Source organism: Vibrio sp. 10N.239.311.G01, from assembly GCF_041465805.1.
GTDB lineage: Bacteria > Pseudomonadota > Gammaproteobacteria > Enterobacterales > Vibrionaceae > Vibrio > Vibrio crassostreae_C.
Genome location: NZ_JBFSRM010000022.1, coordinates 1 through 89,921, shown reverse-complemented (window position 1 = coordinate 89,921; position 89,921 = coordinate 1). Strand labels below are relative to the sequence as shown.

Sequence of the window (89,921 nt, the reverse complement as noted above, 5' to 3'; positions counted from 1 at the left end):
AGATGGTTCACTCGTTAAGCGGTGAACAACGCTTCATACGACCTCAGGTCGCACGAAAAGTAATAAGTTACTAAGTAAAAACAAAAACGCCGAACATAAGTTCGGCGTTTGAAATGTATCTAATACAGCTTTGAGCTCAAGCTATTTTCAACTCATGCTATACGCTGAATGATGCGCCACAACCACATGTTGTTGTAGCGTTCGGGTTGTTCACAAAGAAGCGTGCGCCTTCTAGGCCTTCAGTGTAATCAACCATGCCGCCCATTAGGTATTGTAGGCTCATTGGATCAACAACCAGCGTTACACCGCTGTTTACAATTGTAGTGTCGCCATCATTTACTTTTTCATCAAATGTGAAGCCGTATTGGAAACCGCTACAACCACCACCTGTAATGTATACACGCAGTTTTAGTTCTGGGTTTTCTTCTTCAGCAATTAGCGTTTGTACGCGGGTAGCTGCTGCATCAGAAAAAGACAATGGAATATTTATTTCGCTCACGACAACCTCTCTTACCTGTGTCAAAAACAACATGATACAAATCTAATTCGAGACCATAGTTGTTGAGTATTTTCTTATATTCCGGTGATTATCTAATACCTGACTGAAACGTTCAAGTATTCACCACAGGATCGGTCCTTTTACTGCTGTAAACTCGCCAATATCTAACAATTAAAACGTGTAACCACACAAAACAACCAGATTCGGGTGATTATCTGGGCGAAAGCATTCCTAGTTGGATTAGGGATAGGTACAATGCGTGCCAATTGGTCCGACAGTCAAAAGAGGATATATCAATGACCAAATCAGCAGAGCTGTACGAAAAAGCACAGCAAACCATTCCTGGTGGCGTAAACTCTCCAGTTCGTGCATTCAATGGCGTAGGTGGTTCTCCAATCTTCGTTGAACGCGCTGATGGCCCACTTATTTTTGATGCTGATGGTAAAGCGTATATCGATTACGTTGGCTCTTGGGGTCCAATGATCCTTGGTCACAACCACGCGGTTATTCGTGACGCAGTTATTGCAGCAGCTCAACGCGGCCTTAGCTTCGGTGCTCCAACCGAAACTGAAATCAAAATGGCTGAACTTGTATCTGAGATGGTTCCATCAATGGAACAGCTACGTATGGTGAGCTCAGGTACAGAAGCAACAATGAGCGCGATTCGTCTAGCTCGTGGCTTCACTGGTCGTGACAAAATTCTTAAGTTTGAAGGCTGCTACCACGGCCACGCAGACAGCCTACTTGTAAAAGCTGGTTCTGGCGCACTGACTTTAGGTCAACCAAGCTCTCCAGGCGTACCGGCTGATTTTGCGAAACTAACGCTAACAGCAACCTTCAACAATCTAGATTCAGTACGTGAAATCTTCGCAGCAAACAAAGGCGAGATCGCTTGTATCATCGTTGAGCCAGTAGCGGGTAACATGAACTGTATCCCTCCTGTAGAAGGCTTCCACGAAGGTCTACGTGAAATCTGTGATCAAGAAGGTGCATTGCTAATCTTTGATGAAGTAATGACAGGTTTCCGCGTTGCTGAAGGTTGTGCTCAGGCTTACTACAACATCAAGCCAGACCTAACGTGTCTTGGTAAAGTGATTGGCGGCGGCATGCCTGTCGGTGCTTTCGGTGGTCGTAAAGACGTGATGCAATACATCGCACCAACTGGCCCTGTTTACCAAGCGGGTACGCTTTCAGGTAACCCTGTTGCAATGGCTGCTGGCTACGCATGTTTGAACCTTCTACGAGAAGAAGGCAACGAAAAGCGTCTAGCTTCAAAAACTAAGCAGTTGGCAAAAGGCTTCAAGCAACTTGCTGACAAGCACGGCATCCCGATGCTAGTTCATCAAGTTGGCGGTATGTTTGGTTTCTTCTTCACTGACCAAGAAACTGTGACGTGCTACGAAGATGTAACTAAGTGTGATGTAGAACGCTTCAAGCGCTTCTTCCACCTAATGTTAGATCACGGTGTTTACCTTGCACCTTCAGCATTCGAAGCAAGCTTTACTTCTCTTGCTCATGGTTCAAAAGAACTTGATGCAACACTAGAAGCTGCTGACCGCTCTCTTGCGATCATTGCTGCTGAAAGCAAATAATCGAAAGCACTTTATAAGTCGCTAACCGATTGAATTTAGGGCTGCATTAAATGCAGCCCTTTTTATATATCGCGCTCACCAGCCAAAAAATATGACAGCTTATTTAGCCGTCGACTAAGGCTAAAGCTGAACCAAAAGCGATTAACGTTCCCAGAAAAGAAAAACCAACAACATCAAGGTACCGAGGAACATTCTGAACCAAGGGATCTCTTTTTTTGTTTGCTGTTCTTCGTCTTGGCATTTCTTATCTTTATTACAGCATCCCATTATCAAAACTCCTCATTGCTAACTCTCTGTTTTGCAGCCATTATAAACTCAGAACGCAAATATAGAGACCATTACCGTGTCAGAAAAACTCAAAATCAATTCCAGCCACTGGGTGATCATCATTGCCCTACTCGCGGCGGCTTATGCTTGTTACTTGCTTATCGAGCCATACGTTAACTCTATCGTGATGGCCTTTATCATTTCACTATTGATGTTCCCAATCCATGAGTGGCTTGAAAAAAAGCTCCCGAATAAAGAAAACATCGTCTCTCTGCTGTCTTGTATCATACTGACCTTCATTATTGTTATCCCTTTATTGGCAGTATTCGCAGCAATTGTTCAGCAAGGTTCTCTGTTCTCTCAGAACACCTACCAATGGGTAACACACGGCGGCATTCAGACTCTGTTTGCTCATCCGTTAGTGGTCAAAGCGCTGTCATTTGTGAATAACTACCTGCCTTTCGACAATATTGAGCCCCAAGCCATCGCACAAAAAGTCGGTGAGTTTGCGACCAGCTTTGGTTCTAAGCTAGTTGGTATCAGTGCCAAAATCTTAGGTGACGCGACCAATTTCTTGATGGATTTCTTCTTGATGCTGTTCGTTTTGTTCTTCTTATTAAGAGATCACGACAAAATCATCAGTGTGGTTCGTCATATTCTGCCGCTGTCTCGTAGCCAAGAAGACAAACTTCTAACAGAGATAGAACAAGTATCTAAATCAGCAGTAATGGGCTCATTCTTAACCGCAATCGCGCAAGGTTTTGCCGGCGGTTTAGGTATGTGGATTGCCGGTTTCCCAGGTCTATTCTGGGGTACTATGATGGGCTTTGCCTCTTTCATCCCAGTTGTGGGTACCGCATTAATCTGGATTCCAGCAGCAACCTACTTGTTCCTAACTGGTGATACCACGTGGGCGATTTTCCTAACGGTTTACTGTGTAGCGATTGTTGGTTCAATTGATAACCTTCTGCGTCCGCTGCTAATGCAAGGCAGTGCAGGCATGAATACCCTGATGATCTTCTTCTCACTATTGGGTGGTATTCAACTGTTTGGCCTAATTGGTCTTATCTACGGACCATTGATTTTTGCGATTACCATTGTCCTATTCAACATCTACGATGAAGAGTTTAAGGACTTTTTAAACCAGCAAGACAAGAGTTAACGAACTTGACGTCAACTTGATTGGCGAACCCGTATTAAACACTTCAAGCTTTGGGCGGATTATGCGAAAATCCGCCCTCATTTTTTGCTAACGATTCAACAGAGTGTCCTATGTCAGCTTATATTGCACCAAGCCAGATTGCTCAACGCCAACTCGCCTACTTTGAAGGCAAACATGTTTTAGTTGCCGGTGAGGCAGAAGACTTGTTCCCTGTTGAGTTAGCGAAGCATTGTGAATCTGTCTCTGTGTTTACTTCTAATTACAGCTACTACCGTCAATTAGAAGGCTACAACACCATCCAACGTTTTTATGGTGCGGAGTTTACCGAAGAGACTAAAGCCGACTTAGTGATGTTGTACTGGCCAAAAGCCAAAGCGGAAGCGGAATTTTTGTTGGCGATGCTATTTGCCAAGCTAGGCAAAGATACCGAGATCGTCGTGGTTGGTGAAAACCGTTCAGGCGTGAAAAGCATCGAGAAGATGTTTGCTCCTTACGGCAAAGTTGTTAAATACGATTCAGCGCGTCGTTGCTCTTTCTACTGGGGTCAATGCTTCGAGCAACCACAAGCGTTCAACCTGCAAGACTGGTTTAAGACCTACACGGTTAACATTGGTGAGCAATCACTTACGGTAAAAAGCCTTCCTGGCGTCTTCAGTCACGGTCAATTCGATGTCGGTAGCCAACTTCTGTTGGATACTCTGCCAAAACTAAAAGGCAAGGTACTGGATTTTGGCTGTGGTGCAGGCGTATTGGGCGCGGTGATGGCATCTCGTAACCCAGATATCGAGCTAGAAATGTGCGACATCAGTGCATTTGCCGTGGCATCAAGCCAAGCAACGCTAGAAGCGAATGGTTTAACGGGTAAAGTCTTCGCATCCGATGTCTATTCTGATACTGCAGAAGACTATCAGTTCATCATCAGTAACCCACCATTCCATTCAGGTTTAGACACTAGCTACAGCGCGACTGAGACCTTACTTTCTCAGGCTCCTAAGCATTTGAAGCGTTCTGGTGAGATGATTATTGTTGCGAATAGTTTCTTAAAATACATTCCAATTATTGAACAAGCGTTTGGAAAATGCGCGACTCTAAATAAGACCACTAAATTCGCGATCTATCACGCAAACAAATAACCTCTCTAGTACAGCGCAGGGTCATTATCTGCGCTGTCTGTTCATATTTTTGTCAAAACTCTATAAAAATGAGCTTTTGCACACGCTTTAAATACCACTTACTTGTCAAAGTAAAAAAACTCGTTAATTTCGTTAAATTGGAACCCGTTAATTCTATTCTCTGTACTTGTTTTCGCCCCTTTTAGCAGTACATCAAAGGAAAGTAGTACCCAATTTATGTTTAGATTCTATCGTAAGCAGAAGTTTAAGCGCCTTCAAAATACCCTAATGCTGGCATTTCTTGTCCTCAGTATTACCCCTGTGACACTTATCGCGATATTTTTCCTCCAATCGCACAGTCAGGATCTCCAGGAACAAAGCACCTCACACCTTGTTTCGGTTCGTGATACTAAGCAGCAGCAAATTGTCGATTACCTACAAGCTCAAGAATCCCAAGTGATGGGCTTTGTTCGCTCAGAATTGGCCAATGCCAGTGGCGGGCGATTTTATGGTTTGATCAATGCATTTCAACGATTGGGGTTAGATATTGACGAGGCACGCAGTAATGCACAGCAGCGCTATATTCAAGGCTCTGGCGATCAAATCAAAACGTCGATCCTCCCTGAATCCAGCAGCTTTATTGGCAGCGAGCGTTATCGCCTGCTCCACAAGCGCTACCATAATGCTTACCTAGAACTGCTTAAACGCTCTGATTTTGACGATATTCTCTTAGTTGATATCGACGGTAACGTCGCTTATTCCGTCTTTAAAAATGACGATTACGGCACCAATCTGCTGACAGGAAAATACAAGGACTCCAACCTAGGTATTACCTTTCAACGACTAGCCAAAGACGTAACCGACCGACGCAAATCTAACGAAGATTACACGCCGGTTATCGTTTCTGACTTTAAAGACGAGAATGGCAAACAGACCGCATGGCTAGGCGCACCTATCGTTCAACAAGGCTACCTACACAGTTACGCGATGTTTAGGCTACCAATCAACGGCATTACTAAGTTGATTGCGGATCTCAACAAGAGTTCGAATATTCAAACGCTGCTTGTAGGTGATGATCACCTGCCGCGTAGCCTTGCTCATTCACAAGAATCTATCAACTTGAGCCTAGATGTTGTCGATAAAGCATTGGCTGGCGAAACAGCGGTTGGCACCTTCGACAACACCCTAGATCAAGCGATCATCGCGGCATATACGCCAATTGAGCTGAAATACGCAACATGGGCTCTTGTCGTAGAGCTGCCAGAGAAAGAGGCGTTTGCCCGTATTCATCAGTTAGAAAAGATCTTCGTGATCGTGATGCTAACGGCGATCATTCTGGTAGTCGTTGCATCGCACTATCTGTCTAACTTCATCACATCCCCACTGCTTAAACTGACGTGGGCTGCCGAAAAAGTATCGGCGGGTGATCTCGATGAAACCATGATCAATACCGAGCGCAAAGATGAGATAGGCCGACTCGCGGTGAGCTTCGAAAGAATGCAGCGATCTATTCGTGAAAAAATGCAGCTCATCAAAAGCCAAAACGATGAGCTTGAGGACAACCTTAAGACCATTCAAAAGCAAAACGAAGAGTTACAACTGGCAAATAAACTCAAAGATGAGTTCTTAGCGACTACTTCACATGAATTGAGAACACCACTGCATGGCATGGTGGGTATCGCTGAAGCGTTGATATCTGGAGCTAACGGCCCTATTCCTGCTAATCAGAAATATCAGTTGGATATCATCATCAATAGCGGTCAGAGATTGGCGACCTTGGTTGATGATCTGCTTGATTATCACAAGATGCGCTATGGCAGCTTAGATATTAAGAAATCAGCCGTTGATTTGTCGGCAGCCACCAGCTTGGTCCTAGAGTTGTCTCATCACCTATTGGGCAATAAGCCAATCCGTATTATTAACCAAGTCCCAAGTGATTTAGGTCTGGTTTCATCGGATCCTCAACGACTTGAGCAAGTGATGTATAACTTGGTCGGCAATGCCATCAAGTACACCTCAGAAGGTAAAATTGTTATCTCTGCCAGCGTTATCGATAACAACATTCGTGTACAAGTTGTCGATACTGGCCAAGGTATACCGGCCGAGTACCTTGAGCACATCTTTGAGCCATTGATTCAAGCAGGCCAAGATGCGAGTAACTACCGCCAAGGTGCAGGGCTTGGATTATCGATCAGTCGTCAGTTGATCGAGCTAATGGGCGGTTCACTGTACGTTAGTAGCCAACCAATGCTCGGCACTACGTTTAGCTTTACCCTGCCCCTAGCTACTCAAGATGAGTTAGACAGTTACAACGAATCAGGTCACTACTCGCACTTCCAAGCGCCTGATTTAATTGATAACAGCCAACAAGAAAATAGTGTTATCAGTGAAAACCCAGATGGCCCGTTATTGGTTATCGCCGATGATGAGCCGGTTAACCTGCGAGTATTAGACAGCTTCTTGAAGTTAGAAGGTTATCGAGTACGTACTGCATGTGATGGCCCTGAAACCATTGAACTGATTGAGAAAGAGAAGCCAGAGCTGCTTCTACTCGACATCATGATGCCAGGAATGAGCGGCTATCAGGTTTGTGAAGCACTGCGTAAGCAATACGATCATGCTCAGTTGCCAATCATCATGCTAACGGCACTCAACCAAGCAGAAGACCGTGTTCGAGGTTTCGAAGCTGGCGCCAATGACTACTTGTCTAAACCGTTCAACAAACAAGAACTAGCGGCTCGAATTACAGCACATCTATCAGCAAGCAAAGCTGAACAAAGACGCCTTGAAAACGACCAACTGCAACTCGAGCTCAAACATAGAGCGATGGTTGAGGCTAACTTGTTAGAAACTCAAGGCCGCTTATTAGAGCAACTAGAATCGGCACCTGAAGCCATCATCTGTATTCGTGACGACCAACGTATTCGCTTTGCTAACGAAGCTGCGGCGAAGCTATTCAGACGCGGACAAGAACAACTTAAACGCTCAATGGCCGACGAGATCATTGCACCTAAATACCTTAAGGTAGAACAAGCCCACTACTGCGGTGATATTGATATCTATATAGACGATACACGTCAGCGCATACCAAGTGACATCCTTAAGCTGCCTGAAGGCTCAGGGCTCGACACCATGTATATCTTCAATGTAGGTGGTGGTGTTAACTCAAACCGAATCAATAACCTTGAAACGGCGGTTGAAGCTCTCTCTAGTTATGCCTTTGAAGGCGACAAAGATAAGTTGCAACAGTTGAAGGAGCTTGGCGGAGAATTTACTCGTCTTGCTGACAAGGCAACCGGTGAAGGTAAAAACAAGCAAGAGTTAATGCGTGAGGTACTGGTCGATGCGATGACGAATGCCATCATCTACTGGGAATCGGTGACTGGTGAAACCAAGTTTGCTTTCGCCGAGAAGAGTGGCTTGTGGCGCGTCTACTTAGACCGCAGTACGCTGCAAACTCGAACGCTAGACAAATACCTACGCGTAGAAACCCTACCGAAAACGCCTCGCTGGCGAACGGTACTGAGCTCAATCGAATTCATTCTGGAACACTGCAAAGAACAGACGCCAGAAAGAACCCATATTGAGATGCTGAGGGATAAACTTCAGAAACTACTGACCAGTTAAACCCTGAACCAACATCACGATACTTTGAATAATGGAGCCCACCTAGCGTGGGCTTTTTTGTACGCCTTATAATCACAAAAAGTAGAATCCCATCGCTTGCAACGCACTTTTTTTACGCCCTTAAACAAGGAAGAATTCACGCCAATCACGTACAGTGTGAGCTCGTAACCGTCAGTACTTTTCGTTCTATTCTCAATCATATCTGACCGTTATCTGACTCTTTGTTGCAGTTTGAGAAGCGAGTCACAACAGAACGGCAGATTTAATTTTCTAGGGAAATTTAACGTAAAACTGGCAAGTGACCGAGATCTACAATTATACCAACTTAGGGTAAAGCATTATAATAAAAAGCCTTTAAAGTTAGTGACCACTTACAACCTGCAAGAACCTCAAAACCAAATGCGAGTCACATCACCTTAACAATTGCGTACAAAAAACCACCAAAGCAACCTATTTTGACGTTAATGACGTGGGGTTGTGTGTTTTTAACGTTTTTGACGGGAAACGAGTTTGATTAATTCATCGATAAGGTGTTTTCTTACTCCTGCCAAAGGCCTACAGGCCACTCTTACCACTTCTCAGAATCAACGATGAATCTGGAGCAACGAAGAAGAGGTAGGCCTTTAACCAGAGTGTGTATCTACTAAACAATTTAGCGACAGATAACATTCAATCCATTAGTGAAATGAAAGCAAATAGTAAGGAACAGCTATGCTTGCCAATATAAAAAAAACAGCAATAGCAACAGCAATTATTGCAACTGCTACAACAGGTTTTGCATCAGTAGCAACCGCTGCAGAACGCAGTGAACTGACCGTTCACCCGAAAGAGTACACTACATTCGTACGTAACTTTAACCCGTACCTTGGTGCTACTAACCTACATACTACAACTGACTTCATGTATGAGCCGCTAGTAGTATTTAACGAAATGCACGGTAACACTCCAGTGTTCCGTCTAGCTGAAAACTTCAAGATGTCAGATGATCTGATGAGCGTTGTTTTCGACATTCGTAAGGGTGTTAAATGGTCAGACGGAGAAACTTTCTCTGCTGATGATGTTGTTTTTTCTTTCAACCTTGTAAAAGAGAAGCCAGAGCTTGACCAATCTGGTATCAACTCTTGGGTAACTTCTGTAGAAAAACTGAACGACAACCAAGTTAAGTTCACACTAACAGAAGCAAACTCAAACGTACCTTACGAGATTGCTAAAGTACCTGTAGTGCCTAAGCACATCTGGAAAGACGTTAAAGATCCATCAACGTTTACCAATGAGAACCCGGTAGGTTCTGGTCCATTTACAGAAATCGATACGTTTACAGCGCAACTATACATCCAGTGTGCAAACCCGAACTACTGGGATGCAGACAACCTAGATGTTGACTGTCTACGTGTTCCACAAATTGCGAACAACGACCAATTCCTAGGTAAAGTTGTAAACAGTGAAATGGACTGGACGTCTTCTTTCGTTCCAGATATCGATCGTACATACGCAGCAGCTAGCCCTAAACACCACTACTGGTACCCGCCAGCAGGTACACAGGCATTCATCGTTAACTTCAAGCACCCTGATGCAGCGAAGCATGAAGCATTGAGCAACGTTGACTTCCGTCGTGCTTTCTCTATGGCTCTTGACCGTCAAACTATCATCGACATCGCATTCTACGGTGGCGGTACTGTGAACGATTTCGCATCGGGTCTTGGCTACGCGTTTGAAGCTTGGTCTGATGAAAAAACTCATGACAAGTACAAAGGCTTCAACACTTACAACGCTGAAGGCGCGAAGAAGCTTCTTGCTGACGCTGGCTTCAAAGATGTAAACAAAGATGGTTTTGTTGACACTCCATCAGGCAAGTCTTTCGAACTAATGATTCAATCGCCAAACGGCTGGACTGACTTCAACAACACAGTTCAACTAGCGGTAGAACAGCTAAACGAAATCGGTATTAAAGCGAAAGCTCGTACACCTGACTTCTCTGTTTACAACCAAGCAATGCTTGAAGGTACATACGACGTAGCATACACAAACTACTTCCACGGTGCGGATCCATACACGTACTGGAACAGTGCTTACAACTCATCACTACAATCTGGTGATGGTATGCCTCGTTTCGCAATGCACTTCTACAAAAACGACAAGCTAGATGGTCTTCTAAACAGCTTCTACAAAACAGCTGATAAGAACGAGCAGCTAGACATTGCACACGGTATCCAGCAAATCATCGCTGCAGACCAAGTGACAATCCCTGTGATGTCTGGTGCTTACATGTACCAATACAACACAACTCGCTTCACTGGTTGGTGGAACGAAGAAAATCCAAAAGGCCGTCCAAACATTTGGGCTGGTATTCCAGAGCGTCTACTTCATGTACTGGACCTAAAACCAGTTAAATAAGTAATCGTTCAATCCTTGCGGCGTAACCTCTTACGCCGCTTATAAAAATCCCCACACTCTCAATTGAAAGTATGGCGCTAGTCGTCAGGGGATTTTTCGTTCCAAATTTCGCTAGGAGCGACCTGAATCCAGAAACAGGGAAACAATCTGGGTGAGTAAGGTGTGAGTTATGGGTTATTTTTTAAGACGTTTGTCATTTTATTTTGTCGCGCTATTAGTTGCTGCGACGTTAAACTTTATTATTCCAAGAGCAATGCCTGGTGACCCAGTTACCATGATGTTTGCGAACGCTTCTGTACAAGTTACTCCAGAGCGTATTGCTGCAATGAAAGAACTATTAGGCTTCGTTGATGGTGGCTACTTAGTTCAATACGTGGCGTACATGAAGAACATTCTTAGCTGGGAACTTGGTACATCAATTCAATTCTACCCACTTTCTGTAAACACACTGTTGGGTGGAGCATTCGGTTGGTCGCTTTTCTTAGCCGGCACCGCAGTTATTCTTTCTTTCTCGATTGGTTCAATCCTAGGTATTTTCGCAGCGTGGAAACGCGGCAGTAAGTACGATGCCTTCGTAACGCCAGGGATGCTGATTCTACAAGCCGTTCCTCAAGTTGTTATCGCGATGATTGCACTATTTACCTTTGCAATTGGCTTGAAGTGGTTCCCAACAGGGTATGCCTACACCGCTGGTACTATACCTGATTGGACAAGCTGGGCATTCATTAAAGATGTCGCTTACCACGCCTTCTTACCACTGTTCTGTGCTTCTGTTGTTCAAATTGGTGGCTTCCTAGTAAACATGCGTAACAACATGATCAACCTACTAGCCGAAGACTACATCACCATGGCGAAAGGCAAAGGCCTGAGCGAAAACCGAGTGGTATTCAACTACGCAGCTCGTAACGCGATGCTACCTAGTGTGACAGCCCTGTCAATGTCGCTAGGTATGGCAATCGGCGGTCAGTTAATTATCGAAATCATCTTTAACTACCCAGGTCTTGGCAGCGTACTTTTCAACGCAATTAACGCTCGTGACTACCAAGTACTGCAAGGTCAGCTGCTTATCATGACGCTATTCATGCTGTTCTTTAACCTAGTTGCAGACATGCTTTACGTTGTTCTTGACCCTCGTCTTCGTAAGGGTGGTAAATAATCATGAAAGACTTTTTAAAACTCATTTGGCGTAACCCGATGGCCCTAACAGGCGTCATCATCCTAAGTATTTTTATTCTTGGCGCGATTGCAGCTCCATTAATCACCAAACATGTACCAGACAAGCGTACAGGTAACCCACACGAATATCCTGGTTTCGTGGTGAAGTCTGCACAAACTAACCCTGATGGCTGGGTTGCTCAAAATCTAGCAGACGACCGTCGTACATTGATCATGTCTAAAAAGGCAGACCACGTACTAGGTACAACTCGTATGGGTCGTGACGTTTGGTCTCAAGTGGTATACGGCGCACGCGTATCTCTTGCTGTAGGTTTTGGTGCGGGTCTAACCGTATGTTTACTCGCAACTGTTATTGGTGTTTCTGCAGGTTACTTCGGTGGCCGTGTCGATGACGTTCTAACAGCCGCAATGAACATCATGCTGGTAATCCCTCAATACCCATTACTGTTCGTAGTAGCAGCCTTTATCGGTGAGGCAGGGCCACTCACCATAACCTTGGTTATCGGCTTTATGTCTTGGGCTTGGGGTGCCCGTGTTGTTCGCTCCCAAACCTTAGCACTGCGTGAAAAAGAGTTTGTAAAAGCCGCTGAAGTTTTGGGTGAATCTTCATTCCGCATCATCTTCGTAGAGATTCTGCCAAACCTTATCTCTATCGTTGGCGCAAGCTTCATCGGTTCGGTGATGTACGCAATCATGATGGAAGCAACCATCTCGTTCCTAGGTCTTGGTGACCCGAACACAATCAGCTGGGGCATCATGCTTTACAACGTTCAAACCTCTTCATCAATGCTGATTGGCGCTTGGTGGGAACTGCTGGCTCCTTGTATCGCACTGACACTACTTGTAACTGGCCTTGCTCTACTTAACTTCGCGGTCGATGAAATTGCTAACCCGCAACTGCGTTCTCACAAAGGCATGAAGCGTTGGAAGAAACTAGCAGCTCAAGACAAAGAAGAACGTGAACCAGAACTACCACCACAAAATGCACTTTGGAGCGGAGATAAATAATCATGTCTGAACCACTAATTTCTATCCGCAACTTATGCGTGGATTACATCACAGAGTCTGGCGATGTTCGTGCGTGTAACAACGTAAGTTTCGACATCGCTCCAGGTGAAGTCTTCGGCCTAGCTGGTGAATCTGGCTGTGGTAAATCAACGGTCGCTTTCTCTCTTATGCGTCTTCATAAGCCGCCCGCTTACATCAGTGGTGGTGAGGTTATCTTCAACGGTGAGAACATCCTTGAATACAGTGATGACCGTATGCAGTCGTTCCGTTGGAGCGAGATGTCGATGGTATTTCAGAGCGCGATGAACGCACTCAACCCAGTACTACCGATGGAAGAGCAGTTCTGTGACGTAATCATGCGTCACACCAACATGACTCGTGAGCAAGCTAAACAACGTGCTGAAGGTCTACTTGAAATCGTAGATATTCACCCGAGCCGATTGAGTGATTACCCTCACCAATTCTCTGGCGGCATGCGTCAGCGCTTAGTTATCGCTATCGCGTTAGCACTGAATCCAAAGCTGATCATTATGGATGAGCCGACAACCGCACTTGATGTGGTTGTGCAACGCGAAATCCTACAAAAGATCTATGCACTAAAAGAAGAATTTGGCTTCTCAATTCTGTTCATCACCCATGACTTGTCATTGATGGTCGAGTTCTCTGACCGCATCGGCATCATGTACTCAGGTGAGCTAATCGAAGTGGCTAACTCTCAAGATATTCTAGAAAACCCTTACCACCCTTACACCAAAGGGCTGGGAAATTCTTTCCCTCCACTGACAGGGCCAAAGACAAAGTTAGCAGGTATTCCGGGTAACCCTCTGAACCTGTTAGAGATCCCTGAAGGGTGTCGTTTCCAAGCTCGTTGTGACCGTGTACATGAAAAGTGTACCAAGGTGCCAACCAAGCTGCGTTCTATCGACCCGGGACATTTGTCTAACTGCCACCTGTACGGTGACCCAATAGTACAAAGGAAGCTATAGCTTGCACGCTGACTCAGCGTGAATAACGAACAAGGCGGCTCGACCGCCTAAAAACAAGCAAAGCGAATAACGATTCTGGAGACAATTATGAGCAAAGATTTCGGTCAATTATTGGTAGAAGGCAAGAATGTCGTAAAAGACTTCCCAATAAGCAGTACCACCATTCAAACCCCAATGATGCGTGCGATTAACGACGTGTCATTCAAGATGTACAAAAGCCGTGGCCTAGCAGTGGTTGGTGAGTCTGGTTCAGGCAAATCAACAACCGCAAAAATGATCGCAAAAATGTACGCACCTTCAGGCGGCACGATCGAATACAAAGGTCGTGATATCCAAGAGATCTCAAGCAGAAAAGATCTTATGCACTACCGTGAAGGCGTGCAGATGGTATGGCAAGACCCGTTTGGTTCATTGAACCCAACGCACAATATCTTCCACCACATTGCTCGACCACTGTTGATCCACAAGAAAGTATCTCCGGGCAACAAGAAAGAGCTAGAAGAACGCGTTTACGATCTTTTAGAGCAAGTAGGTCTCATTCCGCCAAAAGAGACGGCGAAGAAATACCCTCACCAACTGTCTGGCGGCCAACGTCAACGTGTCAACCTAGCCCGCAACATCGCGGTAGGTGCCGAAGTTGTACTAGCCGATGAGCCAACTTCAATGCTTGATGTATCGATTCGTGCCGGTGTTTTGAACCTGATGGAAGAGATGAAGTTCGAGAAGCAAATGTCTCTGCTTTACATCACTCACGATATCGCAACCGCTCGTTACATCGCTGAAGACCTTTCGGTGATGTACGTGGGACACATGGTGGAATGGGGCGATACCGATGACGTGATTGCTAACCCTCAGCACCCATACACCCAATTGCTTGTTTCGGCCGTTCCAGATCCTAAGAAGTCGATCCACGAGCAACTTGCAGGCAACAAAGGTGAGATTCCTCTGTGGACACCAGTATCAGCAGGCTGCCCATTTGCAGGCCGATGTACTCACGCAATGGATAAGTGCAAAGAGCAGCTACCAGGGGTTACGCAGCTCGCTGATAACCACTTTGTGCGCTGTTACCTACACGAAAGCTAAGCAATAAAACCCAAGTTAGGGTCTGCGGACCCTAACTATTTATATCCAAAACATTCAAGTACCTAGCCAATAGAAACTAGGACTGTCGGAGAATATTGATGCTGTTATTGACCAACCATATTGGCTATGAGTCCACAGGCCCGAAGCAAGCTATCCTACAAACTAAGAAAGCTCGCCTATCAAGCACTACGGCTCTACTCGTCTGTGCTGACAACCATATGACTGTCGGAAATTTTGATGTGGTTAAACAAGGCCGCGTAGCAAATTGGCATCAAGGGCAATTCTTCACTATTGATTTCAGTTCAGTCACTGAATCTGGTCGCTACTACCTACGTTTTGACAACCTGCGTTCAGAAGTATTTGAGATTGGTAGCAACCTATTAATGAACCACACGTTTTCTGATGTGCTTCATTACTTTAAGTCACAACGCTGTGGCGGTATTTTCGACAAAAAAGATCGACAAGCACAAATTCTAGGTACCGACCGATACGTCGATGTCCACGGTGGATGGTATGACGCATCAGGTGATGTCAGTAAATATTTTAGCCACCTGTCTTATGGTAACTACCTAAACCCACAACAAATTCCGATGGTCGTTTGGAACATGCTAAAAAGCGTACGCTTGACTAGCCATAACCCAGACTTCCCGAAATTCTCCATGACTCGTCTAACGGAAGAGGCTCTGTTCGGTGCCGACTTCTTAGTGCGTATGCAAGACGCTGACGGATACTTCTATATGACGGTATTCGACAAATGGAGCAAAGATATCAACCAACGCGATATCTGCGCTTATGCGACTCAAGAAGGTCATAAATCAACGGACTTACAAGCGGGCTACCGACAAGGTGCAGGTGTTGCTATCGCAGCATTAGCCGCAGCTTCTGAGCTTGAAATCTCTGGCAGCTACTCGAGCCACACATACCTTGAAATGGCGGTTAAGGGTTACTGGCATCTAAAAGAGTACAACCTCCAGTATCTAAACGATGGTGAAGAGAACATCATCGATGAGTATTGCGCCCTACTCGCAGCCAATGAGCTGTATCGCGTAACACAAGACCAGCAATACCTATCAGAAGCAAGAACTTGGGCGACTCGTTTAATCTCTCGTCAGCAATCCGATGATTCATTTGAGCACTTCTGGTCGGCAAACTCTGATGGCTCTCGTCCATACTTTCACGCAGCTGAAGCCGGTCTTCCTGTGATTGCACTATGTGAATACATCGACAATGAAACCGATGCTGAATTAAAAGAACAGGCGCGCACAGTTGTTGAACAAGCTTGTCAGTTCGAAATCAACATCACCGACAAAGTCACCAACCCATTTGGCTATCCAAGACAATACGTAAAATCTATCGATGGTGATAAACGTGATGCCTTCTTCGTCGCTCAACAGAACGAAACCGGTTACTGGTGGCAAGGCGAGAACGCACGCCTTGGCTCACTCGCAACCATGGCTTACCTAGTTCAACCGCACATTAAAGATAGCGAGCTTCAAGAGCGCTTAATCCAGCTTTCACAAAATAGCCTTGATTGGATCTTGGGCCTCAACCCATATCACATGTGCATGCTCGATGGTCATGGCCATAACAACCCAGACTACCTACCTCAGCTTGGTTTCTTCAATGCGAAAGGCGGTATCTGTAATGGCATCACGGCTGGTTTTGAAGATGAACAAGACATTGCGTTCAACCCTCCAGCACAAAAAGATGACATGCTTCAAAACTGGCGCTGGGGCGAACAATGGATCCCTCACGGCGCTTGGTTCCTATTAGCCACAGCGGCACAGTTCAGCTTCCTAGCTCAGCGTAAGGAGCAATAATAATGACTCTTTACTACGTAGGTATTGATGGTGGTGGTACTTCTTGTCGTGCTCGTATTCGTGACGACCAAGGCAAATTGATTGGTGAAGCGAAAAGTGGCAGTGCCAACATCCTTTTGGGTGTTGATGTTGCGATGAGCTCAATTATTGATGCCATTACAAAAGCAGCACAACAAGGGCAACTCAACTCAGACCATTTTTCAAATATGCATGTTGGCCTAGCACTGGCTGGCGCTGAGCAAAAATCAGCATGGTTCGACTTCATGGCTCAACCACACCCTTTCGCAAGCATGACACTAAATACCGACGCTTATGGCGCTTGCATTGGTGCTCACAATGGCCAAAACGGCGCAATCATGATCGGTGGTACGGGTTCTTGCGGTATCTTCCTAAAAGACGGTGAGCAATATGTGGTTGGCGGTCGTGAATTTCCGATTTCAGATCAAGGCGGCGGCGCAGTCATGGGCTTACGTTTGATTCAACAAGTCTTGCTTGCAGAAGACGGTATTCGCAACAAAACCCCGCTGACTCTACATGTGATGAATCACTTTAATAATGATGTGGATGCCATTGTCGAATGGTCAAAAGGTGCTATTCCAAAGGATTACGGTCAATTCTCACCAGTTATTTTTCAACTCGCTAACGAAGGTGACGAACTGGCTATCGATATGCTCAAGCAAACCGCGGCTGATATCGAAATGTTTGTCTTAGCACTGCATCGAAAAGGCGCTGACAAGGTGTGCTTAATGGGAAGTATCGCTGAGCGTATTCTCAACTGGCTATCACCACCAGTACAACAATGGATCGTTAAACCTCAATTCGACGCTATTGAAGGCGCATTGATGTTTGCCGGAAAACCACAACACAACTTGTATCAACAGGCTTAGCAGGGAAGTTATATGAATTATCGCATCGACTTAGCTGTTCTTTCTGAACAAAAAAATAACTGCCGATTTGGCCTTACGGTACATAACTTAAGTGACCTCGACGTAAAAGATTGGTCTCTGCACTTTGCATTTGATCGTTTCATCCTTCCAGAGAGTTTATCGCAAGGAGAGCTGACTCAAGTTGGCAGCTTTTGCTCATTCACACCAAGTTCGTCAGTGTTAAAGGCCAACAACCATTACTACCTTGAATTCAGTATTCAAAGCGCACCATTCCGCTTCTATTCTGATGGCCTTAACGATGCCTTTATCCAGTCACATAATGATGGAGAAACATCGGTACTGCCTGTCGCGATATCACCCATAGTACTGGCTTCGCCATACCGTGAACGCAATCAAATACCTGAAGTTAACGCTGCTGAGATTGCATTGATTCCTCAGCCTAATCAGATCGAATTTCAGCAAGGTAGTTTCGCGCTAAATAACTTCGCGCTAAATAACGACTGCAGAATTGAGGTTCAATCTCATCTTGCTGATAAGGCAGTCTCTTGGTTCCAGCAAGAGTTGCTCTCGACCTTTGAGCTGTCTCTTTCGACCGCGCTTTCAGCTGAACTTTCAAAAGACGAAAGCGGCAACATTCTATTTCGCAGCAACCCGACGTTAGATGAAGCCGAATACAAACTGACCATCACTGCACAACAGATTATTGCTGAATCAGGCAGCCAGTCGGGCTTTACACACGCTGTGGCAAGCTTGATTCAACTAGTTCAACAACTGGACGCAGAGAACTTCTCTCTACCATGTTGCAAGATAGCCGACCAACCGCGCTTTAAGTACCGCGGCATGATGTTGGACTGCGCTCGTCACTTCCACTCAGTAGAGCAAGTGAAGCGTTTAATCAATCAACTGGCGCACTACAAGTTCAACGTATTTCATTGGCACCTAACTGACGATGAAGGTTGGAGAATTGAGATAAAGAGCCTGCCACAGCTAACAGAAATTGGCGCTTGGCGTGGCCCTGATCATGCACTAGAGCCGCAATATACCCACATTGCGGAAAACTACGGCGGCTTCTACACGCAACAACAAATTCGTGAAGTCATTGAATATGCAGAGCAACGCAGCATCACGGTGATCCCAGAGATCGATATTCCGGGACACTGCCGTGCCGCAATCAAATCACTGCCTGACATGCTGGTAGAGCAAGCGGATACCACTCAATACAAGAGCATTCAGCACTACAACGACAATGTACTAAACCCAGGTTTGCCCGGTACTTACCAATTTCTAGATGCAGTTATTGAAGAAGTCGCAGAGCTATTCCCGAGCGAATTGATTCACATGGGTGCAGACGAAGTGCCACCCGGTGTGTGGACCAACAGCCCTGCTGCTCAAGCATTGATGAAAGAACACCAGTACCAAGACAGCAAAGACCTACAAGGCCACCTATTCCGCTATGCCGAAAACAAGCTTAAGCAACTCGGCAAACGCATGGTCGGCTGGGAAGAAGCACAGCACGGCGACAAAGTGAGTAAAGAGACCATCATCTACTCATGGCTCAGTGAAGAAGCGGCTGTCAATTGCGCTCGCCAAGGCTTTGATGTGGTGTTGCAACCTGCACAGTTTACCTATCTCGACATGACCCAAGATTATGCACCGGAAGAACCGGGCGTAGATTGGGCTGCCGTTATCCCATTAGAACAAGCTTATACCTACGAAGCACTTGCTGAGGTATCCGACACCGACCCAATTCGTAAGCGGATCCGCGGAATTCAGTGTGCTCTATGGTGTGAGATCGTCACCAACCAAAAGCGTATGGATTACATGGTATTCCCAAGAATTAGCGCTTTAGCTGAAGGATGTTGGACACATAAAAACAACCGAAACTGGCTAGATTACCTATCTCGCCTAAAGGGGCATCTGCCATTACTCGACAAACTCAATGTTGATTATCGCAACCCTTGGAAAGCTCAATAAAACAAACCAAAGCGACACTCATATCGAGTGGTTCCTGACTCAAATTAAGGTGCTCAGTTAGATACGACTCAGCATCACTATTTAAAAATTAGCTGCATAGATGCAGTTTGTTAAAAAGGAAATGACAATGAAATACGGCTATTTCGATAACGACAATCGCGAATACGTCATCACTCGCCCTGATGTACCAGCACCTTGGACAAACTACCTAGGTACTGAAAAGTTTTGTACCGTGATTTCGCACAATGCGGGCGGTTACTCGTTCTACAATTCTCCGGAATACAACCGTGTTACTAAGTTCCGTCCAAACGGCACCTTTGACCGTCCTGGACACTATGTGTACCTGCGTGATGATGAGACAGGTGATTACTGGTCTATCTCTTGGCAACCAGTGGCAAAGAGCCTAGATGAAGCGAACTACGAAGTTCGTCACGGCCTGTCATACTCAAAATTCAAATGTGAATACAGCGGCATTACCGCAACCAAGACGCTATTCGTACCTAAGGGTGAAGATGCAGAAGTTTGGGACGTTGTATTAAAGAACAACACTGACAAGCCACGTACTATCAGCACTTTCTCGTTTGTTGAGTTCTCTTTCAGCCATATTCAATCAGACAATCAAAACCATCAGATGTCTTTGTACTCTGCGGGCACGTCTTACCAAGAAGGTGTTCTGGAATACGACCTGTACTACAACACTAACGACTTTGAAGGCTTCTACTACCTAGCTTCAACTTTCTCACCAGACAGCTACGATGGCCAACGTGACAACTTCCTTGGTATGTACCGTGATGAAGCAAATCCAATTGCGGTTGAAAACGGTAAGTGTTCTAACAGCGCTCAAACTTGTTACAACCATTGTGGTTCTCTGCACAAGCAATTTACGATTCAACCCGGTGAAGAAGTTCGCTTTGCGTATGTACTCGGTATCGGTAAAGGCAACGGTGAACGCCTACGTGAGAAGTACCAAGACACAGCAAACGTAGACGCCGCTTTCCAAGGCATCAAAGATCACTGGGACGAGCGTTGCAACAAATTCCAAGTTAAGTCGCCAAACGAAGGCTTAGACACAATGATCAACACGTGGACGCTATACCAAGCGGAAACCTGTGTGGTTTGGTCACGCTTTGCATCATTCATCGAAGTTGGCGGTCGTACTGGTCTTGGTTACCGTGATACGGCTCAAGATGCTATTTCAGTACCCCATGCCAACCCACAAATGACCAAGAAACGTATTATCGACCTGCTTCGCGGCCAAGTGAAAGCGGGCTACGGTCTACACTTGTTCGATCCTGACTGGTTCGATCCAGAGAAAGCCGACGTTGAGCCATCAAAATCACCAACAGTTGTTCCAACACCGTCAGATGACGACAAGATCCACGGCATTGAAGACACATGTTCTGATGACCACCTATGGATCGTTCCGACCATTATCAAATACGTAATGGAAACCGGTGAGCACGACTTCTTCGATGAAGTGATTCCATACGCAGACGGTGGCGAGGCGACAGTTTATGAACACATGAAAGCGGCACTGAACTTCTCTGCTGAATACGTGGGTCAAACGGGTATCTGTAAAGGCCTTCGTGCTGACTGGAATGACTGTTTGAACCTAGGTGGTGGTGAATCTTCAATGGTTTCATTCCTACACTTCTGGGCGCTACAAGAATTCCTAGATCTTGCTAAGTTCCGTAATAACGATGCTGATGTTGCGAAATACACTGAAATGGCAGCTAACGTTCGCGAAGCGTGTGAAACGCACCTTTGGGATGACGAAGGCGGCTGGTACATCCGTGGTCTAACTAAAAATGGCGACAAGATCGGTACCGCTCAACAAGCTGAAGGTCGTGTACACCTTGAGTCAAACACGCTAGCCGTTCTATCTGGTGCTGTATCTCAAGAACGCGGTGAGAAAGCGATGGACGCTGTTGATGAGAACCTTTTCTCAGAATACGGCCTACACCTAAACTCTCCTTCATTTGCAACACCAAACGATGATATCGGTTTCGTAACTCGCGTTTACCAAGGCGTAAAAGAGAACGGCGCAATCTTCTCTCACCCTAACCCATGGGCCTGGGTAGCAGAAGCGAAACTAGGCCGTGGTGACCGTGCGATGAAATTCTACGACGCACTGAACCCATACAACCAAAACGACATGATTGAAACGCGTTACGCAGAACCATACTCGTACGTGCAGTTCATCATGGGTAAAGATCACCAAGACCACGGCCGTGCAAACCACCCTTGGTTAACCGGTACCTCTGGTTGGGCTTACTTCGCGGTAACCAACTTCATTCTTGGTGTTCGTACAGGCTTTGAAGGCTTAACGGTTGATCCTTGTATCCCGACTGATTGGCCAGAATTCGAGGTTACTCGTCAATGGCGTGGCGCGACTTATAACATCACAGTGCAAAACCCGAATGCAGTAAGCAAAGGCGTTGCCTCTATCACTATCAATGGTGAATCAGTTGAAGGCGCTATCCCAGTACAAGCAGAAGGCAGCGTGAACGATGTTGTCGTTGTTCTAGGCTAGTCACGCAATTTAACGAACAGCTCTTGTCTCAAGTCTTTACAGGCTTGAGACAATGAGACTAAAAGGATTTTCTAATGATTAAATTTGGTACAGGTGGCTGGCGCGCTTTCATTGGTGAGGAGTTCACTAGAGAAAACGTCCGTTTGGTAGCGCAAGCACTCGCTAACATCATCAACAACGAAGATGCAGCCAAGAATGGGTTTGTGATCGGCTATGACCGTCGTTTCCTTTCCGATAAAGCCGCATGTTGGTTTGCAGAAGTACTTGCGGCGAACAACATCAAAGTAAGCTTCATCGATAAGTTTGTTCCAACACCTATCGTGATGTTCCAAGCAAAAGAGATGGGATGCACCTACTCGGCGTGTATTACCGCCTCTCACAACCCAGCCGATTACAATGGCATCAAGGTATTCATTGAAGGTGGCCGTGATGCTGATGAGATCATCACAGAGAAGATCGAACAGCAAATCGCAACACTGACCAACGAAGATATTATTCGTGTCGATTTCGAGCAAGCATTAAACGACAAAGAAATCGAGATCATCAACCCGATGAACGACTTTGTTGATTCAATCATCAACTTCATCGATATCGATTCGATCAAGAAAGCTAACCTACGTGTACTGATTGACCCAATGTTTGGCGTTGCAAAAAATGCTCTGCAAACCGTGCTGATTAACGGTCGCTGTGATGTCGACGTCATCAACGATGGCAAAAACCCAGATTTTGGTGGCTTAATGCCGTCGCCAAATGCTGCAACGCTGTATCGCTTGAAGCACTTAGTTGCAGCAGAAGGCTATGACATTGGTATTGGTACTGATGGCGATGCTGACCGTTTGGGAATCATCGATGAGAAAGGTCACTTCATTCACCCTAACGAAGTGCTACTCCTACTTTACTACTACTTGCTGGAATACAAAGGCTGGAAGGGCTCTGTCGTTCGTAACATCGCAACCACACACCTACTGGATAAAGTGGCGGCAGATCATGGTGAGAAGAGCTTTGAGGTTCCTGTAGGCTTTAAGCATATCAGCTCACAAATGGAGGCCGATGACTCTCTGATTGGTGGCGAAAGTTCAGGTGGTTTAACCATTCGTGGTCACATCAAAGGTAAGGATGGCGTATTTGCTTCAAGCTTACTGGTTGAGATGATCAGTGTGACAGGCAAGAAGCTGTCTGAATTACTTGATGAGATTTACTCTAAATATGGCTATGCCTACACCGCAGAAGGCGATTATAAGTTTAAACCTTCAGAGAAAGAAGCGCTCTACACTAAGATCTACGTCGAGAAGCAACTGCCTGAATTTGAATACGAAATTGAAAGAGTCAGCTATGAAGATGGTGCCAAGGTGTACTTCAAGAATGGCGGCTGGGTCATTGCTCGCTTCTCAGGAACAGAGCCGTTACTACGAATCTTCGCAGAAATGGAAGATAAAGACACTGCAGAACGTGTTCTTCAAAAAGTGAAAGACTTCCTCTCTCTATAGGCTTATAGAGTGCAGCAGTTTTGTATGGGACTTAACAAATCACTGCCTTGTTAAAGCCTATAAGTGAAGAACTCTTGCCCAGTACTTTGATTAAAGTGCTGGGCTTTTTTATCGCGATTCTTGTAACGATTAGTATCGCGTTATATCTCTTTAAAAAGCCAATACGCCTTTGGTATCGACTTTTACGTTGACCGGCATACCCACTTCAAGTGCTTCTGACGAGGTTGCTAATAACTTCTGACCATGCGCTTCGATTACATAACGACAGTGATCACCCATAAATTGCTGTTCTAGCACCGAAATAGCACTATCTTGCTCGTAACTTGCTTGGATATGCTGGGGCCTTAGCAGAAGCTCACATGTATTGCCGAACTCAATCTCCGTTTGCGGTTTGGCTTCAACCATACCCAAACTGGTTTCAAATTCATGCTCCGAAATACGCTGTGCATTGAGGTAGCTACCGCCACCCAAAAAGTCTGCAACAAACTTACTTGAAGGATGGAAATACAACTCAGATGCCGAACCATACTGCTCAATCACACCATGGTTCATTACTGCCATTTTATCTGCAAATGCGAACGCTTCTTCACGGCTGTGAGTTACGAAGATAGCTGTAACACCCTGCTTCTTAAAAATCTTGCGAATCTGAGAAATCAGCTCATGACGAACCTGAGTATCGATGTTTGAGAATGGTTCATCTAACAGTAGCAAGTCTGGCTTGTACGCCAAAGAACGAGCAATAGCGACACGCTGTTGTTGACCACCTGAAAGTTGGTGTGGGTAGCGGTCACCGTACTCATCTAAGTGAACCAACTCCAGCATCTCTTGAACTTTGTCTTTCTTTTGCTGCTCAGAAAGGTCTTTCAAGCCAAAGCCGACATTCTGGTTTACCGTCAGGTGCGGAAACAGGGCGTAATCTTGGAAAATCATACCAATGTTACGCTGCTCTGGTGGCAACCAATTCTCGCCATCATCAATGGTTTGACAGTTCAAACTCATCACACCGCTACTCAAAGGAAGTAAGCCCGCAATCGCCTTCAGTAAGGTCGTTTTACCGCAGCCACTCGCACCAAGAAGACAAACAATTTCACCATGCTCAACTTCTAACGAGAGCGCTTCCAAAATGGTTTGCGACTCATACTTACAAGTCAGATCTTTAATTGATAATGCACAACTCATTAGTTTTTCTGCTCCAAGGAACGGTTTACGATGATTAGAGGAATTAAACCCACCAACACCAATAATACAGCAGGCATCGCCGCCAATTCTAGGTGCTCATCTGAGGCATAGTTATAAACATAAGTCGCCAATGTTTCGAAGTTGAAAGGACGCAGCAGCAAGGCCGCATTCAACTCTTTCATTGATTCGATAAACACCAGTAAGCCAGCGATCAATGCGCCACGTTTAATCAAAGGTAAATGAACACGGCGTAACATCTGATTGGTATTGCAACCCATGGTTTTTGAGGCCATATCCAATGAAGGGGATACTTTACTCAAGCTGCTTTCAATACTGCCAATTGCCACTGCAGAGAAACGTACGACCATGGCAAAAATTAGCGCGAACATGGAGCCAGAGAAGATCAAACCAGGTCGCCCCCACTCCATCACTTTCGCAATGTCATTGACCAAGTGATCCATGAACAAAACAGGTACCATCACCCCAATCGCTAACACGGTGCCTGGAACGGCATAGCCCATCGAAGCGAGACGCATATAAGCCTGATTTTTCTTACTCGGACTAACGCGTTGATTAAAGTTAACAATCATCGCGATAATCACGCCAATAATCGCAGCAGCTACCGAAACGTAAAGGCTGTTGATGGCATATTCTCTGAATTCAGGGGTCCAGCTTTGAGCAAAATATTTGTAGGCGTAAATAATGAGCTGGCCAAGAGGGAATAAGAACGCAACGCAAACTAATCCCCAGCACCAGAATAGTGCCAGCCATTTTTTCCAACCAGAAAGGTCGTAACGAAAATCTTCGCGGCTGCTGAACTGATTCTGGAATAGCTTCTGCTTACGGCGACTGTATCGCTCTGAGCTCAACAGTAGGATCACGATAACCAGCATGATTGCCGATATTTTCGCAGCTGCCGTTAAGCTTGAGTAGCCTAGCCAAGTATCATAAACCGCAGTCGTTAAAGTATTTACCGCAAAGTAACTCACGGTACCAAAGTCACCGATGGTCTCCATAGCAACAAGCGATAAACCGACCGCCATTGATGGACGAACAAGTGGTAAGGAGATACGACGGAAGCTTTCCCAAGGCGAGCATTTTAGCAACCGAGCGGATTGCAGTAAGGAGACGTTTTGCTCCATAAATGCGGCGCGGCACAGCAAGTAAACATAAGGATAGAGAACGAGAGACAGAACAATAATAGCACCAGATAAGGTTCTAATATCCGGGAACCAATACTCACCGGGTCCCCACCCAGTAAGATCTCGCAGTAGAACCTGAACAGGGCCGGCAAAGTCGAACCAATCGGTAAAGATATAGCCAACAATATAGCCTGGCATTGCTAATGGCAGGACGAGTGCCCACTGCAAAACACGCTCTCCCGGAACACGGCACATTGCCATAACCCAAGCCGACGGAATACCAAAAACTAAAGACAGGAACATGGTTCCTATGACTAAAACCACCGTATTGTAGGCATAGGTAGGCATCACTGTGGACATCAGATGAGAAAATAGCTCATCTGTTTCTCCAACAGCCGTCGTAAAAATCGCTAAGATCGGTAAGACCAGTAATACAGCAATAATGCCGCTACTGGTGTTCCATAAATAATTCTTTTCTTTCATCGCCTAACTACAACGAGGCTTAATGAAACACAAATGCATTTGCAAATACATCTCATATCCTTTTAATGGTGGGGTTATTTATACCCATATACTCTAATGACTTCAAGGTGAGATGCTAATAACTCAAGGGATCAACGGGGTGCTTTGTATCAAAAAGTGATTTTCCAATAACAAACAACCCCAAGTAGCCAAAATGGCGACTTGAGGTTGTCATTTTACTTAGGCCGAAGCCTACCGTAATAAATTATAGATCGAACTTAACTTCGTCTAATAGCTTGATTGCAGCCGCGTGGTGGTTTGCAATTTCGTCTAGAGAAATAGTATCCGCTTTGAACTCGCCCCATGAAGCAACAAGCTCAGAAGGTTTAACGTCTGCTTTCACTGGGTATTCGTAGTTCACTTCTGCGTACATGCTTTGTGCTGTGTCACCAGATAGGAATTCCATCAGCTTAACGGCATTCTCTTCATTTGGAGAGTATTTAGCCATTGCCATACCAGAGATGTTTACGTGAGTACCTGTAGTCTCTTGGTTAGGGAAGTTAATGTAAACAGAGTCAGCCCAAGCTTTTTGCTCTTTATCATTAACCATCTTACCTAGGTAGTAGCTGTTACCAAGAGCAACATCACATAGACCTTCTTTAATCGCTTTAACTTGCGCGCGGTCGTTACCTTGAGGCTTACGTGCTAGGTTTGCTTTTACGCCTTCTAGCCATTCTTTCGTTTCAGCTTCACCTTTGTGAGCAATCATCGAAGATACTAGAGAAACATTGTATGGGTGCTTACCACTACGAGTACAGATTTTGCCTTTAAATTCAGGCTTAGTTAGATCTTCGTAAGTGAACTCTTCACCTAGACGACCAACACGGTCACGTGAAGAATAAACGCTACGTGTACGAGTTGTTAGAGCGAACCACTCGTTATCTGTATCTTGGTATTGAGCTGGGATGTTCTTTTCAAGTACATCGCTCTCTACAGATTGAACTAGACCTTGTTTAGTTAATTCAGATAGACGGCTGATATCTACAGTTAAGACAACGTCAGCTGGGCTGTATTCACCCTCTTGAGCTAACTTCTCTGCTAAACCTTTTTTAGCAAACTTAACGTTTACTTTAATACCAGTCTCTTTTGTGAACTCTTTGAACATTGGCTCAACAAGGAAAGGTTGACGGTAAGAGTATACGTTTACTTCTTCCGCAGCCATTGCTGTCGGGGCAATTACACCACACGCTAGAGCTGAAAGTGTTAGCAGTTTCTTCATTGTAAAATCCTTTATATCGAAATGATAATGTCTATCAGTTGCGTTATTATATTCATCATTAACATAATTACAATGACGACCAACAAAAAATCCGTCTACTCAGACCATTCAAACTCTCACTTTTGTAACAAACCATTTCAACTTTGTGTCTTGTCGTTCCCTTTAAACAATGAGCCTAACTTCAACGTTCGTGTTTATATATTGTGCAACCGTAAATACAACAAAGCCCCGCAACAAGAGTTGCGGGGCTTTCTTTGTCCAACCTAACCCATTCAGATTAGGCGACGACTGTTGATTATTTTACTGATACAAACTCAGGGTAAGCGCCGACACCACAATCGTGCATGTCCATACCTTCAAGTTCTTCATCTTCCGTTACTCGGATACCGATTGTTGCTTTAAGCACCGCCCATACTGCTAGGCTAGCACCGAATACCCATGCAAAGATGACTGCTGCACCCATTAGCTGAGCACCAAACGTTGCATCAGCGTTGCTTAGTGGCACAGCCATTAGACCGAAGAAACCACATACACCGTGTACAGAGATAGCACCTACTGGATCATCAATCTTAGCTTTGTCTAGAGCGATGATGCTGAATACAACCAATGCACCAGATACCGAACCAATCGCTACAGCAAATAGAGGTGATGGTGATAGAGGGTCTGCAGTGATTGCTACTAGGCCAGCTAACGCGCCGTTAAGAATCATTGTTAGGTCTGCTTTACCCCAAGTTGTTTTACATACTAGTAGTGCTGCAATTGCGCCTGCTGCTGCTGCTGCGTTGGTGTTAAGGAAGATTTGACCTACTGCTGTTGCGTTCTCAAAATCCGAAACCATCAGTTGAGAACCGCCGTTGAAACCGAACCAACCGAACCAAAGGATAAATGTACCTAGCGTTGCAAGTGGCATGTTTGAACCAGGAATCGGGTAGATTTCACCGTTCTTACCGTATTTACCTTTACGAGCACCGAGTAGTAGAACACCAGCTAACGCTGCTGCTGCACCAGCCATGTGTACGATACCTGAACCTGCGAAGTCACTGAAACCCGCTTCTGATAGGAAACCACCGCCCCAAGTCCAATAACCTTCAACAGGGTAAATGAACGCTGTTAGTACTACAGAGAAGATTAGGAATGACCAAAGCTTCATACGCTCAGCAACCGCACCAGATACTACAGACATTGCTGTTGCAACGAATACTACCTGGAAGAAGAAGTCTGATTCTAGAGAGTGATCTGCGCCTTCACCTTGTGTACCAATTAGAGTACCAAATGATGGCAACCAACCGCCTTCACCGTTGTCGACATACATGATGTTGTAACCAACCACTAAGAAAGCTGTACAAGCAATTGCGTACAAACAGATGTTCTTAGTTAAAATTTCTGTGGTGTTCTTTGAACGAACTAGGCCAGCTTCTAACATCGCGAAGCCTGCTGCCATCCACATTACCAACGCACCTGAAATGAGGAAGAAAAAAGTGTCTAGTGCGTAACGTAGTTCCGTTACTGTTGTTGTAAGTTCCATATTAAAGTCTCCAGTCCTTGTAATTCTTTAAAGTGCTTCAGCATCCATTTCACCAGTACGAATTCGTACGGCTTGGCTTAGGTCATACACAAAAATTTTGCCGTCGCCGATTTTTCCGGTGTGTGCCGCTTGGCTAATCGCTTCAACAACTCGGTCAACATTCTCAGCTTGGGTAGCAATCTCTAGCTTCACCTTTGGTAGGAAATCCACTTGGTACTCTGCACCACGATACAATTCAGTGTGTCCCTTCTGACGACCAAAGCCTTTCACTTCAGAAACAGTCATACCTTCAATACCCACATCAGAGAGCGCTTCGCGTACATCGTCTAATTTGAATGGCTTAACAATGGCATTTATTAATTTCATATTCGTTCCTTAAATTCTTACTTAATCCGTTAATTCTCTTATTACAATCCAAGTAGCGTGCCAAAAAGTTAAGTGCTTGATTTTAAATAAGATGAAGATAATAAGGTCGTAATAACGAAAAAGGCCGCACCAACATGGTGCAGCCTTTTCACTATCTTAATGCGCGATGCTCTTATTGCTCCAGTTTTGGGCAACGGAGCCTTCAAAGCTCTGAATGACTAACAAATAGGTCTTAGGACTAGTAACCTAAAAAATCCATCCAGCGTTCGATGAGCAGTTCGAAATCGTCGATTCCACAGCTTGCTTGGCTTTCACAGTTATAGAAGTCGAACTCACTGCCCTCTTCCATCTCTTGCTCATGCGCTAACACGTTTTCTTGAATCGTTACTTCGTCTTCATTAATCGCAAGGCTAATCTCTTTGCCAAGCAACGTCACTTCATTGCTCAAGTCCTGTCGAGATTGCTCAATCAACGCCATCACATGATCTAATTTTTGCTTATCTTTACCGATCTCTTCTTGAAGCCAACGGCCAACAATCTCATGGCCCATGCTGCATTTCACATAGTATTCACCCATTAGAGTGTTTCTAGTAAATTCAAACTCCATAACTCAACCTATACTGCATTAATACTCAAGCGATACTATTTCTGAGTATACCATTGTCTTGTCAGAAACGAGCGTATTGCCGAATTTATCGTTACGATCCAACCTACACAGTCAATGAAGAGGAGGGCTCTATGCAGTTGAACGAAATGATTGCCAAACAAATTGTCGAACGAACCATGAAGATCATCCCACACTCGATTAATGTGATGGATAATAAAGGTCGCATTATTGGATCCAGTGATCCTACTCGCTTATACCAAAAACATGAAGGAGCGGTACTTGCCATCACCGAATCACGAGTCGTTAATATTGACGAAGCCACTGCCGAACACCTAAAAGGGGTTAAGCCTGGAGTTAATTTACCGATTCTATTTCAGGATAATGTCATTGGGGCGATTGGGGTTTCTGGGACACTGCAGCAAGTTCATCATTTTGGTGAGCTGGTGAAGATGACCGCTGAGCTTATTGTTGAACAAGCTGTACTTATGTCTCAAGTAGAATGGAATAAGAGGCATCGTGAAGAATTGGTATTGCAATTAATCCGAGGTAGCACGCTTAATGACATGCAACTGCAATCCATCGCACAGCGTCTGGATCTCGACCTTGCACAACCGCGGATTGCCGCCATCGTCAAGGTGTTACCGATAGGAGACACTGCGCCTTCATTGGAAAACTTACAGCAATTAGTACATTTACTTGAATATCCCGAGCGCGATAATTTAGTCGGTATCTTGTCTGTTTCACAAAACGAAGTGGTGGTACTCAAGCCTATAACCCTGATAGGGAACAGCTGGTCCAAGGATGCAGAAGCCAAGCGCGTGAAATTGCTACTCAAAAGAATAAAGAAAGAAGCTAAGTTTCAAATCAAGATTGCGCTTGGGGATTACTTTACCGGACTTTCTGGTTTAGCACGCTCATATGATACCGCTGAGCTCACTATGCGCAGTGTCGGTAACCGCCCCGGAGACATGTTTTTCTATCAAGACTATCGACTGCCGGCCATTATGAGTAGCCTGTTACAAGATCCATGGATTCGTGAGCAACTGGAGCAGTCTTACCTACATCTTCAACAACAGGACAGTAAAGGGATACTGATCAAAACTTTGAAGACATATTTAAAGCAGAACTGTGATTCAGCTCTCACCTGTAACGAACTACATATCCATCGCAATACGCTACGCTATCGAACAGACAAGATAAACCAAATAACATCATTAAATATCAACAATATAGACGATCTATTTCAACTCTACATTGCAATAAATCTATTCCACTGGTCGAGCTAAAAAATGTGCAACTGCACAATTTAAAAGGACCGATTTGAGCACTTATTTGTAGAGAATGACAAAGACTTACCAACCCTATATCTTTATATTTGCCGAAAATGACACATCGTTATCTGGGAAATAGAACATGATTGAAGTTTCAACTCTTGGCGCACTTTCAGCATTGATTGTTGCTATCGCGCTCATTCTTAAAAAAGTGCCACCCACCTACGGCATGATCATCGGTGCTTTGGTTGGCGGCGTGGTTGGCGGCGTTTCTCTCACCGAAACCGTTGAGTTAATGATAGGTGGTGCCCAAGGGATCGTCACTTCAGTGATGCGAATTCTCGCCGCTGGTGTGTTGGCCGGCGTACTAATTGAATCAGGGGCGGCTACCTCGATTGCAGAATCCATCATCAAAAAAGTAGGCGAAACTCGCGCCTTACTTGCTCTTGCCATTGCGACCATGATTTTAACCGCTGTTGGCGTTTTCGTTGATGTGGCCGTTATCACGGTTTCTCCTATTGCACTGGCTATTGCTCGCCGCGCAGACCTTTCTAAAACCGCGATCCTTTTGGCGATGGTGGGCGGCGGTAAAGCAGGTAATGTCATGTCGCCTAACCCAAATGCCATTGCGGCGGCTGATGCGTTCAATGTTCCGTTAACCTCTGTGATGGCTGCAGGCGTGATTCCGGGTCTATTTGGGCTGCTTTTCGCCTACTTCTTGGCAAAGCGCCTCGTCAATAAAGGTTCAAAAGTAGCGGAAAGTGAAGTGGTCAAAGCGGATCAAAGTTCACTGCCAAGCTTTTCTTCTTCAATCGTTGCACCGTTAGTGGCTATTGCCCTACTCGCGCTGCGACCACTCGCTGATATCAATGTTGATCCTCTAATTGCATTACCCTTGGGTGGATTGCTGGGTGCACTGGCTATGGGTCGCTTCAAACAAGCCAATAGCTTTGCGGTTTCAGGCTTGTCACGTATGGCACCGGTTGCTGTAATGCTACTGGGCACAGGAACCATTGCAGGCATCATTGCTAACTCAGGACTAAAAGCTGATCTGATTGAAGTGCTGACGATGTCTGGGCTGCCTTCTTACTTACTTGCTCCGTTTTCTGGCGCACTGATGGCACTATCAACCGCATCGACAACTGCCGGAACAGTAGTGGCATCGAATGTATTTGCCAGCACCATTCTTGAGCTAGGTGTTCCAGCTCTCGCAGGCGCAGCAATGATCCACTCTGGTGCGACAGTACTTGACCATATGCCACATGGTAGCTTCTTCCATGCCACGGGTGGTGCGGTACATATGAGTATTCATGAACGTCTAAAACTCATCCCTTATGAGTCAGCGGTCGGTCTTGTTATCGCCTTCGTCTCAGTAATGATCTTCGGTGTATTTGGTCTGTTTGTTTAAGTTTAAAGGTATCAAAATGAAAATTGTAATTGCTCCTGACTCATATAAAGAAAGCCTATCAGCAATGGGCGTTGCTCAAGCGATTGAAGATGGCTTTAAACAGCTAATACCAAACGCCGAATACGTAAAATTACCAATGGCTGATGGTGGTGAAGGCACAGTACAATCTCTGGTGGATGCGACCAATGGCTCTATCATCCAACATCCAGTGATTGGTCCATTAGGTGAAATTGTCGAAGGCTTCTACGGTATGTTCGGTGACGGTAAAACTGCCATTATTGAAATGGCGGCCGCTTCCGGCCTAGATTTAGTCTCTCCAGAACAACGTAATCCACTAAAAACCACTACCTATGGTACGGGTGAGTTGATCAAAGCCGTATTAGATAAAGGTGTTGAGCATATTATTATTGGCATTGGTGGTAGTGCGACCAATGATGGTGGCTTAGGAATGGCTCAAGCGCTAGGCATTCGTATGCTAGATGCAGAGGGTCACGAGCTGGTGTTTGGTGGTGGTGAACTGTCAAAACTGACAACCATTGATCTCACCAACCTCGACCCACGCCTACAAAACGTAAGCTTAGAGGTCGCTTGTGATGTCGATAATCCATTATGCGGACCAAAAGGGGCATCACAGGTATTCGGTCCGCAAAAAGGCGCAACACCAGAAATGGTTGAGCTGTTAGATGCTAACCTTGCTCATTATGCCAGTATCATGAAAAACCAGTTAGGCGTCGATGTCATTGATCTCCCTGGTGCTGGCGCGGCAGGCGGTCTAGGCGCGGCACTTGTTGGCCTGTTAAATGCGGAGCTTCGCCCTGGTATTAACATCGTAATGGACGCCGTCAATTTAGATGAAATAGTCTCAGATGCTGATCTTGTGATTACAGGAGAGGGGCGCATTGATAGCCAAACCATTCATGGCAAAACACCGATTGGTGTCGCTCGCACAGCCAAAAAACATAAACTGCCTGTCATCGGTATTGCCGGCTGTCTAGCCAGTGATTGTGGTGTGGTTCATGAGCATGGTATCGACGCGGTATTTGCGGTAGTGAACCGTTCAGTAGACTTGCCGACAGCTTTGGCTGAAGCGGCTGAAAATATTGAACTTACTGCTCGCAATGTTGCAGCAATGTATACGATTAAGCACTAATCGAGCTCTCTGTAAGCTAAAAGCAATTTTCGCTGTATGCTAAAAGCAATTAAGGCCGCTATTCACAGCGGCCTTAATTATATTTACAACAAAATCAGACGTTACGCAGGCTCTTGGAAGATAACCGTGTCTGCTTTTTCCGTGTACTGACCCATTTTATGGAAGTTCAGGTAACGGTATGTATCAGCAGCGGTTGCATTAATCTTCTCAGCGTACTCTAAGTACTCTTCTTTCGTTGGGATGCGACCTAGAATCGCGCCAACAGCAGAAAGCTCAGCAGAAGCCAGATAAACGTTCGCGCCATTACCTAAGCGGTTCGGGAAATTACGCGTTGACGTCGACATAACCGTCGAAGCATCAGCAACACGAGCTTGGTTACCCATACATAGTGAACAGCCAGGAGTTTCGATACGTACCCCAGCACGACCGAAGATGCCGTAGTAGCCTTCTTCTGTCAGTTGGTCTTTATCCATCTTCGTTGGCGGAGCCACCCATAGGCGAGTATTTAGCGAGCCGTTAAACTCTTCTAGCATCTTACCTGCAGCACGGAAGTGACCGATGTTCGTCATACAAGAACCGATGAACACTTCTTGAATCTCAGTACCTTGAACGTCCGAAAGAAGACGAGCATCATCTGGATCGTTTGGTGCACATAGGATTGGTTGATCGATATCAGCAAGGTCAATCTCGATAACGTGCGCGTATTCCGCATCTGAATCAGCAGACAGCAACTCAGGGTTAGCTAGCCACTCTTCCATTGCTGTAATACGACGCTCAATCGTACGAACATCACCGTAACCTTCAGCGATCATCCACTTCAGCATCACGATGTTCGAGTTCAAGTACTCAGAGATAGACTCTTCAGAAAGCTTAACGGTACAACCTGCAGCAGAACGCTCAGCAGATGCATCAGAAAGCTCAAATGCTTGCTCAACAGATAAGTGCTCAACACCTTCAATTTCTAGTACACGACCAGAGAATTCGTTGATCTTACCGGCTTTCTCTACCGTTAGTAGGCCTTGCTTGATGCCGTAAAGAGGAATGGCATGTACTAGGTCACGTAGCGTGATACCCGGTTGCATTTCACCTTTAAAGCGAACCAAGATAGATTCAGGCATATCAAGAGGCATAACGCCTGTTGCTGCAGCAAATGCTACCAAGCCAGAACCCGCAGGGAATGAAATACCTAGAGGGAAACGAGTATGCGAGTCACCACCTGTACCTACAGTATCAGGAAGAAGCATACGGTTTAGCCATGAGTGGATAACGCCATCACCCGGACGAAGTGAAACACCCGCACGATTCATGATGAAATCAGGTAGCGTATGGTGAGTGTTTACATCGACTGGTTTAGGGTATGCCGATGTGTGACAGAAAGACTGCATTACAAGGTCTGCAGAGAAACCAAGACACGCCAGATCTTTAAGCTCATCACGAGTCATAGGACCGGTCGTATCTTGAGAACCCACTGTCGTCATTTTAGGTTCACAGTACTGACCAGCACGCACACCTTCAACGCCACATGCTTTACCAACCATCTTCTGAGCTAGCGTGTAGCCTTTATCAGATGCAGATGGATCGATTGGTTTAGCAAACAGATCCGTTTCAGCTAGACCTAGAGCGTCACGAGCACGACCCGTTAGACCACGACCGATGATCAGTGGAATACGGCCACCAGCACGCACTTCATCAAGAAGTACTTTGCTTAGCTCAAAGTTTGAGATCACAGAACCGTTCTTGTGAACAACACCTTCGTACGGGTAGATATCAATGATATCGCCCATGTTCATGTCTTGTACGTTCAGTTCAATGGGTAGTGCGCCTGAATCTTCCATTGTGTTGTAGAAGATTGGTGCAATTTTACCACCAAGACAAACACCGCCAGTACGCTTGTTTGGTACGAATGGGATATCTTCACCCATGAACCAAAGTACTGAGTTTGTTGCCGATTTACGTGAAGAACCTGTACCAACAACATCACCAACGTAAGCCAGTGGAATGCCATCTTTTTGCATTTCTTCAATTTGTTTGATTGGACCAACGCTACCCTGTTCATCAGGAGTAATGCCATCACGTTCCATCTTCAGCATCGCTTTCGCGTGTACTGGGATGTCAGGACGTGACCATGCATCAGGCGCTGGAGATAGGTCATCGGTGTTCGTTTCACCAGTGACTTTAAATACTTTTACTGTGATTTTTTCTGCTACTTTATCTTTCGCTGTAAACCATTCAGCATCAGCCCAAGATTGAAGTACTTGTTGTGCAGCAGCATTGCCAGCTTTCGCTTTCTCTTCTACGTCATAGAACGCATCGAACATCAGTAGAGTATGAGATAGCGCTTTAACAGCGATTGGAGCAAGCTCAGCATCGTCTAGTAGAGATACTAGAGATTCGATGTTGTAACCGCCTTGCATGGTACCAAGCAGTTCTGCAGCTTTTGCTTTGCTTACTAGTGGCGAAGCTACTTCACCTTTAGTGATAGCCGTAAGGAAGCCAGCTTTTACGTAAGCAGCTTCATCTACACCCGGTGGAATGCGATTTTCTAGTAGGTCAAGAATGATTTCTTCTTCACCTTGAGGTGGATTCTTCAGAAGTTCAACTAGGCCAGCTACCTGCTCAGCATCTAGTGGTTTTGGAACAACTCCTTCGGCAGCACGTTCTTCGACGTGTTTACGGTAGGCTTCAAGCACGACTTTTTTCCTCTCATTGCGGTTCACTTCTTCCCTTCATAATTGTTAGTAAAATAAAGAAGTGAACATCCTTGGAAACTTGGCTCTCCATTGCCATTTTTGTCATTCAATTTGTATTGATGAGCGGCGTCATAGAGGCCAAACTGTGGGCGGTAGAATAGCAAATTTAACGTTAAATTAAAATCTTATCATTTTGACCAACATAGCAAGTTAAGACGAAAGTCCCACTATTTTTGCCTAATTACGCACTTAAATGGCTACTCTACGCATGATTATTTGTAGGAAGTACCGACAATCAAATAGACCGAATCATAGTTATCTTCAGTTCGGCCATAAGCCAAAATGATCGGTCCTATTGGCGAATCAACACCAGCAAAAACAGAACCTGCGGTGTACATTGGTGCTTCATCAATGGTTAAATCATTGTTCGACCAAACACCACCATGTTCTATGGATGCACCTACGTAGAACGGTGATTTAAAGAGGCCGAAGTCATTTTCAAACCACTTATAACGATAGATAAGGCTGGTGTAGGCCAAGTTCTGACCTATCATACTATTCCTTGGAATACCTGACAGGTTTAAGAAGCCACCAAGCTCTTTGGGGTCGATTGGAAAAACAGAGTTTTTACTTTCTACAATTCCGTAATCAAGCTTTGCGACTAAAGTATGCTTCTCAATACTCTTTGCTGCCATGAAATTAGCCGAAAACTCATAAACAGTATCGCTTTCAGACCCTAGATCCGGGGTATCTCCAGACGTGTTGTCCTCAAAGTCATCATGGGAAACAAGATATTCTAAATCGACAAAGTAACCTTTCGTTGGCAAACTAAAATTATCTAAAGTATCGAGTCGATAACTAATAAACCCGCCTATACGTGTATACGCTCCGTTACCAAAAGATGGTAGCGAAGAAACCTCCAAACCCCCATCAGTATAACGAGCACCAAATTTCAGTTCTTGCCACAACGTCGGTTGATAGCCTAATGCCAATTCACCGACATATTCACTATAAGTCAGTGGGACATAGTCTGTAGTCGCTTCTAATGTCGGTTCTCCAACCTCCCCCTCAACCACGGACAAATTTCTGTTTTCCTTACTGTAAACAATCGATGCAGAAGTGAACAGTTTTTGACTCGAAAAGAAGGGCGAGTAAAGTTCCGCTTCAATTCGTTTGTCAGTACCCATCTCGACGTTAGTTCTTAGCTCTGCACCATGCTTATTAATATCGGTAAAGTTGGCTGAGACACCGATCGAGTACTGACTGGTAGTAGAGAAATCATCTTCAAGAAAGAATCGAAAGTTGAGGTAGTTTGGGCCCCAAGACTTTTCGTTCACATCGACTTGAAGTTGATCTTCACCGTCAACGTTGTCAAATTCATAAGTGACCAACTCAAATCTATCCAGTGCATAGAGATCTTTCACTTTAGATTCGATTTCACTGGTTTTCAAAACCTCACCAGAATCGAGATTTAAGCGGTTTTCGATCAACTTATCTGAATAGTGGGTGTTGTTGTTGATGACAACCCTATCGACGACAGTCTTATCGCCATGTTTCAGCTGTCTGCGTGCTTTTTGTTTGTCCTCGATATAATGCTGATAATCGGCATTTGAGAGCGATAGCTTAGAAAGTTCATCAGTATGCTGCTTAGCGGCTTCATAGCCCGCGAGGAAAGCCGATGGCATTTTATCAAAGTCAGTCGTCTCCATTTGCCCAACATCAGGGCGCAGGAAAACATCATCATCAGTCAGTGTTTCAGCTTGCTCTTGAGTGCTGCGTTGGACCAAATAATTCGAGAGTTGGTCAGCTGCCGCTAGAAAATTCGTGAAGTCTTCTTTGCCTTTGTAATTGGTACTGATATCCACCGCAATGACGATGTCCGCGCCCATCGCTCTAGCAACGTCGACTGGCATATTATTGGTGACACCACCATCAACCAGCATTCGGCCATCTAATTCATAAGGGGGAAGCGCTCCGGGAACTGACATACTGGCCATCATCGCATCAACAAGGTGACCATGGTCGATGACCACTTCTTCAAGCTCAATAATGTCGGTTGCGACTGAACGGTAGGGAATAGCAAGATGGTCAAAAGAGTCGAGTGGAGATAGGTTACCTGTGGTCTCACGCAGAATACGCAACATATTCTGACCTTGAACCACGCCTTTCCTAGCTTTGATTTCGCCCCAACCTAAACCGAGATCGGTGTTCAGTTGGTAACGGTCTTCATATTCTTTGTCACGTACTCGGCGATCACTACGGTTAACACGATCACGGTAGCCGCGATTCCAATCAACCGTATAAATAAAACTTTCAATCTCATCAGCACTCATCCCTGTCGCATAAAGCCCACCAACGTAAGAACCCATGCTAGTACCAGTAATGTAATCAACCGGAATTTGCATCTCTTCTAGCGCTTTAAGTACACCAATGTGAGCCGCTCCTTTGGCTCCTCCACCAGCAAGCACAACAGCAACGGTTGGTCTTTTATGAGCTTGTCCAGCTTGCTGAGATTGTTCCACCGGTGTCACAGTCGATGCAAACAGCTGAAAACTGATCACAGTACCGACAATGCCTAAGCTGCTCACTATCCAACGAGAAATCATTATTTAAACTATCCTTGTCATTCTTTTCTTTTACGACTTTACCACTGAAAAAGCTTTTTTAGCCACTGTTTTGGTTGACTTTCACAACCCTTTTTAATGTTTCCATTCTCATCCCAAACCGGCAGTTTAACCGTACCGTCACAGTCAAACTCTAAAGCCCCTTGAGAAGTTCGAGTAAAACTTGCCGTCGTAATGCCATTCGGCCAAGGCAACAGTAACTGCTCTGGAGTTCGATGTTTCAGATAATCGGCATAGACACGTAGCGCACCACTAGAGCCCGTGAGTTTAGTCGGCTTATTATCATCGCGCCCTAGCCAGATGGTAGTGACTTCGCGACCATCTACGCCCACGAACCAACTGTCTCGGCTGTCATTACTAGTGCCAGTTTTACCAGCTAACCCTGCCCATGCAAACTGACCTTGTAGGAAACGGCCCGTGCCTTCCGACACGCCACGTTTCATTGCATAGGTTGTAAGCCAAGCGGCTTGCTGGTCAACGCTTTGTGATACACGAGGGATCGACTGATACAGAACCTCGCCATCGTTATCAACAACTGAGCGAAGCGCAGACAAAGGTGCTATACGCCCAGAATTGGTAATGGTTTGATACATCTGCGCAACTTGGAACGGAGTCAGTGAGAACGAACCCAAAAACATCGACGGCACTGGGCGAATCTCATTTTTATCGACCCCCAGTTTTCCAATCGTATCCGAGACGCTATCAATGCCTAATTGCATGCCTAAACGAACAGTAGGTACGTTGTAAGACTTAGAAAGCGCCACATACAAAGGCACATCGCCACGGAACTTACGATCGAAGTTTCTCGGGCTCCACACGCTACCTTTACTGCCTTTCAAGCTCAGTGGCGTGTCTTTCAATGTTGTCGCCAACGTGTACTTCTGAGGCTGCTCTAGTGCGGTTAAGTAAATTGCAGGCTTGACCAAAGAACCAATTGGGCGACTCGCGTTCAAGGCACGGTTAAAGCCATCGTAGCCAGTACGCTTACCACCGACCATCGCCCGGATTTCACCGGTATTTCTATCCACGGCAATAGCTGCTGCTTCCAGCTTATTACCTGCGGTTTTCGATAAATCAGGCACCTTACGAGCAATCGACTTCTCTAACTTGTCTTGAGATACCGGATCCAGAGAGGTAAAGACTCGAATCCCTTTTTTCGCCTCAAATCGATCGCCGACATACTTCTTAAGCTCAATGTTTACTTGTTGGAAATAAGCGGGCTGACGGCTAGCAATGCGTGGGTTGTCTTGAATATCCAAATCACGACTCGCCGCCTCTTCGTACTGTTTCGGCGTCAATATGTCTTGTTGCATCAGCAAACGTAGAACCAAATCACGTCGAGTCTTCGCTCGCTCAGGGTAACGAACCGGGTTGTAATACGAAGGTCCTTTGACCATGCCGACCAGCAGTGCTAGTTGATCGATGCGCAGCTCTTGAATAGGTTGACCAAAATACAAACGAGACGCTAAACCGAAGCCATGAATCGCTTGCCCACCATTCTGTCCAAGATAAACCTCATTTAAGTAAGCCTCTAGGATACGGTCTTTGCTGTAACGATGGTCTAAGATAAGTGCAATGTAGGCTTCACGAACCTTACGCCACAATGTACGTTCACTGGACAGGAACAGGTTTTTTGCCAACTGTTGTGTCAGCGTACTACCACCTTGTACCGTTCGCCCAGCTTTGACGTTAACGACCATTGCACGAGCGATGGCCAGTGGCGACACACCATCGTGTTGATAGAAGTTTCGGTCTTCGGTTGCCAGTAAGGCATCAACCATCACTTCTGGGAACTGATTGCGTTTTAAGAACAGGCGCTGCTCATCGTTACTTTTCTCAAGCATGCCAAGCATTTTCGGTTCAACACGCAGGTAGCCCATGTCGCCTTTCTTCTCCAGCGACTGAATGCGAGTTAATTCGTTACCATTGAAGTGCAGCATCACATGACGATCCGCTTCCGGTCCATCAACAAACTCGAACGGACGACGAATCATTTCAATCTTGGTCGAAGAAGAAGAGTATTCGCCTGGGTGACGAGGCGCGTTCACCTTACGGTAATTAAGTACATCGAGCTCATTCTTAACCTGAACCAAACTCACCGGAGTTCCCGGAGACAGGTCTAGTACTCGCGCATAAACCACGGTTGGCAAATCAAACAGCTGACCTTCAAAGCGCTGTTTGACCACAGAATCAAGATAAATACCGACGAACAACAGCAATGCCGCAAGCGCTAAGCCCGCTTTCCAAGAAATGCCCCATAGGATCTTCAACCAACCTCTTTTGCCAGATTTCTTAGCCTTAGGTTTGGTCTTTTTCGCAGCCGCTCTTGGTTTTCTTGGCTTGGCTTTGGTCGCTGGTGACTTCTTTGCTGGCGCTTTTTTAGGTGGTGCCTTTTTTGGCGTTAACATTTTGGTCATCATCGATTCAACTGTCGTTTAGTTTTAGTGGTTGCTACATGGTTAGCAGGGTCATCCGGCCAAGGATGTTTTGGGTAACGGCCCTTCATCTCTTTTTGTACTTCTTTGTACGCGCCAGCCCAAAAGCCAGCTAAATCTTGAGTAATTTGTAGTGGTCGCTGTGCTGGAGAAAGGAGCTCAAGCACTACTTTTTTACGCCCTTGCGCGATCAATGGCGAGTCTTGTTCGCCAAAGACTTCCTGCATTCGCACTGAGATCACTGGTTCAGATTGATATTGATAACGAATGGCCTTCTTGCTGCCTGTTGGCATCAGATAGTGCGTTGGCAACCATTGGTCGATTTCTTGATTCAAAGGCCAACCAAGATAAGCCGACAATGCTTGCTCAATCGAAACACTAGACAGTCCTTTTGCCGACTTAATGCCATTCAGATAGGGAGATAGCCACTCATCAAGGTGTTCAATCAAACTCGCATCGTCCATCGCTGGCCAATCATGCTCAGGCATCCAAAGCTCTGCACAGCGTACACGCTCAACCAACTGCTTAGCCGAAGCTGTCCAATTTAAGCGATCCAACCCACATCGAGCGACATAATTGAGCAGCGCTTGGCTCGCCTGATTCGCATCGGGATCAGGTAAAGCTTTGGTGCTGATAATCAACTTGCCCTGAGATACACGCTGCTCAGCAACTAAACGGCCACGTTTCTCATCCCAATCGGCGTAATCGGAACGCACAAACAGTTTTGGAAATTCAGCTTCTAACTGTGCGATATCAACCGCGGTGGCTAAGAAAATCTGACTGGCTCGCCCTGTGCTGCGCATCAAATCAATCACTACGATATAGTTATTGTTCGCCAGTGGATCATCATCACGAACCTCAGCACCGTGGCCATTCGCCAAAAGGAAAGCACTGCTGGTCGCGCTTCTCACTTGTGCAATCCGGTCTGGGAAGGCAAAACAAAGCACTAATGGTAGCAATGATTCGTCAGCTTGTGACAAATCTAAGTGATGATTGAGTTTGCTCGCGAGACTTTTCGCTCGCTGCATCACAACGCTATTTTTGGAATGTTTTCTTTGCTTAAGTCGATGCAAAGAGTGTTGAATATCCGTCACATTGCGCTCCGGCTCTTCCAGCAAAGCAGCAGCAACAATCGCGACATTCAACAGAGCAGGACTACCTTGCTGCGCTTTAACCAACATGCTGGCAATACGAGGCTCTAGACCTAAACGTTGGACCTGTTTTCCTAATGCCGTAAATTGACCATTATCGTCTAACAATTCAAGAGTCTGTAAGAGTTGCTTGGCTTGCCCGATAGAAGCTTTGGGTGGAACGTCTAACCATTGCAGTTCATCAGCACTCGCAGCGCCCCATTGCGTCAATTCAGACACCAGCGAAGACAAATCAGAATGAAGAATTTCAGGTTCTGGTATAGCTGGTTGCTGCATCAGCTGCGTTTCGCTGTACAAACGAACGCACAAGCCCTCTTCAATTCGTCCCGCACGGCCCGCTCGTTGTTCAGCTGAAGATTGCGAGATTTTCACTTGCTCAAGCTTAGTAATACCGGTTTTCAGATCGAACTTCGCCACACGTTCAAGCCCAGAATCAACCACCAATCGAATACCTTCAATCGTCAAAGAAGTCTCAGCAATATTGGTCGCTAACACCACCTTTCGACGCCCTTTCTCTGATGGCGCGATCGCTTTCTGCTGTTGAGAAAAGCTGAGTTGCCCATACAGAGGACACACATCGATATCATTGGCGAATTGTTCTAGTTGAGATTCCACCTGCTTAATCGCAGAAACGCCCGGCAAAAAGGCCAGAAGTGAGCCTGACTCTTTCTCCATCAGAGAGCGAATCACGTTAGCCATTTTAGGGGCTAGATATTCATTTGCGTTAAGAGGCTGATAACGGAAATCGACCGGAAAGGTGCGACCTTGTGATTCAACGTATTTGGCATTCGGCAGCAAAGTTTGCAGAGCTTGTTGATCTAAAGTTGCCGACATCACTACCACTTTCAGATCGTCACGCAACGCCTCTTGGATCTCTAAGCTAAACGCCAATGCGGTATCGGCGTGAATACTGCGCTCGTGAAATTCATCAAAGATCACCATATCAACCCCAGTTAATTCAGGGTCGGTTTGGATCATTCTTGTCATGATCCCTTCAGTAACAATCTCTAAGCGAGTCGCACTGCTGCTTTTAGATTCACCACGAACTCTAAAGCCAATGCTCTCTCCCACCTTTTCTCCCAATTGGCTCGCTAAGTAAGTAGCAATATTCCTTGCAGCCAAACGCCTCGGTTCAAGCATGATGATTTTGCCTTGAACGGCGTTGGTCTTAACTAACTGTAAAGGGAAGAATGTTGACTTACCCGCACCGGGAGCGGCCTTTAGAATAAGTTGAGTGTGTGTTTCTACGCCAGCGAGCAGATCTGGCATCACAGCTTCTATGGGCAGTTGTGGCAATGGGAGAACCTTGTGGTGTAATGTTGGCAACATTGTACATAAAAACCTACCTGTCTAAATAAGTAATATGCACTTCAATCCTCCATTAGAGCCAGCGACTCTTATTAAACGCTATAAACGCTTTCTCACTGACATCCAACTTCCAGACGGTAGCGAGCGCACTATCCACTGCGCTAACACTGGAGCGATGACAGGATGTGCGACTCCTGGCAATACGGTGTGGTACTCAACCTCCGATAATGCAAAGAGAAAGTACCCAAACAGCTGGGAGATCTCAGAAACAGACAAAGGTCATCGTATTTGTGTAAATACTGCGCGGGCAAACCAGCTAGCAGTGGAAGCAATTGAAAATGGGACTATAGTTGAACTCTTAGGTTATAACGCGTTACGAACCGAAGTGAAATATGGCAGTGAGAATAGTCGCATTGATATTCTGCTTGAAGATAACGAAAAGCCGCCTTGCTATATCGAAGTGAAAAGCGTCACTTTGCTCGACGAGCAAGAAACGTCAACTAAAGGGCAAGGTTTTTTCCCTGATGCGGTCACAACCAGAGGCCAAAAACATCTGCGTGAACTCACAGAAATGGTCGAATCTGGAAATAGAGCCGTACTTTTATTCACTGTTTTACATTCAGGTATTGAAAAAGTGTCTGCGGCACACCATATAGACGCCAAATATTCGTTATTACTAAAACAAGCACAAGACGCTGGAGTTGAAGTGCTTTGCTATAAAGCAGAGCTCAGCAGTACTCAAATACAACTAAAACAAGCTGTTGAATTTATCAATAGCTAAGCAAAGATGCTGAACTAATCACATTGATTGCAAGTTTGAATAAGAGTATTTGCCACCATTCGTTCTTTCTGCTATAGATACCCGCCTTAAAATTAGCTGCTTTGCAGTTGACTAGGTGTAAATAGGAGATGCTGTATGCCAGAATCTAAGAAAAAAGCGCTAGGCATCCTAGCCATCGCAGGTGTTGAACCGTACCAAGAGAAGCCAGGTGAAGAGTACATGTCACTTGAGCAAACGGAACATTTTACAAAAATTTTAGCAGCTTGGCGCAACCAGCTCAGGGAAGAAGTTGATCGTACTGTGCACCACATGCAGGACGAAGCAGCGAATTTCCCAGACCCAGTTGACCGTGCTTCTCAAGAAGAAGAATTCAGCTTAGAGTTACGTAACCGTGACCGTGAGCGTCGTCTTATCAAAAAAATTGAGAAGACATTAGACAAGATCGAAGAAGACGATTTCGGCTTCTGTGATTCTTGCGGTATCGAGATTGGCATTCGTCGCCTTGAAGCTCGTCCAACTGCTGATCTTTGTATTGACTGTAAAACACTTGCAGAGATCAAAGAAAAACAGATGCAAGGTTAATTCTTGCAGATGTAAAGAAAGGGAGCCTTGGCTCCCTTTTTTGTTTGTTATCCAAGCGAAGTATTTCACACGCTTGATAGTAAATAGCAGCTTTAAGCCTTAGTTCTAGGCATTAAAGCTCTTGTCAAACGTCTTAAGAATCGGCTACTGCGGTACCATTTAGATTAGGTTGTTCACTCATGAATTATATCGGGCGCTTTGCACCATCACCGTCAGGTCCTCTTCATTTTGGCTCACTTGTTGCTGCTCTTGGTAGCTACTTTCAAGCGAAATCTAACCAAGGAAAATGGTTAGTTCGTATGGAAGACCTCGACCCACCAAGAGAAATGGCCGGCGCTGCAGACCTCATTCTTAAGACGCTTGAGGCTTACCATCTATTTTGGGATGGTGAAGTCGTCTATCAAAGCCAACGTCATGACTTGTATCAAGCTCAAATCGATCAATGGGTTGCTGACAATCAAGCCTACTACTGCCAATGCACCCGCAAGCAGATAAAGGCTTTGGGCGGCTTTTACAATGGTCACTGTCGAGATGTAGGCCTAATCGATTCAGGTGAACAGGCGGTGCGCTTGTGCATGGACTTTCCAGTGGAGTCCTTTGATGATGTTCGCCACGGCACCATTCAAATCCCTAAAGCACTAGCTGAAGAAGATTTTATTATTAAACGCAGAGATGGATTGTTTGCCTATAACTTGGCCGTTGTTCTTGATGACATCGACCAAGGAGTAACAGAAGTCGTAAGAGGCGCAGACCTGATAGAACCAACAGGTCGACAAATCAGTTTGTATAATACGCTCAAGCAAAAAACAGTGAGCTACTTGCACTTACCATTGGCAACCGATGGCTTGGGGAATAAACTGTCAAAACAGAACCATGCCACCGCGATAGATCTAGACAACCCAAAACCAACGTTACTCAACGCGATGCGATTCTTAGGTTTTGATATCCCGACGGCCCTTTATGAGGCTTCAATGGATGAGATTTTATTGTGGGGCTGCCAACAATGGAACGTCAGTCAGTTACCTGATAGTTTACAAAAAGAGCACTGTAATTAGCTCGAAACTCACGGCAAATAGCAAAAACGACACATAAAAATGCCATAACCAACCACTGTGGTTAAGCAGACGATGTTCTCAAATGGCTCGCGCTAAGCTATTATTAGCCGCAATTAAACTCTGCACTACCACTTTGGACTAAGAGAAAAACAAAGTTGGCGATACCTACTTTGTTCTAAACTAATGAATACAAACGACAATACCCCAAGCGAACAACGCGGATTCCACGAATTAGCTCTGAATATTTATACTCGTCAAGAGCACAATATTTCACGCAAGCAGATCAGCGACAACGCACTAAAAGTGCTATATCGCCTGAATGGTGCGGGTTTTGACGCATTTCTAGTCGGTGGTGGTGTGCGCGATATCTTATTAGGCTCTCAGCCAAAAGATTTTGATATTGCGACCAACGCAACGCCAGAGCAAATCAAACACCTCTTCAGAAACTGTCGTCTTATCGGTCGCCGTTTCCGCTTGGCACATATCATGTTTGGTCGCGACATCATTGAAGTGGCAACTTTCCGTGGTCACCACCAAGAACCATCGAAGAACGTTTCTGCACAATCGAAAGAAGGCATGCTACTTCGCGATAACGTGTACGGCAGTGTTGATGAAGATGCAGAGCGTCGTGATTTCACAATCAACGCGATGTACTACAACATTGCAGACTACAGCATCCACGATTACGCGGGTGGTGTAGAAGATTTAGAAGATAAACTGATCCGCCTGATTGGCGATCCAGAAACGCGTTACCGCGAAGACCCAGTGCGTATGCTACGTGCAATGCGCTTCGCCGCTAAACTGGATTTCGACATCGAAGAAGACACGGCTGACCCGATTGAAGAGTTAGCTCACCTTCTAAGAGATATCCCAGCAGCGCGCCTTTACGAAGAGTCTCTGAAATTACTGCAATCAGGTCACGGTTTAGAAACCTACCACTTGATGCGCGAGTACAATCTATTCCAACAGATGTTCCCAGCGGTAGCGGAGCACTTCACCGAAGATTACGACTCACACACAGAGCAGATGCTTGATTTGGTTCTCGATTCAACCGACCTTCGCATCGAAGATGGTAAGCGAGTAAACCCAGCATTCATGTTCGCAGCGATGCTTTGGTACCCAATGAACAAGCTGGCAGACAAACTTGTCGCTGAACAGGGTATGGCACACTACGATGCGATCATGGAAGCGAGTAACATCATTCTAGATCAGCAAGTAAAGTCTATTGCTATTCCTCGTCGTCACACAGCAACCATTCGCGAAGTTTGGCAACTGCAACTTCGACTGCCTCGTCGCAACGGTAAACGCGCTGTTCGTCTAATGGAATTAAACAAATTCCGTGCAGGCTACGATTTCCTAGAAATGCGTGGTGAGATTGAAGGTGGCGAAACCAAAGAGTTAGCAAAATGGTGGGAGCGTTATCAGACTGCAGGTCGTAACATGCGTCAAGCAATGGCTAACGACGTTGCAGCACCATCAAAGTCAGGCCATCGTCGCCGTAAGACTTACCGAAACAAAAAGAGTAAGCAATCAGAATGATAACTGCTTACATTGCGGTCGGCAGCAACCTTGCCGACCCAGTTAGCCAAGCAAATTTGGCTATCGAAACGCTAAAAAGCCTACCGCGATCAACGTTTATTGCGACCTCTCAGCTATATAGTAGCACTCCAATGGGACCGCAAAATCAACCAGACTACATCAACGCGGTAGTCGCTATCCAAACCGAATTAACGCCAATTGAACTGCTTGATTGCACTCAAAAGATCGAACTAGAGCAAGGGCGCGTCCGTAAAGACGAACGTTGGGGACCAAGAACCTTGGATCTCGACATTGTGCTATACGGCAATGAGGTGATCGATTCAGAGCGCTTAATCGTTCCTCATTATGGAATGAAAGAACGAGAGTTTGTACTCTACCCGCTTGCTGAAATCGCACCAAGTTTACAACTCCCTGATGGGACTGAGCTGACAGAACTACTGAAAATAGTAGATAAGAACGGGCTCAATGTTTGGCAACAATAGCCAAGCGCATTAAGGAAAACCAATGAAAAAAGTAACCATTAACGACCTGATCAAATGCAAACGTGAAGGCCGTAAATTTGCGACTTCGACAGCTTATGATGCGAGCTTTGCTCAATTATTCGAAAGCCAAGAAATGCCAGTTCTGCTTGTCGGTGATTCACTGGGTATGGTTTTACAAGGCCATAACGATACATTACCAGTAACCGTTGAAGACATTGCTTACCATACTCGCTCAGTGCGTGCTGGTAGCCCGAACTGTCTTCTTATGGCTGACATGCCTTTCATGAGCTACGCAACGCCAGAACAAGCTTGTGAGAGCGCAGCTACCTTGATGCGTGCTGGCGCGAACATGGTAAAAATCGAAGGCGGAAGCTGGTTGGTTGATACTGTGAAAATGCTAACAGAACGCGCAGTACCAGTATGTGCGCACTTAGGCTTAACGCCTCAATCTGTGAACATCTTTGGTGGTTACAAGATTCAAGGTCGTGACGACGAGCAAGCCGACAAAATGGTTGCTGACGCGTTAGCACTGCAAAACGCAGGCGCTCAAATCGTTCTACTTGAATGTGTGCCAGCTTCATTGGCAAAACGAATTACAGAAGCTTGTGACGTACCGGTTATCGGTATCGGCGCAGGTAATGTTACCGATGGTCAGATCTTGGTTATGCATGACATGTTCGGTATTTCTGCGAACTACATGCCGAAGTTCTCTAAGAACTTCCTAGCAGAAACAGGTGATATGCGTAAGGCAGTAGCTCTATACAAAGAAGAAGTAGAGAGCGCGCGCTTCCCTGATGAAGCTCATACAATCGCTTAGGAGTAAGTATGCAAACTTTTGCTGAAATAGCAGCTCTTCGTGAGCAGATTAAACAGTTTAAGCGTGATGGACGTACGGTTGCTTTTGTACCGACAATGGGAAACCTGCATGAAGGCCACCTGACTCTGGTAAAGAAAGCTCGTGAACTGGCCGACATCGTTGTGGTAAGCATCTTTGTAAACCCAATGCAGTTTGACCGTGCAGACGACCTAAACAACTACCCTCGAACGTTAGAAGCAGATTTAAGCAAACTAACAGGTGAAGGTGTTGAGCTAGTATTTACACCAACGCCAGAGGTGATGTACCCAGATGGATTAGACAAGCAGACGTTTGTTGAGGTCCCTGGCATATCTCACATGCTTGAAGGCGCGTCTCGTCCAGGTCACTTCCGCGGCGTATCAACGATTGTCGCTAAACTGTTTAATATCGTTCAGCCAAACTTTGCATGCTTCGGTGAAAAAGACTTTCAGCAACTTGCTGTTATTCGCCAGATGACAACAGATTTAGCGTTAGACATTGAAGTTGTCGGCGTAGCGACCGTTCGTGAAATGGATGGCTTGGCAATGAGCTCTCGCAATAGCAACCTAACGATTGACGAGCGTCAACGAGCTCCAGTTCTAGCGCGCACTATGCGTTGGATCAGCAGCGCTATTCGTGGTGGTCGCGATGATTACGCGTCAGTGATTGAAGATGCAACTGACCAGCTACGCGCAGCTGACTTACAACCAGATGAGATCTTTATCTGTGATGCGAAAACGCTGCAAGCGATCACGTCAGAAACGACTCAAGCTGTGATTCTGATGTCAGCTTTCCTAGGTAAGACGCGTCTTATCGATAACCAAGTTCTAGATTTGGTTACGGAAACAAAAGAAGAATTAAAAGAAGAAACGGCTGAATAGTCGGCTTCTGCTCTTAACGCAAAACAAAAACACCAAACGCAAAACATAAAAAAGGTCGATGTTATATCGACCTTTTTCTTTACCTGTTACTTAGATTAACCAAAGGTTAGCTACGTAAGCCAATCCCCTTAGTCACTAGATAGTGTGCAACGCCATACAGCGCTACGATAAACACACCCAATACACCAAACGACGTCACGATCCCCACATCAGACACACCCAAGAAGCCATATCTGAACGCGTTAACCATGTACACGATAGGGTTCAACTTCGATACACCTTGCCAGAATTCAGGCAATAGACTGATCGAGTAGAACACACCACCAAGGTACGTCAGCGGCGTTAAGATAAAGGTTGGGATAATAGAGATATCATCAAACGTGCGTGCGAATACCGCGTTAATCAAGCCACCCAAAGCGAATACTACCGACGTTAAAAATACCGTCGCAATGATCACGCCCCAATGGTCAACTTGTAAGTCGACAAAGAACAACGACACGAAGGTTACTATGGTACCCACTAACAAGCCACGAACCACACCACCCATTACGAAGCCGGCGATAATCACGTAGTTAGGAACAGGCGCTACAAGCAGCTCTTCAATGTTCTTCTGGAACTTGGCACTAAAGAACGATGAAGCAACGTTGGAATATGAGTTGGTGATCACCGACATCATGATCAGACCGGGAACAATGTATTCCATGTAGCTAAAGCCGTTCATTTCACCAATACGCGCACCAATCAGGTTACCGAAGATGATGAAGTAAAGCGTCATGGTAATCGCTGGCGGCACTAGAGTCTGCACCCAGATACGAGTAAAGCGATTGATCTCTTTGGTCAACAAACTGCAGAAAGCGGTCCAATATAGGCTGTACATATTATTTACTCCCCTCACGGACGATACTCACAAATAGCTCTTCTAGACGGTTTGCTTTGTTACGCATAGAGAGGACTTTAACCTGTTGCTCGCTCAATTGAGCAAAGATGGTATTCAAACCTAGGTTCTTGTCGATTTCGATTTCTAGCGAGCCATTGACCATCACTTGGCTATTCACGCCTTCAAGCTTAGGTTCAGTCGTGCCCTCTTCCAGATCCAGAATAAAGGTCTCAGCACTCAATTTGCCCAACAGCGCTTTCATTGTTGTGTTCTCAATCAGCTCACCGCGATTGATGATACCAATGTTGCGACACAGCATTTCTGCTTCTTCTAGGTAGTGCGTGGTCAAGATAATGGTAATGCCCTGCTTCTCATTGATCTCTTTTAGGAATTCCCACATTGAACGACGTAGTTCAATATCAACGCCTGCTGTCGGTTCATCAAGGATCAACAAATGAGGTTCATGCATCAATGCACGCGCGATCATCAAACGACGCTTCATACCACCAGACAAGTTACGCGCGCGTTCGCCACGCTTTTCCCACAGATCGAGTTGAGATAGGTACTTTTTCGCTCGCTCTTTCGCTAATGCTTTTGGCACGCCGTAATAACCCGCTTGTTGCAGCACGATCTGTTCAACGGTTTCAAACGGGTTAAAGTTAAACTCTTGAGGCACAAGGCCTAAGTTCTGCTTCGCCAATTCCAGATCGGTATCAATGTCGTAGCCGAACACTTTAACCTTGCCTGACGTTTTATTTACCAGTGAAGAGATAACACCAATGGTGGTTGATTTACCCGCACCATTGGGACCAAGTAGTGCGTAAAAGTCGCCTTTTTCTACTTGTAAACTAACGCCCTTAAGAGCCTCGAAGCCCCCAGCATAAGTTTTTCTTAATTGCTCAATTTCTAATGCATACATAGAGATAGACTGCCATTTGCTATAGATAAGATGTAGACGACCGAGCTTGAGGAAGAGAGTAATGCTTAAAACGAGCTAGCAGAAAACTAACCCAAACTTGTTAACTCGGCCATTTTGCAAACAAGTTTATCGTTGATTGACGATTAATACAAATATCGTGTGAGAGTTTCTTTCGAAAACAAATAAGCGTCTTGGCTACGTGAAGACTAAATCAACGTTCAATAAATATAAAAATGCCGCTAAGTGATTCACTTAACGGCATTAATGATCAGTCTTGAAGTGAGCGTCTATGGCTTATTCATATCAGGTCATTCATATCAGCTTATTACTGAAAAATTAAACTGACTCAAATTGATGCTCATCTCTGTCGACATAGCTTGTTGCTGCCGTCAGGGCTTCATATCTGAATCGATAAGTGTTGGATTCAGGTACTAGGTCAATCACGTGGAACTTCTCTAGTTGTTGACGAGTATTCTCATTAGGACACAGCAGATACACCTCACACTGCGCATCCAATGCATCTTTAATCGCATTCTCTAGCGCTAGGCCAACAGTGACATCAATCATAGGTACATCTGTCAGGTCTAGAATCATCGCTTCATAGTCAGAGATACTTGAGTGCTGACGTGAAATCGCCTTTGAAACGCTGAATATCATCGGCCCTGATAGGTAGAAGAATAGCACCTTACCATTGGCACTATCGAGTAACTGACGTTCGCTATCAGTCAATGGGATATCGTCTTCATCATCACCATCACTGATCGCCTTAACTTGTCTGGCTTGCTCTCGGCTTAATCTTTCAATAATCAGAATATTCGAGATAAACACACCCAGTCCAACGGCAATAATCAAGTCAACAAACACAGTCAATAGCATCACGCCGTACATCACGCCCATGCCGGCATAGCTAACCTTGTGCGCGCGCTGGATAAAGCTCCAATCTAGGATATTGAAACCAACATACATCGCGATACCAGCCAGCACTGCCATAGGAATCGGTTCTGTTAAACCACCTGCAACCAATACCACGAGCGCAAGTACTAAAGCTCGAATAACACCTGAAAGCGGAGAACGCGCTCCCACCTGAATATTGGTTACAGTCCCCATAGTGGCACCCGCGCCAGGTAGTGCACCAAACAGGCCAGAGATCATATTGGCAATGCCTTGGCCACGAAGCTCTTTGTCTGAGTCATGCTCTTTACGAGTCAATGAATCTCCGATAACCGCGGTCAAAAGCGTATCAATACAACCTAATGTACCAAGCACCAAGGCATCGATAACCATAGTAGTAAACTGTTCAGCGCTGATCGTAGGGATAACGAGGGAAGGTAAACCAGCTGGGATTTCACCAATACGGCGAATAGAGTCGGTATCAAAAATAATGACGGACAAGAGCGTTACAGCCACTAACGCGACCAGTTGAGCAGGCACATACTTACGATACTTAGCGGGGAAGCCAAAAAGAATACCGAGTGTCAGAGCACCTAGAAATAGCTCACTCACTTTTAAGTTTGCTAGCGTATCAGGTAAAGCAGAGAGCGTGCCCATTACACCACCGGATGGAGCGGCATGCCCTAACAATGGAGACAGCTGCAAGATAATCAGAATAACGCCAATGCCCGACATGAATCCGGAGATCACGCTATATGGCATCAAAGTGACGTATTTTCCTAGCTTTAACGTACCAAGTAATATCTGGAATGCACCGGCCATCATCACGACAGTAAAGGTCATTGCCATACCCGTTTCAGGATATTTAGCAACCATACTCGTCATTACGGCAGTCATGATCACCGTCATCGGGCCGGTAGGTTCAGAAATCAAACTACTCGAACCGCCAAACAATGCTGCAAATAGGCCAACCATAATGGCGCCCCACAAGCCAGCTTCAGCTCCCGCGCCAGAAGCAACACCAAATGCCAATGCTAAAGGTAACGAGATGATGGCTGTAGTTACACCGCCAAACATATCCCCTTTGAGATTGATATCCGTAAAACGACTTCCAAACAAAACACACCTTCCTGATGATGAAATGACAAACCTTATCACTTTAGCAAATGTATCAAGTGTTCAGAAAGTGTTAATTCAATCACATTATTCATGTCTTATAACCGGATTATTGATAGTGGGCTAAGTTTATGATTTTTCGTACTAGAACACGTCAGATGAGTACATTTTGACGCAGTTTTTACGAGATTGAATTTGTAACATTGTGTATAGTTAAGCATCTTAATTGAGGGATGTAAGAAGCAAGATGCCAGAAATAAAACAGCTTTTTGAGAACAATTCCAAATGGTCTGAAGAAATTCGCTCTGAAAGACCTGAGTATTTTACAACGCTTGAAGAGGGTCAAAGCCCTGGTTTTCTATGGATAGGTTGTTCAGATAGCCGAGTTCCAGCCGAGCGCCTGACTGGCTTATATTCTGGAGAACTGTTTGTTCACCGAAACGTGGCCAACCAAGTGGTTCATACAGACCTAAACTGTCTATCTGTTGTTCAGTACGCAGTAGATGTGCTTAAAGTGAAACACATTATTGTCTGTGGTCACTACGGTTGTGGCGGTGTTAACGCGGCGATTGATAACCCTAAACTTGGTCTTATCAACAACTGGTTACTGCACATCCGTGACAATTACCTAAAATACCGCAAGCAAATCGAGGGGCTTCCTCGTGAACAATGGGGTGACAAGTTATGCGAAATTAACGTCGCAGAACAGGTTTATAACCTAGGTAACTCAACCATTATGCAAAATGCGTGGGAGCGTGGCCAAGACGTTGAAATCCATGGTGTGGTTTATGGTATTGGCGATGGCAAGCTACAGGACCTTGGCGTACGTTGCTCAAGTAACGATACTTTAGAGAACAGTCACTTAGATGCATTAAACAAGATCTTAACGACGCCTCTTCTTAGTCAACAAAGCTAACCCATTCCGTCATATATACAAAAAGCCCGCATCAAGCGGGCTTTTTAATGACTTCTAAACCACAAGCGTAATGATTACTCTTGAGGTACTACCTTACCGATGTACGGTAGGTGACGATATTTTTGTGCGTAGTCGATACCAACACCAACAACAAACTCGTCTGGGATCTCAAAACCAATCCATTTTGTATCGACAGTCACTTCACGGCGAGAAGGCTTGTCTAATAGCGTACAAATTTCGATAGACTTAGGACCACGTAGGCTCAGAATCTCTTTTACTTTAGTCAGCGTGTTACCTGTATCGATAATATCCTCTACAAGTAGAACGTCTTTACCTTGGATATCATCATCAAGATCTTTCAAAATACGAACATCACGTGAGCTTTCCATGCCGTTGCCGTAGCTAGACGCGGTCATGAAATCAACTTGGTGAGTTAAATCGATAGCACGAGCAAGATCTGCCATAAAGACAAAAGATCCACGCAATAAGCCAACTAAAACTAGATCTTCACTACCGTTGTAGTGTTCCGTGATCTGTTTGCCTAGTTCGTTCACTCGATCCTGAACTTCTTGCTCAGAGATCATGACTTCAACTGTATGCTTCATACTGCTCTCATTCTATTTGGTGATTGCGACGAATGTTGACAGTTTCGTCAGTTGTGTCGCTCAATTTTGTGCGTAAGTCTAGCACTGCTCAAATACCCACACCACCTTATGGTTCGAATTTACTGTCAGATTCTCCACGAAATGTGCGCTGGTGCCTTATCCAATACTCGTCTCCTTTCACATCAATGCTGATCACGCTTTATGTATCAAGTTTGATGTAACTGTCTATAAAACAAGCTGAAAGGATTGACCATTCGCATATGCACCATTACACTCATCTTGGCTTAAATAATAATAAAATCATTAATATAAAAATTTCGTTGGCAAGGAAAATAAAATGGACTCAATATCTAAGAGACCTAGAACTAGGCTTTCACCTTTAAAAAGAAAACTTCAATTGATGGAAATCGCTCTTGAGGTATTCTCTCGCCGCGGCATCGGTCGTGGTGGACACGCTGATATTGCAGACATCGCTCAGGTGTCTGTCGCAACGGTATTTAACTACTTCCCAACCCGTGAAGATCTGGTTGATGAAGTACTAAATCACGTTGTACGCCAATTCTCTAACTTCCTTTCAGACAATATCGATCTGGATATTCACGCAAAACAAAACCTACATAATATTGCGACTGAAATGGTGACGTTAGTGGCTCAAGATAGCCATTGGTTAAATGTATGGTTCGAATGGAGCGCTTCGACTCGTGATGAAATATGGCCGCTATTCGTAACCACCAACCGCACTAACCAAATGTTAGTACAAAACATGTTTAGCAAAGCGATTGAACGCGGCGAAGTCTGTGACGATCACGACCCTAAACATCTAGCGAATCTATTCCACGGCATTTGCTACTCGCTATTCATCCAAGCGAAACGTGTAGAAACGCCAGAAGAGCTTTCAAGCTTAACGGATAGCTATTTGAACATGCTGTGCATTTATAAATAGATTTGAAATTCGGTCTTCGAAAAAAACTTAGGGATTGGCGTATTGCGTCAATCCTTTTTTGTTACCGATAGAGGGCTATTGGTTTAAAAAGATTCCCTACTCCCTCCTTCGTCAGTCTAGGGAATGACGCACATAGTGATCTGCAACTCTCTCACATTCAAAAATAACCCAATCACAAAGTTCAACACCTCACTCCGTCATCCTCAAGAACGAGGGACGAACGAGTTGGGGATCTCTTACAGGCATGACGACTATCTGTTCTTCAGATATAAAAAAACCGCTGACGAATCAGCGGCTTTTATAATCTAGATATACTCAAAATAATTGGAGTTGCAGCTAGGCGACCCTTTCTTTGTTAAGTGACTGAAGTTCAGCCCTATGAGCATAGATTTACTATGTGATTAGGGTGAACTTACGCAGTTAACAACGCTGCGGCTTCAAGTATGAAGAGTATTTACTTTTTCTTTTTCACTGCTTTCTTATTTGGAAGGTCAGTGATTGAACCTTCGAATACTTCCGCAGCTAGACCAACAGACTCGTGTAGAGTTGGGTGAGCGTGGATAGTAAGTGCGATATCTTCTGCATCACAACCCATTTCGATCGCTAGGCCGATTTCGCCAAGAAGTTCACCACCGTTAGTACCAACAACAGCACCACCGATTACGCGATGAGTATCTTTATCGAAGATCATCTTAGTCACGCCGTCTGCACAGTCAGAAGCGATTGCACGACCAGAAGCAGCCCAAGGGAAAGTAGCAACTTCGTAATTGATGCCTTCAGCTTTCGCTTCTTTCTCAGTCTTACCTACCCAAGCAACTTCTGGCTCAGTGTACGCAATTGATGGGATTACTTTAGGGTCGAAGTAGTGCTTCTTACCAGAGATAACTTCAGCAGCTACGTGACCTTCATGCACACCTTTGTGAGCAAGCATTGGTTGACCAACAACATCACCGATCGCGTGGATGTGAGGAACGTTAGTACGCATTTGCTTATCAACATTGATGAAACCACGCTCATCAACTTCGATACCCGCTTTTTCAGCGTCGATAAGTGCACCGTTTGGAACACGACCGATAGCAACAAGAACAGCATCGTAGCGTTCAGCTTCAGCTGGTGCTTTTTTGCCTTCCATTGAAACGTAGATACCGTCTTCTTTTGCTTCAACAGCAGTCACTTTAGTTTCAAGCATTAGCTTGAACTTGTTCTTAATGCGCTTAGTGAAAACTTTAACGATGTCTTTATCCGCAGCAGGGATAACTTGATCGAACATCTCTACAACTTCAACTTTAGAACCTAGAGAGTGGTAAACCGTACCCATCTCAAGACCGATGATACCGCCGCCCATGATAAGCAGTTTTTCAGGTACTTCGTTTAGTTCTAGTGCATCCGTAGAATCCCAAATACGTGGGTCTTCATGTGGGATGAAAGGAAGTTTGATTGGGCGAGAACCCGCAGCAATGATTGCGTTGTCGAAGTTAACAGTTGTTGCTTCGCCTTCGCCTTCAACAAGAATGCTGTTAGGACCAGTGAACTTACCGAAACCGTTAACAACAGTAACGTTACGCATCTTAGCCATACCGCCAAGACCGCCAGTTAGTTGATCAACTACTTTTTCTTTCCAGATACGGATCTTGTTGATGTCCGTTTGTGGCTCGCCGAATACAACGCCGTGCTCTGCCATCGCTTTAGCTTCTTCGATTACTTTAGAAACGTGAAGAAGTGCTTTTGATGGAATACAACCAACGTTTAGACATACACCACCAAGAGTGCTGTAACGTTCAACTAGTACTGTTTCTAGACCTAAATCCGCACAACGGAATGCCGCTGAGTAACCAGCAGGACCTGAACCAAGTACAACAACTTGGGCTTTAATTTCTTTGCTCATTGTGACCTCTTGTAGTCATTATCCCTAACAGGCTGAGTAGATGTTCTTAAAATTATTGGGCTTTCAAACAGGAAACATTTTACAGAGATGTTAACAGTGTGAAAGTAGCTTTAAGTTAGCCTGTGAGCTAGACAACAATTCCCCATCAGATTATGAGAAATGCAGGAAACTGTTCTCTAAAAATAGTCTTTATATAAAGAATTAAGGTGACCCGAAAGTCACCTTAATAATTACTTTCTCAATTACAGTACTAGACGACGAATGTCAGATAGTGCGCTGTTTAGGAAAGTAATGAAGCGTGCACCTTCAGCACCATCGATCACACGGTGGTCGTATGATAGAGACAGTGGAAGCTGTAGACGTGGTTGGAACTCTTTACCATTCCAAACTGGCTTAATTTCAGACTTAGATACACCTAGGATACCTACTTCTGGAGCATTTACGATTGGAGTAAATGCAGTGCCGCCAATACCACCAAGGCTAGAGATTGTGAAACAACCGCCTTGCATGTCTGCCGCTGTTAGCTTACCAGAACGTGCTTTCTTAGAAACAGCCATTAGCTCTTCAGATAGCTCGTAAATGCCTTTCTTGTTCACGTCTTTGAAGACAGGAACAACTAGACCGTTTGGTGTATCAACAGCGATACCCACGTTTACGTACTTCTTAAGAATGATGCTTTCGCCATCTTCAGAAAGAGAAGAGTTAAACGCTGGGAATGCTTCTAGCGCTTTAGCAACAGCTTTCATGATGAACACAAGTGGAGTGATCTTCATGCCAGTGTCTTTCTTCGCTTCGATTGCGTTCTGTTCTTTACGGAATGCTTCTAGCTCAGTGATGTCAGCGTTATCCCACTGTGTAACGTGAGGGATCATTACCCAGTTACGGTGTAGGTTTGCGCCAGAAATTTTCTTGATCTTAGAAAGTTTCTGAACTTCAGTTTCGCCGAACTTGCTGAAGTCAACTTTTGGCCATGGTAGTAGACCAAGAGCAGAACCATCGCCGCCTTTGCCAGATGCCGCTGCACCAGACTCAAGACGCTTAAGTGCATCTTTAACGTAAGACTGAACGTCTTCTTTAAGGATACGGCTCTTACGACCAGTACCTTTAACCTTAGAAAGGTTAACGCCAAATTCACGAGCTAGACGACGAACTACTGGAGAAGCGTGCGCGTAGTCACCGTTCTCTTGGAAGTCGCCAGCTGCTGGAGCCGCTGCAGGTGCTTCTGCTTTAGGAGCAGGTGCCGCCGCTGGAGCTGCTGCTTGTGCAGGTGCTGCAACAGGAGCAGGCGCTGCGCCTTCAACCGGAGTGCCGGCCACGACGAAAGTCATGATTAGAGAGCCAGTTGACACTTTGTCGCCAGCTGCAATCTTAATCTCTTTTACTGTACCAGCGAATGGTGCAGGAACTTCCATTGAAGCTTTGTCGCCTTCAACAGTAATTAGAGATTGCTCTTCTTCTACTGTATCGCCAACCGCTACCATGATTTCAGTAACTTCTACTTCGTCACCACCGATATCAGGAACGTTTACTTCTTTTTCAGCTGATGCTGCTGGAGCCGCTGCAACTGGTGCCGCCGCTGGAGCAGGAGCTGCTGCAACTGGAGCGCCAGAGCCCGCTACTTCACCTGTTTCTACAGAGAAAATCATTACTAGAGAACCAGTCGATACTGAGTCACCAGAAGCGATCTTGATTTCTTTAACGATACCAGCGAATGGTGCAGGAACTTCCATTGAAGCCTTGTCACCTTCAACAGTAAGAAGAGATTGCTCTTCTTCTACTGCGTCACCGATAGCAACCATGATTTCAGTTACTTCAACTTCATCACCGCCGATGTCAGGAACGTGAACTTCTTTAAGCTCAGCTGCCGTTGCAGGAGCAGCTGCAACTGGTGCCGCCGCTTCAACTGCTGGAGCAGCCGGTGCTGCTGCAGCACCTTCCGCAGGAGAGCCTGCCTCTTCAAAGATCATGATAAGAGAACCAGTAGAAACAGAATCGCCTTCCGCTACTTTGATTTCTTTAACGATACCCGCTTGAGACGCAGGAACTTCCATTGAAGCTTTGTCGCCTTCAACAGTGATCAGTGACTGCTCTTCTTCAACCTTGTCGCCAACGTTTACAAGAATCTCAGTTACTTCAACCTCGTCAGCACCGATGTCTGGTACATTAATTTCGATTGTCATTGTATTTACCTACCTTAATGCCAGTCTTATGCGTATTGCGGGTTAGTTTTTTCAGTGTCGATATCGAATTTAGCAATTGCTTCAACAACTACAGATTTCTCGATGTCACCACGTTTAGCCAGTTCAGTTAGAGCTGCAACTACGATGTAGCCAGCGTTAACTTCGAAGTGACGACGTAGGTTTGCACGGCTGTCAGAGCGGCCGAAACCATCTGTACCAAGTACTTTGTAAGACTCAGTTGGCATGTACGCACGTACTTGCTCAGCGTAGTTCTTCATGTAGTCAGTCACTGCGATTGCAGGTTCTTTACCAAGAACAGTCGTGATGTACGGTACTTTCTCTTCAGCTTCTGGGTGAAGCATGTTGTCACGCTCTACCGCTTGGCCGTCACGAGTTAGTTCGTTGAACGACGTTACAGAGAATACGTCAGATGCTACGCCGTACTCTTCGCTTAGAATTTCAGCCGCTTTACGCGCTTCGTTCATGATAGTACCAGAGCTCATTAGTTGAACTTTGCCCTTAGCACCAGCGTGAGATTCAAGCTTGTAGATACCTTTACGGATGCCTTCTTCAGCGCCTTCTGGCATTGCTGGCATTGCGTAGTTCTCGTTCATTACTGTTAGGTAGTAGTAAACGTTCTCTTGCTCAGGACCGTACATGCGACGGATACCGTCTTGCATGATTACCGCTAGCTCGTAAGCGAACGTTGGGTCGTAAGAGATACAGTTAGGGATAGTGTTCGCTTGGATGTGCGAGTGACCATCTTCGTGCTGTAGACCTTCACCGTTCAGTGTTGTACGACCTGCAGTAGCACCTAGTAGGAAGCCACGAGCTTGTTGGTCGCCTGCTAGCCATGCCATGTCACCAATACGTTGGAAACCGAACATTGAGTAGTAGATGTAGAACGGGATCATCGGTAGATCGTTTGTGCTGTATGAAGTTGCAGCAGCAACCCATGAAGCCATAGAACCTAGTTCGTTGATACCTTCTTGAAGAACTTGACCAGACGTTGCTTCTTTGTAGTAAGAAACGATGCCTTTATCTTCAGGTGTGTATTCTTGACCGTGTGGGTTGTAGATACCAACCTGACGGAATAGACCTTCCATACCGAATGTACGAGCTTCATCACAGATGATAGGAACGATGTTCTTACCAATGTTCTTATCTTTAAGAAGGATGTTTAGCGTACGTACATAAGCCATAGTTGTAGAGATATCACGCTTCTGTTCACCTAGTAGAGGTGCGAATGCGTCTAGCTCAGGAACCTTGAACTCTTGAGTAAACTTAGGAAGACGTGCAGGTGTGTAACCGTGTAGAGCGTTACGACGAGCGTGCATGTATTCGTACTCAGGCGTACCTTCTTCCAATTTCAGGTAAGGAAGTTCAGCGATCTTCTCATCTGAAAGGATGTCTTCTAGGCCTAGGCGATCACGTAGGTGTTGAACATGAGTCATGTCCATTTTCTTAACACCGTGTGCAATGTTCTTACCTTCAGCTGCATCACCCATGCCGTAACCTTTAACTGTCTTAGCTAGGATTACAGTTGGCTTACCGTTTGTCTCTTTAGCATTGTTGAATGCAGCAAACAGTTTAGAAGAATCGTGACCACCACGCTTAAGAGCGAAGATTTCGTCATCAGTCATATCTGCAACTAGTGCAGCTGTTTCTGGGTACTTACCAAAGAAGTGCTCACGTACGTATGCGCCATCTTTAGATTTGAATGTTTGGTAGTCACCATCGATAGTTTCGTTCATTAGTTGAAGAAGCTTACCAGTAGTGTCTTTAGCTAGTAGAGAATCCCAGTTGCTACCCCAGATAACTTTAACAACGTTCCAACCTGCACCTTTGAATAGGCCTTCAAGTTCTTGGATGATGCTACCGTTACCCATTACAGGGCCGTCTAGACGCTGTAGGTTACAGTTGATTAGGAAACATAGGTTGTCTAGCTTCTCACGCGCAGCGAAAGAGATAGCACCACGTGATTCTGGCTCATCCATCTCACCGTCACCTAGGAACGCGTATACGCGTTGCGCTGAAGTTTCTTTCAGGCCACGGCCGTCAAGGTACTTAAGGAAGCGCGCTTGGTAGATAGCAGAGATAGGGCCAAGACCCATAGATACTGTCGGGAACTGCCAGAACTCAGGCATCAGTTTCGGGTGCGGGTAAGAAGGGATACCTTTACCATCAACTTCTTGACGGAAGTTATCTAGCTGTTCTTCAGTTAGACGACCTTCAACGAATGCACGAGAGTAGATACCTGGAGAGATGTGACCTTGGTAGTAAACTAGATCGCCACCGTCCGTCTCATTTGGAGCACGGAAGAAGTGGTTGAAACATACTTCGTAGAACGCTGCAGCTGACTGGTAAGAAGCCATGTGACCACCAAGGTCTAGGTCTTTCTTAGAAGCACGCAATACAATCATGATTGCGTTCCAGCGAATAATCGAACGAATACGACGCTCAAGAGTTACGTCACCAGGGTAAGCTGGCTCTTGTGCTGCTGGAATTGTGTTGATGTAGTTTGTGTTGATGCCTGTAGCCATATCAACACCATCTAAACGCGCTTTATCTAGAACTTGTTCTAGTAAAAACTGTGCACGTTCTACACCTTCTTCACGTACTACTGACTCAAGAGCTTCTAACCAATCTTGAGTTTCCAGAGCATCAACGTCATGCTTCATGTCAGACATGGCGATCTATCCTTTTTGTTAGTTGGATTCTACTAAACACGTAAATAGCCGAAGTATTACGGCTATTTACCCTGTTGAATTCGACGTAAAGAACGTTCGCGGCGCGACTCTTCTTTGGTCAAATCCATCAATGTTTCTTCGATGTAAGCTAAATGAGAGTGTGACATTTCACGTGCCTGTTCTGGCTGTCCTGAAACGATCGCATCCACAATGTTAGCTCGATGTATACTCACTTTCTCCACAACGTCTTTACGACGATGCAACAGCTTTAAATTCTCTAAGACGTTTTGTTCGAGTAACGGAGCCAAGCTACGAACAATGTGCAATAACACCACATTGTGCGCTGCCTCTGTTAAAGCAATAAGAAAAGCCATCACCGCTGCAGATTCGGCTTCAATATCACCCTTTTCTTGCGCGCCGTGAATTTTTTCTTGGCAGGCTTGAATTCGAGCAAAGTCTTCATCAGTGCCACGCAATGCCGCGAAGTAAGCCGAAATCCCTTCCATCGCATGACGCGATTCCAACAAGTCTAGTTGGGTTTCAGAATGGGACGACAACAAATTAAGCAAAGGATCTGAAAAGCTTTTCCAGATATTTTCGCTAACAAACGTACCTCCACCTTGACGGCGAGTAAGCAAGCGTTTTGCTTCTAAACGTTGTATCGCTTCTCGGATCGAAGGACGAGACACATCGAACTGTTTCGCCAGTTCGCGCTCAGGCGGCAGCTGCTGCCCTGGAGCCAGTGTTCCTTCCACTATCAACCTTTCTAACTCTTGTTCGATAACATCGGAGAGTTTTGGCTGACGAATCCTTTGATAAGCCATAGTTTGTTGTTCTTCTTTTTCTTCGCTGACAATTGGTAATACCAATTTTAAGTTGGGCAGAAATTAACATAATTAAAACGCCACTGTCCAGCCTAAAATTGACCTGCATCATAGAATACAGCGTGAATTAACCATGATTTAACAAATGAAATTTAAAACAGCAACCAAATTGGTCTTACCATTTACAGGGGTAATACTTTTGGGGAGTGTTCGTGCTAGAAAGTTTCAGGATAAAAATGAATTGTTTCAGAAAGATTAGTGTCACTCGTTTAAAAATCGAACCAAACGCACATTTAGGGTGGAAATTCTGTTCATAAGTTTTAATAAATGAGTGTTTGATAAGCTCGTCACACTCTCGATTTATTGATGCTCCCCGTCCGACCACTTCCTTTACAAAAGCACAACAAAAATTCACAAACAATTATGCTCATCGTTGATTATCTAGAGCCCTTCAATGAGCAGAGTCTTGTTGTGAATTCGGATTTAGAAACTCAGTTGGCCTTGATATTTCTTCCAATCAAAAACCAAACCGGGGTCAGTCTTTCGTAGCGGAGCGATGTATTGATGGCCAGTGATACGCTGACGCGTAATCTGCGGGAAGTTCGACACCAATGTCTCCGTTAATTGAGCCAAAGATTGGTATTGCTGCTCGGTATAAGCAACAAAGTCACTGCCTTCCAGTTCAATGCCAATAGAGTAGTCATTACATCTTTCACGGCCAGCGAAGCTCGATTGACCCGCATGCCAAGCTCGGTCTAAGAAAGAAACGAACTGCACCACTTCCCCATCGCGACGAATCAAACAGTGCGCCGACACGCCCATTTGGTGAATCACCTTAAAAAACGGGTGTTCCTTCGGGTCGAGTTTGCCCGTAAAAAACAGTTCTATGTAAGGCCCACCAAATTGACCCGGAGGCAAGCTAATGTTGTGAACCACCAGCAGAGAGATATCGTCGGCACTCGGTCGAGCATCAAAATACGGAGAAGGAACATGCCGAGCGTTGTCGTACCATCCGTTGGAGCTGATCGTCATCTTGGTCTCACTTTCTTTTCTGCTAGCACAATAAGATGTGACCTTGCCCATAGAGCAGTCGCGCTAGCCTCTTTAATTTGAAGTTAAGCAAGAGTATCATTCCATTCCCACTCCCTTTCAAGATTAGATTTGCGATGAAAAACACACATAACAGCCACCAACGCCTTGACTACTTAAAAGAGCAACTGCCTCTAGAGATCACTCGTGCAGTAGCCGAGACTATCAAAGAAGATCTAGGTGGTACGTTAGATCCAGCGGCTGATATTACGGCAAGTCTAATCCCTGCAGACGCAATCAACAGTGCAACCATCATTACCCGTGAGCACGGCGTGTTCTGTGGTAAAGCTTGGGCTGATGAAGTGTTTAAGCAATTGGGCGGTGAAGTGACTATCGAGTGGAATGTAGAAGATGGCGACAAGGTTGAACCAAACCAAACGCTTTGCACGCTAACTGGCCCAGCACGCGCGCTATTAACGGGTGAGCGCAATGCAATGAATTTCATTCAAACGCTATCTGGTTGTGCGACTACGACGGCTATCTACGCAGACAAAATCAAACACACCGAATGCCGCTTGTTAGATACACGTAAAACGATTCCTGGCCTACGCAGCGCACTGAAATACGCGGTGGCTTGTGGTGGCGGTTTCAACCACCGTATCGGTGTTTTCGATGCCTACCTAATTAAAGAAAACCACATCATCGCATGTGGCGGTATTGAAAAAGCTATTTCAACAGCAAAAGAGCTAAACCCGGGTAAGCCTGTAGAAGTGGAAACTGAGAGCCTAGAAGAGCTAGAGCAAGCTATCAACGCTGGCGCAGACATCATCATGCTAGACAACTTCACTACGGACATGATGCGTGAAGCAGTTAAGATTAACGCGGGTCGTGCTGCACTAGAAAACTCTGGTAACGTGACACTAGACACCATCGCAGAATTTGCTGAAACGGGTGTTGATTACATCTCGGTAGGTGCACTAACTAAGCACCTGAAAGCAATGGATCTATCAATGAGATTCAAAGCGTAATTTACTGAATAATAAATAAGTTATCGCTGAAGGCACTGTTAATAACAGTGCCTTTTTTATTGCCTTAATTGTCAGTATTTCAAGCAGTTATTTAAGTTGATCGCATAAATTTGCGCACTATATGAAACACCACACTAATAAATACAAAACCACTCGCGGCCACACCTAAACACAATTCCACTTCCCCATTCCGACTTCTATTCTTTCCATCAACCAGTGCTTGCGCTGAAACAAACTAAACAATGGAATAGAACAATGAATAACAAAAATAGAAGAACGAATCAGAAAGGTTTTACGCTGATTGAATTGATGATCGTGGTAGCCGTGATTGGAGTATTGGCCGCGATTGCAGTTCCTCAATATCAAAAATATGTTGCTAAAAGTGAAGCAGCATCGGCATTGGTAACAATTGCAGCTCTAAAAAGTAATGTAGAAACCGACCTTGCAACTACAGGAGCTTTTCCAGCATTAACAGCCACATCAGGAGGAGATGCAAGTTTAGGTGTTCCAATTGTAACGTCAGGAACAATTGCATTCACAGCTTCCGCGACAGCCCCAAAAGGTTATGCTATACACAAGTTCAATAATGCTGGTGTTAGCTCATACCTTCAGAATAAAACAATTCAATTAGTAAGAGATGCAAATGGCAACTGGGCGTGTGAAGTTGATTTTGGTTCAGCAAATGATACAAGTGTAATTCCGAAAAACTGTGAATTTAAAGCCACATTAACAGCTGGGTAAGTCAATGCTCACCAACCTCCCAACCGTTCTCCGTCAGGCTAACTTGCTTAGCCTGACTCAAGAACAAGCTGTTACAGAGCAGGTTCAAGCTTCTGGTGGGTCTACGCCTGAAGCTTTGCTCACTTTGGGCTTATTCAACGGCGATAGCCTCGCACATAACATTCAGGCCATCTTCGGTTTACCGTTAGTCCAGTTGGCCAAGACTGACTATGAATCCTTGTGTGACCAATTGGGACTTCGTGAATTGATCACTAAGTATCGTGCTATCCCAGTTGTCCTCTCTAACTCTACTCTCACGCTCGCCTCTGCCGATCCAACCGACTTGCAAGCTGAAGACGATTTTAGATTCGCGACTGGATTGCAGATAGAACTCGTTGTCGCTAACTATTCAGAATTAGAAGGCGCAATACGAAAACTGTATGGTCGCTCTATTTCCGGGCAAGACTCCAGGCGCAAAGAGATCACCCAAGACGAACTGGCTAATCTGGTTGAAGTGTCTGACGATGAAATGACGTCAATTGAAAACCTCAGCAAAGACGACTCCCCTGTTAGCCGTTTTATAAACCAAATATTAGTGGATGCGGTGCGTAAAGGCGCATCAGACATCCACTTCGAACCTTATGAAGAAAACTACCGAGTGCGTCTGCGTTGCGATGGCATTCTTGTTGAGGTCCAACAGCCCGCGTCTCATTTAAGCCGTCGGTTATCCGCTCGTTTAAAGATTCTCGCCAAACTTGATATCGCTGAACGTCGCTTACCTCAAGACGGCCGTATTAAGCTGCGTTTGAACGACGAGCTGGCGATCGATATGCGTGTGTCGACTCTACCGACATTGTGGGGAGAAAAGATCGTACTGCGTCTTCTAGACAGCAGCGCAGCCAATTTAGATATCGATAAATTAGGTTACAGCGAGGATCAAAAAGCGCTCTATCTCAATGCCCTAAAACGCCCGCAAGGGATGATCTTAATGACAGGGCCCACAGGCAGTGGCAAAACGGTCTCTCTTTACACTGGACTTCGCATGCTTAACACCACTGAGCGAAATATCTCAGCGGCTGAAGACCCTGTGGAGATCAATCTGCATGGTATTAATCAAGTTCAGGTGACACCAAAGATCGGTTTTGGGTTTGCCGAAGCATTGCGATCGTTTTTACGACAAGATCCTGATGTGGTGATGCTCGGTGAGATCCGAGATCTAGAAACTGCAGAGATCGCGATCAAAGCGTCGCAAACCGGACATTTAGTACTTTCAACATTACACACCAACTCAGCAGCAGAAACCGTCACCCGACTCGCCCACATGGGGATTGAGCCCTTTAACCTCGCTTCGTCATTAAGCTTAATTATCGCGCAGCGACTGGCAAGGCGACTCTGCAACCACTGTAAAGCAGCTGACAAATCGCCGGACATATTTCTGCGTCACTCTATTCCTAACAATCAAACACTCTACAAAGCCAACCCTAAAGGGTGCAATGAGTGTAATCAGGGTTACTCCGGTCGAGTGGGCATCTACGAAGTGATGCCGTTCACCGACAAACTAAAAAATAGCCTGATCAATAAACCTAACGCGTTAGAGATTGAAGACATCGCGCGTAGAGAAGGCATGAGAACACTGCAAGAGTCCGGTATCGATAAGTTGCTTGAAGGCACGACCAGTTATCAAGAACTGCAACGTGTTCTGTATCTATAATTCATCGGAGCGCTCATGACGACCAAACTTCAGTCACAATTAAAAAACTACCACTGGAAAGGCATCAATAGCTCAGGCAAAAAGGTGTCAGGGCAAACCTTGGCACTCGCCGAATTAGAAGTACGAGAAAAGCTCAAAGAGCAGCATATTCAGATTAAGAAAATCAAAAAGAAAAGTATCTCAGCAATCACTCGTTTAACTCATCGAGTCAAAGCCAAAGATATCACTATTTTGACTCGACAACTGGCTACCATGTTGGCAACTGGTGTGCCGATCGTGCAAGCCATCAAGCTAGTGTCAGACAATCACCGCAAAGCAGAAATGAAATCGATTCTATCGCATATCTGCAAAGGTGTAGAAGCCGGAACGCCAATCTCAAAAGCGATGCGAACCGCAAGCCGCCACTTTGATGACCTCTATACAGACTTGGTCGCGACAGGCGAACTCTCCGGCAACCTTGCAAAAGTATTTGAACGCTTGGCGACCTATCGTGAAAAGAGTGAGCAACTAAAATCCAAGGTTATAAAGGCTCTCATCTACCCAGCAATGGTTGTAGCGGTCGCCCTTACCGTTTCCTACTTAATGCTGACCATGGTAATTCCTGAATTTGAATCAATGTTTTCTGGTTTCGGAGCAGACTTACCTTGGTTCACCCAGCAAGTGCTTTATCTTTCCCATTGGATGCAGGCTTATAGTTTCTATAGTGCCATCGGTATTGGTTTATTAATTCTGTCTTTTCAGCAGCTGCGTCAGCGATCCTACTCGATTCGACTTTCAACCAGTCGCCTTGGCTTACGCTTTCCTATCTTGGGTGCTGTCATCACCAAGGCATCGATTGCAAAGTTCAGCCGAACACTTTCAACCAGTTTCAGTTCTGGGATTCCCATCTTAACCAGCCTTAAAACAACAGCCAAAACCGCAGGCAACCTGCATTATGAGTCGGCCATCATCGAGGTTCACCGAGAAACTGCTGCTGGCATGCCAATGTATATCGCAATGCGCAATACCAACGCCTTCCCTGAAATGGTGTTACAGATGGTGATGATCGGTGAAGAGTCAGGAAACCTTGATGATATGCTCAATAAAGTAGCCTCGATTTACGAGTTTGAAGTCGACAACACCGTCGACAATTTGGGCAAGATTCTAGAGCCACTGATCATCGTGTTTTTAGGCACTGTCGTTGGCGGGCTTGTGGTTGCGATGTACTTACCGATCTTTAATCTTATGAGTGTGTTAGGATAGTTAAAGCAACTAAACCCCCATGAGCAGCAATCTCTGCTCACCTTGATTAAGTGGTAAAGGACACTATGGAAGTATTTCACTACTATCCTTGGCTATTCCCCGTATTAGCTTTCATTTTTAGCCTTCTTATCGGCAGCTTCCTCAACGTAGTCATACACCGTTTACCGATTATGATGGAACGCGAATGGCAACAAGAGTGCTCGGAATATTTCTCTCAATATAAAATTCCAGCGCCAGAGGGAAAGTTCAATCTCAGCATTCCTCGTTCAACCTGCCCGAAATGCAAAACCCAATTAAGAATCGTCGACAATATCCCAGTGTTAAGCTGGTTGCTCTTAAAGGGTAAGTGCCACAGCTGCGCTAATCCAATCAGTGCTCGCTACCCTTTGGTCGAACTGCTTACAGCAATACTTTGCACAATGGTTGCTAGCCACTTTGGTTTCAGTTACTACGCCATTGCTTTGATTCTTTTCACCTTCGCACTGATTACCGCGACCTTTATCGATCTCGATACCATGTTGTTGCCTGATCAAATCACCTTGCCTTTGGTATGGTCCGGTATCGCATTAGCACTGTTTAATATCGGCCCAGTATCGCTGCAAGATTCCGTGGTTGGCGCAATGGCTGGTTACCTCGCTTTATGGTCTGTTTATTGGTTGTTCAAACTGCTAACAGGTAAAGAAGGCATGGGGTACGGTGACTTTAAACTCCTGTCGGCCCTTGGTGCATGGCTTGGTTGGCAGCACCTACCGATGATCATCCTTTTATCTTCGCTGGTTGGCCTTGTGTTTGGTTTGATTCAACTTCGCCTGAAACAGCAAGGCATCGATAAAGCCTTCCCATTTGGTCCTTACCTCGCGATAGCTGGTTGGGTAAGCCTATTGTGGGGCAATGACATCATGGGTTGGTATTTCACTTCTGTGCTAGGGATTTAATCATGGCAATCATTATCGGATTAAGTGGTGGTATCGCCAGTGGCAAAACCACGGTAGCCAACCTATTCAATCAGCATTTCAATATTGATATTGTCGATGCTGATATCGTGGCACGCGAAGTAGTGGCATTGGGCAGCGAAGGCCTAAAACAGATCGCCGCTCATTTTGGCGAAGACATATTGCTTGAAGATGGCATGCTAAACCGAGCTAAACTGCGCGAAGTAATCTTCTCTGATCCCACCGAAAAACAATGGCTCAATGATCTTCTTCATCCCATGATCCGCGACAAAATTGACAGTGACCTGTCTAAAGTCACATCCCCTTATGCTTTATTAGTCGCACCGCTATTGGTTGAAAACCAAATGCAAGGCATGGCCGATCGCGTTTTAATCGTTGATGTGCCTACAGAAGTGCAAATAGAACGCACAATGAGTCGTGACAATGTTTCGAAGGAACAGGTTGCCGCAATTTTAAAATCACAAGCTTCAAGAGAACAGCGCTTAGCGGTTGCAGATGACGTGATTAAAAACCATACTAAAAACCAAGAACTTTTGCCTCAAATCACAGATTTACATCAAAAGTATCTGGCAATCAGTGCTGTAGATGGGTCAGAATAGAACAATGTTGAATGAAGGTTTGCTCGATGATCACCCATAAATTTGAACATCCTCTAAATGAGAAAACACGCATCTACTTAAGAGTCGAATCACTCTTGAGGCAGCTACACTTGTCTTCTACATTTTCCGATGCTCAACAGTATCAACTCTTTTTCCGTTCCATCTTTGATCTGATTGAAATCTTCGAACAGATCCAACTCAAGAGCGAACTCGCAAAAGATATTGAGAAGCAACGTGTAACCTACAAAAGCTGGTTAGATGTTGAAGGTGTCGATCAAGAGATGCTGACATCACTACTTAATGACATTGGTAACATCTATCGTGATCTGATGCAGGCAGAGCGTTTTGGCCAGTCACTTAAGGAAGACCGCTTTCTGAGTGCGATTCGCCAACGCTTTAATCTTCCAGGTGGCTCATGCTGCTTTGATTTACCCGCACTGCATTATTGGCTGCACCTTCCTCTTGATAAGAGAATGAGAGATGCTAAAGCTTGGATGGATAGCCTACAGCCTCTGTATGAAGCGCTAACACTGTGGTTGAAGCTCACCAGAGAGACTGGTCACTTTAAAGAGCAAATCGCTCGCGCTGGCTTCTTCCAGAGCGATGCCGATGAAGCGAATATCCTTCGTCTATCTATTCCAATGCAATACGGTGCCTACCCGATGATCTCAGGTCACAAGAACCGCTTTGCTGTTAAGTTCATGAGCTTTGAAACTGGGCAAGCCTGTACTCAAGACATCGAATTTGAATTGGCAATCTGCACCTAATTAATTTCCTTTATAGTTTGGCTTGAGCCCTCACTCGAGCCTAAACTCACTATTATTACACCTTCAAATTAAGAATCACTATGTCGAAGAAAATCACCATCGTTAAATGCCCTCAATGTAATGCTGACGTTGAATGGGGCGAACAAAGCCCGCACCGCCCGTTTTGCAGCAAGCAATGTCAGATGATTGATTTCGGTGAATGGGCAGACGAAGAGAACAGCATCGCTGGCGCACCAGATATGTCAGATAGCGATGGTTGGTCGGAAGATCCGCACTAAGCGAGTAGCGAGTAGCGAGTAGCGAGTAGCGAGTAGCGAGTAGCGAGTAAATTTTGAAGGGTTGGCGTTTAACGTCAATCCTATTTTATTGCCTATAACACGGCGCTAGTAGAGATTCCCTACTCCTTCCTTCGTCAGTCTAGGGAATGACGGTTAAATATGAGTTTCGTCTGGTTTGTCATCCTCAAGAGTGAGGTACGAGCGAATTGGGGATCTCTTACCTGCTAAGCTCCAAATAACAGACACAAAAAAGCGGAGCCAAATGGCTCCGCTTTTATCGATAGAATGCAAAAAGAATTACTTCTTAGTAAGCTTCTCTTTAATACGAGCTGACTTACCAGAACGCTCACGTAGGTAGTACAACTTGGCACGACGTACTGCACCACGGCGTTTAACTTCGATGCTATCAACCATTGGAGAGTGAGTTTGGAACGCACGCTCTACGCCTTCACCGTTCGAGATCTTACGAACTGTGAATGCAGAGTGTAGACCACGGTTACGAATAGCGATTACAACGCCTTCGAAAGCCTGTAGACGCTCACGGTCACCTTCTTTTACCTTAACCTGAACTACAACAGTGTCACCTGGTGCGAATTTAGGAAGGTCTGATTTTAGTTGCTCTTCTTCAAGAGCCTTGATGATGTTGCTCATTTGTATAAATTCCTAGAATAAACTGATACTAAATTTAATAGGTTACTGCTTGCTTTTCGTTAAGAGCGTTGCTCTTTAATGAATTCAGCCAGTAATTGTTCCTGTTCGTCAGTCAGAGCTAGGTTTTCCAGGAGTTCTGGTCTTCTTAGCCAAGTTCGGCCCAACGATTGTTTTAATCGCCAGCGACGAATGTCCTTATGGTTTCCAGACTTGAGTACCGATGGTACATCTTTATCGTCTAGCACCTCAGGGCGCGTATAATGGGGACAATCTAGCAAACCATTTGCAAAAGAATCTTCTTCTGCTGAAGCGAAATCTCCAAGTACACCCGGAACAAACCGAGATACTGAATCAATCAGCGTCATGGCTGGCAGTTCGCCACCCGTCATCACAAAATCTCCAATCGACCATTCTTCGTCAACTTCAGATTCAATGATGCGCTCATCTACCCCTTCGTAGCGACCACAAATAAGAAGTAAATTCTCGTTTGTTGCCAGCTCTTCAACACCTTTCTGGTCGAGTTTACGACCTTGAGGTGAAAGATAGATAACTTTCGTCTTTCCCGGTGCTGCTTGCTTGGCCGTTGTGATAGCGTCGCGCAAAGGCTGAACCATCATTAACATGCCAGGACCACCACCGTAAGGTCTGTCATCAACAGTGCGATGTTTATCATGAGTGAAATCACGAGGACTCCATGTCTCAATAGATAAAAGACCTTTTTTAACCGCTTGACCTGTTACTCCAAAATCAGTAACAGAACGGAACATTTCAGGAAAAAGGCTAATAATGCCAACCCACATGTGTTCTCTCGCTCTGTAATTTGGAGTTAGAATCCAGGATCCCAGTCAACTTCGATCCGGCGAGCTTCGCGATCAACTTTCTTGATCACTTGCTCTTCAAGGTACGGTACTAACCGTTCCTTTTGGCCAAAAGCATCTTTAAGATTTGCTTTGATTACTAGAACATCGTTCGAGCCAGTTTCTAATAGGTCAGTGACCTCACCAAGGTCGTAACCTTTAGTGGTAAAAACTTGCATACCGAACAATTCGCGCCAGTAGAATTCATCTTCTGACAATTCAGGTAACGAAGCAGGGTCAATAGCAATTTCAAAGTTAGTCATCAGTTGCGCGTCTTCACGAACATCTAATCCCGCTAGCTTACATACATAACCTTGGCCATGACGTTTCCAGCTCTCAACTTTGTACTCAACCCACTTACCCTTTAGGTTTAAATACCAAGGGCTGTAATCAAATATGCTTTCAGCATTGTCTGTGTAGGAGAACACTTTGAGCCAGCCACGAATACCATAGGTAGACCCAAGTTTACCCATGACAATTCTATTATTTTGCTCGCTCATAGTTTCTTTACCCTTCATCGACATAAGCTATTTCTCTTTAAAAAAGAATTAAGCCGCTTTTTGAGCGTCTTTAACTAGCTTAGCTACACGATCAGATAGAGATGCGCCTTGACCAACCCAGTGGTTAACACGATCTAGGTCTAGACGTAGACCTTCTTCTTGACCTTGAGCTGTAGGGTTAAAGAAACCTACTTTCTCGATGAAACGGCCAGTTGCAGCGTTACGGCTATCCGCAACTACGATTTGATAAAATGGGCGCTTCTTTGCACCGTGACGTGCCAAACGAATGGTTACCATGTCGTCCTCTTTGCTTTCTTAATAAAATAATTAACCCCAAGTATAAGTAAATAGCTTGGGGTCTCGTGCCAAATTAAAGCCCCGGAATTTTACTCTTATTCCGGTGCAATGCAAGGGCTTTAGCTATTTTTTCACCAACATAGCTGCCGTACACTTTCTGTGACACGGCTAACACTATGAAAAGTAACGTAGCTAAAGCTTACATTTGTAGATTATCGACCAAACGGGTTAAAGCCACCGCCCATACCTCCACCGCCGCCCATCATGCCTTGCATGTTGCGCATCATGCCTTTCATGCCACCTTTCTGCATCTTCTTCATCATCTTCTGCATTTGGGTGAACTGCTTAAGCATACGGTTTACATCTTGTACCTGTGTACCAGAACCAGCGGCAATACGCTTTTTGCGAGAGCCTTTGATTAGGTCAGGGCGTTGACGCTCTTTCATGGTCATAGAGTTGATGATCGCTTCCATTTGCTTGAACATCTTGTCATCAACTTTATCTTTAACGTTATCTGGTAGCTGAGACATGCCTGGAAGCTTATCCATCATGCCCATCATGCCGCCCATGTTTTGCATCTGACCTAGTTGTTCACGGAAGTCTTCAAGGTCAAAGCCTTTCTTCTCTTTGAACTTCTTAGCCAGTTTCTCTGCTTTCTCGGTATCAACGTTTTTCTGTAGGTCTTCAATAAGAGACAGTACGTCGCCCATACCTAAGATACGAGAAGCAACACGATCTGGGTGGAACGGTTCTAGTGCGTCAGTCTTTTCACCAACACCCAAGAATTTAATCGGCTTGCCTGTGATATGACGAACAGACAGAGCAGCACCACCACGCGCATCACCATCAACTTTCGTCAAGATAACACCGGTTAGTGGTAGCGCATCACCAAAGGCTTTTGCAGTGTTCGCAGCATCTTGACCTGTCATTGCATCAACAACGAACAGTGTCTCTACTGGTTTAATTGCAGTATGAAGCTCTTTGATCTCGCCCATCATCTCTTCATCGATAGCCAAACGACCCGCAGTATCGACAAGTAGCACGTCGTAGAATTTCTTCTTCGCGTGGTCGATTGCAGCGTTTGCAATATCAAGAGGTTTTTGATCAGCTGAAGATGGGAAGAAGTCTACGCCAACATCGCTTGCTAACGTTTCAAGCTGTTTGATTGCCGCTGGACGGTAAACGTCGGCAGACACAACCAAGACTTTCTTCTTGTCACGCTCAGTTAGAAGCTTAGATAGCTTACCTACCGATGTGGTTTTACCCGCACCTTGTAGACCCGCCATTAAGATAACGGCTGGCGGCTGCGCTGCTAGGTTAAGAGCCTCGTTAGACTCACCCATCACCGCTTCAAGTTCAGCTTGAACGATCTTAATGAATTCTTGACCAGGCGTTAGAGATTTAGAAACCTCAACACCCACAGCGCCTTCTTTTACGCGCTTAACAAAATCGCGGACAACGGGCAGTGCAACGTCGGCTTCAAGTAGCGCCATACGTACTTCACGCAGCGTCTCTTTAATATTGTCTTCGGTCAGACGACCTTTACCGCTGATGTTCTTCAGCGTTTTGGATAGACGATCCGTTAAATTATCAAACATAGTTTTCTCTTCGCTCAAAACTGCGACTATTACTGTGAGTATACATTAGCGCGGATTAGAGTCATACCCGTTGTAGAGCGTTAATCATCCGTGCTTGTGATGTGAGACATTATTCACTTGGAATTGAATGAGGTTCGCCATAGCCCCAAAGAGCGATGCGAGGTATAATTCGCCAATTAGTAATCATTAAAATGGATACCATGGACAGTCTTATTGCGATCGCAGCAGCCTTTCTTTATACAATGGCGATTTCCACGATCATTCCAGGTCTCGTGCACCAAACAGGAATCCGTGTAAAAACGGTGTTTATCAGCGCATTACTTGCTCTAGCTTTCCATGCTTGGTTGCTTGGCGATTTGATTTTTAATGCCAGTGGCCAAAACCTCAGTATCTTGAACGTTGCTTCATTAATCAGTTTAATCATATCTGTGGTAATGAGCGGTGCAATGCTCAAAACCCGTCTGTGGTTTATCTTACCCGTCGTCTATAGCTTCGCTGCGCTGAACTTGATGGCTGCCACTTTTCTTCCAAGCACCTTCATCAAACATCTAGAGAATGACCCAAAACTGCTCGTGCACATCTCTTTGGCTCTATTCTCATACGCAACGTTAACTATCGGTGCGCTATACGCCCTGCAACTTGCGTGGCTAGATCACAAACTTAAAAAGAAAAAAGCCTTAGTGATAAACCCTAACCTACCTCCTTTAATGATGGTGGAAAGACAGCTTTTCAAGATCATTTTGATTGGTAATGGCTTATTAACAGGTACCTTGTTAACGGGTCTCATCTTCGTGCAAGATATGTTTGCTCAAGGAAAGGCACACAAGGCTGTGTTGTCTTTTATCGCTTGGGTTATCTACTCCATCCTTCTGTGGGGTCACTATCAGAAAGGTTGGCGTGGACAGAAAGTCACTTGGTTCGCACTGGCCGGCGCCAGCATGCTCACATTAGCCTACTTCGGTAGCCGCTTCGTCCAGGAAATCATCCTGAACTAGTCTGTAAAATAAAGGCAAGGTCTCACATACCTTGCCTTTAAAATATTGAGTGCAATACATTCAATTGACATCTCGACCATGTTCGGTCATAAATTAATCAAGATACACAAATAGGAAAAGAATAGTTTTGGACGACATATCAACGGGTATCTTATTTGCGCTACTCGCGTGTCTCATTGTAATTTCTGGTTATTTCTCTGGTTCCGAAACGGGCATGATGTCCCTGAACCGCTACCGTTTAAAGCACTTGGCCAATACGGGTCATAAAGGTGCCAAACGTGTAGAAAAACTTCTGAACCGCCCAGACAGATTGATTGGCCTCATCCTCATCGGCAACAATCTCGTCAACATTCTTGCATCTGCGATCGCTACTATTCTTGGTATGCGCATCTACGGGGATATCGGTGTGGCTATCGCTACTGGTACCCTGACTCTCGTGATCCTAGTATTCGCCGAGGTAACCCCAAAGACCATCGCTTCTCTATTTCCTGAACGTGTCTCTTACGCGAGTAGTATCCTTTTGATGATACTGATGAAGGTGCTATCACCATTGGTGATCTTAGTGAACTTCATTACCAACGGCTTCATTCGTATCTTAGGCGTTAAAGCCAGCCATGATGCAACCGACCACTTGAGCTCCGAAGAGCTTAGAACCGTGGTAAATGAAGCCGGTAGCTTAATCCCTCAACGTCACCAAGATATGTTGGTGTCTATTCTGGATTTAGAGCACGTCACCGTGAACGACATCATGGTGCCGCGTAATGAGATTACTGGTATCGACATCAATGACGACTGGAAATCGATCGTTCGTCAACTTACCCACTCGCCTCATGGTCGCGTAGTGCTGTACCGTGACCAAATAGATGAAGTGGTCGGCATGCTTAGGCTGCGTGAAGCTTACCGTCTGATGCTTGAAAAGAACGAATTCAATAAAGAAACCCTGTTGCGTGCCGCGGATGAGATCTACTTTATTCCTGAAGCGACACCACTCAATATTCAACTGCTTAAGTTTCAACGCAATAAGCAGCGCATCGGTTTGATTGTTGATGAGTATGGCGACATCAATGGTTTGGTTACATTAGAAGATATTCTAGAAGAGATCGTAGGTGAGTTTACCACCTCAATCACCCCAAGCTTATCTGAAGAGATTACTCCGCAAAGCGATGGCAGCTTCTTGATTGAAGGCAGTGCCAATATCCGAGATATCAACAAAGGCTTACAGTGGGCACTGCCTACCGATGGCCCAAGAACGCTGAATGGTTTGATACTGGAACATCTTGAAGATATTCCTGAGAGTCACCTGAGTGTTCAGGTTGCCAGCCACCCAATGGAAATTGTTGAGCTTGAAGAGAACCGCATCAAACTGGTTCGCGTGTTCCCACAGATCGTGAACGGCTAACTGAGTTATCACTGAATCTCTGTCTCGCCCTAAAATACGTTGACGAAAAAGGCCCGGTTCATTGAACCGGGCCTTTTAGTATCTAACTCGCCCTATCTAGGGTAGCTATCAATGACTAGTCGATCTTAAGCTCTTGCAGCATAGACTCTGGCAGTGCCAGTTCATCATTCTTGTTTACAGAGATGCCTGCAGCGATGATCGCATTCGCGATCTCTTTCGCTTCATCCAAAGAGTGCATTGCCGCGGTACCACATTGGTATTCGTTCAGCTCAGGGATCTTATTCTGGTTCTCAACTTTCAGTACGTCTTGCATCGCTGCCAACCAACCGTCAGCCACTTGTTGTTCTGTAGGCGTACCAATCAGGCTCATGTAGAAACCAGTGCGACAGCCCATCGGTGAGATATCGATGATCTCTACATCTGAACCGTTCAATTGATTACGCATGAAACCAGCATATAGGTGCTCTAGAGTATGGATACCTTTCTCAGATAGGATGTCTTTGTTTGGCGCAGTAAAACGCAGGTCAAACACAGTGATGGTATCCCCTTTTGGGGTTTGCATTGTTTTAGCAACACGAACGGCAGGTGCGTTCATGCGTGTGTGATCAACAGTGAAACTATCTAATAAAGGCATTGCTCTTCTCCATGACGGCTGGCTTTAGAAAAACCAGCTTCGATTGTCTTCTAGTTCTTTGCGGCACTGTTTCAGCTGCCATCCATAATCTTTTGCTTGCTGTTCGACTTTGCGCGCCACCTTAATTAGCGATGGCTTGCTGTTGTATGACTTACGCTTATAACCACCACGGCCTTCATGATAAGCCAGGTATTGGTTATATGGGTCCCATAGTGAGATGCCCAATTGACGACGCGTCTCGCTGGTATACCAACCGATGAACATCAATGCATCATCAAAGTTGGTTCTTGAACCACCGTTATTGGTCGCCTTTTGGAAGTCTTCCCAAGCAGGATCTTGAGCTTGTGCATAACCGTAGGCACTGCTTACACGCCCCCACGGTATAAAGCCAAGAATGTAATCTTTAGGTGGGCGCGCATCATGACGATAGCTACTCTCTTGTTTCACAAAAGCCATCGCAACGTTAATCGGCGTTCCCCATTCTTCTTGCATATCCAAGGCATCTTCATACCATGAAGGGTGCTCTCGAAAGATGCTACACAAATTATCTTGCTGCTTTGGCGGTGGCGTTGCACATCCAACCAACAGGCTAGAGACAACACCAACAGTCACTACAGGTAACCATTTACTACTCACTCGAGTAGGCTGACCTAATAAGGCTTGCTTCCTTTCCACCAAAGTCTCGCTATGCTTTTAAATACGAAAAATAATCCGCTAAGAAGCTATCAAAATCTTGAGTGCTTGCTTCTTCACTTTGTTGCTGAGCAATCACAGAACGTTGAACTTCTGCTTCCATCAACTCAGCTGAATATACTTTGTATTGGTGCGCTTTGTGTTGCTGAGCGTACGTTTTACCTAACGCGCAACCCACTTTACCTAAGCCGCCCAATTTTTTGGTCTCTTCTAGCAACTGGCCAGAAATAGTTAGCTCAGGGTTATCAATCCAAGCCTCAAGCGTATCGCATGTTTCTTGGTATGCACGACCACCTTGTTCAGCGTCCATCATCTCGGCAATAGAGCGCAGATCTTTGAAGACACGCTTCGCCCAATCTTGCAGAGACAATCGCTCACCATGACAACCGATTTGCAGCTCTAGACCAACCTGACGACCTTGTAGGATCACCTTGTTCCAGTTATCGCGCCAGCATTCAAGCTCGCAGTTATCCATCTCAGCAGAGTCCGTTAGCACACTCCACGTTAGGAATAAGTCTAGGAAGCGAACCTGCTGCTCATTGATACCAATTGAGCTGAATGGGTTTACATCTAAAGAACGAACCTCAATGTACTCAACACCACCGCGTGCCAATGCTTCAGATGGTTTCTCACCACTTTTCGCGACACGCTTAGGGCGGATTGGAGCGTAAAGCTCATTTTCAATTTGCAGTACGTTGCTATTCAACTGACGGTATTCACCATCAACCTTAGTGCCAATCTCGGCAAATTCTTCTGATGGTGTGCGAATCGCTTGATTCAAACCTTCAAGGTATTGGTCTAGGCTGTTGAAACCAATCTTCAACACACTTTGCGCACTGTTCGTGTAGCCAAGGTCGCTCAGGCGCAGTGCCGTTGCTTTTGGCAGATACAGTGTCTCGCCAATCTTTTCAAAAGGCAGGTTTGTCTCTCTTCCTTTGATGAAAGAAGAACATAGCGCAGGTGAAGCACCGAAGAAGTATGGGATTAACCAACCAAAGCGGTAGTAGTTACGAATCAAACCAAAGTAAGCATCTGACTTAGATTCACAACGCGCTTCTTCAGTTTGCTCTCCAAACAGGCTATCCCAAAAGCTTTCTGGGAAAGAGAAGTTGAAGTGAACACCAGAGATAATCTGCATCAGGCTACCGTAACGACGTTTTAGGCCTTCACGATATAGGGTCTTCATCTTACCGTTATTCGAGGTGCCGTATTGCGCTAGCTGAATGTAATCTTCACTGCCAACGTAACAAGGCATAGAAAGCGGCCATAGTTTTTCGCCGTCTAACTTGGTTTGCGTGAAGTGGTGGATATCAGACAACTGATTCAAAAGCGTCGGAACGTCGTTAGAAACAGGCGTGATAAATTCCAGTAGCGACTCAGAGAAATCGGTCGTTACCCATTCGTTCATCAACGCAGATCCCAAAGCCTCAGGGTGCGGCCCAGTAGCAAGGTGCCCATCTTCCGTGTAGCGTAATGTTTCCCTTTCAACACCACGACCAAATTGAGAGAAGGTCTTAGGGTTGGTTGCAACTTGCTTTAGTCGCGCAGCAAAATCAGTCAAAATTCAGTTCACTTATCTTATATTGTTCTGATTAGAACTATCATAAATTAGGTTGGAGGAGAAAAGTAGAGTCTCTTCCCTCCCCCTTTAATGTGTACTCTAACGAATGATTTCAAGCTCTTCTATTGGAATATCTAACTTTTCTAATTGCGGGCGAAGCGAAGTCGCGTCACCAACAACGATTATTTGATAATCATTCGGGTCAAACCATTTCTTAGATAGCTCGTTTAAGCTCTCTTTTGAAACCGTTTCAACTATCTGATTACGCTGTTGTAGGTAATCTTCATCAAGGCTCAATGCAACAATATTACTCAACAACCCAGCCTTTTGACTTGGCGTTTCATATTTGAGCGCATCTTGTTGACCGACGGCAAGGCGCATAAATTTCACCTCTTCGTCAGTTAATCCACTCTGGCTAAACTCATTCAGCTCATTAATAAATTCTTGAATCGATGGAACCGTCGCATTCGCCCTTACCTGCGCGCTAAATACCACTGCACCAGTTTCTCGAGTACTTGCGAAGTAACCGCTTGCACCGTAAGTGTAAGCTTTGTCTTCACGTAGGTTCTGGTTGATACGACTATTGAAGTTGCCCGCTAAATTAAAGTTAGCTAGCTGGCTCAAATACAATTCACCCGTTGCATCAAACGGCAGGCCTTTACGAACCAAGCGAACAATGCTTTGCGGCGCACCCGGTTTATCGACTAAGTACAGGTGCTGACCAGAAAGCTCTTTGACGATCTGTGGACGCGTTAATGGTGCCGCATCGCCTTGCCACTCTTCAAAGAATTGTAGCTGTTTCCCTACCTCTTTCTTCGAGATGTCTCCCACAACAACAATATTGGCACCTTCTGGTGTGTAATGTTGCGCATAGAATTTTTTCACATCGTCTAAGGTCAATTTCGATAGAGATTCCTTAGTACCATCACTTGCACGAGCAAAAACAGTGTCACCAAACAGCACTTCACGGGTTGCTTGAGAAGCCATCCAACTTGGCTGCTGATGCTGATACACAACGCCTTCTAGCATCTGTTTCTTAACGCGCTCAAAATCTTGCTCATCGAACTTAGGATCGAATAGAACCTCTTGCACAATCGCTAAGGTTTGAGGCAAGTTTTTCTCTAGCGTCGAGACTGAAATATCTGTGGTGTAGCTGCCCGCACTAATGCTCACGCTGCTACCAAGTTTATCTAAGGTCGCTTGTAACTCTTCAACGGTTCGTTTAGTTGAGCCTTCTTCCATCATCGAAGCCGTTAGGTTCGCTAGGCCTTCTTGCCCTTTGCGAACATAGCGTTCGCCTGCAGGCAATTGAATTTGCAGCTGTACTGTCGGCGTTTCACTGGTCACGGTACCAATTAAGTCAGTGCCATTTGCAAAGTGCATGCGGTACAACTCAGGCATGGTCGCCTCAACACCAAAGTTCACTTCTGGCATCACACTGCGATCAAAGGTATCCGGTGCCTTTCTGAAATCCAGTTGATCTTCCGTCACCTTGCTGTATTCCGGCAACGTACGTGGTGGCGTGGTAAAGGTCGCTTCACGAACCGCCAAATCGAGCTTTTTCTTAGGAACCACACTCAAGGTAACCTTGTGCTTACCTTCGATGAAATCTTGGTATGCCTTGCTCACGCTCTCAGGCGTCACCGCTCGGATTTGATCGAGTTGTGATTCAATGCGATCAGGCTGACCATAGAAGGTTTGGTTCGACGCGAGTTGCGACACCTTACCTTTAACGCTTTGCAATGCAAAAACAGCATTCGCTTCGGCCATGCCAGTGATCTGGTCTAAACGCTCTTGCTCAACGCCCTCTTTCGAGAATTGCTCCAGGGTATCCATCAGCTCTTTATTGAGAACCGTCAAATCGCCTTTTTCACCTGAGTTGCCCATTGCATACACGTACATGGTACACGCCAACTCAGCACAATCATGGAAAGAGCCAGCGCTGACGGCCTTCTGCGTTTTTACGAGGTTTTGATATAGGTAACTGTTGGTACCTGAACCTAACACGTTAGACAATGCATTCAGTGAAGCTTGCGTCTCTTCACCGCGATACGTTGTTGGCCACCCCACCAGCACCATCGGCTGACGAATATTGTCTTCTAAGGTGATGTATTTATCTTCTGTTAGAACAGCAGGTTGCTTCTCTGCCGCCTTCACTTCAGGGCCTTGAGGAATTGAACCAAAGTACTTGTTAACCCATTCTAGCGTGTCATCAACGTCGATATCACCACCAATCGTTAACACGGCATTGTTTGGGCCGTACCAACGCAGGAAGAACGCTTTAAGATCATTCACGTCAACACGGTCAAGATCTTCAACATAGCCGATTGGTTGCCAAGAGTAAGGGTGACCTTCAGGGTAAAGCGCTTCGCCCATGCGTTCCCACATCAAGCCGTAAGGACGATTTTCGTAGCTCTGCGCTCGCTCGTTCTTGACCGTGCCTCTTTGAACCTCAAATTTCTTCTGAGAAACAGCATCCAACAAGAAGCCCATTCGGTCTGATTCTAACCACAACATTTTCTCAAGTTGGTTAGAAGGAACAGTTTCAAAATAGTTGGTGCGGTCACGGTTGGTCGTGCCGTTTAACGAGCCACCCGCTTCGGTAATGATCTTAAAGTGCTGTTGGTCACCAACGTTCTCTGAACCCTGGAACATCATGTGCTCAAAGAAGTGAGCAAATCCCGACTTGCCTATCTCTTCACGTGCTGAACCGACGTGATAAGTTACATCAACATGCACCAACGGATCGGAATCATCAGGGGAAAGAATAACTGTCAGACCGTTTTCAAGCTGATACTTGGTGTAAGGAATCACTACTTTATCTTTAGAGGGCTTAACCTCTTCTAACAGAGTGACACCTTCAGGTAACGAGGAAAAGAAGGGCGTTGAGCTAGGTACATTGTAAGAACAGCCAGCAATGGCGATAAGAGAAAATGTACCAAGTAAAACCTTTTTCATAGGTTCTCCTTAGAAAAAACCGAAGTAGATAGCAGCAAGTAAGCTATAGCGAGCGGCTTTGCCAATCGCTATCAAAATAACGCTAGGGATGAATTTCATTCTTAGCCAACCCGCAGCGAGACACAAAGGGTCACCAATGATCGGTAACCAACTAAATAACAGTGTCCAGTAGCCATAGCGACTCAGCCAAGCCATAGCCTTATGACCATGCTTTTCAGATTGAGTTCGATTAGGCAACCACAAACCAATCCAATAGTTAGTCAGGCCGCCTAAGGTATTGCCTAATGTCGCCACTAGAATGATCGATGAGGTTGAAAACTGATCTAAGCTCAATGCAGCCACAAGGCTAGCTTCTGAACCACCGGGGAGTAACGTGGCACTCAAGAAGCCACTAATGAAGAGTACCCACAGCGCCGAGTCCGAGAACCACAGCGCGATATTTTCAAAAAGGGAGTTAAAAAATTCTAACACTGCCTATCAACTTTCTTGCATTTTAAGTAGCACCTTGCCTCTGGTGTGTCCGGTTTCAACCTGCAGGTGCGCCGACTGCGCCTCGTCTAATTGGTAGATACCTTGAATTTCTGTTTTGAGTAATCCGACACTGACCATGTAAAGCATAGTGTCCATTTGCTCAGGGCTTGGTTCAACCAGCATGCCTGATGCAGTAAAACCTAATAGTGTGGCTTTTTCGCAGATAAGTTCTGCAGATAGAGTCGGCACAGTCACGACTCGCGCGCCATCTTTTAGGCACTTCAATGCATCAAGCGCGGTATCGCCACCGACCAAATCAATCAGCACATCGACATCTGATACTCTTTCTGATGCTGGCGCAAACTTATAGTTAATCGCGTGAGCACCTAGCGTCGCAAGGTAATCAAGATTGGCTTCGCTGCAGGTTGTGTAAACCTCTGCTTTTGCTGCCACTGCAATTTGAACCGCAAGGTGACCAACGCCGCCCGCGCCCGCCAAGATAAGCACGCGGTCGCCTTCTTTCACTTCGGCTTTGTTGAGCGCTTGTGCCGCTGTTTGACTCGCGAGTGGTAATGCAGCTGCCGCTTCTAGAGTGACAGAATCAGGAACCATACTTAATGCAGCTTCTGGAACACACACATATTGGCTGTAACCGCCACCTTGCAGTGGAAAACCAATAAAGCCAGCTACGTTATCACCAACAGTAAAGCGTTCAGCCTGTTCGCTTAGCGAGACAATTTGCCCTGAAATATCGTAGCCAGGTACCCAAGGTAGGTTATCTTTGTTTTGTGCTGCCGCCCAACCAAGGCCCGCTCGGGTTTTGACATCAATCGGATTAATGCCTGAAAAGGAAACTTTAACCACCACTTCTCCAGCCTTAGGCTCAGGGATCGCACTGGTTTGAATACTTAGGTTTTCGACGCCGCCGAATTGAGTAATCGCAATCTGTTTATTTTCCATTTCCACATTTCCTTGATTGATAAAAGCCCTAGTGAGCAAGCACCCTAATTAATAAAAAGAAAGGGATGCGAAAGCATCCCTTTGACTATAAACCATTTAATAAGGCTAAGTTAACCGCTCATTCGTAAATTGACGACCAATTAACGTAACGATACATGACCCAGCAAATCCACTAGCCCACGAGAGCTAATAGAATACCCGCCGCAACCGCACTACCAAGTACACCGGCTACGTTCGGGCCCATTGCATGCATCAACAAGAAGTTCTGAGGGTTTGCCTCAAGACCAACCTTGTTCACAACACGTGCCGCCATTGGAACCGCTGATACGCCAGCTGCGCCAATCAGTGGGTTGATGTCCTCTTTCGAGAATCGGTTCAACACCTTAGCCATCAATACACCACCCGCCGTACCGATACTGAACGCGACCGCACCTAAACCTAGAATACCCAATGTTTCTAAGTTCAAGAACGTATCCGCTTGAAGCTTAGAACCAACCCCTAGACCTAGGAAAATAGTTACAACGTTAATCAGTTCGTTTTGAGCTGTTTTTGAAAGGCGATCAACCACACCCGCTTCACGCATTAAGTTACCCAAACAGAACATACCAACTAGAGGTGTTGCTGAAGGTAGGAACAAAATCGTCATCAGTAGTACAGCAAGCGGGAAAAGAATCTTCTCGGCTTTGCTAACGTGACGAAGTTGAGCCATCTTAATTTTGCGCTCTTCAGGAGACGTTAACGCTTTCATGATTGGTGGCTGAATGATCGGAACCAAAGCCATGTAGCTATAAGCCGCTACTGCAATGGCACCTAAAAGATCCGGAGATAACTTACTCGCCAAGAAGATCGCAGTTGGGCCATCGGCACCACCAATGATCGCAATTGACGAAGCATCGGCCATCGAGAACTCCATTCCTGGAACGTAGTTCAGCAAGATCGCGCCAAATAGCGTCGCGAAGATACCAAACTGAGCCGCAGCCCCTAGCCACAACGTTTTAGGGTTCGCAATCAACGCACCGAAGTCCGTCATCGCACCAACACCCATAAAGATCAGCAGTGGGAAAATACCTGTCTCAATACCAATGTAGTAGACGTAGTAGAGCAAACCACCTGGATCAGTAAACCCAGCATTTGGAATGTTTGCTAATACAGCACCAAAACCAATAGGCAGTAGAAGTAACGGTTCAAATCCTTTACGAATTGCCAAAAACAACAGTAAGCAACCAACCAGCATCATACAGATCTGGCCGAACTCAAAGTTCGCAATCCCTGTTTCAGACCATAAGGTCATCAATCCTTCCATGGTACTCCCTTACGCTAAGCTTAGTAGTGGAGCGCCTACAGTAACTGCATCGCCTTCTTTAACATTCAATTCTTGAACGATACCACCACGAGCAGCACGAACTTCCGTTTCCATCTTCATCGCTTCTAGGATTAGTAGAACGTCGCCTTCAGAAACCTCAGTACCCGCCTGAACGTTTACTTTAAAGATGTTACCCGCCAATGGAGCTGGAACCGCTTCAGCGTCAGACGCTGCTACTGGTGCAGCCTGAGCAGGTTTTGCAGATGGCGCCACCGATGTCAGTTCACCTTGTGGGCCAACTTCAACATCGTAAACTTGACCATCAACCTTCACGCTGTAGCTTTCAATACCACCAGAAGCTTGTACAGGAGCTGCAGCAACTGGAGCCGCAACTTCTAGCGTTAGTGCAGGTTCAAATGCTTCAGGATTACGACGGTTCTTAAGGAACTTAAGACCCACTTGTGGGAAGAGCGCGTAAGTCAGTACATCATCAACCGTATCTTCAGCTAGAGAGATACCCTCTGATTTCGCTTTCTCTAACAGATCCGTCGTTAACGTATCCATTTCAGACTTAAGTAAATCAGCAGGACGACAAGTAATCGGCTCTGCACCGTCTAGAACTTTCGCTTGCAGTTCAGCATCCACTTCAGCAGGAGCTTGACCGTATTCACCTTTCAGTAGACCAGCAGTCTCTTTCGTGATGCTCTTATAGCGTTCGCCCGTTAAGACGTTAATAACCGCTTGAGTACCGACAATCTGAGAAGTTGGTGTTACTAAAGGAATGTAACCAAGCTCTTTACGTACGCGTGGGATCTCTTCTAGAACTTCATCCATGCGATCGGCGGCGCCTTGCTCTTTAAGCTGGCCTTCCATGTTAGTTAACATTCCGCCAGGAACTTGAGCGATTAAGATGCGAGAATCGACACCTTTTAGCTGACCTTCCCATTTCGCGTACTTTTTACGTACATCACGGAAGTAAGCCGCGATGGGTTCGATTTGGTCTAGTTTAAGATTCGTGTCGCGCTCTGTACCTTCTAACATCGCAACAACCGTTTCGGTTGGCGTATGACCGTAAGTACAGCTCATTGAAGAAATAGCGGTATCTAGAATGTCGATACCCGCTTCAACGGCTTTAACCGCTGTTGCAGTCGATAGACCAGTTGTCGCGTGGCTATGCAGTGCTAGAGGAACGTCACACGATGCTTTGATACGTGTAATCAGCTCTTCTGCTTCATACGGCTTTAATAAACCTGACATATCTTTGATACATAGTGAGTGACAACCTAGGTCCTCTAGGCGCTTAGCCAAATCAACCCAAGTATCTGAATTGTGGACCGGACTGGTTGTGTAAGACAACGTACCTTGAGCGTGGCCACCAACGTCGATCGTTGCTTTCACTGCTTTTTCAAAGTTACGCACGTCATTCATCGCATCAAAGATACGGAATACGTCCATGCCGTTTTTATGGGCACGTTCAACAAATTTTTCTACTACATCATCCGCGTAGTGACGGTAGCCCAATAGGTTTTGACCACGCAGTAGCATCTGCATTGGTGTGTTTGGCATCGCTTTTTTCAGCTCACGCAAACGCTCCCATGGATCCTCGCCAAGAAAACGGATACACGAATCAAACGTCGCGCCGCCCCAAGTCTCAAGTGACCAGTAACCGACTTTATCCAGTTCTGCCGCAATTGGCAGCATATCTTCGATACGCATACGAGTAGCAAATAGTGACTGGTGCGCGTCACGAAGTACCACATCTGTGATAGCTAGTGGTTTAGACATGCTCATAAACTCCTTTTTAATCCTTTAAATACTACTTAGCAGTAGACGCACGGTATTGATGAACCGCGGCCGAAATTGCAGCCACTACCTGTGGACTAACAGCTGAAGGGTTTGATTGTGATTTTTGAATTTTTTTAGGTGCTGCGATCGGCTCTGGTACTTCTTCTGGTACCAGTTTTGACATCAACCGAACGAGGTAAACTAGAATAGTTAGGAAAATAAAGACAACGGACATCCCCGTTATCATTAGAGTCGCCGCATCTCCTAGCAGGCTTCCAATATTAGTCATGTTGCTTCCTTTCTTCGTCATCCTGACATACGTACAGGATTTCAGCGAATAGTGATCCCGACCCATGGATTATCTCGATTGGTAAAAGTTTGTCAATTTTGTTTAAGGTTCTGTTACGGATAACGCACACATAAGGTTAATTATTCGCCTATCAGATCACATAAATCTGTCAAATACGTCATTTTTAGATATTTAAACTGTGACTTAAACGGGGCTTTTCTGGGAATTGATATGAGAAAGGTGGAATAACAAAGAAGCAATCAAGAACTACTTTAAATACAACAAGTTAAACAACGAACAAATTTAACATTGTCGCAACAAATTTACAGCAGACATAAAAAAAGCCTCGTATAAACGAGGCTTTTTTAATAATGTGGCGCGCTCTGGAGGATTCGAACCTCCGACCGCCTGGTTCGTAGCCAGGTACTCTATCCAGCT

Annotated in this window: 70 protein-coding genes; 36 read left to right on the top strand and 34 right to left on the bottom strand. The window is 45.4% G+C overall.

The window, feature by feature from the left end; all coding sequences use genetic code 11:
- Positions 1-157: 157 nt before the first annotated feature.
- Positions 158-499: an iron-sulfur cluster insertion protein ErpA gene (gene erpA, locus AB6D06_RS16835; RefSeq protein WP_372099994.1), complete on the bottom strand. Its 342-nt coding sequence runs from the start codon at positions 497-499 to the stop codon at positions 158-160.
- A 296-nt stretch (positions 500-795) separates the two neighbouring features.
- Between erpA and hemL the strand changes: the two genes are divergently transcribed.
- The 14 genes from hemL to AB6D06_RS16765 all read left to right on the top strand — a co-directional run bounded on the left by hemL (position 796) and on the right by AB6D06_RS16765 (position 23,607).
- Complete coding sequence (gene hemL / locus AB6D06_RS16830) at positions 796-2,091, top strand: glutamate-1-semialdehyde 2,1-aminomutase (protein ID WP_010436060.1); 1,296 nt, start codon at positions 796-798, stop codon at positions 2,089-2,091.
- Between the two features lie 343 nt (positions 2,092-2,434).
- Positions 2,435-3,520, top strand: coding sequence for an AI-2E family transporter (locus AB6D06_RS16825; RefSeq protein ID WP_017059406.1), 1,086 nt, complete (start codon positions 2,435-2,437; stop codon positions 3,518-3,520).
- Between the two features lie 110 nt (positions 3,521-3,630).
- A complete protein-coding gene (gene rsmC, locus AB6D06_RS16820; RefSeq protein ID WP_017066801.1) occupies positions 3,631-4,653 on the top strand; it encodes a 16S rRNA (guanine(1207)-N(2))-methyltransferase RsmC in 1,023 nt (340 codons plus the stop codon).
- A 216-nt stretch (positions 4,654-4,869) separates the two neighbouring features.
- Positions 4,870-8,259: a response regulator gene (locus AB6D06_RS16815; protein WP_372111106.1), complete on the top strand. Its 3,390-nt coding sequence runs from the start codon at positions 4,870-4,872 to the stop codon at positions 8,257-8,259.
- Positions 8,260-8,970: 711 nt separating this feature from the next.
- Positions 8,971-10,653: an ABC transporter substrate-binding protein gene (locus AB6D06_RS16810; protein WP_017056650.1), complete on the top strand. Its 1,683-nt coding sequence runs from the start codon at positions 8,971-8,973 to the stop codon at positions 10,651-10,653.
- A gap of 169 nt (positions 10,654-10,822) precedes the next feature.
- A complete protein-coding gene (locus AB6D06_RS16805; RefSeq protein ID WP_017059409.1) occupies positions 10,823-11,809 on the top strand; it encodes an ABC transporter permease in 987 nt (328 codons plus the stop codon).
- A gap of 2 nt (positions 11,810-11,811) precedes the next feature.
- Entirely contained in the window at positions 11,812-12,837 is a 1,026-nt protein-coding gene (locus AB6D06_RS16800) for an ABC transporter permease (RefSeq protein ID WP_017056648.1), read from the top strand.
- Positions 12,838-12,839: 2 nt separating this feature from the next.
- Positions 12,840-13,823, top strand: a complete 984-nt coding sequence (locus AB6D06_RS16795) for an ABC transporter ATP-binding protein (protein ID WP_017059410.1) — start codon at positions 12,840-12,842, stop codon at positions 13,821-13,823.
- A gap of 87 nt (positions 13,824-13,910) precedes the next feature.
- The gene (locus tag AB6D06_RS16790; RefSeq protein WP_017059411.1) at positions 13,911-14,906 is read left to right on the top strand and encodes an ABC transporter ATP-binding protein; all 996 of its coding nucleotides are present in this window, start codon (positions 13,911-13,913) and stop codon (positions 14,904-14,906) included.
- Positions 14,907-15,004: 98 nt separating this feature from the next.
- Positions 15,005-16,726, top strand: coding sequence for a glycoside hydrolase family 9 protein (locus AB6D06_RS16785; RefSeq protein WP_372111103.1), 1,722 nt, complete (start codon positions 15,005-15,007; stop codon positions 16,724-16,726).
- Between the two features lie 2 nt (positions 16,727-16,728).
- Entirely contained in the window at positions 16,729-17,613 is an 885-nt protein-coding gene (locus AB6D06_RS16780) for a BadF/BadG/BcrA/BcrD ATPase family protein (RefSeq protein ID WP_372111101.1), read from the top strand.
- Positions 17,614-17,625: 12 nt separating this feature from the next.
- Positions 17,626-19,587 carry a beta-N-acetylhexosaminidase gene (locus AB6D06_RS16775; RefSeq protein ID WP_372111098.1) on the top strand — a complete coding sequence of 654 codons (1,962 nt, stop codon included), beginning with the start codon at positions 17,626-17,628 and terminating at the stop codon, positions 19,585-19,587.
- Positions 19,588-19,714: 127 nt separating this feature from the next.
- Positions 19,715-22,120: a GH36-type glycosyl hydrolase domain-containing protein gene (locus tag AB6D06_RS16770; RefSeq protein ID WP_017066806.1), complete on the top strand. Its 2,406-nt coding sequence runs from the start codon at positions 19,715-19,717 to the stop codon at positions 22,118-22,120.
- A 74-nt stretch (positions 22,121-22,194) separates the two neighbouring features.
- Positions 22,195-23,607 carry a phosphoglucomutase/phosphomannomutase family protein gene (locus tag AB6D06_RS16765; RefSeq protein ID WP_372083289.1) on the top strand — a complete coding sequence of 471 codons (1,413 nt, stop codon included), beginning with the start codon at positions 22,195-22,197 and terminating at the stop codon, positions 23,605-23,607.
- A gap of 150 nt (positions 23,608-23,757) precedes the next feature.
- Here AB6D06_RS16765 and AB6D06_RS16760 read toward each other — a convergent pair whose 3' ends face one another.
- The 6 genes from AB6D06_RS16760 to AB6D06_RS16735 all read right to left on the bottom strand — a co-directional run bounded on the left by AB6D06_RS16760 (position 23,758) and on the right by AB6D06_RS16735 (position 30,167).
- Positions 23,758-24,786 (bottom strand): ABC transporter ATP-binding protein, encoded by a 1,029-nt coding sequence (locus tag AB6D06_RS16760; RefSeq protein ID WP_017059417.1) that lies wholly within the window; start codon positions 24,784-24,786, stop codon positions 23,758-23,760.
- Positions 24,786-26,411 carry an iron ABC transporter permease gene (locus AB6D06_RS16755; RefSeq protein ID WP_017059418.1) on the bottom strand — a complete coding sequence of 542 codons (1,626 nt, stop codon included), beginning with the start codon at positions 26,409-26,411 and terminating at the stop codon, positions 24,786-24,788. Before AB6D06_RS16755 ends, AB6D06_RS16760 begins: the two co-directional genes overlap by 1 nt.
- 244 nt (positions 26,412-26,655) lie before the next feature.
- A complete protein-coding gene (locus AB6D06_RS16750; RefSeq protein ID WP_017059419.1) occupies positions 26,656-27,669 on the bottom strand; it encodes a Fe(3+) ABC transporter substrate-binding protein in 1,014 nt (337 codons plus the stop codon).
- Positions 27,670-27,964: 295 nt separating this feature from the next.
- Positions 27,965-29,194 (bottom strand): ammonium transporter, encoded by a 1,230-nt coding sequence (locus AB6D06_RS16745; RefSeq protein WP_017059420.1) that lies wholly within the window; start codon positions 29,192-29,194, stop codon positions 27,965-27,967.
- A gap of 27 nt (positions 29,195-29,221) precedes the next feature.
- Positions 29,222-29,560: a P-II family nitrogen regulator gene (gene glnK, locus AB6D06_RS16740; RefSeq protein WP_004738200.1), complete on the bottom strand. Its 339-nt coding sequence runs from the start codon at positions 29,558-29,560 to the stop codon at positions 29,222-29,224.
- 238 nt (positions 29,561-29,798) lie between these two features.
- Positions 29,799-30,167: a YacL family protein gene (locus AB6D06_RS16735; RefSeq protein ID WP_019824378.1), complete on the bottom strand. Its 369-nt coding sequence runs from the start codon at positions 30,165-30,167 to the stop codon at positions 29,799-29,801.
- A 131-nt stretch (positions 30,168-30,298) separates the two neighbouring features.
- On the opposite strand from AB6D06_RS16735, the gene AB6D06_RS16730 reads away from it, so the two are divergent.
- The 3 genes from AB6D06_RS16730 (at position 30,299) to AB6D06_RS16720 (ending at position 33,996) form a co-directional block, all read left to right on the top strand.
- On the top strand, positions 30,299-31,453 hold the full coding sequence (locus AB6D06_RS16730; protein WP_017066809.1) for a sugar diacid recognition domain-containing protein: 1,155 nt from the start codon (positions 30,299-30,301) through the stop codon (positions 31,451-31,453).
- 127 nt (positions 31,454-31,580) lie between these two features.
- Entirely contained in the window at positions 31,581-32,846 is a 1,266-nt protein-coding gene (locus AB6D06_RS16725; protein WP_017059423.1) for a GntP family permease, read from the top strand.
- A 16-nt stretch (positions 32,847-32,862) separates the two neighbouring features.
- Positions 32,863-33,996, top strand: coding sequence for a glycerate kinase (locus tag AB6D06_RS16720; RefSeq protein ID WP_372111094.1), 1,134 nt, complete (start codon positions 32,863-32,865; stop codon positions 33,994-33,996).
- 101 nt (positions 33,997-34,097) lie between these two features.
- Here the strand turns inward: AB6D06_RS16720 and acnB are convergent, their stop codons facing one another.
- From acnB to hrpB, 4 genes are all read right to left on the bottom strand, one after another.
- Positions 34,098-36,686, bottom strand: coding sequence for a bifunctional aconitate hydratase 2/2-methylisocitrate dehydratase (acnB, locus tag AB6D06_RS16715; protein WP_017059425.1), 2,589 nt, complete (start codon positions 36,684-36,686; stop codon positions 34,098-34,100).
- 272 nt (positions 36,687-36,958) lie between these two features.
- Positions 36,959-39,292 (bottom strand): patatin-like phospholipase family protein, encoded by a 2,334-nt coding sequence (locus tag AB6D06_RS16710; RefSeq protein ID WP_065606141.1) that lies wholly within the window; start codon positions 39,290-39,292, stop codon positions 36,959-36,961.
- Positions 39,293-39,330: 38 nt separating this feature from the next.
- Entirely contained in the window at positions 39,331-41,730 is a 2,400-nt protein-coding gene (gene mrcB / locus AB6D06_RS16705) for a penicillin-binding protein 1B (protein WP_372100004.1), read from the bottom strand.
- Positions 41,727-44,225 carry an ATP-dependent helicase HrpB gene (gene hrpB / locus AB6D06_RS16700; RefSeq protein ID WP_372111089.1) on the bottom strand — a complete coding sequence of 833 codons (2,499 nt, stop codon included), beginning with the start codon at positions 44,223-44,225 and terminating at the stop codon, positions 41,727-41,729. Before hrpB ends, mrcB begins: the two co-directional genes overlap by 4 nt.
- Before the next feature lie 34 nt (positions 44,226-44,259).
- Here hrpB and sfsA point away from each other — a divergent pair, with 34 nt between their 5' ends.
- The 7 genes from sfsA to panC all read left to right on the top strand — a co-directional run bounded on the left by sfsA (position 44,260) and on the right by panC (position 50,359).
- Complete coding sequence (gene sfsA, locus AB6D06_RS16695; RefSeq protein WP_017066814.1) at positions 44,260-44,985, top strand: DNA/RNA nuclease SfsA; 726 nt, start codon at positions 44,260-44,262, stop codon at positions 44,983-44,985.
- 135 nt (positions 44,986-45,120) lie between these two features.
- Complete coding sequence (gene dksA / locus AB6D06_RS16690) at positions 45,121-45,567, top strand: RNA polymerase-binding protein DksA (RefSeq protein ID WP_017059430.1); 447 nt, start codon at positions 45,121-45,123, stop codon at positions 45,565-45,567.
- Between the two features lie 179 nt (positions 45,568-45,746).
- Positions 45,747-46,622 (top strand): tRNA glutamyl-Q(34) synthetase GluQRS, encoded by an 876-nt coding sequence (gene gluQRS / locus AB6D06_RS16685; RefSeq protein ID WP_102331929.1) that lies wholly within the window; start codon positions 45,747-45,749, stop codon positions 46,620-46,622.
- A gap of 183 nt (positions 46,623-46,805) precedes the next feature.
- Complete coding sequence (gene pcnB, locus AB6D06_RS16680; protein ID WP_017059432.1) at positions 46,806-48,161, top strand: polynucleotide adenylyltransferase PcnB; 1,356 nt, start codon at positions 46,806-46,808, stop codon at positions 48,159-48,161.
- A complete protein-coding gene (folK, locus tag AB6D06_RS16675) occupies positions 48,158-48,643 on the top strand; it encodes a 2-amino-4-hydroxy-6-hydroxymethyldihydropteridine diphosphokinase (protein WP_004735459.1) in 486 nt (161 codons plus the stop codon). The genes pcnB and folK overlap by 4 nt, the downstream gene beginning before the upstream one ends.
- 22 nt (positions 48,644-48,665) lie before the next feature.
- Positions 48,666-49,460, top strand: a complete 795-nt coding sequence (gene panB, locus AB6D06_RS16670) for a 3-methyl-2-oxobutanoate hydroxymethyltransferase (protein ID WP_017059433.1) — start codon at positions 48,666-48,668, stop codon at positions 49,458-49,460.
- An 8-nt stretch (positions 49,461-49,468) separates the two neighbouring features.
- Positions 49,469-50,359: a pantoate--beta-alanine ligase gene (gene panC, locus AB6D06_RS16665; protein WP_372100007.1), complete on the top strand. Its 891-nt coding sequence runs from the start codon at positions 49,469-49,471 to the stop codon at positions 50,357-50,359.
- Positions 50,360-50,465: 106 nt separating this feature from the next.
- Here the strand turns inward: panC and AB6D06_RS16660 are convergent, their stop codons facing one another.
- The 3 genes from AB6D06_RS16660 to AB6D06_RS16650 form a co-directional block, all read right to left on the bottom strand.
- On the bottom strand, positions 50,466-51,236 hold the full coding sequence (locus tag AB6D06_RS16660; protein ID WP_004735456.1) for an ABC transporter permease: 771 nt from the start codon (positions 51,234-51,236) through the stop codon (positions 50,466-50,468).
- Between the two features lies 1 nt (position 51,237).
- Positions 51,238-52,155, bottom strand: a complete 918-nt coding sequence (locus AB6D06_RS16655; protein WP_017059435.1) for an ABC transporter ATP-binding protein — start codon at positions 52,153-52,155, stop codon at positions 51,238-51,240.
- A 336-nt stretch (positions 52,156-52,491) separates the two neighbouring features.
- Positions 52,492-54,123, bottom strand: a complete 1,632-nt coding sequence (locus tag AB6D06_RS16650) for a SulP family inorganic anion transporter (RefSeq protein ID WP_017063247.1) — start codon at positions 54,121-54,123, stop codon at positions 52,492-52,494.
- A 286-nt stretch (positions 54,124-54,409) separates the two neighbouring features.
- Here AB6D06_RS16650 and can point away from each other — a divergent pair, with 286 nt between their 5' ends.
- Positions 54,410-55,078 carry a carbonate dehydratase gene (can, locus tag AB6D06_RS16645; RefSeq protein WP_017063246.1) on the top strand — a complete coding sequence of 223 codons (669 nt, stop codon included), beginning with the start codon at positions 54,410-54,412 and terminating at the stop codon, positions 55,076-55,078.
- A gap of 74 nt (positions 55,079-55,152) precedes the next feature.
- On the opposite strand, the gene hpt is transcribed toward can, so the two are convergent.
- Positions 55,153-55,683, bottom strand: coding sequence for a hypoxanthine phosphoribosyltransferase (gene hpt, locus AB6D06_RS16640; RefSeq protein WP_017059438.1), 531 nt, complete (start codon positions 55,681-55,683; stop codon positions 55,153-55,155).
- Between the two features lie 337 nt (positions 55,684-56,020).
- Here hpt and AB6D06_RS16635 point away from each other — a divergent pair, with 337 nt between their 5' ends.
- A complete protein-coding gene (locus AB6D06_RS16635; RefSeq protein WP_032549310.1) occupies positions 56,021-56,626 on the top strand; it encodes a LuxR/HapR/OpaR family quorum-sensing transcriptional regulator in 606 nt (201 codons plus the stop codon).
- Between the two features lie 454 nt (positions 56,627-57,080).
- Here AB6D06_RS16635 and lpdA read toward each other — a convergent pair whose 3' ends face one another.
- The 5 genes from lpdA to ampD form a co-directional block, all read right to left on the bottom strand.
- Entirely contained in the window at positions 57,081-58,511 is a 1,431-nt protein-coding gene (gene lpdA / locus AB6D06_RS16630) for a dihydrolipoyl dehydrogenase (protein WP_017059440.1), read from the bottom strand.
- Positions 58,512-58,753: 242 nt separating this feature from the next.
- The gene (gene aceF, locus AB6D06_RS16625; protein WP_372100010.1) at positions 58,754-60,691 is read right to left on the bottom strand and encodes a pyruvate dehydrogenase complex dihydrolipoyllysine-residue acetyltransferase; all 1,938 of its coding nucleotides are present in this window, start codon (positions 60,689-60,691) and stop codon (positions 58,754-58,756) included.
- Positions 60,692-60,717: 26 nt separating this feature from the next.
- A complete protein-coding gene (gene aceE / locus AB6D06_RS16620) occupies positions 60,718-63,381 on the bottom strand; it encodes a pyruvate dehydrogenase (acetyl-transferring), homodimeric type (protein ID WP_017059442.1) in 2,664 nt (887 codons plus the stop codon).
- Between the two features lie 62 nt (positions 63,382-63,443).
- On the bottom strand, positions 63,444-64,205 hold the full coding sequence (gene pdhR / locus AB6D06_RS16615) for a pyruvate dehydrogenase complex transcriptional repressor PdhR (protein WP_136973772.1): 762 nt from the start codon (positions 64,203-64,205) through the stop codon (positions 63,444-63,446).
- Positions 64,206-64,688: 483 nt separating this feature from the next.
- Complete coding sequence (gene ampD, locus AB6D06_RS16610) at positions 64,689-65,288, bottom strand: 1,6-anhydro-N-acetylmuramyl-L-alanine amidase AmpD (RefSeq protein WP_229647631.1); 600 nt, start codon at positions 65,286-65,288, stop codon at positions 64,689-64,691.
- Between the two features lie 83 nt (positions 65,289-65,371).
- On the opposite strand from ampD, the gene nadC reads away from it, so the two are divergent.
- The 8 genes from nadC (at position 65,372) to yacG (ending at position 72,532) form a co-directional block, all read left to right on the top strand.
- Positions 65,372-66,262 carry a carboxylating nicotinate-nucleotide diphosphorylase gene (nadC, locus tag AB6D06_RS16605; protein WP_016790034.1) on the top strand — a complete coding sequence of 297 codons (891 nt, stop codon included), beginning with the start codon at positions 65,372-65,374 and terminating at the stop codon, positions 66,260-66,262.
- A 255-nt stretch (positions 66,263-66,517) separates the two neighbouring features.
- Positions 66,518-67,003, top strand: coding sequence for a pilin (locus AB6D06_RS16600; protein ID WP_372111079.1), 486 nt, complete (start codon positions 66,518-66,520; stop codon positions 67,001-67,003).
- A gap of 4 nt (positions 67,004-67,007) precedes the next feature.
- Positions 67,008-68,693 carry a type IV-A pilus assembly ATPase PilB gene (gene pilB, locus AB6D06_RS16595; RefSeq protein ID WP_372100020.1) on the top strand — a complete coding sequence of 562 codons (1,686 nt, stop codon included), beginning with the start codon at positions 67,008-67,010 and terminating at the stop codon, positions 68,691-68,693.
- A gap of 15 nt (positions 68,694-68,708) precedes the next feature.
- Positions 68,709-69,935: a type II secretion system F family protein gene (locus AB6D06_RS16590; RefSeq protein ID WP_372100022.1), complete on the top strand. Its 1,227-nt coding sequence runs from the start codon at positions 68,709-68,711 to the stop codon at positions 69,933-69,935.
- 65 nt (positions 69,936-70,000) lie between these two features.
- Positions 70,001-70,870 (top strand): A24 family peptidase, encoded by an 870-nt coding sequence (locus AB6D06_RS16585; protein WP_372100024.1) that lies wholly within the window; start codon positions 70,001-70,003, stop codon positions 70,868-70,870.
- Between the two features lie 2 nt (positions 70,871-70,872).
- On the top strand, positions 70,873-71,487 hold the full coding sequence (gene coaE, locus AB6D06_RS16580) for a dephospho-CoA kinase (RefSeq protein ID WP_372100026.1): 615 nt from the start codon (positions 70,873-70,875) through the stop codon (positions 71,485-71,487).
- Positions 71,488-71,513: 26 nt separating this feature from the next.
- A complete protein-coding gene (zapD, locus tag AB6D06_RS16575) occupies positions 71,514-72,254 on the top strand; it encodes a cell division protein ZapD (RefSeq protein ID WP_017063237.1) in 741 nt (246 codons plus the stop codon).
- An 80-nt stretch (positions 72,255-72,334) separates the two neighbouring features.
- Positions 72,335-72,532: a DNA gyrase inhibitor YacG gene (gene yacG / locus AB6D06_RS16570; RefSeq protein ID WP_004735515.1), complete on the top strand. Its 198-nt coding sequence runs from the start codon at positions 72,335-72,337 to the stop codon at positions 72,530-72,532.
- A 297-nt stretch (positions 72,533-72,829) separates the two neighbouring features.
- Here yacG and rplS read toward each other — a convergent pair whose 3' ends face one another.
- From rplS to ffh, 5 genes are all read right to left on the bottom strand, one after another.
- Positions 72,830-73,183 carry a 50S ribosomal protein L19 gene (gene rplS, locus AB6D06_RS16565; protein WP_004735514.1) on the bottom strand — a complete coding sequence of 118 codons (354 nt, stop codon included), beginning with the start codon at positions 73,181-73,183 and terminating at the stop codon, positions 72,830-72,832.
- Positions 73,184-73,242: 59 nt separating this feature from the next.
- Positions 73,243-73,983, bottom strand: coding sequence for a tRNA (guanosine(37)-N1)-methyltransferase TrmD (trmD, locus tag AB6D06_RS16560; protein ID WP_372100028.1), 741 nt, complete (start codon positions 73,981-73,983; stop codon positions 73,243-73,245).
- 26 nt (positions 73,984-74,009) lie between these two features.
- A complete protein-coding gene (gene rimM / locus AB6D06_RS16555; protein WP_017063236.1) occupies positions 74,010-74,564 on the bottom strand; it encodes a ribosome maturation factor RimM in 555 nt (184 codons plus the stop codon).
- A gap of 24 nt (positions 74,565-74,588) precedes the next feature.
- Positions 74,589-74,837: a 30S ribosomal protein S16 gene (rpsP, locus tag AB6D06_RS16550; RefSeq protein WP_004410028.1), complete on the bottom strand. Its 249-nt coding sequence runs from the start codon at positions 74,835-74,837 to the stop codon at positions 74,589-74,591.
- A 212-nt stretch (positions 74,838-75,049) separates the two neighbouring features.
- A complete protein-coding gene (gene ffh, locus AB6D06_RS16545) occupies positions 75,050-76,435 on the bottom strand; it encodes a signal recognition particle protein (RefSeq protein WP_059022051.1) in 1,386 nt (461 codons plus the stop codon).
- 200 nt (positions 76,436-76,635) lie between these two features.
- Here ffh and AB6D06_RS16540 point away from each other — a divergent pair, with 200 nt between their 5' ends.
- The gene (locus AB6D06_RS16540; RefSeq protein WP_019825854.1) at positions 76,636-77,430 is read left to right on the top strand and encodes an inner membrane protein YpjD; all 795 of its coding nucleotides are present in this window, start codon (positions 76,636-76,638) and stop codon (positions 77,428-77,430) included.
- A 127-nt stretch (positions 77,431-77,557) separates the two neighbouring features.
- Positions 77,558-78,829 carry an HlyC/CorC family transporter gene (locus tag AB6D06_RS16535; protein ID WP_017063233.1) on the top strand — a complete coding sequence of 424 codons (1,272 nt, stop codon included), beginning with the start codon at positions 77,558-77,560 and terminating at the stop codon, positions 78,827-78,829.
- Between the two features lie 115 nt (positions 78,830-78,944).
- Here AB6D06_RS16535 and luxS read toward each other — a convergent pair whose 3' ends face one another.
- The 9 genes from luxS to AB6D06_RS16490 all read right to left on the bottom strand — a co-directional run bounded on the left by luxS (position 78,945) and on the right by AB6D06_RS16490 (position 89,483).
- Complete coding sequence (gene luxS / locus AB6D06_RS16530) at positions 78,945-79,463, bottom strand: S-ribosylhomocysteine lyase (protein ID WP_017056597.1); 519 nt, start codon at positions 79,461-79,463, stop codon at positions 78,945-78,947.
- 24 nt (positions 79,464-79,487) lie between these two features.
- Positions 79,488-80,138 carry a hypothetical protein gene (locus tag AB6D06_RS16525; protein WP_017629422.1) on the bottom strand — a complete coding sequence of 217 codons (651 nt, stop codon included), beginning with the start codon at positions 80,136-80,138 and terminating at the stop codon, positions 79,488-79,490.
- A 10-nt stretch (positions 80,139-80,148) separates the two neighbouring features.
- A complete protein-coding gene (gene gshA / locus AB6D06_RS16520; protein WP_017063229.1) occupies positions 80,149-81,717 on the bottom strand; it encodes a glutamate--cysteine ligase in 1,569 nt (522 codons plus the stop codon).
- Positions 81,718-81,816: 99 nt separating this feature from the next.
- On the bottom strand, positions 81,817-84,675 hold the full coding sequence (locus AB6D06_RS16515; RefSeq protein WP_136981616.1) for a pitrilysin family protein: 2,859 nt from the start codon (positions 84,673-84,675) through the stop codon (positions 81,817-81,819).
- Between the two features lie 9 nt (positions 84,676-84,684).
- The gene (locus AB6D06_RS16510; RefSeq protein WP_017059555.1) at positions 84,685-85,146 is read right to left on the bottom strand and encodes a YqaA family protein; all 462 of its coding nucleotides are present in this window, start codon (positions 85,144-85,146) and stop codon (positions 84,685-84,687) included.
- Positions 85,147-85,152: 6 nt separating this feature from the next.
- Positions 85,153-86,106 carry an NADP-dependent oxidoreductase gene (locus AB6D06_RS16505; RefSeq protein WP_372111071.1) on the bottom strand — a complete coding sequence of 318 codons (954 nt, stop codon included), beginning with the start codon at positions 86,104-86,106 and terminating at the stop codon, positions 85,153-85,155.
- 172 nt (positions 86,107-86,278) lie between these two features.
- Entirely contained in the window at positions 86,279-87,409 is a 1,131-nt protein-coding gene (locus tag AB6D06_RS16500) for a sodium ion-translocating decarboxylase subunit beta (RefSeq protein WP_019825842.1), read from the bottom strand.
- A 9-nt stretch (positions 87,410-87,418) separates the two neighbouring features.
- The gene (oadA, locus tag AB6D06_RS16495; protein ID WP_372111068.1) at positions 87,419-89,194 is read right to left on the bottom strand and encodes a sodium-extruding oxaloacetate decarboxylase subunit alpha; all 1,776 of its coding nucleotides are present in this window, start codon (positions 89,192-89,194) and stop codon (positions 87,419-87,421) included.
- A gap of 31 nt (positions 89,195-89,225) precedes the next feature.
- Complete coding sequence (locus tag AB6D06_RS16490) at positions 89,226-89,483, bottom strand: oxaloacetate decarboxylase subunit gamma (RefSeq protein ID WP_004741884.1); 258 nt, start codon at positions 89,481-89,483, stop codon at positions 89,226-89,228.
- Positions 89,484-89,921: the final 438 nt, after the last annotated feature.

Coding starts and splice junctions, on each gene's coding strand:
- AB6D06_RS16660 (WP_004735456.1), bottom strand. CDS start 51,236: ATGTACAGCCTATATTGGACCGCTTTCTGCAGTTTGTTGACCAAAGAG.
- AB6D06_RS16810 (WP_017056650.1), top strand. CDS start 8,971: ATGCTTGCCAATATAAAAAAAACAGCAATAGCAACAGCAATTATTGCA.
- AB6D06_RS16750 (WP_017059419.1), bottom strand. CDS start 27,669: ATGAAGAAACTGCTAACACTTTCAGCTCTAGCGTGTGGTGTAATTGCC.
- AB6D06_RS16790 (WP_017059411.1), top strand. CDS start 13,911: ATGAGCAAAGATTTCGGTCAATTATTGGTAGAAGGCAAGAATGTCGTA.
- AB6D06_RS16805 (WP_017059409.1), top strand. CDS start 10,823: ATGGGTTATTTTTTAAGACGTTTGTCATTTTATTTTGTCGCGCTATTA.
- panB (WP_017059433.1), top strand. CDS start 48,666: ATGAAAAAAGTAACCATTAACGACCTGATCAAATGCAAACGTGAAGGC.
- ffh (WP_059022051.1), bottom strand. CDS start 76,435: ATGTTTGATAATTTAACGGATCGTCTATCCAAAACGCTGAAGAACATC.
- hpt (WP_017059438.1), bottom strand. CDS start 55,683: ATGAAGCATACAGTTGAAGTCATGATCTCTGAGCAAGAAGTTCAGGAT.
- AB6D06_RS16730 (WP_017066809.1), top strand. CDS start 30,299: ATGCAGTTGAACGAAATGATTGCCAAACAAATTGTCGAACGAACCATG.
- gluQRS (WP_102331929.1), top strand. CDS start 45,747: ATGAATTATATCGGGCGCTTTGCACCATCACCGTCAGGTCCTCTTCAT.
- AB6D06_RS16765 (WP_372083289.1), top strand. CDS start 22,195: ATGATTAAATTTGGTACAGGTGGCTGGCGCGCTTTCATTGGTGAGGAG.
- AB6D06_RS16655 (WP_017059435.1), bottom strand. CDS start 52,155: ATGTATGCATTAGAAATTGAGCAATTAAGAAAAACTTATGCTGGGGGC.
- rimM (WP_017063236.1), bottom strand. CDS start 74,564: ATGTCGATGAAGGGTAAAGAAACTATGAGCGAGCAAAATAATAGAATT.
- AB6D06_RS16795 (WP_017059410.1), top strand. CDS start 12,840: ATGTCTGAACCACTAATTTCTATCCGCAACTTATGCGTGGATTACATC.
- mrcB (WP_372100004.1), bottom strand. CDS start 41,730: ATGATGACCAAAATGTTAACGCCAAAAAAGGCACCACCTAAAAAAGCG.
- hemL (WP_010436060.1), top strand. CDS start 796: ATGACCAAATCAGCAGAGCTGTACGAAAAAGCACAGCAAACCATTCCT.
- glnK (WP_004738200.1), bottom strand. CDS start 29,560: ATGAAATTAATAAATGCCATTGTTAAGCCATTCAAATTAGACGATGTA.
- AB6D06_RS16725 (WP_017059423.1), top strand. CDS start 31,581: ATGATTGAAGTTTCAACTCTTGGCGCACTTTCAGCATTGATTGTTGCT.
- lpdA (WP_017059440.1), bottom strand. CDS start 58,511: ATGAGCAAAGAAATTAAAGCCCAAGTTGTTGTACTTGGTTCAGGTCCT.
- AB6D06_RS16735 (WP_019824378.1), bottom strand. CDS start 30,167: ATGGAGTTTGAATTTACTAGAAACACTCTAATGGGTGAATACTATGTG.
- AB6D06_RS16770 (WP_017066806.1), top strand. CDS start 19,715: ATGAAATACGGCTATTTCGATAACGACAATCGCGAATACGTCATCACT.
- rsmC (WP_017066801.1), top strand. CDS start 3,631: ATGTCAGCTTATATTGCACCAAGCCAGATTGCTCAACGCCAACTCGCC.
- AB6D06_RS16515 (WP_136981616.1), bottom strand. CDS start 84,675: ATGAAAAAGGTTTTACTTGGTACATTTTCTCTTATCGCCATTGCTGGC.
- zapD (WP_017063237.1), top strand. CDS start 71,514: ATGATCACCCATAAATTTGAACATCCTCTAAATGAGAAAACACGCATC.
- hrpB (WP_372111089.1), bottom strand. CDS start 44,225: ATGTTGCCAACATTACACCACAAGGTTCTCCCATTGCCACAACTGCCC.
- AB6D06_RS16650 (WP_017063247.1), bottom strand. CDS start 54,123: ATGTTTGGCGGTGTAACTACAGCCATCATCTCGTTACCTTTAGCATTG.
- AB6D06_RS16815 (WP_372111106.1), top strand. CDS start 4,870: ATGTTTAGATTCTATCGTAAGCAGAAGTTTAAGCGCCTTCAAAATACC.
- AB6D06_RS16710 (WP_065606141.1), bottom strand. CDS start 39,292: ATGATTTCTCGTTGGATAGTGAGCAGCTTAGGCATTGTCGGTACTGTG.
- AB6D06_RS16745 (WP_017059420.1), bottom strand. CDS start 29,194: ATGGAACTTACAACAACAGTAACGGAACTACGTTACGCACTAGACACT.
- AB6D06_RS16760 (WP_017059417.1), bottom strand. CDS start 24,786: ATGAGTTGTGCATTATCAATTAAAGATCTGACTTGTAAGTATGAGTCG.
- AB6D06_RS16500 (WP_019825842.1), bottom strand. CDS start 87,409: ATGGAAGGATTGATGACCTTATGGTCTGAAACAGGGATTGCGAACTTT.
- dksA (WP_017059430.1), top strand. CDS start 45,121: ATGCCAGAATCTAAGAAAAAAGCGCTAGGCATCCTAGCCATCGCAGGT.
- AB6D06_RS16720 (WP_372111094.1), top strand. CDS start 32,863: ATGAAAATTGTAATTGCTCCTGACTCATATAAAGAAAGCCTATCAGCA.
- AB6D06_RS16505 (WP_372111071.1), bottom strand. CDS start 86,106: ATGGAAAATAAACAGATTGCGATTACTCAATTCGGCGGCGTCGAAAAC.
- pcnB (WP_017059432.1), top strand. CDS start 46,806: ATGAATACAAACGACAATACCCCAAGCGAACAACGCGGATTCCACGAA.
- AB6D06_RS16490 (WP_004741884.1), bottom strand. CDS start 89,483: ATGACTAATATTGGAAGCCTGCTAGGAGATGCGGCGACTCTAATGATA.
- coaE (WP_372100026.1), top strand. CDS start 70,873: ATGGCAATCATTATCGGATTAAGTGGTGGTATCGCCAGTGGCAAAACC.
- AB6D06_RS16800 (WP_017056648.1), top strand. CDS start 11,812: ATGAAAGACTTTTTAAAACTCATTTGGCGTAACCCGATGGCCCTAACA.
- AB6D06_RS16775 (WP_372111098.1), top strand. CDS start 17,626: ATGAATTATCGCATCGACTTAGCTGTTCTTTCTGAACAAAAAAATAAC.
- AB6D06_RS16590 (WP_372100022.1), top strand. CDS start 68,709: ATGACGACCAAACTTCAGTCACAATTAAAAAACTACCACTGGAAAGGC.
- aceF (WP_372100010.1), bottom strand. CDS start 60,691: ATGACAATCGAAATTAATGTACCAGACATCGGTGCTGACGAGGTTGAA.
- oadA (WP_372111068.1), bottom strand. CDS start 89,194: ATGTCTAAACCACTAGCTATCACAGATGTGGTACTTCGTGACGCGCAC.
- AB6D06_RS16600 (WP_372111079.1), top strand. CDS start 66,518: ATGAATAACAAAAATAGAAGAACGAATCAGAAAGGTTTTACGCTGATT.
- luxS (WP_017056597.1), bottom strand. CDS start 79,463: ATGCCTTTATTAGATAGTTTCACTGTTGATCACACACGCATGAACGCA.
- aceE (WP_017059442.1), bottom strand. CDS start 63,381: ATGTCTGACATGAAGCATGACGTTGATGCTCTGGAAACTCAAGATTGG.
- pilB (WP_372100020.1), top strand. CDS start 67,008: ATGCTCACCAACCTCCCAACCGTTCTCCGTCAGGCTAACTTGCTTAGC.
- rpsP (WP_004410028.1), bottom strand. CDS start 74,837: ATGGTAACCATTCGTTTGGCACGTCACGGTGCAAAGAAGCGCCCATTT.
- AB6D06_RS16585 (WP_372100024.1), top strand. CDS start 70,001: ATGGAAGTATTTCACTACTATCCTTGGCTATTCCCCGTATTAGCTTTC.
- pdhR (WP_136973772.1), bottom strand. CDS start 64,205: ATGGCTTATCAAAGGATTCGTCAGCCAAAACTCTCCGATGTTATCGAA.
- AB6D06_RS16540 (WP_019825854.1), top strand. CDS start 76,636: ATGGACAGTCTTATTGCGATCGCAGCAGCCTTTCTTTATACAATGGCG.
- AB6D06_RS16780 (WP_372111101.1), top strand. CDS start 16,729: ATGACTCTTTACTACGTAGGTATTGATGGTGGTGGTACTTCTTGTCGT.
- AB6D06_RS16785 (WP_372111103.1), top strand. CDS start 15,005: ATGCTGTTATTGACCAACCATATTGGCTATGAGTCCACAGGCCCGAAG.
- folK (WP_004735459.1), top strand. CDS start 48,158: ATGATAACTGCTTACATTGCGGTCGGCAGCAACCTTGCCGACCCAGTT.
- rplS (WP_004735514.1), bottom strand. CDS start 73,183: ATGAGCAACATCATCAAGGCTCTTGAAGAAGAGCAACTAAAATCAGAC.
- AB6D06_RS16635 (WP_032549310.1), top strand. CDS start 56,021: ATGGACTCAATATCTAAGAGACCTAGAACTAGGCTTTCACCTTTAAAA.
- yacG (WP_004735515.1), top strand. CDS start 72,335: ATGTCGAAGAAAATCACCATCGTTAAATGCCCTCAATGTAATGCTGAC.
- can (WP_017063246.1), top strand. CDS start 54,410: ATGCCAGAAATAAAACAGCTTTTTGAGAACAATTCCAAATGGTCTGAA.
- ampD (WP_229647631.1), bottom strand. CDS start 65,288: ATGGGCAAGGTCACATCTTATTGTGCTAGCAGAAAAGAAAGTGAGACC.
- nadC (WP_016790034.1), top strand. CDS start 65,372: ATGAAAAACACACATAACAGCCACCAACGCCTTGACTACTTAAAAGAG.
- trmD (WP_372100028.1), bottom strand. CDS start 73,983: ATGTGGGTTGGCATTATTAGCCTTTTTCCTGAAATGTTCCGTTCTGTT.
- panC (WP_372100007.1), top strand. CDS start 49,469: ATGCAAACTTTTGCTGAAATAGCAGCTCTTCGTGAGCAGATTAAACAG.
- AB6D06_RS16755 (WP_017059418.1), bottom strand. CDS start 26,411: ATGAAAGAAAAGAATTATTTATGGAACACCAGTAGCGGCATTATTGCT.
- sfsA (WP_017066814.1), top strand. CDS start 44,260: ATGCACTTCAATCCTCCATTAGAGCCAGCGACTCTTATTAAACGCTAT.